At 67.5% G+C, this 115,343-nt stretch carries 94 protein-coding genes and 2 pseudogenes (1 of these 96 only partly in view); 37 read left to right on the top strand and 59 right to left on the bottom strand.

Annotated features, from left to right (window positions below):
• Positions 1-13 precede the first annotated feature (13 nt).
• From OD750_RS21710 to epmB, 10 genes are all read right to left on the bottom strand, one after another.
• Positions 14-1,777, bottom strand: a complete 1,764-nt coding sequence (locus tag OD750_RS21710; protein ID WP_263544187.1) for a DUF4153 domain-containing protein — start codon at positions 1,775-1,777, stop codon at positions 14-16.
• Between the two features lie 239 nt (positions 1,778-2,016).
• Complete coding sequence (locus OD750_RS21705) at positions 2,017-2,238, bottom strand: type I toxin-antitoxin system SymE family toxin (protein WP_263544186.1); 222 nt, start codon at positions 2,236-2,238, stop codon at positions 2,017-2,019.
• Between the two features lie 556 nt (positions 2,239-2,794).
• The gene (locus OD750_RS21700; protein WP_263544185.1) at positions 2,795-3,397 is read right to left on the bottom strand and encodes a hypothetical protein; all 603 of its coding nucleotides are present in this window, start codon (positions 3,395-3,397) and stop codon (positions 2,795-2,797) included.
• Between the two features lie 426 nt (positions 3,398-3,823).
• On the bottom strand, positions 3,824-4,276 hold the full coding sequence (locus OD750_RS21695; protein ID WP_263544184.1) for a hypothetical protein: 453 nt from the start codon (positions 4,274-4,276) through the stop codon (positions 3,824-3,826).
• A gap of 52 nt (positions 4,277-4,328) precedes the next feature.
• On the bottom strand, positions 4,329-5,870 hold the full coding sequence (gene tnpC, locus OD750_RS21690) for an IS66 family transposase (protein ID WP_425508253.1): 1,542 nt from the start codon (positions 5,868-5,870) through the stop codon (positions 4,329-4,331).
• 15 nt (positions 5,871-5,885) lie between these two features.
• Positions 5,886-6,224, bottom strand: coding sequence for an IS66 family insertion sequence element accessory protein TnpB (gene tnpB / locus OD750_RS21685; protein ID WP_263542429.1), 339 nt, complete (start codon positions 6,222-6,224; stop codon positions 5,886-5,888).
• Positions 6,218-6,520 (bottom strand): IS66 family insertion sequence element accessory protein TnpA, encoded by a 303-nt coding sequence (gene tnpA / locus OD750_RS21680; protein WP_263542428.1) that lies wholly within the window; start codon positions 6,518-6,520, stop codon positions 6,218-6,220. The genes tnpB and tnpA overlap by 7 nt, the downstream gene beginning before the upstream one ends.
• Positions 6,477-11,012 carry an RHS repeat-associated core domain-containing protein gene (locus OD750_RS21675; RefSeq protein WP_263544182.1) on the bottom strand — a complete coding sequence of 1,512 codons (4,536 nt, stop codon included), beginning with the start codon at positions 11,010-11,012 and terminating at the stop codon, positions 6,477-6,479. Before OD750_RS21675 ends, tnpA begins: the two co-directional genes overlap by 44 nt.
• Positions 11,013-12,171: 1,159 nt before the next feature.
• Positions 12,172-14,247, bottom strand: coding sequence for an EAL domain-containing response regulator (locus OD750_RS21670; protein WP_263544181.1), 2,076 nt, complete (start codon positions 14,245-14,247; stop codon positions 12,172-12,174).
• 201 nt (positions 14,248-14,448) lie between these two features.
• On the bottom strand, positions 14,449-15,471 hold the full coding sequence (gene epmB, locus OD750_RS21665; protein WP_263544180.1) for an EF-P beta-lysylation protein EpmB: 1,023 nt from the start codon (positions 15,469-15,471) through the stop codon (positions 14,449-14,451).
• A gap of 87 nt (positions 15,472-15,558) precedes the next feature.
• Between epmB and efp the strand changes: the two genes are divergently transcribed.
• From efp to folE2, 7 genes are all read left to right on the top strand, one after another.
• Positions 15,559-16,125, top strand: coding sequence for an elongation factor P (efp, locus tag OD750_RS21660; RefSeq protein ID WP_263544179.1), 567 nt, complete (start codon positions 15,559-15,561; stop codon positions 16,123-16,125).
• 454 nt (positions 16,126-16,579) lie between these two features.
• On the top strand, positions 16,580-17,905 hold the full coding sequence (locus tag OD750_RS21655; protein ID WP_263544178.1) for a TRZ/ATZ family hydrolase: 1,326 nt from the start codon (positions 16,580-16,582) through the stop codon (positions 17,903-17,905).
• An 8-nt stretch (positions 17,906-17,913) separates the two neighbouring features.
• The gene (locus tag OD750_RS21650) at positions 17,914-18,429 is read left to right on the top strand and encodes a hypothetical protein (RefSeq protein ID WP_263544177.1); all 516 of its coding nucleotides are present in this window, start codon (positions 17,914-17,916) and stop codon (positions 18,427-18,429) included.
• The gene (gene ubiG / locus OD750_RS21645; RefSeq protein ID WP_263544176.1) at positions 18,401-19,120 is read left to right on the top strand and encodes a bifunctional 2-polyprenyl-6-hydroxyphenol methylase/3-demethylubiquinol 3-O-methyltransferase UbiG; all 720 of its coding nucleotides are present in this window, start codon (positions 18,401-18,403) and stop codon (positions 19,118-19,120) included. Before OD750_RS21650 ends, ubiG begins: the two co-directional genes overlap by 29 nt.
• Positions 19,117-19,788, top strand: coding sequence for an HAD family hydrolase (locus OD750_RS21640; RefSeq protein ID WP_263544175.1), 672 nt, complete (start codon positions 19,117-19,119; stop codon positions 19,786-19,788). The genes ubiG and OD750_RS21640 overlap by 4 nt, the downstream gene beginning before the upstream one ends.
• Positions 19,785-20,600, top strand: coding sequence for a squalene/phytoene synthase family protein (locus OD750_RS21635; protein WP_263544174.1), 816 nt, complete (start codon positions 19,785-19,787; stop codon positions 20,598-20,600). Before OD750_RS21640 ends, OD750_RS21635 begins: the two co-directional genes overlap by 4 nt.
• Positions 20,601-20,704: 104 nt before the next feature.
• Positions 20,705-21,676: a GTP cyclohydrolase FolE2 gene (gene folE2, locus OD750_RS21630; RefSeq protein WP_263544173.1), complete on the top strand. Its 972-nt coding sequence runs from the start codon at positions 20,705-20,707 to the stop codon at positions 21,674-21,676.
• A gap of 56 nt (positions 21,677-21,732) precedes the next feature.
• Here the strand turns inward: folE2 and OD750_RS21625 are convergent.
• Positions 21,733-21,837: pseudogene (locus OD750_RS21625) on the bottom strand (3-ketoacyl-ACP reductase); the annotation flags it as partial.
• Positions 21,838-21,856: 19 nt separating this feature from the next.
• Between OD750_RS21625 and OD750_RS21620 the strand changes: the two are divergent.
• Positions 21,857-22,285, top strand: a complete 429-nt coding sequence (locus OD750_RS21620; protein WP_263544172.1) for a LysR substrate-binding domain-containing protein — start codon at positions 21,857-21,859, stop codon at positions 22,283-22,285.
• 60 nt (positions 22,286-22,345) lie between these two features.
• On the opposite strand, the gene OD750_RS21615 is transcribed toward OD750_RS21620, so the two are convergent.
• From OD750_RS21615 to yidD, 5 genes are all read right to left on the bottom strand, one after another.
• Positions 22,346-25,282, bottom strand: coding sequence for a TonB-dependent receptor domain-containing protein (locus OD750_RS21615; protein WP_263544171.1), 2,937 nt, complete (start codon positions 25,280-25,282; stop codon positions 22,346-22,348).
• Positions 25,283-25,721: 439 nt separating this feature from the next.
• On the bottom strand, positions 25,722-26,522 hold the full coding sequence (locus OD750_RS21610; RefSeq protein ID WP_263544170.1) for a M23 family metallopeptidase: 801 nt from the start codon (positions 26,520-26,522) through the stop codon (positions 25,722-25,724).
• Between the two features lie 114 nt (positions 26,523-26,636).
• Entirely contained in the window at positions 26,637-27,440 is an 804-nt protein-coding gene (locus OD750_RS21605; protein ID WP_263544169.1) for a M23 family metallopeptidase, read from the bottom strand.
• The gene (locus tag OD750_RS21600; protein ID WP_263544168.1) at positions 27,437-28,771 is read right to left on the bottom strand and encodes a dihydroorotase; all 1,335 of its coding nucleotides are present in this window, start codon (positions 28,769-28,771) and stop codon (positions 27,437-27,439) included. The genes OD750_RS21605 and OD750_RS21600 overlap by 4 nt, the downstream gene beginning before the upstream one ends.
• Positions 28,772-28,792: 21 nt before the next feature.
• The gene (gene yidD / locus OD750_RS21595; RefSeq protein WP_263544167.1) at positions 28,793-29,044 is read right to left on the bottom strand and encodes a membrane protein insertion efficiency factor YidD; all 252 of its coding nucleotides are present in this window, start codon (positions 29,042-29,044) and stop codon (positions 28,793-28,795) included.
• Positions 29,045-29,160: 116 nt separating this feature from the next.
• Between yidD and dksA the strand changes: the two genes are divergently transcribed.
• The gene (gene dksA, locus OD750_RS21590; protein ID WP_272842115.1) at positions 29,161-30,225 is read left to right on the top strand and encodes an RNA polymerase-binding protein DksA; all 1,065 of its coding nucleotides are present in this window, start codon (positions 29,161-29,163) and stop codon (positions 30,223-30,225) included.
• Positions 30,226-30,357: 132 nt separating this feature from the next.
• On the opposite strand, the pseudogene OD750_RS21585 reads toward dksA, so the two are convergent.
• Both OD750_RS21585 and cysS read right to left on the bottom strand, forming a co-directional pair.
• Positions 30,358-30,780: pseudogene (locus tag OD750_RS21585) on the bottom strand (SufE family protein); the annotation flags it as partial.
• Positions 30,777-32,159, bottom strand: coding sequence for a cysteine--tRNA ligase (gene cysS / locus OD750_RS21580; RefSeq protein WP_263544166.1), 1,383 nt, complete (start codon positions 32,157-32,159; stop codon positions 30,777-30,779). The pseudogene OD750_RS21585 and the gene cysS, both read right to left, overlap by 4 nt.
• 246 nt (positions 32,160-32,405) lie before the next feature.
• Here cysS and OD750_RS21575 point away from each other — a divergent pair, with 246 nt between their 5' ends.
• The 10 genes from OD750_RS21575 (at position 32,406) to OD750_RS21530 (ending at position 43,470) form a co-directional block, all read left to right on the top strand.
• Positions 32,406-32,945, top strand: a complete 540-nt coding sequence (locus OD750_RS21575; protein ID WP_263544165.1) for a glycine zipper 2TM domain-containing protein — start codon at positions 32,406-32,408, stop codon at positions 32,943-32,945.
• Positions 32,946-33,365: 420 nt separating this feature from the next.
• Entirely contained in the window at positions 33,366-34,364 is a 999-nt protein-coding gene (locus tag OD750_RS21570; protein WP_263544164.1) for an N-acetylornithine carbamoyltransferase, read from the top strand.
• Positions 34,365-34,392: 28 nt separating this feature from the next.
• Complete coding sequence (locus tag OD750_RS21565) at positions 34,393-35,583, top strand: argininosuccinate synthase (protein WP_263544163.1); 1,191 nt, start codon at positions 34,393-34,395, stop codon at positions 35,581-35,583.
• Complete coding sequence (locus tag OD750_RS21560) at positions 35,580-36,680, top strand: acetylornithine deacetylase (protein WP_263544162.1); 1,101 nt, start codon at positions 35,580-35,582, stop codon at positions 36,678-36,680. The genes OD750_RS21565 and OD750_RS21560 overlap by 4 nt, the downstream gene beginning before the upstream one ends.
• Entirely contained in the window at positions 36,667-37,983 is a 1,317-nt protein-coding gene (locus tag OD750_RS21555) for an acetylglutamate kinase (RefSeq protein WP_263544161.1), read from the top strand. The genes OD750_RS21560 and OD750_RS21555 overlap by 14 nt, the downstream gene beginning before the upstream one ends.
• A gap of 11 nt (positions 37,984-37,994) precedes the next feature.
• On the top strand, positions 37,995-38,942 hold the full coding sequence (gene argC, locus OD750_RS21550; RefSeq protein WP_263544160.1) for an N-acetyl-gamma-glutamyl-phosphate reductase: 948 nt from the start codon (positions 37,995-37,997) through the stop codon (positions 38,940-38,942).
• On the top strand, positions 38,939-40,255 hold the full coding sequence (argH, locus tag OD750_RS21545; protein ID WP_263544159.1) for an argininosuccinate lyase: 1,317 nt from the start codon (positions 38,939-38,941) through the stop codon (positions 40,253-40,255). The genes argC and argH overlap by 4 nt, the downstream gene beginning before the upstream one ends.
• Positions 40,252-41,412 carry a glutamate 5-kinase gene (proB, locus tag OD750_RS21540; protein ID WP_263544158.1) on the top strand — a complete coding sequence of 387 codons (1,161 nt, stop codon included), beginning with the start codon at positions 40,252-40,254 and terminating at the stop codon, positions 41,410-41,412. The genes argH and proB overlap by 4 nt, the downstream gene beginning before the upstream one ends.
• Complete coding sequence (locus tag OD750_RS21535) at positions 41,409-42,659, top strand: glutamate-5-semialdehyde dehydrogenase (protein ID WP_263544157.1); 1,251 nt, start codon at positions 41,409-41,411, stop codon at positions 42,657-42,659. The genes proB and OD750_RS21535 overlap by 4 nt, the downstream gene beginning before the upstream one ends.
• A gap of 151 nt (positions 42,660-42,810) precedes the next feature.
• Complete coding sequence (locus OD750_RS21530; RefSeq protein WP_263544156.1) at positions 42,811-43,470, top strand: hypothetical protein; 660 nt, start codon at positions 42,811-42,813, stop codon at positions 43,468-43,470.
• 58 nt (positions 43,471-43,528) lie between these two features.
• Here the strand turns inward: OD750_RS21530 and OD750_RS21525 are convergent, their stop codons facing one another.
• From OD750_RS21525 to xseA, 8 genes are all read right to left on the bottom strand, one after another.
• Positions 43,529-45,226, bottom strand: a complete 1,698-nt coding sequence (locus OD750_RS21525; protein ID WP_263544155.1) for a TPM domain-containing protein — start codon at positions 45,224-45,226, stop codon at positions 43,529-43,531.
• 22 nt (positions 45,227-45,248) lie between these two features.
• Positions 45,249-46,022 carry a DUF3667 domain-containing protein gene (locus OD750_RS21520; protein ID WP_263544154.1) on the bottom strand — a complete coding sequence of 258 codons (774 nt, stop codon included), beginning with the start codon at positions 46,020-46,022 and terminating at the stop codon, positions 45,249-45,251.
• Complete coding sequence (locus OD750_RS21515; protein ID WP_263544153.1) at positions 46,022-46,657, bottom strand: hypothetical protein; 636 nt, start codon at positions 46,655-46,657, stop codon at positions 46,022-46,024. Before OD750_RS21515 ends, OD750_RS21520 begins: the two co-directional genes overlap by 1 nt.
• A 76-nt stretch (positions 46,658-46,733) precedes the next feature.
• Entirely contained in the window at positions 46,734-48,011 is a 1,278-nt protein-coding gene (locus tag OD750_RS21510; RefSeq protein ID WP_263544152.1) for a family 8 glycosyl hydrolase, read from the bottom strand.
• 56 nt (positions 48,012-48,067) lie between these two features.
• Positions 48,068-49,504, bottom strand: coding sequence for an aldehyde dehydrogenase family protein (locus OD750_RS21505; RefSeq protein WP_263544151.1), 1,437 nt, complete (start codon positions 49,502-49,504; stop codon positions 48,068-48,070).
• Between the two features lie 27 nt (positions 49,505-49,531).
• Complete coding sequence (locus OD750_RS21500) at positions 49,532-50,074, bottom strand: hypothetical protein (RefSeq protein WP_263544150.1); 543 nt, start codon at positions 50,072-50,074, stop codon at positions 49,532-49,534.
• A gap of 5 nt (positions 50,075-50,079) precedes the next feature.
• Positions 50,080-51,720 (bottom strand): acetolactate synthase large subunit, encoded by a 1,641-nt coding sequence (locus OD750_RS21495; RefSeq protein WP_263544149.1) that lies wholly within the window; start codon positions 51,718-51,720, stop codon positions 50,080-50,082.
• 91 nt (positions 51,721-51,811) lie between these two features.
• The gene (gene xseA / locus OD750_RS21490; RefSeq protein ID WP_263544148.1) at positions 51,812-53,158 is read right to left on the bottom strand and encodes an exodeoxyribonuclease VII large subunit; all 1,347 of its coding nucleotides are present in this window, start codon (positions 53,156-53,158) and stop codon (positions 51,812-51,814) included.
• 194 nt (positions 53,159-53,352) lie between these two features.
• Between xseA and OD750_RS21485 the strand changes: the two genes are divergently transcribed.
• On the top strand, positions 53,353-55,767 hold the full coding sequence (locus OD750_RS21485) for a response regulator (RefSeq protein ID WP_263544147.1): 2,415 nt from the start codon (positions 53,353-53,355) through the stop codon (positions 55,765-55,767).
• Positions 55,768-55,825: 58 nt separating this feature from the next.
• Here the strand turns inward: OD750_RS21485 and OD750_RS21480 are convergent, their stop codons facing one another.
• A complete protein-coding gene (locus OD750_RS21480) occupies positions 55,826-56,977 on the bottom strand; it encodes an IS30 family transposase (protein WP_263540908.1) in 1,152 nt (383 codons plus the stop codon).
• Positions 56,978-57,832: 855 nt separating this feature from the next.
• On the opposite strand from OD750_RS21480, the gene OD750_RS21475 reads away from it, so the two are divergent.
• Positions 57,833-58,042, top strand: a complete 210-nt coding sequence (locus OD750_RS21475; protein ID WP_263544146.1) for a type I toxin-antitoxin system SymE family toxin — start codon at positions 57,833-57,835, stop codon at positions 58,040-58,042.
• Between the two features lie 90 nt (positions 58,043-58,132).
• On the opposite strand, the gene OD750_RS21470 is transcribed toward OD750_RS21475, so the two are convergent.
• The 7 genes from OD750_RS21470 to OD750_RS21440 form a co-directional block, all read right to left on the bottom strand.
• Positions 58,133-58,354 (bottom strand): hypothetical protein, encoded by a 222-nt coding sequence (locus tag OD750_RS21470; RefSeq protein ID WP_263544145.1) that lies wholly within the window; start codon positions 58,352-58,354, stop codon positions 58,133-58,135.
• A 146-nt stretch (positions 58,355-58,500) separates the two neighbouring features.
• Positions 58,501-59,049 carry a DUF6940 family protein gene (locus tag OD750_RS21465; protein WP_263544144.1) on the bottom strand — a complete coding sequence of 183 codons (549 nt, stop codon included), beginning with the start codon at positions 59,047-59,049 and terminating at the stop codon, positions 58,501-58,503.
• A 160-nt stretch (positions 59,050-59,209) separates the two neighbouring features.
• Positions 59,210-60,964 carry a pentapeptide repeat-containing protein gene (locus OD750_RS21460; protein ID WP_263544143.1) on the bottom strand — a complete coding sequence of 585 codons (1,755 nt, stop codon included), beginning with the start codon at positions 60,962-60,964 and terminating at the stop codon, positions 59,210-59,212.
• Positions 60,961-64,566, bottom strand: coding sequence for an NHL repeat-containing protein (locus OD750_RS21455; RefSeq protein ID WP_263544142.1), 3,606 nt, complete (start codon positions 64,564-64,566; stop codon positions 60,961-60,963). The genes OD750_RS21460 and OD750_RS21455 overlap by 4 nt, the downstream gene beginning before the upstream one ends.
• Positions 64,567-65,132: 566 nt before the next feature.
• Positions 65,133-66,176: a zinc-binding dehydrogenase gene (locus tag OD750_RS21450; protein WP_263544141.1), complete on the bottom strand. Its 1,044-nt coding sequence runs from the start codon at positions 66,174-66,176 to the stop codon at positions 65,133-65,135.
• Positions 66,173-67,630: a phospholipase D-like domain-containing protein gene (locus OD750_RS21445; RefSeq protein ID WP_263544140.1), complete on the bottom strand. Its 1,458-nt coding sequence runs from the start codon at positions 67,628-67,630 to the stop codon at positions 66,173-66,175. Before OD750_RS21445 ends, OD750_RS21450 begins: the two co-directional genes overlap by 4 nt.
• A gap of 19 nt (positions 67,631-67,649) precedes the next feature.
• Positions 67,650-68,546, bottom strand: coding sequence for a LysR family transcriptional regulator (locus OD750_RS21440; RefSeq protein ID WP_263544139.1), 897 nt, complete (start codon positions 68,544-68,546; stop codon positions 67,650-67,652).
• 107 nt (positions 68,547-68,653) lie between these two features.
• Between OD750_RS21440 and OD750_RS21435 the strand changes: the two genes are divergently transcribed.
• Positions 68,654-69,715 (top strand): YeiH family protein, encoded by a 1,062-nt coding sequence (locus OD750_RS21435; protein ID WP_263544138.1) that lies wholly within the window; start codon positions 68,654-68,656, stop codon positions 69,713-69,715.
• Here OD750_RS21435 and OD750_RS21430 read toward each other — a convergent pair.
• From OD750_RS21430 to OD750_RS21410, 5 genes are all read right to left on the bottom strand, one after another.
• Positions 69,700-70,158 (bottom strand): nuclear transport factor 2 family protein, encoded by a 459-nt coding sequence (locus OD750_RS21430; RefSeq protein WP_263544137.1) that lies wholly within the window; start codon positions 70,156-70,158, stop codon positions 69,700-69,702. The genes OD750_RS21435 and OD750_RS21430 overlap by 16 nt on opposite strands.
• 1,005 nt (positions 70,159-71,163) lie before the next feature.
• A complete protein-coding gene (locus tag OD750_RS21425) occupies positions 71,164-72,933 on the bottom strand; it encodes an ABC transporter transmembrane domain-containing protein (protein WP_263544136.1) in 1,770 nt (589 codons plus the stop codon).
• Between the two features lie 62 nt (positions 72,934-72,995).
• Positions 72,996-73,577, bottom strand: coding sequence for an IMPACT family protein (locus OD750_RS21420; protein ID WP_263544135.1), 582 nt, complete (start codon positions 73,575-73,577; stop codon positions 72,996-72,998).
• Between the two features lie 10 nt (positions 73,578-73,587).
• Positions 73,588-74,649 carry a hypothetical protein gene (locus OD750_RS21415; protein ID WP_263544134.1) on the bottom strand — a complete coding sequence of 354 codons (1,062 nt, stop codon included), beginning with the start codon at positions 74,647-74,649 and terminating at the stop codon, positions 73,588-73,590.
• On the bottom strand, positions 74,646-75,167 hold the full coding sequence (locus OD750_RS21410) for an RNA polymerase sigma factor (protein WP_263544133.1): 522 nt from the start codon (positions 75,165-75,167) through the stop codon (positions 74,646-74,648). The genes OD750_RS21415 and OD750_RS21410 overlap by 4 nt, the downstream gene beginning before the upstream one ends.
• A gap of 294 nt (positions 75,168-75,461) precedes the next feature.
• Between OD750_RS21410 and OD750_RS21405 the strand changes: the two genes are divergently transcribed.
• The 6 genes from OD750_RS21405 to OD750_RS21380 all read left to right on the top strand — a co-directional run bounded on the left by OD750_RS21405 (position 75,462) and on the right by OD750_RS21380 (position 79,925).
• Positions 75,462-75,926 (top strand): hypothetical protein, encoded by a 465-nt coding sequence (locus OD750_RS21405; protein WP_263544132.1) that lies wholly within the window; start codon positions 75,462-75,464, stop codon positions 75,924-75,926.
• Positions 75,926-76,363 carry a hypothetical protein gene (locus OD750_RS21400; protein ID WP_263544131.1) on the top strand — a complete coding sequence of 146 codons (438 nt, stop codon included), beginning with the start codon at positions 75,926-75,928 and terminating at the stop codon, positions 76,361-76,363. Before OD750_RS21405 ends, OD750_RS21400 begins: the two co-directional genes overlap by 1 nt.
• Complete coding sequence (locus OD750_RS21395; RefSeq protein ID WP_263544130.1) at positions 76,332-76,598, top strand: hypothetical protein; 267 nt, start codon at positions 76,332-76,334, stop codon at positions 76,596-76,598. Before OD750_RS21400 ends, OD750_RS21395 begins: the two co-directional genes overlap by 32 nt.
• Positions 76,595-77,713: an AI-2E family transporter gene (locus OD750_RS21390; RefSeq protein WP_263544129.1), complete on the top strand. Its 1,119-nt coding sequence runs from the start codon at positions 76,595-76,597 to the stop codon at positions 77,711-77,713. Before OD750_RS21395 ends, OD750_RS21390 begins: the two co-directional genes overlap by 4 nt.
• A gap of 74 nt (positions 77,714-77,787) precedes the next feature.
• Positions 77,788-78,933 carry a pyridoxal phosphate-dependent aminotransferase gene (locus OD750_RS21385; RefSeq protein WP_263544128.1) on the top strand — a complete coding sequence of 382 codons (1,146 nt, stop codon included), beginning with the start codon at positions 77,788-77,790 and terminating at the stop codon, positions 78,931-78,933.
• A 179-nt stretch (positions 78,934-79,112) separates the two neighbouring features.
• Positions 79,113-79,925, top strand: coding sequence for an amidohydrolase (locus tag OD750_RS21380; RefSeq protein ID WP_263544127.1), 813 nt, complete (start codon positions 79,113-79,115; stop codon positions 79,923-79,925).
• A gap of 85 nt (positions 79,926-80,010) precedes the next feature.
• Here OD750_RS21380 and OD750_RS21375 read toward each other — a convergent pair whose 3' ends face one another.
• From OD750_RS21375 to OD750_RS21345, 7 genes are all read right to left on the bottom strand, one after another.
• A complete protein-coding gene (locus OD750_RS21375; RefSeq protein WP_263544126.1) occupies positions 80,011-83,331 on the bottom strand; it encodes a S8 family serine peptidase in 3,321 nt (1,106 codons plus the stop codon).
• A gap of 324 nt (positions 83,332-83,655) precedes the next feature.
• On the bottom strand, positions 83,656-84,933 hold the full coding sequence (locus tag OD750_RS21370) for a cytochrome c (protein WP_263544125.1): 1,278 nt from the start codon (positions 84,931-84,933) through the stop codon (positions 83,656-83,658).
• Positions 84,933-85,475 (bottom strand): (2Fe-2S)-binding protein, encoded by a 543-nt coding sequence (locus OD750_RS21365; protein WP_263544124.1) that lies wholly within the window; start codon positions 85,473-85,475, stop codon positions 84,933-84,935. The genes OD750_RS21370 and OD750_RS21365 overlap by 1 nt, the downstream gene beginning before the upstream one ends.
• The gene (locus OD750_RS21360) at positions 85,472-88,303 is read right to left on the bottom strand and encodes a xanthine dehydrogenase family protein molybdopterin-binding subunit (protein WP_263544123.1); all 2,832 of its coding nucleotides are present in this window, start codon (positions 88,301-88,303) and stop codon (positions 85,472-85,474) included. The genes OD750_RS21365 and OD750_RS21360 overlap by 4 nt, the downstream gene beginning before the upstream one ends.
• Before the next feature lie 72 nt (positions 88,304-88,375).
• A complete protein-coding gene (locus tag OD750_RS21355) occupies positions 88,376-89,275 on the bottom strand; it encodes a LysR family transcriptional regulator (protein WP_263544122.1) in 900 nt (299 codons plus the stop codon).
• Positions 89,276-89,282: 7 nt separating this feature from the next.
• Positions 89,283-89,633, bottom strand: coding sequence for an arsenate reductase (glutaredoxin) (gene arsC / locus OD750_RS21350; protein ID WP_263544121.1), 351 nt, complete (start codon positions 89,631-89,633; stop codon positions 89,283-89,285).
• Positions 89,634-89,731: 98 nt separating this feature from the next.
• Entirely contained in the window at positions 89,732-89,968 is a 237-nt protein-coding gene (locus OD750_RS21345) for a hypothetical protein (RefSeq protein ID WP_263544120.1), read from the bottom strand.
• A 509-nt stretch (positions 89,969-90,477) separates the two neighbouring features.
• On the opposite strand from OD750_RS21345, the gene OD750_RS21340 reads away from it, so the two are divergent.
• Positions 90,478-91,197 (top strand): CsgG/HfaB family protein, encoded by a 720-nt coding sequence (locus OD750_RS21340; protein ID WP_263544119.1) that lies wholly within the window; start codon positions 90,478-90,480, stop codon positions 91,195-91,197.
• Between the two features lie 207 nt (positions 91,198-91,404).
• Here OD750_RS21340 and rluB read toward each other — a convergent pair whose 3' ends face one another.
• From rluB to OD750_RS21320, 4 genes are all read right to left on the bottom strand, one after another.
• Positions 91,405-93,087: a 23S rRNA pseudouridine(2605) synthase RluB gene (rluB, locus tag OD750_RS21335; RefSeq protein WP_263544118.1), complete on the bottom strand. Its 1,683-nt coding sequence runs from the start codon at positions 93,085-93,087 to the stop codon at positions 91,405-91,407.
• Positions 93,084-94,115, bottom strand: coding sequence for an SMC-Scp complex subunit ScpB (gene scpB, locus OD750_RS21330; protein ID WP_263544117.1), 1,032 nt, complete (start codon positions 94,113-94,115; stop codon positions 93,084-93,086). Before scpB ends, rluB begins: the two co-directional genes overlap by 4 nt.
• Complete coding sequence (locus OD750_RS21325) at positions 94,115-95,023, bottom strand: segregation and condensation protein A (protein ID WP_336407573.1); 909 nt, start codon at positions 95,021-95,023, stop codon at positions 94,115-94,117. Before OD750_RS21325 ends, scpB begins: the two co-directional genes overlap by 1 nt.
• A 184-nt stretch (positions 95,024-95,207) precedes the next feature.
• A complete protein-coding gene (locus tag OD750_RS21320) occupies positions 95,208-95,828 on the bottom strand; it encodes an L-threonylcarbamoyladenylate synthase (RefSeq protein ID WP_263544116.1) in 621 nt (206 codons plus the stop codon).
• Positions 95,829-95,965: 137 nt separating this feature from the next.
• On the opposite strand from OD750_RS21320, the gene pgm reads away from it, so the two are divergent.
• The 3 genes from pgm to OD750_RS21305 all read left to right on the top strand — a co-directional run bounded on the left by pgm (position 95,966) and on the right by OD750_RS21305 (position 99,308).
• Positions 95,966-97,609 carry a phosphoglucomutase (alpha-D-glucose-1,6-bisphosphate-dependent) gene (pgm, locus tag OD750_RS21315; RefSeq protein WP_263544115.1) on the top strand — a complete coding sequence of 548 codons (1,644 nt, stop codon included), beginning with the start codon at positions 95,966-95,968 and terminating at the stop codon, positions 97,607-97,609.
• A gap of 30 nt (positions 97,610-97,639) precedes the next feature.
• The gene (locus tag OD750_RS21310; protein ID WP_263544114.1) at positions 97,640-98,824 is read left to right on the top strand and encodes a DNA polymerase IV; all 1,185 of its coding nucleotides are present in this window, start codon (positions 97,640-97,642) and stop codon (positions 98,822-98,824) included.
• Between the two features lie 178 nt (positions 98,825-99,002).
• Positions 99,003-99,308 carry a PilZ domain-containing protein gene (locus tag OD750_RS21305; RefSeq protein ID WP_263544113.1) on the top strand — a complete coding sequence of 102 codons (306 nt, stop codon included), beginning with the start codon at positions 99,003-99,005 and terminating at the stop codon, positions 99,306-99,308.
• Positions 99,309-99,378: 70 nt separating this feature from the next.
• Here the strand turns inward: OD750_RS21305 and OD750_RS21300 are convergent, their stop codons facing one another.
• On the bottom strand, positions 99,379-101,070 hold the full coding sequence (locus tag OD750_RS21300) for a long-chain-fatty-acid--CoA ligase (RefSeq protein WP_263544112.1): 1,692 nt from the start codon (positions 101,068-101,070) through the stop codon (positions 99,379-99,381).
• A gap of 168 nt (positions 101,071-101,238) precedes the next feature.
• Between OD750_RS21300 and OD750_RS21295 the strand changes: the two genes are divergently transcribed.
• A complete protein-coding gene (locus tag OD750_RS21295) occupies positions 101,239-101,682 on the top strand; it encodes a DUF4440 domain-containing protein (protein WP_263544111.1) in 444 nt (147 codons plus the stop codon).
• A 203-nt stretch (positions 101,683-101,885) separates the two neighbouring features.
• Here the strand turns inward: OD750_RS21295 and acnA are convergent, their stop codons facing one another.
• The 4 genes from acnA to OD750_RS21275 form a co-directional block, all read right to left on the bottom strand.
• A complete protein-coding gene (acnA, locus tag OD750_RS21290) occupies positions 101,886-104,582 on the bottom strand; it encodes an aconitate hydratase AcnA (RefSeq protein WP_263544110.1) in 2,697 nt (898 codons plus the stop codon).
• A 163-nt stretch (positions 104,583-104,745) separates the two neighbouring features.
• Positions 104,746-105,366 (bottom strand): high frequency lysogenization protein HflD, encoded by a 621-nt coding sequence (gene hflD, locus OD750_RS21285; protein WP_263544109.1) that lies wholly within the window; start codon positions 105,364-105,366, stop codon positions 104,746-104,748.
• Positions 105,363-106,496, bottom strand: coding sequence for a tRNA 2-thiouridine(34) synthase MnmA (gene mnmA, locus OD750_RS21280; protein WP_263544108.1), 1,134 nt, complete (start codon positions 106,494-106,496; stop codon positions 105,363-105,365). The genes hflD and mnmA overlap by 4 nt, the downstream gene beginning before the upstream one ends.
• Positions 106,496-106,975: an NUDIX hydrolase gene (locus tag OD750_RS21275; protein ID WP_263544107.1), complete on the bottom strand. Its 480-nt coding sequence runs from the start codon at positions 106,973-106,975 to the stop codon at positions 106,496-106,498. The genes mnmA and OD750_RS21275 overlap by 1 nt, the downstream gene beginning before the upstream one ends.
• Before the next feature lie 129 nt (positions 106,976-107,104).
• Between OD750_RS21275 and clpS the strand changes: the two genes are divergently transcribed.
• Both clpS and clpA read left to right on the top strand, forming a co-directional pair.
• Positions 107,105-107,431 (top strand): ATP-dependent Clp protease adapter ClpS, encoded by a 327-nt coding sequence (gene clpS / locus OD750_RS21270; RefSeq protein ID WP_263544106.1) that lies wholly within the window; start codon positions 107,105-107,107, stop codon positions 107,429-107,431.
• A 41-nt stretch (positions 107,432-107,472) separates the two neighbouring features.
• Complete coding sequence (gene clpA, locus OD750_RS21265) at positions 107,473-109,752, top strand: ATP-dependent Clp protease ATP-binding subunit ClpA (RefSeq protein ID WP_263544105.1); 2,280 nt, start codon at positions 107,473-107,475, stop codon at positions 109,750-109,752.
• 304 nt (positions 109,753-110,056) lie between these two features.
• Here the strand turns inward: clpA and infA are convergent, their stop codons facing one another.
• The 4 genes from infA to trxB form a co-directional block, all read right to left on the bottom strand.
• Positions 110,057-110,275, bottom strand: a complete 219-nt coding sequence (gene infA, locus OD750_RS21260; protein WP_133820089.1) for a translation initiation factor IF-1 — start codon at positions 110,273-110,275, stop codon at positions 110,057-110,059.
• Positions 110,276-110,355: 80 nt separating this feature from the next.
• A complete protein-coding gene (gene aat / locus OD750_RS21255) occupies positions 110,356-111,090 on the bottom strand; it encodes a leucyl/phenylalanyl-tRNA--protein transferase (protein WP_263544104.1) in 735 nt (244 codons plus the stop codon).
• Entirely contained in the window at positions 111,087-112,214 is a 1,128-nt protein-coding gene (locus OD750_RS21250) for a GNAT family N-acetyltransferase (protein WP_263544103.1), read from the bottom strand. Before OD750_RS21250 ends, aat begins: the two co-directional genes overlap by 4 nt.
• A gap of 44 nt (positions 112,215-112,258) precedes the next feature.
• Entirely contained in the window at positions 112,259-113,221 is a 963-nt protein-coding gene (gene trxB / locus OD750_RS21245; protein ID WP_263544102.1) for a thioredoxin-disulfide reductase, read from the bottom strand.
• Between the two features lie 280 nt (positions 113,222-113,501).
• Here trxB and ald point away from each other — a divergent pair, with 280 nt between their 5' ends.
• Both ald and OD750_RS21235 read left to right on the top strand, forming a co-directional pair.
• Positions 113,502-114,563, top strand: coding sequence for an alanine dehydrogenase (gene ald / locus OD750_RS21240; RefSeq protein WP_263544101.1), 1,062 nt, complete (start codon positions 113,502-113,504; stop codon positions 114,561-114,563).
• Positions 114,564-114,698: 135 nt separating this feature from the next.
• Positions 114,699-115,343, top strand: partial view of a DNA translocase FtsK gene (locus OD750_RS21235; RefSeq protein WP_272842110.1) — the beginning only. Its footprint extends 1,629 nt past the window's final position; the window shows 645 of its 2,274 coding nt (coding positions 1-645); it begins with the start codon at positions 114,699-114,701; its stop codon lies off the right edge, out of view.

The following is a 115,343-nucleotide window of genomic DNA, read 5'->3' as shown; positions in this document are numbered from 1 at the left end:
CGCGGCAGGCGTCTTACGGGCTGACCGACGCCGAATCGCCGGCGACGACGATGTCCGACCAGCGCCGGCGATTCACCTCGAACTTGCCGGCGCGGATCGCCTCGCGGACCCGGTGACTCTTGTTGCCGTAGGTCTGCCACCGCAGATTGCCGACCGACTGCCAGCGGCCGTCGCCGAGCGTCCAGACGCCGCAGGTGACGTTGTATTCCTCGCGCAGATCGCACAGCAGGCGTTCGGACTTGCCGTCGGCGTCGAGGTCGGGGCTCAGCGCGATGCATTCGCCGGGTCCGCCGACGCAGTTGTACGGCGGCGTCTCCTGCGCGTCGATCAGCGCCTGCAGCCACGCATCGTCGAGCGGTTCGGTGCCCGGTGCGAGCGTGACGTTCGCGCGCGCCTCGGCGAGCGTCGCGGCCTTCTTGCGCGATTGCGCGTCGACGCCCCAGCGGTTCTTGCGTGCGAGCTTCTCGTCGATCTGCTGCGCGACCGACGTGTCGTTCGCGATCGCGGGTTCCGCGCGCAGCGCCTTGAGCGAATCAACGCCGCGCCGGCCCGCGTCGAAGCGCAGATACGTGATGTCCTGCAGGTTCGGCTTCGCGCCGGGCGTGTGCAGCCGCGCCATCTGGCTCGAAACGCCGATGCGATGCGGATCGAGCGGCGGCGTGTTCATCAGCACGACGAGGCCGATCACGCCGAGCGACAGCGCGACGTTGATGCGCCCGAACGCCGGCTGCCACGTCTGCCGCCGCACGACCGACCACGCGTAGCCGACCGCGTACGCGGCGAGCACGATCGCGACCAGCAGCGCCATGAAGCGGTCGCCGGTCCAGCCGTACTGGCCGTAGCGCAGCCACAGCGCGTAGATCGCGAGCGCGGCGTAGACCGGCAGCGTGACGAGCGCGGCTTCCACCGCGAGGCGCAGCGGCCGCGGATACGGCGCGGCCTTGCCGCCTTCCTGGTACACCGCGTTGACGAAGCCGATCATCAGCACGATCAGCCACAGGAGGATCGCGGTCGCGCGCTTCGTTTTCCACAACGCCTCGAGGCCGGTGAACGGCAGCGCGACGACGAACAGCAGCGCGATGAGCGCGAGGAGCGGCAAGAGGCCCTTGCCGATGGCGAGCAGGATCTGCCGCGCGATCTGCACCGCGCGATGCTGCGTGCGGCCGATGAGGATGCCGAGGCCGACCATGCAGCCGGTCGCGAGATAGGCGAACGGGCGTTCCTTGAACAGGTCGGCGAAAAAGTGGATGCCGATCAATTTGAACAATTCGCCCCAGAGTGCGAGCACGCCCCAGACGATGCCGACGAAGAGACCGGTCAGCGCGAGCGTGATCGCGTTCTGCCACGCGTTTTCGAACAGGTCGCCGTAGGGCGCGCACCAGCGGCCGTGTTCCAGGCGCGCCTGCAGATACGGCAGCGCGACGAACAGCGCGATGCAGGCGGTGACGCCGAACGGGCCGAGCACCTCGCCCGAATCGATGGCGGGATCGCCGGTCGCCGACCACGCGACGTACGCGGCGAGCGTGCCGAAGCCGATCGCGACGAGCGCGGCGTGCTGCCAGAAGCGCCGGTCGGCGAGATCGCGCACCGACAGCAGCATCGCGCCGGGCACCGCGAGAACGAGCGTGTACCAGCACACGCGGCCGCCGAGTTCGTTGAACGGCCACCAGTCGTTGCGGGTGCCGTAGTCGGCGATGTAGAGCAGCAGGCCCTGGAGCAGGGCGAGCAGAACGATGAACTGGCGCACGGGGCGCGGCAGCGGTGCGTCGGTCGACATGAGGCTCCCCCTCGGGTTCTGCGCGGAGTATGCCGGAGCGGTGGGGCGGGGCGAGGGCGGGAGGTGGCGTTTGAGAGGCGGCGCGTCGCGATCGGTGATTTTCATGCGACGGAATGCGATAGCCGCGCGCCGCTGGTTTTTGGTGGAGAAACGCGCCGAGATGCGGCGACGCTCGGTGTCGCGGCAAGCGAAAGACGCGCGAAGGCAGCCCCGCGAACGGGGCTGCCGGGCCGCAGGCGCTAGACGCGGGTGATGACGATGCGGCCGGGAGAGACCTCGATGTCGAGGGTGTCGGCGGGCGAGAAGCCGGCGGTGGCGAGCCATATGCCGCCGAGCCGGATCTGGGGAACGAAACGGGAACCGGCGCACGGCGGCGCGTTGGCGAGCCGGGGGTAGGGCATGGCGCCGACGTGCAGGCTCATGCGGATGGGGTAGGTTGGGGTAGGCTTGGGATTAGCCATGTCCACTGTTCCTTGTACAAGAGTGGATTTGGTCAGCGAACGGCGTGGTGCCAGCCGCGCCGTTCGCGCTTACCCAAGCGACCTGCTTTCGAGCTTTTGCCTCTTGCTTACGCCTTCCGGCGTTGGTTGCTGTGGGCGACCTTTCACAGCTCCGCGCGCAGGGCGATCAAGGATTCGCGCAGCGAACTTGCGTAGTCCTTGATCGCCCGAGCACGGGGCTACACTGAGACGACCGCAGCGAACAATCTGTATTGCGCGACACGTTGCGAGCTTTTCGCTTTCGCGAGAGACGCCCAGTCGTGACCTACGGCGCCGTGAAGTAGACATCCATCTCAAACAGGAATTTGGTCTAGACCACTACGAAGGCCGCGGATGGCGCGGCTTTCATCACCACGCCACCTTGTGCATCGCGATCCCGTGCCGTGTTGCCACAAAGTGCGCAAATGCGCAAAAGTGACAGCGCACCGAACTACGGTATTGCTCCCGAGAAAGCATCGCCCGGCGAGGCTGGGTGCTGGCCGTCACTGTCAGCGGACGCCGCCAGTGACGGCCCACATCATGGCCTCAACACCCGAAGGTGCTCTGAAAGCTCGTCTATCAACACTGCGGTGATACGCTCGGCACGCAACAATCGTTGCATCGACGTTTGAAGTCCCTCTATCCCAGCCTTCATCTTCGGATCGCTTGGGAGTTCGTCGTACCAACGCTGCGCTTCCTTCCCGCTTCCGGGGTTCAGGCGATCAAGTTGGGCTAGGCACAGCGTTGTTTTGATTGGCTCCAACGCGTATTCGATCGCCTCTGCTGACACAGTTGTGTCTCCCATCGCGTATCGAATTGCCATGTCGGCAAAGATTGCAGTGTCTTGCTGATAGGTGCTATCCGGCGCATCGAGGTCATCGCCATGCGGTGTAGCTACAGCTATCTGCTCAATCATGCCGTCCCAATCTGCGACCGAACCGTCAACGGCGAACGTGCGCGCTGCTGCGATGGCGTTTTCGATGGATTCGAGACTCCCGATCCCCGTCCGTTCTTGAACTTCGCGATAGAGCGGCAGAAGCGCGCCAGCAATCGACGAAAACAGCGCAATTTTTTGACTCACAGAAAGCCGTTCGACCTCATGCACTAGTTGGTCGATCGTACGATCATAGGTCGTTGTCAATTCCGCACCCTCAGCAGATAGTGCGCATAACGCCGATCAAGTCGAGCGCGGAACGTCCAGAAGCCGAACCGATCGCCAGCTACGTCCCCATCTATAGCGCATCATCGAGAGCACCATTCCGGGGAGATCCACAGCCCTCCATCGGTAGAACGAGAAGCCGTCCGGGATGGCCTCCGGCGGCTCTTGATACTCATTGAACGCTTCGATCCAACAAGTCGATCGCAAAAACCTACCGCTCCTGACTTTTACGTTGTTGTTGGACAATCTCGCTGCCAGCTCTCTTTCAAGTTTATTTCGGACGATGTTCTCATTCTCAGCGAAGATCGCAAAGGTTGTAAAAAAGCCAAGATTCTCAGACTCACCTTCGATCCCCACATCAAAAAAAACGCCTTGAAGCCGAAGATAGAAGCATTTCACGCAACCCCCTTAAGCGGAGTCATCTTCCCGCTCCTTTTTTCGCCGCCGTTCGATTTCTTCCTGTACTTTCTCGGTTGAATCTTTTCTCATTCTCTCAATAAAATCAGGTTCAGATATTTGCGCATCTCCGCCCTCGTTAGGCAGGAGAATCGCAGGCAGGATGACCGTAGGGTCACTCATATCCGCAGCAAACGCTGCGGCGTCTAACGCATCGCCAGCAATCGCCGCAATTATCGCTATTGTCCCCCAAAAAGAGTGCCCCTGGACGCCTTCTGTTTGGAAGTGCGGTAGCCCTTTTGAGCCGTCAGGCAAAGGGTGCCCCCCATGCTCCATCTGTTTCTGACTGCCATGAGCAGCGGTTTCAACTTGGCTGCTAACTTGCTTGCGATCGGCAACTATGTTCTTTTCTGCTTTTCTTGCGCGAACTGCCTGCTCTTTGCTCAATCTTGCGATCTTCTTCATCCGTAAGCGCTCGGCCTCACCACCTTCCCCACAACCACATCAGCCGCGATAGTCAGCCCCAGCGGTGCGGCAGAAGTTCGGCGATGCGACGATCGGGATGTGTCGGCAGGCGGGTCAGCACATCCTTGAGATACGCGTAAGGCTCATGGCCGTTCTGCCTGGCGGTGGCGATCAGGCTCATGATCGCGGCGGCACGCTCGCCGGCGGCTTTGGAGCCTGCGAACAACCAGTTCTTGCGGCCCACGGCGATAGGCCGGATCGAACGTTCGACCGGGTTGTTGTCGATGGGCAGCGAAGCGTTGTCGACGTAGCGCACGAGCGCCGGCCAGCGCTTGCGGGTATGCGCGAGCGCTTTGGCGAGGCCGCTGTTGGGTGAAGCGGCAGGCAACAGGTTGTCGATCCATTGCTCGAACGCATCGAGCACCGGGCGCGCCTGGCGTTGTCGTCGGGCAAGCCGTTCGGGCGGATCCAGACCTTTAATCTCGGCTTCGATCCGGTACAGCTCGGCGATCTGGCGCAATGCCGGTTCAGCGTGCGCGCTGGCCTTCGCCGCATGCAACTCGAAGAACAGGCGGCGGATATGCGCCCAGCAGCCCACTTCGGTGATGTTTTCTGCAAAAAGGGCTTTGTAGCCGGCGTAGTCGTCCACGACGAGATGGCCACGGAAGGCGCCGAGGAAGTTCTTGGCATGCTCGCCGCTGCGACTGGTGCAGAAGTCGAAGATCGTGATCGGCGGTCCGTCCGTGGCGCAGTAGGCAAACAGATACGCACGTGCTGTCTTGCCCGCGCCCGGATCGAGCAGCGCAACCGGCGTTTCGTCCGCGTGGATCACCGGGCGCTGCAACAGATCGGCCTTCATCGCAGACACCAGCGGCATCAGCGCGACGCCGGCGGCGCCGGTCCAGTCGGCCAGGGTCGAACGGGCCAGTTCCACGCCGCTGCGCTGGTAGATCTGCTGCTGGCGATACAGCGGCAGGTGATCGGCGTATTTGCCGACCAGCACGTGCGCGAGCAGACCCGGCGCCGGTCGGCCACGCTCGATCACGCTCGCCTGGCTCGGAGCGGCCGTCACCGTCTCGCACGCGCGACACGCGTACTTCGGATAGATGTGGCGGCGCACGAAGAACTCGGCCGGCTTGCAGTCGAGCTGCTCGGTGACGTCTTCGCCCATCGGCGTCAGCGCGTTGCCGCACTGCGTGCACGTGCACGAGGCGGGCTCGTGACGAACCTCCTCGCGCGGCAGGTGTTCCGGCAACGGCAGGCGCTTGGGCTGGCGCCGCGGTGCAGACGGCGATTCCTTGAGCGTCTCCAGCTCCGTCTGTATCGCGACGATGTCTTCTTCGAGCGACTCCTCGAACAGCTGCCGCTGGGCCGGGTCGAGTTGTTCGGAACGGCGGCCGTACAGGGCGCGGTTCATCGCCGCCATCTGTGCTTCGAGAACCTTGATGCGCGCGGCGCGGTAAGCGCCGACCGCTGCCATCTCGGTAATCTGTGCATCGCGCTGGGCAATGAGGGCATCGCGGTCAGCCAACGCAGCCAGCGCTTCGCGCAACCGCGTTTGCAGATCGTCGTTGGTCGATGCATCAACACTCATGCGCCGATTGTAAAGTTATACCAGCGCGCCGGCCAGCGGTTTTGCGCACAATCGATGCCAGTCCACACCCGTGCATAACCACGCGAACGACTGCGCGTCGATCTCGCAGACGCGATCGCTGCTGCGCGGCCAGATGAAGCGGCCTTCGCGCAAGCGCCGCACGCACATCCACACGCCGCTGCCGTCGGCGCAGATCACCTTGATCCGCGTGGCGCTGCGATTGCGGAACACGTACGCGCCACCGGCGAGTCCGTCGTGACCGAACTGCATCGCAATCGCCGTCAACAAGCCATCCATGCCACGACGCAGATCGATCGGCTCCACCGCGATCCACCATGACGTCGGGCTCAACATGCCAAGGTCTCGCGGATCAATGCAGCGAGCCAGCGTGGATCCGTTCCGACCGGCACGGCGATACGCCAGGCGCCATGCTGCAACTCGATGGTCGCCGGCAGTGTGTTGCCGACCACGCGGACCGGCACCAGAGCTTGCCCAGGCGTGCTCGACTTGCGCTTGAGCAGGTAGCTCCAATGCGCCAACGTCAACGCATTGATACCAAGCTTGGCGCCATATTGCTTCTGCGTCAGGCCGCTCGATCGCCACGCTTCAACGTGACGACGCCAGAATGCTTCGGTCTTCGATGCTTGCACGTTTGGCGCTCCGAGAAGGTGAGCGACAAGCATTGCTCTGATGATCGGGTTCGAGAATGTGGCGGCGCCGGACGCTTACCTTCATCCCACTTGATGTCAGCTCCACCAGCCAAGCAACTTTGCCGGCTCGTCCGTCGGGATCAACGTTCTTGTAGGGATTGTTGTTTGCATACCAGTAACGATTGAACGACGCACCGTCCGCCACGACGGGATCGACAGCCAAGAAGCGGCCGGCGAATGGGTCATAGTACCGCGCGAGCATGTAGCTCAGCCCCGTCTCCGCGTCGGCGACGTGGCCGGTGAATCCCGGCACCGATTGTGCCGGCGGCCCCCATCCGTAAGGTTGGTAGTCGTTGCGTGCCGACGGCGTGCCGCTGGTGTCGGTCGTTCGTGCCGGTGAACCGAGCCCGTCGGTATGTACGTACCTGCGGCCGGCCGAGCCGTCTTCCGCAATCAGATGACGGCCGAGATAGATGTAGCGCTTGCTGCCGCCGCTGGCTGGCGGATACGGCGTGTCAGTCGACTGAAAGCCGCTGCGAAAAATGCTGTCGCTCGCGTTCGGCGCACTCTGGTACAGAAGCTGGCCGGCCTGGCCGTAGATCTGTACCGTCGTCGTGCCGGCCTTCGTCACGCTCGTGCGGCGACCGTGGCCATCGTAGCGGTACGTCGCCGGATTCTTGCCGCTGACCGCCTTGACGCGATTCGCAAGGTCGATCGTGAACGTCTGATTGTTGCGCGTCGTTGTGCGACCGCGCGCGTCGTACACATAGTTAATGATGGTGCTGTTGTTGTTCGCGTCGGCGAGTCGGTTGAGCCGTTGGGAGGTCGCGTTGTATTCGTGCCGCCAATTGACGGCGGGCGTTACGGTCGTACGCAGATTGTCGAGCGCGTCGTAGCTGAATGTCGCGGTGCCACCCCAGGATGCACCGGTCGCCGTCTCCAGCCGATCGAGGTCGTCGTACGCCATCGTGCGCGTGAACGTGCTCGTCAGCGCGTCGGTGATCGCCGTGACGTTGGCGTTTTCGTCGTACGCGTAGACGTCGTTGAGCACGCCGGCGTCAGTGCTGACGCTCGGCAGGCCACGCGTGTTCTGCTGCGTCGTGTGCTGGATGTTGTTGCCATAACGGAAGCCCTCCAGGGCGCCATTCGGATGCGTCGTGACCTGCGTCGCGTAGATTCCTACCGTGGTTGCCTCGCCGAGCGCGTTTGGCGCATAGCCAACGACCGCGCCGTCGGGATACCTCAGGCTCGCGGCATGCCCGTTCGGGGTATATGTGTAATCGATCGCATAGTTGTCCGTGCCATTCAGCGTCAGCGTTTCGTTCTTCGGAAGGCGACGAAAGTTGTAGGTCGTCGTCCAAGAACTGTTGTCCGACGCGATCGATTCGAGCAGTCCATCCGGCGTATACGTGCGCGTGATCGGCAGCGTCGCGCCGCTGTCGTTGTACGTCGTGTCCTTCAACCGATTCAGCGCGTCGTAGCTGTACGATTCTTTCTGATTCGCGCTCACGCTCGCCTGTTCGCAGTTCGTCGTGTTCGTCAGGTTCTGGCCTGTCGCCCGCCACGCAACGAGATTCGCGCTGTTGTAAGCCTGTACCATCGAGCCGCTTTCCGGCTCGATCGTCTTGCACAGGCGTTGATTCGGATCGTAGACGTAGCGGCGCGTCGCGCTGATCGGAGAGCCCTGGTAGAAGCCGCTGCGCGTCAAGCTCGTCGGCTTGCCGAAAACGTCCCGCCCGTACGTCGTCGTGATACCGAGCGGTGCGCTGATCGCGAGCGGCGACGACTCGTCGGGTTCGTCGAACGCTTGGAATGTCGTCGTGATGTATTTGCCGCGCGGGTTCTTGATTTGCTTGACGAATCCGTCGAGGTAGCGGATTTCCGTTGTGTACGGCGTACCACCTTCCCAATCTGCCGCGATGTCGCTGACACGCCCCACGGCGTCGTACTGCGTTGCAGTACCGGACACGGTGTTCGTGATCGACGTGATATTGCGCGCCGGATACGACGCGAAGGTTTCGCGGCCGTCGCTGTTGAAGCGCCGCAACGTCACACGCCGCGTCGCAGCCTCGTTGCCGCTGTCGTAGACGCGCGTGAGCACCGGGCGCCACAGCGCATCGAAGTATTTCTCGGCGTAGCCGTTGCCGGTGCGAACCGTCTGCTTCCAGTGCATGCACGCGCTGCCGACACAGGCGAGGCCGTATTCCGGCGTGAATATGCGCTCGAACGTTGCGACGGTATCGGTCCAGTCCGGCGTATCGCCGTCCGGATAGTCAATGCGTGCGACGCGGCCTCCGGCATCGTATTCGTAGCGGGTCGTGTAGCCGGCCGAATTCTTGAACGACGCGATTTCTCCGTATGTGTTGACGTCCGCTTCGAGCGTGCTGTTGTCTGCCAGCAGCACGTTCTCCGCGACGCCCCGAACATAGTTGCTGAACGTCGTCGTGCGCGACGCACCGTCGGTCTGCCGCCACAGCGTGCCGTCGCCGTAGTACTGCATCGTGGTCGCGGGCTGGCCGAATTCACTCGTGCTCGTCAGTACCGCCGTCGTCAGGTCATATCCGTTTGAAACCCTGGTCGCCCCCGTGCTGCCTTCCGTGATAGTCGCGACCTGACTCAGCACCCATTTTGCGGTGTTGTCGTGATAGACGGTCGTTTCGGTGCGACTGTGGCCGAGCGTGCTCGATCGAGTGACGATCGTCGGCTGGCCGTAGACGTCGAAGCCCGTCGCCTCCCAGGTAAACGTCGTGTCGCGCTCGGTGATCTGCCGTCGATCCTGCGGGTACAGGCGCGTCGCCATGTAGGCATCGCCCGATTCGCGAAACGACGTGCCGATCTGCGCGGGATACGGCGTGCCGGTCGGCTGACGATGACGGTACGTCGTCGTGCGAACGACGTTGCCGGATCGACCGCTTTCGACCTTGAGCAACTGGCCTTCGTCCTCCTGGAACTTCGTGCCGAACGTGCTCGCCGTCGTGTTGCCTTCGGGATCGGTGACGGTGACGGTCTTCGTGCGCGAGCAACTCGCGCCGCAGGCGTCGCCGATCGCGTTGTTCTGCGCAGTCGGATACGCGTAGTTCCACGTCAGCGTGCCAATGCCGGGGCCGCTCAGTGCCTTCGATGTCAGCGCCCAGGTATCGAACACCTCGGGGTCGCGCTCGAAGCCGTGTTGTCCACCGCCCGGCAGGTTGTAGACGATGCAGTTGTTCGCGCGCGACGGCATGAACGAGCGGCCGTGATGACGCGCCTCGACGGTAAACGTGCCGACCGCGCCGGACGGGTGCGTTACGGTGCCGTTGCGCGTGGTCGTGCCGACGAAGGTGCCGGCCGTGTAGCTGCCTGCGCCGGTGTTCGTACACGTTACGGAATTCGAGGAATAGCTGATGTTGGCCGAGGTCAGCGTTGCGAGTGCATAAGTCCATTTCGCGCCATCGGGACGTTCGACCTGCGTCAGGCCGCCGCCGTTGTATGTATAAGTCCACGTGCGCGTGCCGACCGTCGCGGTCGCGATGCGGCGGCTTGTGCCGTCATAGGTGAGCGTGATCTGGCGGCCGTCGCTCGCCGTGATGCTCTGGAGACGCCAACGATCGGCACCAGCTGCCATGTCGTACGCGTAGTCGACTGTGTTGCCAAATCGATCGGTGATGCGCGTCGGCAGCATCCAGTATTCGTAACGCGTCAGCGAGTACGTCCCAGGAACTGGCGCGCGGGGAGATTCCGGCGCGATAGGGCTCGGTTCGGCGTAACTCTTGGCCACGAGTGGCGCGTCGCGCCGCACGAGCCAGTCGAACCGGTATTGCGTGCCGTCCGGAGAAACCGCGACGAACGCTTCGCCGGGTTCGCCCGATGCGGTCGCGGCAAGACAGCGCAGGGCCCAGCGGTCGGTCGTGACGAGCGGATAGGTCTGCCCGTCGCTCGGATACCACGACGTGCCGGGATTACGTAGCAGCACCTCGCGGCTGTTGCCGTCGGGCGAGGTCAGGTTCACGCCATGCCAGAACTCATAAGTTGCGAACACGCCGCCGTTGAGCGTGCTGCCGAGAACCGGCGGCGGCGCGTCGAAAAAGCTGCAGCGCTTGAGCTTGTCCGGGCTGTTCGGGTCGGTGACGATCCAGCCATCGCGCGTGCTGTAGGTCGCCGACAGGTGCGGGATATCGAGTTCCCAGTCGCCGAAGTGACCGTCGATCGACTGCGAACCGACGGTGTAGCGGCGGCCGATCGACACCGGCAAGGCAAAGTTGCCGGGAATCGCGATGTCGGTGGTCGAGAACGACAGCGTGCCGTTGTACAGGCTCACGCGGTCGCCCATCAGGTCTTCGCCGAGAACGTCGATGTCCTCGTTCGCCTTGATGCGTTTGCTGAATTCGGCTTCGACTGTCGTCGGGCCGGTCGTGCCTGCCGGAATAGGGGGATCGTCCGCATAGGCCGACGAAAAGCAACCACAGGTCAATACCGCAGATAGACATAGGCGCAGCAGCGAACGCGCAGCCATGAGGAAGCTCCGGCAGTCGGGTTTCGAAGATGAGGGAGAAAGGCCTTGGGGCTGGCGGGCCGTTCGCCCGAGTCTATCGGCCTGTCGTTCAATCCGGTACAGAAGCTTCCTACAGCAGCATCAGAATTTCTCCCTTTATTCACTAGGAAATTTCTGAGATACGTGCGCGTATCCACACGTGGCAGGCGCACACTGAATCGGACAACGTCCGCCGAACAGCGTCGGGGTTGTAGCTGACGAAACGCGGTGTACAGGGAAGCGACGCCAATAGGCATATCAGACAACCGGCGCGTCTCACCAGACGAGAGCACGGCCAATACCGCCCTTCTTCCGGGCGCAGGTCCGGGTAAGAAGTGCGTTCGTCGGCAACTGCGTGAAAGTGATCGCGTGACGACCGCTCTTCCGTAGCTGACGTGATGACGCAGGTGGTCACGGGGGCCGGCACTTTTCCTTATCCCGAGAAAGCCGCGCAGGGGGCGGGCATCGGCCGTCATTGTCGGCTTGCGTCGCCAGTGACGGCGAGGGGATCACGTTGTGCAACGAGATAGCACCTTGTCACCTTTCGATGACTCGTCCCTTCTTATCATTTGCGGCGTCAAGCAGCATTCGCCTGATCCGGGTCCTCGGCGTATTCGATGATCCCGCACATCGTGCCGGTAGCGACGAGGCAATGTCGGCACTCTTGCCGATCAACAGGTGTACGACTTCTGCATGGCCATTCTGAGCCGCGAGCAATTTGATGTAGGCTTCAATGATCGAATCCGTTCTGCTTCGTCGACGCGGAACCTCTCACTGCCTGAGGTGGCAGGCAGGAGTCGGCTGGCTTATAGGGAGAGCGTTCGCTGCGAGGATTACTGCTGTCCCTGTCGTCTTCGTCAGAGTTCGCTGAGGGACCAGGCGAAGCAGTGAGGGGGAAAGCAACGGCTGGATCCCCGGCTTTCGCCGGGATGACGAGCAAAAGTAAAAAAGTCAAAAGCTGGATCCCAGCTTGACTCGCGCCTGCGTCGCTCACCCTTCGGGCCGGCTACGCCGTTGTCGCTTCGCTTCTCGTCGGGATGACGGGCAAAAGCGAAAAGCGAGCAAAGTCCAAGGCTGGATCCCAGCGTTCGCTGGGATGACGAGCATAAGTGCAGAAGGCAAGGACGAAACGCACCTCGCCTCACCTCACCTCGTAAGCCATCACCTTCTCAGGCTCCTGCAGGAAGTTGCCCTGCACGAAGTTCACGCCGCAGCTGAACAGGATCGACATGCTCGCCGCGTCTTCCACGAATTCGGCCACCGTGAGCTTGCCCGCGTGCATCGCCTGGTCGCACAGTTCCTTGAGCTTTTCCTGGTTCTCTTTGTGCTTTGGCAGTTCGGCCATGTAGCTGCGGTCGAGCTTCAAGTAGTTCGCGTCTACATGCTTCAACAGCTGGAACGAGTTCAGCCCCGAGCCGAACTGTTCGAGCGCGAAGCCGCAGTGGATCTGCTTGAGCCCCGCGACGAACGCGCGTGCGGGCTTCAGGCTCGTCACCACCTTGCTTTCCGGCATCTCGAACACCAGCGCGTCGCCGCGAAGGCGCGCGTTCTTGAGCTGCTGCGCGATCCACGGCAGCAGCGTCTGGTCTTCGAGCGACTGCGGCGTGAGCTTGATGAAGTACGTGGTCTTGTTGCCGGCCTTCTCGCGTTCGACCAGCGCCTTGATCGCGTGCGCGATGACCCAGCGGTCGATCTGCGGCATCAGGCCGTACTGCTCGGCGATCGGCAGGAAGAAGTTCGGCGTGATCTCGCCCTTCGGTCCGCCCTGCATGCGCAGGAGGATTTCGAAGAATTCGCCCTCGGCGCCGTGCAGGCTGATGATCGGCTGGTTGAACAGCACGAAGCCGTTGTTCGCGAGCGCGTCCTGCACGAGCTTGAGCCAGTGCCGCTGCTTTTCTTCGGCGGCCTTGTCCTGCGCCGCCGGGTCGAACACGTTGACGCGGTTGCCGCCTTCGCTCTGCGCGCCGCGCAGCGTCGCGTTGGCCTGCCCGAGGATCGTCTGCGCGTTCGCGTTCTTCTCGCCGATCAGCGAGCCGCCGATCGACATCGTCAGCGTGATCGACTGCTTGCCGACCTCGAAGATGCGGTCGCTGAACGCCTTGCGCAGCAGCTCGGCCACTTTTTTCGATTCTTCCGGTTCGCGGCCGACCAGCAGCACCGCGAACGTGTGGTCGGCGAAGCGCGCCGCGACGTCGACTTCCTTCAGGTGCCGGCGCATCAGGTTGGCGAGGTCGCCGAGCAGCAGGTCGGCGTTGCCGATGCCGATCGTGTCGAGCACCTGCTTGAAGTTGTCGGGTTCGAGCAGGATCAGCGTGCGGTCGTTGCGACCGCTCGCCGCGAGCGCGACGGTGCGGTCGAGTTCGACCAGCAGGTGCTGGCGGTTGTAGAGGTCGGTGACGAGATCCTTCGAGCGCAGCGCGTCGAGTTCCTTCTCGAGCTCGGGATTCGCCGTCTGCTGGCGGAAGATCACCTGCTGGCACGGTTCGCCGTCGTAGCTCGCCTCGGCGAATTCCATCGTCGCGTCGAACGTCGAGCCGTCGCTGCGCTGCGCCTTGAGGTTGAGCTTCTGCGGCGGCTTTTCGCCCTTCGAGAGCTTTTTCAGCAGCGATTTGAAGTCGTCGGCGTCGTCCGGCGCGATCATGTCGAGGATCGACATGCTTTCGATGTCTTCGAAGTCCTCGAAGCCGAACATTTCGAGATACGCCTTGTTCGCGCGCACGTGCATGCCTTCGTGCACGTAGGCGATGGGGTCGCGCGACGAATCGAGCAGCGAGTCGCAGCGGCGTTCGATTTCGCGCAGGGCCGCTTCGAGCTTGCGCACGTTGCGGCGCATCAGCAGGCTTTCGAATTCGCGCCGCACGATCATCTGGATGTGATCGGGCCGGCCGCGCAGCGCCAGCGCGCGCGCGCCTTCGCGGAACGCGTTGACGATCTGGTCTTCGCTCGGGCCCGAGGCGGTCGCGACGATCGCGATGTCCTTGCCGCCGCGGTTGGCCGCTTCGGCCACCTGGTCGAGCCGCAGCGATTTGGCGGCGAGGTTGACGAGGATGAGGTCGGGCGTGGCCTGGGCGATCTGGTCTTCGAGTTCGGCTTCGTTGGTCGCCCGGGTCGGGCGGACGGCGATGCCGCCGTTGCGCAATACGCTGATCTGCTGCTCGGCATCCTCGACCGAATCCTCGATCAGCAGCAGCTTGATGACACTGTCCTGTTTACTCATTGGGCTCGGAGCACAAATCGATGGTACGCGGGCGATCGACGACGCCGGATAGGTACCCATCGGGGTGGTGCCGCGTCCGGCGCGGACAGATCCTGGGGAGGTTCGACTCGGAGCACCGCGTGCGAGCAGTACCGTCTGTCGCCGTTTTTACCGGATTCGTCCCCCGTTTACCAGACGAAGCGCCCCGAATAGCGTAGGGCGTCACAGCGGCGTCTTGGCCGGCGCGCCCGCGATTTCGCGCACGAGTTTGGGCACGAGATAGCCCGGCAGCCGGTTGCGCAGCGCTTCGACGAGCGCCAACGCGACCGTATCGTCGACTTCGAAGTGCGCGGCGCCCTGCACGCGGTCGAGCTGGTGCAGGTAGTACGGCAGCACGCCGCAGTCGAACAGGCGTTCGGACAGCGCGGCGAGCGCGGCCTCGTCGTCGTTGATCCCGGCGAGCAGCACCGACTGGTTCAGGAGCGTCGCACCGGCGTCGCGCAGGCGCCGGCAGGCGTCGGCGACGCCGGCATCGAGTTCGTTCGCGTGGTTCGCGTGCAGCACGACCGCGACGCGCTGCGGCAGCGCGGCCAGGAGATCGGCGAGGCCGGCGTCGATGCGCTCGGGCAGCACGACCGGCAGGCGGGTATGCAGCCGGACGCGGCGGATGTGCGGCATGCCGGCGACCGCGGTGAGGAATTCCGCGAGTTTCGCGTTCGACAGCGACAGCGGATCGCCGCCGGAGAGAATCGCCTCGTCGACGCCCGGGTCGGCGGCGAGCGCCGCGATCGCGGCCTGCCAGCGGTTGGCCGCGGCGGTTTCGTCGGCGTACGGGAAGTGGCGGCGAAAGCAGTAGCGGCAGTTGATCGCGCACGAGCCGGTGGCGATCAGCAGCGCGCGGCCGTGGTACTTCTGCAGCACGCCGTGCGCCGAACGGGCGGCCATGTCGCCGACGGCGTCGAGCGCGAAGCCGGGCGCGGCGTCGAGTTCGGCGGCGAGCGGCAGCACCTGGCGCAGCAGCGGGTCGTTCGGGTCGCCGTGGCGCATGCGCGCGACGAACCCGCGCGGCACGCGCAACGGAAAGCCGGTGTCGCGGGCGGGCAGGAGGTCGGCTGCGCGATCGGCGAGGCCGACGAGCGCGAGGAGTTCGGCCGGGTCGGTGACGGCGTCGCGCCACAGCTGCTGCCAGCTCGGCCGGACGGCGTCGGATGCCGGCTGCGCACGGTGGCGGTTAGCGGTTATCATGGCGGGCTTCTACAAATTCCGGGCAACCCGGCAACCGTCTATTGTAGCCGTCGAACGCGCGGCGACCACCAGTTTCAGGAGTGAATCATGGCCAGCTATGGCATGAATGACGTCAAGAACGGCATGAAGATCATCGTCAACAACGAGCCGTGCGTCATCACCGACACCGAATACGTCAAGCCGGGCAAGGGCCAGGCGTTCACGCGCGTGAAGTACCGCTTCATCAAGTCGGGCCGCGTCGTGGAACTGACGATGAAGGCCACCGATTCGCTCGAATCGGCGGACGTGATGGATACCGACATGGAATACCTCTACTCCGACGGCGAGTTCTGGCATTTCATGCACCCGGAAACCCACGAGCAGGTGCCGGCCGACGCCGCCGCGATGGCCGATGCGGCGAAGTGGCTCAAGGGCAACGAAACCTGCGTGGTGACGCTGTGGAACGGCACGCCGCTGATCGTCGCGGCGCCGAACTTCGTCGAACTCGACATCACGGAAACCGATCCGGGCGTCCGCGGCGACACGTCGGGCGGCGGCGGCAAGCCGGCGAAGCTCGAAACGGGCGCGGTGGTCCGCGTGCCGCTGTTCGTGGGGCAGGGCGAGAAGATCAAGGTGGATACGCGCACCGGCGAATACGTGTCGCGCGTCAAATAAGCGACTGCTATCTGGTACGAATGCGTTGCGTGCCTTGAAGCGGCTTTTCCGTCGCGCAACGAAGACCTCGACGTCGCCCCCTCACCCAACCCTCTCCCCCAAGCGAGCTTGGGGGAGAGGGCTCAAGCGGCGCAGCGCAGGAACCCTCGACTCCACCCAACCCTCTCCCCCAGGCGAACTTTGGCGAGAGGGCTCAAGCGGCGCAGCGCGGGAACCCTCGACTCCTTCTCCCCCAACCGCGTTGGGGGAGAAGGGTGGGATGAGGGGGCGCGGCGCACGATCGCGTCGCGCTTGATGGTCGCCGCGACGTCGGGACTTCCCGATACGACGAATATCCTGCACGACACCGAACGATCGGGATGACGAGCAAAGAAAAAGGGAAACTCCTCAACGGGTTTCCCTTTTTCATATCAACCCCCATCATGCGCCACCGTAGCCGAACAAGGAGCACCGCGTGAGTTCCACGCCCAAGCGCGAAGTCGATATCGTCATCGAGGCTCGCTGGGTGGTGCCGGTCGAGCCGCATGCCGTCGTCCTGGAGCACCATGCCGTTGCCGTCGACGACGGCCTCATCGTCGACTTGCTGCCGATCGCCGACGCGCGCGAACGCTACGCGCCGCGCGAGACCGTCGACCTTTCCGAGCACGCGCTGATTCCCGGCCTCATCAACGCGCATACGCACAACCCGATGACGCTGATGCGCGGCATCGCCGACGACCTGCCGCTGATGACCTGGCTCAAGGACCATATCTGGCCGGCCGAAGCCAAGGCGATCGGCCCGGAATTCGTCCGCGACGGCATCGAGATCGCCATCGCCGAAATGCTGCGCGGCGGCACCACCGCGTGCAGCGAAAACTATTTCTTTCCCGACGTGCAGGCCGCGACGTACCGCCGCCACGGCTTTCGCGCGATGGTCGGCCTGCCGCTGATCGAATTTCCGAGCGCGTGGGCGAAGACGCGCGACGAATACTTCGACAAGGCGCTCGCCGTGCACGACGAACTGCGCGACGTCGCGCTGATCGGCACCGCGTTCGCGCCGCACGCGCCGTACACGGTCAGCGACGAGGCGTTCGAACGCACGCGCCTTCTGTCCGACCAGCTCGATATTCCGGTGCACCTGCACCTGCACGAAACCGCGCAGGAGGTCGACGATTCGCGCCGCGACCACGGCGTGCGGCCGATGCAGCGCCTGCAGGGCCTCGGCATCGTCAACGATCACCTGATCGCCGTGCACATGACGCAGCTGACCGACGCCGAAATCGCGCTGTGCGCCGAGGCCGGCGTCAGCGTCATTCACTGTCCCGAATCGAATCTCAAGCTCGCGAGCGGTTTCTGCCGCGCCGAGGACCTGCGCCGCGCCGGCGTCAACGTCGCGCTCGGCACGGACGGCTGCGCGAGCAACAACGATCTCGACATGTTCGGCGAGATGCGCACGGCGGCGCTGCTCGCCAAGGCCGTCGCGAACGACGCGCGCGCGCTCGACGCCGCGTCGACGCTGCGTGCCGCGACGCTGAACGCCGCACGCGCGCTCGGCTGGTCCGAACGCGTCGGTTCGATCGAGGCGGGCAAGGAAGCCGATCTCGCGGCGGTGCGGCTGGACGCGATCGAGATGCACCCGATCTACAACGTCGTCTCGCAGCTCATCTACACGGCCGGCCGCCATCAGGTGAGCGACGTGTGGATCGCCGGCGTGCGCAAGCTCGCGCACGGGCGGCTGACCGGCATCGACGTCGCCGAGCTGCGCGAACGCGCGCAACGCTGGCGCGAACGGCTGCAGTAGGCGACGGCATGAAGCTCAAGCTTTGGTTGCGGCTGGTCGGCGTGCTGCAAATCGCGGGCAGCGGCATCGGGATCGCGCTGCTGGTTCTGGCGACCGGCAGCGACGACAGCCTCGCCGCAAGCATCGCGTTCGGCGTGCTGTTCGTCGCCGCGCTCGTCGCCGGCATCGGCCTTTGGCGATCCGTTCCGCACCGCCAGGCCTTGGTCGCGAGCGGCCTTTTCTGGCTGGCGCAGGTTCCGCATCTGGCGACCACGTCGTTCGTGTACCGGCTGTGGACCGGGCCCGCCTGCGAAATCTTCGTCAAGGGCAGCGGCGAGTCGCTGAACCGTGGCATCTTCTACGCGTTCGGCTTCAGCTTCGACTTCGATTTCGCCGTCCGGCCGGAACGCCCGTTCGTTTTCGGCATCAATCTGTTCGCCATCGCGGTACTGCTGCTGTTGTGGCGCGCCTCGCGCGCCGCGAAGCCGGCCATCGCGCATTCCGAGGTCAGCAACGATGACAGATCACACGTCCCGCGCGCTTAACGTCGACCGCGCCGAAACCGCGAAATTCGACCGCCTCGCCAGCCGCTGGTGGGACCCCGACGGCGAGTCGCGACCGCTGCACGACCTCAATCCCGTGCGCCTCGCCTACATCGCCGAACGCGCGAGCCTCGGCGGCGCGCGCGTGCTCGACGTCGGTTGCGGCGGGGGGCTGTTGAGCGAAGCGCTCGCACGCGCGGGCGCGAACGTCACCGCGATCGACCTGTCGCCCGGCGTGCTCGACGTCGCGCGCCTGCACCTGTTCGAATCGAACCTCAAGGTCGACTATCGCGAGGTCAGCGTCGAGGCGCTCGCCGACGACGAGGCCGGCACGTACGACGCGATCGCCTGCATGGAAATGCTCGAACACGTGCCCGATCCCGGCAGCGTCGTCGGCGCGTGCGCGCGATTGCTCAAGCCGGGCGGCAAAGTCTTCTTTTCCACATTGAACCGCACGCCGGCCGCGTTCGCGCTCGCGATCGTCGGCGCGGAATACGTGATGCGCCTGTTGCCGCGCGGCACGCATCGCTACGCGCAGTTCATCCGGCCGAGCGAACTCGCGACGGCGCTGCGCGCGGCCAGCCTCGAACTGGCCGACCTGCGCGGCCTCGACTACAACCCGTTCACGCGCAAGGCGGCGACGAAGCCGTCGGTCGCGGTGAACTACCTGCTCGCCGCGGAGAAGCCCCGATGAAACTGTTCGGCCACGACCTCGACGCGGTGCTGTTCGACCTCGACGGTACGCTCGTCGACAGCGCGCCCGATCTCGTCGACGCGGTGCGCCGCCTGTGCGTGGAAATCGGCGCGCCGCCGCCGGACGCCGACGGCATTCGCCACGTCGTTTCCAAGGGCGGCCGCGCGATGCTGCGCCGAGGACTGCCGCACCTCGACGACGACGCGCGCGACGCGCTGCTGCAGCGGTTTCTCGATCTGTACGCGACGAACATCCTCGTGCATTCCCGGCCGTTCGCCGGCGTCGAGCGCCTGCTCAACGCGATCGAGGGGCGCGGCGGTCGCTGGGGCATCGTCACGAACAAACCGGGCTGGCTCGCGCGCCCGCTCGTCGAACAGATCGGCTGGGGCGCGCGCTGCGTCGCGCTCGTGAGCGGCGACACGCTCGCCGTGAAGAAGCCCGATCCGGCACCGGTGCTGCACGCCTGTGCGATCGCGGGCCTCGATCCCGCGCGCTGCGCCTATGTCGGCGACGATCTGCGCGACATCGAAGCGGGTCGCGGCGCCGGCATGCTGACGGTCGCGGCGGCGTGGGGTTACCTCGACGGCGAAGATCCGGCCGCGTGGGCCGCCGATCTCGTCGTCCATTCGGCCGCCGAGCTCACGACGGCGCTCAGCCTCGCCGCATGAACGCCGGCGACACCGCGTTCGCGAGCTTCGTCGCGAAGCTAGTGCAGGCGCGCCCCGAGTTTCCGATCGTGCGCGCGTTCGTCGCGCCCGATCGCCGCGATGCGCTGACCGCGTTCGAATGCCTCGCGCACGAACTGGCGCAGACCGCGTTCCACCTGCCCGAGGCGCAGGTCGCCGCGGTCAAGCTGCAATGGTGGCGCGACGAAATCGAACGCGCGGCGCGCGGCGAGGGCCGGCATCCGATCAGCCAGGCATTGGGTGAAACCGCGCAGGCGTTCGACGCGCGCGCCGTCGACGCGCTGCTCGCCGCGACGCTCGCGCTGCGCGAGGCCGGACCGCCGTCCGACTACGCGGCGCAGCGCGCGCAGGCCGCGCGCGTGTTCGCGCCGATCGCGCGGCTCGAACGCGCGGCGTTCGGCGCGACCGACGACGGCGAGGCCGCGAGCGCGCGGGCGCGCACCGTGCACCATCTGCTGCGAGAAACCGCACGCACGCCGTTCGACGACGAGGACATGCGCGCGACGCTGCCGCTGAACCGCCTCGCGCGGCACCAGCTGTCGCGCGACGATCTCGCGCGGCCCGGCGCGGCGCGCGACGCGGCGATGCACGACCAGCTTGCCGACATCGCCGCCGATCTCGCCGCCGTCGGCGACGCGGCGACGCTCGCCGCGCGCGCGCGCGCGCGGCTCGACCGCCGGCTCGTTGCGGCAGCACGGCGCGCCGCCGACCCGCTGCCGGTGCTGTGGCACGGCCTGGCGCGGGCGCCGGCGACGACGTTCTGGCACGCGTGGCGCGAGGCGCGGCGCGGCTGAGCCGGGTTTTCGACCCTTGCTGATAAGCTATTGATCCCCGAATCGAGCGGCCCCACCTCCCCGGTTCACCACGCGCCATTCCTTCCGGCGCGAAGGAAAGTTCCATGCGCAACACCGACAACGCGCTCCGCGCCATGCCCGACATCGCCAAGGAGGCGCGTCCCGACGTCGCCGGCGCGCTCGACTGGGTCGGCATGGGCGAGATCGAAGTCCCGGTAGAAATCGCGGGCCACGACGGCCGCACCGTGCAGTCGGGCGCGCGCGTCACCGCGTACGTCAACCTCGCCAAGCCCGACGTGCGCGGCATCCACATGTCGCGGCTGTATCTGCACGTCGACAAATCGCTGTCGGCTGAGCCGCTCACGCCGTGTTCGCTGCGCCGGCTGCTCAAGGATTTTCTCGACTCGCACGCCGACCTGTCCGATCGCGCGATGGTGCGCATCGCGTTCGACCATCTCGTACGCCGCAAGGCGCTCGTCAGCGACAACAGCGGCTGGAAGTCGTATCCGATCGTGCTGACCGCGCTGATGGACCGCGGCCAGTTTTCGCTCGAGCTCGGTTTCGAAGTGGTCTATTCGAGCACCTGTCCGTGTTCGGCCGCGCTCGCGCGGCAGCTGATCCAGGAGCGCTTCAACGACGACTTCGCGCGCGGCAAACCGCTCGACTACGACGCCGTCGTCGCGTGGCTCGGCAGCGAGGAAGGCATCAACGCGACGCCGCACAGCCAGCGCAGTTCGGCCGAGGTGCGCGTCAAGCTCGGCCAGGGCTTCGAGTTTCCGATCATCGACCTGATCGATCGCGTCGAAGCGTCGCTCAAGACGCCGGTGCAGACCGCGGTCAAGCGCGTCGACGAGCAGGCGTTCGCGCGGCTCAACGGCGAAAACCTGATGTTCTGCGAAGATGCCGCGAGGCGCGTGCAGCACGCGCTCGACGGCGCCGAACACGTCACCGACTTCTGGCTGCGCGTGTCGCACTACGAAAGCCTGCATCCGCACAACGCGGTCGCGGTCGCCACGAAGGGCGTCGCGAACGGCTACACCGGCGGCATCGACGCGTTCGCACCGCTGCGCCGCTGATCCCTTGCACCCGGCGGCGCTCGCCGCTGCCGGGGGCACGGTATCAGCGGGGCCGGTCAGGCGAAACCGCCGTTGACGCGCAGCACCTGCGAGTTGACCCAGCCGCCGTCCGGGCCGACGAGGAACGCGGCGGCGGCGTTTTCGTCCGGCGTGCCGATGCGACCGCGGCGCCTCGCGGTCATGCCCGAGGCGATCTGCGCCAGTCCCGACTATCTTGCGCGGCACGGCGCGCCCGCGCATCCCGACGAACTGCCGGCGCATCGCGCGGTCGGGTTCTTCGCGAGCGGCCACGATCGCAGCTATCCGTTCGAACTCGTGGTCGACGGGCAGCTGCGCGAATACGCGCTCGGTCACTGGATCGCGGTCAACGACGCCGAGGCCTACGTCGCGTGCGCGCTGCGCGGCTGCGGACTGATACAGCTGCCGCGCTATCACGTCGAAGACGCGCTGCGCGACGGCAGCCTCGTCGAAGTGCTGGCCGGGTGGCGCAGCCCCGGCCTGCCCGTGTCGGCGATGTATCCGCAGCATCGCCAGCTGTCGGCGCGTCTGCGCGTGTTCGTCGACTGGCTCGTGCAGATCTACGCCGACAGGTTCGGGCCGCTGCCGTAACGAGACGGCGCGGTTGCCCGCGCCGTCCGGTTTACGTTGGAACGATTTGCTCGCGAACGATCAGAACTTCTGCTTGTAGCTGACGTAGTAGAAACGGCCCGGCGTGCGGTAGTTCGTTTCGTAGTTGTTGGCGAAGCACGAGAAACAGACCGGCGGATCCTTGTCGAACAGGTTGCGGACGCCGGCCGTGATCGTGCCTTTCCACGGCGCGGTCCACGTACCCTGCAGATCGAAGTACCAGCGCGAGCCGAGCGTGTTCTGCGGCTGCGCCGACGGCGTGGCGCGCACCGTGCCGTCGCCCTGCACCGAGTAGATGTTGACGATGCGATCGGGATCGCTGCACAGCTCGCGCAGTTCCGGCCGGCCGAGGCCCGCCGCGGTATTCGTCACGAGCGCGCAGTTTTCCTTGAGCGCCGAGGTGTAGTTCGCGCCGAGCGTCGCCGTCCACGTGTCGCGGCTCCACGTCGTCGCGATGCGCGACTGCAGGCGCCACAGCGAGCCGGCCGACGAGTTGTTGAGCTGCGTGCCGATCTGATTGCCGAGACTCGGATCGCCGTCGCCGTTGAGCACGCCGCGTTCGGGCTGGCCGATGTCGCCGAAGTAGGCGATGTACGCGTTGTCCCACTGCACGTGGAAGTCGCCGAGGTCGGTGCCGAAGCGGTAGTCGACCGTGAAGTCATAGCCTTCCACTTCCAGGCCCGCGCGGAAGTTCGAGTTGATGCCGAGCACGTTGGACACTTCGCCCGGACTGCCGAACTGCGAGCCGTCGAGGTCGCGCTGGATCAGCGCGCAGCGGCTGGCGATGTTCGAGATGTAGCAGTCGTTCAGGATCTGCTGCGTCGTGCGCGCGCCGATGTTGTTCTCGATCTGGATCTTGTACCAGTCGAGCGTCAGGCTCAGCCCGTCGAGGTAGCTCGGGCTGTAGACGAAGCCGAGCGTCTTCGTGCGCGCGGTTTCCGGCGTCAGCCTGTCGAAACCGCCGACGGTCGAACGCACCTGGGCGGAGCGCTGGAAGTACGTCGGATCGACGCCCGCGGCGGCGCAGCGCGAGCGCACTTCGGCGCTTTCGCGATAGGCGCCGGAGCGGTTGCTGCACGGATCGACCGCGGTCGGGAAGCTCGCGCCGAGGCCGGCGTAGAGGTCGTTGATCGACGGCGCGCGGAAGCCTTCGGAGTAGTTGCCGCGCACGAGCACGTCGTCGATCGGCTGCCAGCGGAAACCGAACTTCGGATTGTTCGTGGTGCCGAAGTTCGAATAGTCCGAATGGCGCGTCGCGAGCGAGAACTCGAGCACGCGCGCGAACGCGACGTCGCGCAGCGCCGGAATCGCCAGTTCGAGGAATCCTTCGCTCAGATCGTAGCCGCCGCGCGTCGGCAGCGCGGCGTTGTCGCCGAGCACCGCGCCGTTCCTGGTCAGCGGATCGGGATCGAAATAGCCGAACTCTTCGCGGTACTCCAGGCCCGCGGCGAACGCGAGCATGCCGCCCGGCAGTTCCACGATTTCGCCGCTGATGTTCGCCGTGTAGTTTTTCGTTTCTTGATAAGTGACATTGCGCGGCGAGACGCCGACGTAGTCGAGCATGTCCTGCGTGATGCCGGCGTTGCCGCCGGCGAGGTTGAACGGCACGCAGCCGGCGACCGGCGCGGCCGCCGTGCCGCAGCGCGCGACGCCGGTCGAATCGATGTACGACGGACCGGTCGCGAGCGCGAAGCGCGTCGCGTCGAAGAACCCGCGCTTGATCTGCACGAGTTCGTTGTCCGAGTACATGTAGTTCACGTCCCAGTTGAAGCCGCGGCCCCAGGCTTCGAAATTGCCGTCGATGCCGAGGCCGAAACGCCAGGTGTCCTGGTCGACCGCGAAGCTGCGCGGATGCACGGTCGGACGGAACGTCACGCCGTTCACGGTCGTGCCGAACGGGTTGTAGACGTTGTCGGCCGTGATGCGCACGCCGGTCAGCGGCTGCGCGGCGAGCTGCGCCTCGCTCGTGCGCTGGCTGTACAGCACCTCGGCGCGCGCGTTGATCGAATCGGTGATCTTGAACTTGCCCTGCGAATAGACCGAATGCGTTTCCTGCGGCTGCACGAGGTAGTTCTCGGGCGCGAAGTTGTAGCCGTCGGTGCGGAAGTCGTACAGGCGGAAGTCGCCGGCCGTCGCGGGCGCGCACGCCTGGTTCGGGCGGCAGCCGGTGCGGGACGGATCGAGCGTGACGATGCCGCCGAGCGCGGCGACGTTGAACGTGCCCCACGGCGTGGTCGCGCTCGCGCGGCCCGGCGACGACGTGTTCGCCGGAAAACCGTACAACGGTACTTTGGAAATGTCGCGGTCGGCGGCGAGGATCGCGTCCTGGTTCGTGTACGCGATGTTGACGAAGCCGTTCCAGCGGTCGCCCGACGCGCCCGCGGTGAGGTCGTACGCTTCGCGCTTGCCGTCGCCGTACGAGTTCTGGCCGACGTAGGCGCTCGCTTCGGCGCCGTCGAAGCCGTCGCGCATGGTGATGTTGATGACGCCGCAGATCGCGTCGGTGCCGTAGATCGACGAGGCGCCGTCCTTGAGCACTTCGATGCGTTCGACGGCGGCGAACGGAATCGTGGAAAGATCCACGTTGCCGTTGAGTTCGGTCACCCAGCGGCGGCCGTTGACGAGTACCAGCGTGCGGTTCGAACCGCAGTTGCGCAGGTCGACGCGGCTCGTGCCGTTGGTGTTGCCGTTGTTGACCGACAGGCCCAGCGACGCGCCGTTCGTGGTGATTTCCGACAGTACGTCGACGACCGAGGTCAGGCCCGTGCGTTCGAGGTCGGCGCGTTCGAGCGCGAATACCGGCTGCGACGTTTCGATGTCGGTGCGCTTGATGCGCGAACCGGTGACGGTGATGGCTTCCAGGCGGTTGGTTTCGCGCGTGTCTTCCTGCGCGGCGGCGAGCGCCGGCAGCAGAGCGGCGGCGGCGAGGCCGCCGTACAACGCCGCGCCGATGGCGCGGTTCAAGCGATGCAAGGTCATGGTCCTTCCCCTAATCGTGGTCGGCGAGGTCGCAGCTTCTACGTAAGTCTTCGTACTTCTCGTCCGAATGCTTCGGAACGGGGCGCGCGGCCCCGGCGATCGCTTGCGGTGTTTTTCCCCATGAGCGAGCGGCGATCCGAAGATCCCGCCGCGCGAACATAAATTCGAAGTTAAGTTCGAGCGGCGGGACCGAATATATCGACGCGGCTTGCAGCTTCGCGTTGCCTAAATTGCGCGCACTGCGCGAAATGCGTGCGAACGCAAAACGACGGTGACGTCCGGTGCTGGCGGGCTGTCGAGAAAGAGCCGGCCGATGCGATCCACGGATGGATCGCCCGAGAGTCGATCGCGCAGGCGATCGACTCTCGGAGAAGGTGCGCAAGCTTTGCTTGCGCCGTTCGATGGAGAAACGGGCAGGAGCCCGTTTCCCGACGTCCCGCTACGGCGAGGGCGCGAGCGCGGGATCCAGGCGGGTGCCGAACCAGTTCACGCCCCAGTGGATATGCGGCCCGGTCGCGCGGCCGGTCGCGCCGACTTCGCCGATCTTCGCGCCGCGTTCGACGCGGTCGCCGGCTTTGACGTCAATTTTGGAAAGATGCAGGAATGAACTCGACACCCCGTGCCCGTGATCGACCAGCACGGTGCCGCCGGACAGCACGAAATCGGGCTCGGCGAGCGTCACGATGCCGCCTGCAGGCGCGGCGATCGGCGTGCCGGCGCCCGCGGCGATGTCGAGGCCCAGGTGCGGCGCGCGCGGCTGGCCGTTGTCGATGCGCGCGCTGCCGTAGACGCCGCTGACGCGGCCCGGCGGCTTTTTCAGGCCGCCGGCGAAATCGGTGCGATCGTCGTTGCGCTGGCGCGCGGCTTCGACGCGTGCCGCTTCGGCGCGGATGCGCCGCGCGGTTTTCGCGTCGGGCGTGACGGTTTCCGGCGGCAGGCCGTCGACGCGCTCGGTCTCGTAGGTGCGCTGCGTGACGGCGATGCGCTCGACCTTCGATTTGCCGCCCGGCGCGCGCACCTGCACGCGGACCTCTTTGGGCGCGTCGTAGGCGATGCCGATCGCGAACGTGCCGTCGGCGGCGACGCGCACGTTGCGGCCCGCGTACGTGACCTTGCTGCCGGGCGTCGTCCTGACGACGACGAGCTGGCCCTGCTGGACCTCTTTGGGCAATGCATCCGGTATCTGCGCATGCGCGACGGCGGCGCAGCTCAGCAATCCCGCGACGATCAGGCGTTGCATCGTTCGACCTCCCCATGGTGGAGGCCGCAGTATCGCCAATCGCGGTGACGCCGGGTGCGGCGTTGCACAAGTTCCCAATGCCCGTACCGCTACGTTTTTACGTTGCGGCGGGCATCAGTGCGGCGGCAGCAGCGCCGGATCGAGGCGCACGTCGAACCAGTTGAAACCCCAGTGCACGTGCGGACCGCTCGCGCGGCCGGTCGCGCCGGCGGCGGCGAACACCTGGCCGCGCTCGACGCTGTCGCCGGTTTTCACGTCGATGCGCGAGAGGTGCAGGAACGAGCTCGTCAGGCCGTGGCCGTGATCGATCAGCACCGTGCCGCCGGTGAGCACGAGCCCGGTTTCGGCGAACGTCACGACGCCGCCGGCCGGCGCGCGTACCGGCGTGCCGGTCGGCACGGCGATGTCGAGACCCATGTGCGGCGCCTTCGGCGTGCCGTTGTCGATGCGCTGGCTGCCGTAGACGCCGCTGATGCGGCCCTGCGCGGGCCGCGCGAAGCCGTGCAGAAAATCCTCCCGGTCGTCGTCGCGCCGGCGTGCCGCGGCGACGCGCGCCTGCTCGTCGGCGATGCGTTTGGCCAGTTCCGGATCGGGCGTCACGGTGTGCTGCGGCAGGCCGTCGACGCGTTCGATCTTGTACTCGCGCGGCTGCACCGTCAGCGCATGCGTGCGCGCGTCGCGCCCGGGTTCGCGCACGACGAGCGTCGCGGATTTCGCGTCGCGCTCGATGCCGAACACGTAGACGCCGTCGGCGCCGACGCGTACCGGCCGGCCGTCGAACTCGACGCGGCTGCCGGGCCGCGCCTGTGCGATCACGAGCTGGCCCTGCTGCACGGTCTGCGGCGGCTCGAGGGTCTTTTCGCGGGCGAACGCAAGCGACGCGGCGGCCAGCGCCGCGCACGCGAACGCAGCCCTCATCGCGCGAATTCCAGGCGGCGGCCCATGACCGAATCGTCGAGCGCGATGCCGTCCCAGACGCGATGGCCGTTGACCCACGTCGCGGCGATCGTGCTCTTGAACGTGCGTCCTTCGAACGGCGACCAGCCGCAGCGCGACAGCACCTCGTCGCGGCGCACGGTGTGCGGGCGGTTCGGGTCGACCAGCACGAGGTCGGCGTAGTAGCCTTCGCGCAAAAAGCCGCGTTCTTGCACGTTGAACAATGTTGCCGGGGCGTGCGTCACGGCCTCGACGATGCGCTCTAGCGTGAGATTGCCGGCGAAGTGCTGTTCGAGCGCGCACTGCAGCGCGAACTGCACGAGCGGCAGTCCCGACGGCGCCTGTTCGTACGGCAGCGCCTTTTCTTCGAGCGTGTGCGGCGCGTGGTCGGTCGCGAGCACGTCGATGCGGCCGTCGCGCACGGCGGCGATGATCGCGTCGCGGTCGGACGCCGACTTGATCGCCGGGTTGCACTTGATCCAGTTGCCGAGCGTGGCGTAGTCGCTTTCGGCGAACTCGAGGAAATGCACGCAGGTTTCGGCGGTGATGCGCTTGCCGGCGAGCGGGCCGGGCGCGAACAGGTCGAGTTCCTCGGCCGTGGTGATGTGCAGGATGTGCAGGCGCGTGTCGTGCCGGTGCGCAAGCTCGAGCGCGAGCTTCGACGACTTCATGCACGCCTCGCGCGAGCGGATGTACGGATGCCGCTCGACCGGAATGTTCGCGCCGTAGCGCGCGCGTTCGACGGCGAGGTTGGCCTCGATCGTCGGCGTGTCTTCGCAGTGCGTGACGATGATGACCGGCGCGTCGCGGAAGATCGCGTCGAGCGTGTCGGGGTTGTCGACCAGCATGTTGCCGGTCGAGGCGCCCATGAAGATCTTGATGCCGCACGCGGCGCGCGGGTCGAGCCGCTGGATTTCGGCGAGGTTGTCGTTCGTCGCACCGAAGTAGAACGCGTGGTTCGCGACCGACTTGATCGCCGCGCGGGCGTACTTGTCCTCGAGCGCCTCGCGCGTCGTGGTGGTCGGCTTGGAGTTCGGCATCTCCATGAAACTCGTGATGCCGCCGGCGACCGCCGCGCGCGACTCGGTCGCGAAATCGGCCTTGTGTTCGAGGCCGGGTTCGCGGAAATGCACCTGGTCGTCGATCATGCCGGGCAGCAGCCAGCGGCCCTGGGCGTCGACGACGCGTTCGCCGGGGCGCGCCGCGAGCGTCGGGGCGATGCGCTCGATGCGTCCGTGCGCGAGGCGCACGTCGGCGACGTAGCGCCGGCCTTCGTTGACGAGTTCGGCGTTCTGGATCAGCCAGTCGGTCATGACATTTCCTTATCTTGTCGTCTAGCTATCGTCGGCGTTCGGCGGCCGGCGAAACGTGAAGGTGAGCGGTACGGGATCGATGCCGCCGGCGCTGGCCGGATTGCAGCGCAACAGGCGCCAGCCGGCGAGGAGACCGCCGCGCAGAGCGCCGTGGCGCGCCACCGCGATGCGGGCATAGTCGCCGCAGCTCGGATGATAGCGGCAGCGCGCGCCGAGCAGCGGACTCAACAAACGCTTGTACAGCTTGAGAAAAAAGAGTATTAGCCGTGTCACGAATGGCGTGGACCGAAGGATGCGGCCGGATCGGACGTAAGGGGATTCCGGCGGTTGCCGGTACTTCGTGACTTAGGCTATAACACGCCGCCGCCTAGCCACAACGGTGAACGGAAATGGCGAAAAGCTCGCTCAGCTCTGCACGGAAGCCCGCGCCGAAGGGGAAGGCGGCGGGCGCAAAGGGTGCGAAAATACCCGCTGCGACGCGCAAGAAGGTCGTCGCCAAAGTCATGAAGCCGCTCGCCAAGACGGCGAAGGCTGCCGCGAAGTCGACGAAACCGGGCAAACCGACGAAGCCGGTCAAGGCCGCCAAGCCGCCCGCCAAGAGCGTCAAGCCCTTGGCGAAGCCCAAACCGGCCGCAAAGAAGGCAAAGACCGCGGCGACGGTCAAGACCGTGAAACCTGCGGCGAAGAGCATCAAGAAAGCCGAAACGAAATCGTTGAGCAAAGCCGCCGTGAACAAAGCCGCGCCGGTCGCGGTCCCGAAACCCGCCGCGAAACCTGCGGCAAAGCCCGTCGAGAAGGCGGCGCCCGCTGCAACCAAGGTCGCTGCACCGGCAGCCGCCGCCAAGTCCGTGGCCACAGCGGCGCCGGCTCCCAAGCCGGCGACCAGCCCCGTACCGGCCCCGCAACCCACCACCAGCAAACCTGTCAAGCAAGTGATCACAGAAGAGTCCAAGAAAACTTCGCGCAAAGGCGTGATCGCGCCGACCGCTTCCGAAACCGGCATCACGATGGAAGGCGGTCGCTACGCACTCGCGGCGACCACCAACATCGACCTGCCGCCGGGCTATCGCCCGTCGTCGGACGAGGAATACATGAACCCGATGCATCTCGCGTTCTTCCGCAACAAGCTGCGGGAATGGCGGGATCAACTTGTGGAGGAATCCAAACAGACGATCGACAATCTGCGCGAGGAAGTCCGCGACATCGGCGACGAAGCCGAACGCGCCACGCGCGAGACCGAGAACTCGCTGGAACTGCGCACGCGCGACCGCTATCGCAAGCTGATCGCCAAGATCGACAAGGCGTTGAAGCGCATCGAAGAAGGCCGCTACGGCTACTGCGAAGAAACCGACGAGGACATCGGCCTCGAACGTCTCGAAGCGCGCCCGATCGCGACGCTGTGCCTTGACGCCCAGGAACGCTGGGAGCATCGCCAGCGGCAGATGGGCGACTGATCGCGAGTCATGCTGCATGAAGAAACGCCCCGCGATGCGGGGCGTTTTTGTTTTTGCTTCGCGCGCATTTCTTTGCTCGTCATCCCAGCTTTCGCTGGGATGACGGCGAGGAAAGGCGCTACCCCCGCGCACCGCCTGCGCATGCTGCTTGATCGTCGCCAGCATGGCGGCGAGGCCGTTCGCGCGCGTCGCCGACAGGTGCCGCTGCAGCCCGAGCGCTTCGATGAAGCGCGGCTGCGTTTCGAGAATCTCTTCGGCCGATCGGCCCGAGTACACGCGCAGGAGCAGCGCGATCAGGCCCGTGACGATCGACGAATCGCTCGTCGCGGCGAATTCGAGCCGGTTCGCATCGCCCGACGGCACCAGCCACACCTGCGACTGGCAGCCGAGCACCTTGTGCGCGTCGGTTTTCCAGGCTTCCGGAAACGCCGGCAGCTTGCGGCCGAGATCGATCAGGTACTGGTAGCGCTCGGTCCAGTCTCCGAAGAATCCGAATTCGTCGACGATCGCATCCTGCGCGGCTTGCGCCGAACCGTATTCGCTCGACGCGTTCACGACAGTCTCCAGCGCGTGCCGTCGGCGCCGTCTTCGATCGTCACGCCCATGTCCGCGAGTTCCTTGCGGATCGCGTCGCCGCGGGCGAAGTCGCGCGCCTTGCGCGCGGCGTTGCGTTCGGCGATCAGCGCCTCGACGCGTTCGGAATCGACGCCGCTGCCGCCGGTGCCCTGCTGGAACCACGCGTCGGGATCGGCCGCGAGAAATCCGAGCAGATTGGCCGACGACACGAGCGCGGCCTTCGCCGCGGCCGCATCGGGCGTGCCGATCGCGCGCCGCGCGGCGTCGGCGAGCTGCGCCAGCACCGCGAACGCCTCGGGCGTGTTGAGATCGTCGTGCAGCGCGGTTTCGAAGTCGGCCGGGATCGCCGTATCGGAAACCGCGGCGTCGACGCCGGCGAGGTCGCGCAGTACGCCGTACCACCCGTCGAGCGTCGCGCGCGCCTGCGCGAGCGCGCCGTCGGACCAGTCGAGCGGCTGCCGGTAGTGCGCCTTGAGCAGCACGAAGCGCAGCAGTTCGGCCGGATACTGGTCGAGGAGTTCATGCAGCACGAGCGTGTTGCCGGTCGACTTGGCCATCTTGCGGCCGTCGAGCGTCAGCAGGCCGTTATGCAGCCAGAACCGCGCGAACACCTTGCCGCCGTGCGCGCAGGTGCTCTGCGCGACTTCGTTCTCGTGATGCGGAAACTGCAGGTCGACGCCGCCGGCGTGGATGTCGATCGTTTCGCCCAGGTGCGCCTCGCTCATCGCTGAGCATTCGATGTGCCAGCCCGGACGGCCGCGGCCCCACGGGCTGTCCCACCCCGGAAGCTCCGGCGTCGACGGCTTCCACAGCACGAAGTCGGCGGGATTCTTCTTGTACGGCGCCACTTCCACGCGCGCGCCGGCGATCATGTCCTCGACCGAACGGCCCGACAGATGGCCGTAGTCCGGATAGCTCGCGACGTCGAACAGCACGTGTCCCTCGGCGGCGTAGGCATGGCCGTTCGCGATCAGGCGCTCGCACATCGCGACGATGTCGGCGATGTGCGCGGTCGCATGCGGCTCGACGTCCGGCGGATCGACGCCGAGCCGGCCGGTGTCTTCGCGATAGGCCTGCGCGTAGCGGTCGGTGATCGTCGAGATCGGCACGCCGGCCTTGGCGGCGGCGTCGTTGATCTTGTCGTCGACGTCGGTGATGTTGCGCGCGAACACGACGCGCGGATACCGCCGGCGCAACAGGCGCGCGAGCAGGCCGAACACGACGGCCGGACGCGCGTTGCCGATATGAATGTAGTTGTAGACCGTCGGTCCGCAGACGTACATCGTGACCCGTTCCGGATCCTGCGGGTGGAACTCCTGAACGTTGCGAGTCAGCGTGTTGTACAGACGTAGATTCATGCGGGCCTGCCTTGCCGGGTCGTGAAGTGTAGCAGCGCGGGTGCGATCGATTCCGCGCGAGGGCGCCGTCGCGACGATCTGCCGAAAGCCGGCTCGCGACGCGCCCGGGGTCGATTCGCCTTATGGGCGATTCAGCCAGTTCATGGTTAAATTCTCATCAAATCACAGGTGGAAAGCGTACGTCCCGTGGTCGCGCGGGCGATACGAACGGCAAACGACCGGCCCACCGGACCCCGGAGATTCATGATGTCGCGCACGTTGTACCTCATCGCCGCCCTGGTTCTTGCGTTTTCCAATGCCGCTTTCGCCCAGGACGATCGGCGAGCGCCGTCCGAGGAAAGCGTGCACTTCGCCTGGGCCGACGTGCTGCGCGTCGACCCGATCTATTCCTACGAACGCGTCGCGCGCCCCGAGCGCGAATGCTACGACGAAACCGTGACGCACCATGACGACCGCCGCGGCAACAACACCGGCGCGACCGTGCTCGGCGCGATCATCGGCGGCGCGCTCGGCAACCAGGTCGGCAAGGGCGACGGCCGCAAGGCCGCGACGATCGCCGGCGCGGTCGTCGGCGGCGCGATCGGCAACAACCAGGCGCGCCGCGACGACGAGCACTACACGACGAACGAGCGCCGCTGCCGCGAGGTCGACGGCGGCTACGAAGAACGCCGCGTCAGCGGCTACGACGTCGAATACCGCTATCGCGGCGAAACCTACATGTCGCGCCTGAACTACGATCCGGGCGAGCGCATTCGGGTGCGGGTGAGCGTCACCCCCGCCGAGTAAGGTTCGACCAAAGATTTGCCCCGAAAGGCGGCCTTATGGCCGCCTTTCATGTTTGGTATCAATCAAGAAGGGACGGCCTCCGGCCGCCTGAGAGCTGAGAAAGTTCGCCGACCTGCGGCCGTCAAACTTTCTCATGCTGTTGCACCGCGCAAAACAACCGTGCATCATCCGGCCGTCCAAACGCAGTCCCGACCTTCGATCGACGCATGAATCCGAGCTACACCGACGCCGACATCCTGACCAGCGCCCGCATGGCCGCCGGCATGACGTCGCGCGCGCGTCGACCGTTCCCGCACAATCCCGCCGGGTAGACTGTCGCACAGCTTTAACGTGATTCGACGAAAACCCGGCCTTCGCGCCGGGTTTTTCGTTTCTTGCCGCCCGGTACGCGAAGTCCCTTCCACGCATACCGAGGCCATGATGACCCTTCGCCATTTTCTGACCACGCAGGACTGGAGCCGCGCCGATCTCGACGCCGTGCTCGAACAGGCCGCCCAGTTCAAGCAATCCAAGATCGGCCGGCAGATGGCGGGCAAATCGATCGCGCTCCTGTTCTTCAATCCGTCGATGCGCACGCGCACGAGCTTCGAACTCGGCGCGCACCAGCTCGGCGGCCACGCCGTGGTGCTGCAGCCCGGCAAGGATGCCTGGCCGATCGAATTCGACGTCGGCACGGTGATGGACGGCGACACCGAGGAACACGTCGCCGAAGTCGCGCGCGTGCTGTCGCGCTACGTCGATCTCATCGCCGTGCGCGCTTTTCCCAAATTCCAGGATTGGGCCGTCGACCGCGAAGACCGCGTGATCCACGCGTTCGCGAAGTATTCGACCGTGCCGGTCATCAACATGGAAACGATCACGCATCCGTGCCAGGAACTCGCGCACGTGATGGCGCTCAAGGAGCGCTTCGGAGAACTCAAGGGCCGCAAGTACGTGCTGACGTGGACCTACCATCCGAAAGCGCTCAACACCGCCGTGGCGAACTCGGGCCTGCTGATCGCCACGCGCTACGGCATGGACGTGACGCTCCTGTGCCCGACGCCCGACTACGTGCTCGACCAGCGCTACATGGACGCGGCCAAGCGCAACGTCGCCGAGAACGGCGGTTCGCTCACCGTCAGCCACGACATCGAATCGTCGTATCGCGACGCGCAGATCGTCTATGCGAAAAGCTGGGGCGCGCTGCCGTATTTCGGCCGCTGGGACCAGGAAAAGCCGATCCGCGACGCGCACAAGCACTTCATCGTCGACGAGGCGAAGATGGCGCTGACCGACAACGGCGTGTTCAGCCACTGCCTGCCGCTGCGCCGCAACGTCAAGGCGACCGACGCGGTGATGGATTCGCCGGCGTGCATCGCGATCGAAGAAGCCGAGAACCGCATCCACGTGCAGAAGGCCATCATGGCCGCGCTCGTCTGATCCGCAAGATTCCGAGAAGAGTATTCCCATGTCCAAAGATATCGTTCTTGCTTTTTCCGGCGGCCTCGACACGAGCTTCTGCATTCCGTGGCTCAAGGAGCGCGGCTACGCCGTGCACACCGTCTTCGCCGACACCGGCGGCGTCGACGCCGACGAGCGCGCGTACATCGAGGCGCGCGCGGCCGAACTCGGCGCCGCGAGCCATGTCACCGTCGACGGCGGTCCGGCGATCTGGAACGGCTTCGTCAAGCCGTTCGTGTGGGCGGGCGAGGGCTACCAGGGCCAGTATCCGCTGCTCGTGTCCGACCGCTACCTCATCGTCGACGCCGCGATCGCGCGCTGCAACGAAATCGGCACGCGCCACATCGCGCACGGCTGTACCGGCATGGGCAACGACCAGGTGCGTTTTGACCTCGCCGTGAAGGCGCTCGGCGACTACACGATCGTCGCGCCGATCCGCGAGATCCAGCGCGAGCACACCGAGGTGCGCGCATACGAGCAGAAGTATCTCGAAGACCTCGGCTTCGAGGTTCGCGCCAAGCAGAAAAACTATACGATCAACGAAAACCTCCTGGGCCTCACCATGTCCGGCGGCGAAATCGACCGCTGGCAGGCGCCCGGCGAAGGCGCGCGCGGCTGGTGCGCGCCGCGCGCGCAGTGGCCGGCGTCGCCGCTCAGGGTTCGCGTGAGTTTCGAGCAAGGCGAGGCGGTGGCGCTCGACGGTGAGCGCATGGCGGGTCACGCCATCCTCGCCAGGCTCAATGCCGCGTTCGCGCCTTACGGCGTCGGGCGCGGCCTGTACACCGGCGATACGACGATCGGTCTGAAGGGCCGCATCATCTTCGAGGCGCCGGGCCTCGTGTCGCTGCTCGCCGCGCACCGCGCGCTCGAAGAAGCCGTGCTGACGCGCCAGCAGAACCGCTTCAAGCCGGAAGTCGCGCGGCGCTGGGTCGAGCTCGTGTACGAGGGCTTCTACCACGATCCGCTCAAGACCGACCTCGAAGCGTTCCTCGCGTCGAGCCAGGCGTGCGTCAACGGCGACGTCGTGCTCGAAACGCACGGCGGTTCGGTGCATGCCGTCGAGATCGCGTCGAAGCACATCCTGAACGCCAAGGGTGCGACGTACGCGCAGTCGGCCGACTGGGGCGTCGCCGAAGCCGAGGGCTTCATCCGCCTGTACGGCATGAGTTCCACGCTGTGGGCGCAGATCAACCGATGAGTCCACTATTGACCGAAACCCTGACGCACCTGCGCGAACTGGTACGCCACGACACGCGCAATCCGCCGCGCAACATCGGTACCGGCGGCATGTTCGACTATCTCAAGCCCGCGCTGCCCGGCTTCACGCATACGCTCGTCGACCACGGCGCCGGCGCGGTCAGCCTGTTTTCGGTGCGCGGCCATCCGAAGGTGCTGTTCAACGTGCACCTGGATACCGTGCCGGCGTCGCCGACGTGGAGTCGCGATCCGTTCGATCTCCTCGTGACCGACGATCGCGCGATCGCGCTCGGCGCGTGCGACATCAAGGGCGCGGCGGCCGCGATGGTCACCGCGGCCGCGCACGCGAAGGGCGACTGCGCGTTCCTGTTCACGACCGACGAGGAAGCCAACGACGCACGCTGCATCGCGGCGTTTCTCGCGCAGCCGCGCACCTACGACGTCGTGATCGTCGCCGAGCCGACGCTCGGCGAAGCCGTGCTCGCGCATCGCGGCATCAGTTCGGTGCGCATGCGCTTCGCCGGCCGGGCCGGCCACGCCTCGGGCGGCAACGTCGCGCAGGACAGCGCGATCCACCAGGCGATGGGGTGGGGCGAGAAGGCGCTCGACTACGTCGCGTCGCTCGCGCACCACCGCTTCGGCGGCCTCACCGGCCTGCGCTTCAACATCGGCAAGATCGAAGGCGGCATCAAGGCCAACGTCATCGCGCCGTCGTGCGAGGTGCGCTTCGGCTTCCGGCCGCTGCCGAGCATGGCGCCGGACGACCTGCACGCGGCGTTCCGTGCCGCGGCGCCGTTCGGCCTCGCCGAGTACGAAGAAACGTTCGCCGGTCCGTCGCTGCCGTCGGGCGACACCGCGCTCGCCGAAACGCGCCGGCTCGCCGCGCGCGACATCGCCGACGAATTCGGCCTCGTCATCGGCAACGCGGTCGACTTCTGGACCGAAGCGTCGCTGTTCTCCGCCGCGGGCCTGACGACGTTCGTCTGCGGTTCGGGCGACATCGCGCAGGCGCACACCGCCGACGAATGGGTCTCGCTCGAACAATTGCAGCAAATTACCGAAAGCTACATCCGGATCATCGACCATGGAAGCGCATAAAGACGTTCGCCAGACCATCGTTCGGCTGTTGTCGAGCATGGCCAGCGCGAAGGAAATCTCGCAGTACCTCAAACGCTTCTCGCAGCTCGACGCGAAGCGCTTCGCCGTGGTCAAGGTCGGCGGTGCCGTGCTGCGCGACGATCTCGTGGCGCTGACCTCGTCGCTCGCGTTCCTGCAGCAGGTGGGCCTGACGCCGATCGTCGTGCACGGCGCCGGCCCGCAGCTCGACGAACAGCTCGCCGCGGCCGGCATCGAAAAGCAGACGCTCGACGGCCTGCGCGTGACGTCGCCGCAGGCGCTCGCGATCGTGCGGCGCGTGATGCAGGCGGAAAATCTCAAGCTGGTCGAGTCGCTGCAGGCGATCGACGCGCGTGCGACGTCGATCGTCGGCGGCGTGTTCGAGGCCGAGTTCATGGACCGCGAACGCTACGGCCTCGTCGGCGAAGTGCGCAGCGTCAACCTCGCGCCGATCGAAGCGAGCCTCAACGCCGGGTCGATTCCGGTGATCGCGAGCCTCGGCGAGACCGATCACGGCCAGATCCTCAACGTCAACGCCGACTTCGCCGCGAACGAGCTCGTGCAGGTGCTGCAGCCGTACAAGATCGTGTTTCTCACCGGCACCGGCGGTCTGCTCGACGGCGAAGGAAAAGTCATCGACTCGATCAACCTGTCGACCGAATACGATCACCTGATGGCGCAGCCGTGGCTGCACTCGGGCATGCGCCTGAAGGTCGAACAGATCAAGGATCTGCTCGACCAGCTGCCGCTGACGTCGTCGGTGTCGATCACGCGGCCGTCGGAGCTGGCCAAGGAGCTCTTCACGCACAAGGGCTCGGGCACGCTCGTGCGGCGCGGCGAAAAAGTGGTCCGGTACACGTCGTGGGACCAGCTCGATCGCGAGCGTCTGCGCGGGCTGATCGAATCGAGCTTCGGCCGCCGCATGGTCGCCGACTATTTCGACCGCACGACGCCGCAGTGCGTCTACGTCAGCGAAAACTACCGCGCCGCGGTGATTCTCGTCGACGTCGACGGCACGACGTATCTCGACAAGTTCGCCGTGCTCGACGACGCGCAGGGCGAAGGCCTCGGCCGCGCCGTGTGGCAGGTGATGCGCGACGAGAACCCGCGCCTGTTCTGGCGTTCGCGCCACGGCAACCTCGTCAATCCGTTCTACTACGCGGAAAGCGACGGCTGCTACAAGCAGGAAAAGTGGAAAGTGTTCTGGTACGGCATCTATGCGTTCGGCGACATCGAGCGCTGCGTCGAGCACTGCCGCACGCGTCCGCCGACGCTGATCGACTAAAGGATCGCCCGATGAAGAAGACCATAGGCATCATCGGCGCGCGCGGCCATACCGGCGCGGAACTGATCCGCCTGATCGCCGCGCACCCGGGCCTCGATCTCGCGTTCGTGTCGTCGCGCGAACTCGACGGCCAGCGCGTCGCCGATCACGTGAACGGCTACGCGGGCGAGTTGCGCTACGTCAATCTCGACCCGGCCGCGACCGGCGCGCAGACCGTCGACGCCATCGTGCTCGCGCTGCCGAACGGCAAGGCCGCGCCGTACGTCGAGGCGATCGCGCCGCAGACCGTCGTCGTCGATCTGTCGGCCGACTACCGCTTCGACAAGACGTGGTACTACGGCCTGCCGGAACTGACGCGCGGCAAGTACGCCGGAGAAAAGCGCATCGCGAACCCGGGCTGCTACGCGACCGCGATGCAGCTGGCGATCGCGCCGCTCGTCGATGCGCTCGCCGCGCCGCCGTCGTGCTTCGGCGTGTCGGGCTATTCGGGCGCCGGCACGACGCCGTCCGACCGCAACGATCCGGAAAAGCTGCGCGACAACCTCATGCCGTATTCGCTCGTCGGCCACGTGCACGAACGCGAGGTGAGCGAGCAACTCGGCGTGCCCGTCGAATTCATGCCGCACGTCGCGCCGCACTTTCGCGGCATCACGCTGACGGCAAACCTGTGGCTGCGCGACGCGACGACGCCCGACGCGATCAAGGCGCGCTATCGCGAGCGCTACGCGAACGAACCGCTCGTCGCGATCGTCGACGAGGCGCCGTGGGTCAGCCGCATCGCGAACCGCCATCACGTCGAGATCGGCGGCTTCGCGCTAGCGCCGGGCGGCAAGCGCGTCGTCGTCGTCGCGACGATCGACAACCTGCTCAAGGGCGCCGCGACGCAGGCGATGCAGAACCTCAACCTCGCGCTCGGCTTCGCCGAGACGACGGCGATACCGACCGGAGCCGGCGCATGAGCGACCTGTTGTGGCAAAAGAAGGGCGTCGAGATCGATCCGCGCATCATGCGGTTTCTCGCCGGCAGCGACGTCGTGCTCGACCGCGAACTGTTCCTGCACGACATCGTCGCGAGCCGCGCGCACGTCGAAGGGCTCGCGCGCATCGGTCTCGTCAGCGACGCCGAAAGCGCGAATCTTTCGCGCGAACTCGACGCGCTCGCCGCCGATTTCAAATCCGGCGCGTTCGTGCTCGACGAGCGTTTCGAAGACGGTCACTCGGCGATCGAAGCGCGCCTGACCGAACGGCTCGGCGACGCCGGCCGCAAGGTGCACACCGGCCGCAGCCGCAACGATCAGGTGCTCGTGGCGTCGCGGCTGTGGCTCAAGGCACAGCTCGAAGCGCTGATCGACGCGTGCCGCGCGAGCGCGCGCGTCTGCCTCGATCGCGCCCACGCCGACGCGCTGCCGATGCCGGGCTATACGCATCTGCAGCGCGCTGTGGTGTCGTCGACCGCGATGTGGTTCGCCGGCTTCGCCGAAAGCTTCATCGACGATACGCGCCGCGCGCAGGACACGCTCGCGCTGATCGACGCCAATCCGCTCGGCACCGCGGCCGGCTACGGCGTGAACCTGCCGCTCGACCGCGACTACACGACGCAGCGGCTCGGCTTCGCCCGTCTGCAGATCTCGCCGATCTACGCGCAGCTGTCGCGCGGCAAGTTCGAGCTCGCCGCGCTCGAGGCGCTGGCCGGCGCGGTGCTCGACCTGCGCCGCCTCGCGTGGGACCTGAGCCTGTTCACGACCGCCGAATACGGCTTCGTGAGCCTGCCGGCGGCGTATACCACCGGTTCGTCGATCATGCCGAACAAGCGCAATCCCGACGTGGTGGAACTCATGCGCGCGAGCTATGCCGCGGTCGCCGCCGCGCGGTGCGAAGTGGAACAGTTGCTTTCGCTGCCTTCGGGCTATCAGCGCGACCTGCAGTTCAGCAAGGGTTCGATCGTGCACGGCTTCGGCATCGGCCTGTCGGCACTCGAACTGCTGCCCGGCCTGCTCGCAAGCCTCAAGTGGAACGCCGACGCGATGCGCGGCGCGATCGAATCGTCGATGTACGCGACCGACGTCGCGATCGAGCAGGCCGCCGCCGGCGTGCCGTTCCGCGACGCGTACCGCGCCGCGGCCGAAACCGCGGCCGACGCGGGGCAGGGGCGCACGCCCGAAGCGAGCCTCGCCGCGCGCGTATCGCCCGGCGGCGCGGCCGATCTGCGCCTGGCCGAACTCGAAGCACGCTGGACGGGATTGAACAAAGCCGCGCTCGGACGCGACGCATGAACGTGCCGCGCCACGCCGAGCAGGCCCTGCCGCGCTGGCGTCGCGCGGTGCTCAAGGTCGGCAGCAGCCTGCTCGCGGCGAACGGCGGCGGGCTGTCGACGCGCTACGCGCTCGGCCTCGCCGAATTCATCGCGGCGAGCCATCGCGCGGGACGCGAGATCGTGCTCGTCTCGTCCGGCGCGGTCGCGGCCGGACGCGCGCTCGTGCGCGCGCAGCCGGAAGCGGCGCACGGTCTCGCCGCGCGCCAAGCCCTCGCGGCGCTGGGCCAGACAACGGTCGTCGCGCTGTGGCAGCGCTTCTTCGACCGGCCGGTCGCGCAGGTGCTCCTGACGCACGACGACCTGCGCAACCGCCGCCGCTATCTCAACGCGCGCGCGACGCTGCGCGAACTGCTCGCGCTCGGCGCGCTGCCCGTGGTCAACGAGAACGACACGGTCGCGGTCGACGAGTTGAAGCTCGGCGACAACGACAATCTCGCGGCGATCGTCGCGGCGCTCGTCGATGCCGATTTGCTGCTGATCGCGAGCGACATCGACGGCCTGTATTCGGCGAATCCGCGCACGCACGCCGACGCCGCGCCGATCGACGACGTCGCGGCGATCACGCCGGCGATCCTCGCGATGGCCGGCGGCGCGGGCAGCGGCGTCGGCACCGGCGGCATGCACACGAAACTCGAGGCGGCGACGAAGGCCGCGGCCGCGGGCGTCGAAACGGTGCTGTTCAACGGCACCGACGCCGACGGCCTGCGCCTGCTCGCCGCCGACCGCCTGCGCGGCACGCGCTTTCGCGCCGAAGGCACGCGCCTGCACGCGCGCAAGTACTGGCTCAGGCACGCGCCGTCCGCGGGCGGGCGCATCCGCGTCGACGCGGGTTGCGCGCGCGCGCTGGCCGGCGGCGGCGCCTCGCTGCTGCCCGGCGGCATCGTCGGCATCGACGGCGATTTCGCGCGCGGCGACATGGTGGAAATAGAAACGTTGCGCGACGAGACGTGGACGCGCGTCGCGCGCGGCATCAGCCAGTACGCGGCGAGCGAAGTGCGCCGCATCGCCGGCCGCAAGTCGCACGAGATCGAAGCGGCGCTCGGCTACAGCTACGGCGAAACCGTCGTGCATCGCGACGATCTCGTCTGTCTCGCGCCGCAAGGAACCGCCGCATGACGATGAAGGAACTCGCGCTCGCCTGCCGCGACGCGGCGCAGACGCTCGCCGAACTCGATACGTCCGCGCGCGCCGCGCTCCTGCACGCGATGGCCGACGCGCTCGAACGCGACGCCGCGGCGATACTCGCGGCGAACGCGCGCGACGTCGATGCCGCGACCGCGAAGGGAACCGCGCCGGCAATGCTCGACCGGTTGCGCCTCGACGCGTCGCGCGTCGCGGCGATGGTCGCCGGCGTGCGGCACGTCGCCGGATTGCCCGATCCGGTCGGGCAGGTTACGCGCCGCGACACGCGCGCCGACGGATTGTCGATCGAACGCGTGCGCGTGCCGCTCGGCGTCGTCGCGATGATCTACGAAGCGCGGCCGAACGTCACCGCCGACGCCGCCGCGCTGTGCCTGAAGGCCGGCAACGGCGTGATCCTGCGCGGCGGTTCCGAAGCGGTGCATTCGAACCGCGCGATCGCCGACGCGCTGCGCAGCGCGCTCGTCGCGCAGGGCGTGCCCGCCGCGGCCGTCACCGTGCCCGACGACCTGCGTCGCGAGGCGATGATCGAGCTTTTGCAACTCGTGGACATTGTCGATCTGGCGATCCCGCGCGGCGGCGAAGGCCTGATCCGTTTCGTCGCCGAGCACGCGCGCGTGCCGGTGATCAAGCACTACAAAGGCGTGTGCCATCTGTTCGTCGACGCCTCGGCCGACGTCGCGCAGGCCGTCGCGCTCGTCGTCGACGGCAAGACGACGCGCCCGGCCGTCTGCAACGCGCTGGAAACACTGCTCGTGCATGCTGACGCAGCGGGCGATTTCCTGCCGCGCGCGGTCGACGCATTGCGCGCACGTGGCGTCGAGATCCGCGCGTGCGAGCGCAGCCGCTCGCTCGTCGAAGGTCTCGCTGTCGCGACCGACGACGACTACGCGGCCGAGTTTCTCGATCTCGTGCTCGCGGTGCGCATCGTCGACGATCTCGACGATGCGATCGCGCACATCCGGCGCTACGGCTCGGACCACACCGAAGTGATCGCGACGCGCGACGACGCGAGCGCCGCGCGCTTCGTGCGCGCGCTGCGTTCGGCGGTCGTCATGGTCAACGCATCGTCGCGCTTCAGCGACGGCGGCGAACTCGGTCTCGGCGCCGAGATCGGCATCTCGACGACACGGCTGCACGCCTACGGCCCGATGGGCGCCGAGTCGCTGACGATCGAACGCTACGTCGTGCGCGGCGACGGGCACGTGCGCCACAAGACGTAGCGATCGCCGCCGACCGGCCCGCCGTCTATGCCATCAGTTGGGTGAATATTTCGCGCCTCGCACGCAACCGTTGCAGGCGCCGGCACATCCAAGAGAGCACCGACGCACGCGCAACCTGCGGGCGCCGGTCCGCCCCCCTGGAGTCAATGTCATGTCGTCCAATCCGAACGCCTTGTCTTTCCCGCGTCGGCAGCTCGATCTGCGGACGCGCCTCATCGTTGCCGGCGTCACCGCGCTGGCGTTCTCGCTGCCGAGTCTCGGCCACTCCGCCACGCTCAACCGCCATGCGATCGTGCTCGCCGACAGCGACGCGACCGCCGCCGAAATCGGCACCGGCTACGCCGCGCGCGGTTTCACGATCGACCGCGCCGCGTCGGCCAAGGCCGATGTCGTCGGCCGCGCCGAAGACGTTGCCGCCGCCGCGCGCGAACTGATCGCGAGCGGCGTGGACTCGGCCGATATCACGATCGTCGCCGCCGGCGACGCGACGAGCACCGCGGTGCTCGCCTCGGCCTTGCTCGGCCGCCTCGACGTCAACTACGTGCTCGTCGGCGGTTGCGATCCGACGCTCGCGAACAACTACCGCTTCCGTCCGAGCGGCCGCATGCTGTCGCTGATCGAACCGGGCTCGAACCGCTCGTGCCGGTCGCAGTGGACGAACGCGCCGCGCGTGTCGCAGCGCCGCGAACTCGCCATTGCCGATTCCGCGAGCGTTTGGAAACACGCCGACGCGTTCAACGCGATGGTGCAATGGTCGGAAGGCGAATACCTCGAGGCGCAGACGAAGCTCGTCGCGACGACCGCCCGCTGAGAGTCGTACGTGGCGGGGAATCCGCCGGGCCGGCGAGGGGGCCGGCCCGGCGGGCGCTTTACGGCAACGCGTCGTAGCTCAGGAGATCGAGCTGCGGCGGCGCGCCGTGGAGATTGCTTTCGCGCGCGACGAACGAATAGCGGCGGCCTTCGACGAGCGGCCCGGCCGGCATCAGGGCGCTCGTGCGCGGATCGAGGTACAGCATCGCGTCGCCGCCGCCTTCTTCGCGCACGAGCAGCGCGGGGCCGACGCGCTCGGCGTGTTTCTCGTTCACGAAATGGCGTTTGTCGTTCTTGTCCGGCGCGAGATTCGCGACGCTGCCGGAAAAGCGCACGAGCTTGCGCCAGGTCGCGCTCCTGTTCGGATCGTACGACGCGCCGGACGCCTGGCGTTCGTCGAACTCGCGCGCGTTGACGGCGATCATGTCGGCCAGATTCTGGTAGCGGATACGCCATTCCCAGTGCTTGCCGCTGCCGGCGATGCTCGTCGCCACGCCGAGAAAATTTTCGGTCCAGCCGGCGCAGGCGCGCTTCTTCTCGCAGACGCTCCAGCCGTATTCGATCGAGCGCTGCAGACTCTTGACCTGATTCTCGACGAGGTACGCGTTTTCGAGCATGAGCCCCGGGCCGAGCGCGATCGCGGCGGCGCGTTGCACCGGCGCGATCACGACGACCGCGCCGTTGCCGACGTCGAGCTTGCCGACGCGCAGCTGCCGCATCATCGCGTGCGCGTAGTCCTGCGCGGACAGGCCGTGCAGGTCGCGCACGAGTAGCGTGACGACCTCGATGCCCGGCTCCTGCGCGAACGCGAACATCGTCTGTTCGACGCGCGCGCGTTCGGCGCGGTCGAAATAGCCGAACTCGTCGTAGACGAACTGGCCGAACTTCGACGGCGTCGAACCGGGCGCCGGTACGACGTCGGGACCGGCCGCCGGCGTCGCCGCGGTCAGCGGCGTCGCGGGCGTGGTTGCCGGCAACGACGGTGCGGGCGTTGCGACCGGCGACATCGGTGGCGGCGACGTCTGTGCGACGGCGTCGCCTTGCGTGCAATCGGTGCGTCCGGCTTGCCGGCACGCCTGCGTCCAGCCTTCCGCGATCGCGGCGAGGCGCTTGCCGCGGCCCGGATGCGTCGCGCCGTCGGGGCCGTCGGCGACGAGCGATGTCATCGCCTGCTGCGCGTCGGCGAGCGAGGCGCCCATCTTGTGCAGCACGAAGCCCGAGAACTTGTCCGCTTCGAGTTCCGTCGGCGGCTGGCTGCCGCCCGGCATGATCGTGTGGCCCGACAGGTGATGGCCGATTTCGTGCGCCATGATGCTGACCGGCGCCCACGCGTTGCCGCCCGTCGCGCGGCGCACGACGGCGATGAAGTCGTCGTTGAACGCGATGACGCGGCGCGGCAGCTTCGCCTCGTCGAGCACGACGAGCGCCGCGGCGTTCGGCACCTTCGCTTCGATCACGTCGAAGTTCTGCGGCAGTCCGGTGAACTGCATGATGCGCGCGACCATGTCGCGGCAGTCGGCCGGCGGCGTGCCGCCGCCGCGTGCCGGCACCTTCACCGGCGCGCCGTCGTACGAGCACGCCTGCAGGTTCGCCGCGATTTCGTCGACGACGCTCGCGGGCGCCGCTTGCGCCGTCGCGACGCGCGCGGGCTCGTTCGCCGCCGCGACCGGCACCGCGCCGTCGGACGGCGTCCCGCATGCGACGAGGGCGGCGCAGGCGGCGAGCGGAAGCAACTTGGTCAAAAGGGAAGTGTTCACAAGATTTCCTTGATGGATGGCGTCACGCCGCGCGCGCGGCGACGAGTTCGGCCAGCACGCGCGCATAGGCGCGCACGAGCGTCCACTTGCAGGCGAGGAAGACGGCGACGGCGAGCGCGAGGCGCCAGCCGTCGCGCCGCAGATCGACGAGAAAGAACTGCTTGAACGCGATCGCCACGACGAGACAGCCGACGACGTCGAGCGCCCACGCCGACCACGCCTTGTGCGCGGCGAGGAACGCCGGCGCGCGATACGCGAGCATCGGCAGCTTCGTCAGCACGCTCGCGGCGATCACGACGGTCTGGCAGTACGCCGCGAGCACGAGGTGTTCTGTCGCGTTGTAGCCGCGCCGGCCGAATGCCGCGAACGACGCGGCGAGCACCGCGACGATGCCGAGCGAGAACGACAGGTTCGACCAGCCGCGCACGAGCGCCATCGCGCGGCCGACCGACGCGTTCGACGCGTCGAGATAATTCGCGCGCGCGAGCACGACGAGCAGCACGCCGATCGCGAACGCGAGCAGCTTGGCCGGATGCGGATGCGCGGTGCGCTTGCCGAGCACGTAGTCTCTCGCGACGGTACCGGGCCGCAGCACGAGGTTCGCCGCGGCCTTGACGAGCTTGAGCTCGAACAGCCGCCACGCGTTCCACGCCTCGCGCCCGGCCGCGCGCACGCCGAGCCGGCGCGCGCGCTCCTGGCCGCACGCGCCGCAGAACGGCGTCGCGAGCGCGGCGCCGCAGTTGCGGCAGACCGGCGCGTCGTAGTGCGCCGCGTCGATCGCGGCCGGCGCGTTCATCAGTGCGCGCCGAGGTCGGTCAGCACGAAGTCGTCGAACATGCCGCTCGTGCCGGCGAGCTTTTCGCCGATCACGACGAGGCCGCTCGCGCCGCCGGCGAACTCGGCGTCGCGCGCGCCGATCGAGCCGCCGCCTTTCGCGGTCAGTCGCAGCGCGTCGCCGCTGCATTCGGCCGTCAGGCGCGTGTCGACCGCGCCGGGCATGACGGTCGGCACGCGCCCCTGCGCGAGCACGGTCGCTTCGCCGTCCTTCACCTTGGCGATGACGACGCCCGCGTCGCCGCGCGCGAGAAACGCGTAGAAGTTCTTCGCGTCGCGATAGCGGCACGCGACGCCGGCGGCGCCCCGGCCGATGCCGGCGTACAGGAACAGGTCGGTCTCGATGCGCACGTTGCCGCCGGCGGACTGCTTCGGCGCCGCGATGAAGCCGAACGTGTGGTCGTGCACCGGCGTGAGCTGGTAGCGGCCGGTGTCGGTGTAGACGGCGAAGCCGAGGTCGGAATCGCGCGTGGCCTGCATATTCGGCCAGCCGCTGGTCTTGCGCGAGAAGTCGTCGGAAAACACCGGCGCGGCGAGGGCCGGCACGGCGGCGAGGGCGAACAGGGCCGCGGCGAGGCGGCGAAATGCGGTTTGCATGGAAGGCTCCTGCGACGGCCCATGCCGTCGTCGGAGCGCTACTACGCAGAAGCGCGGGATTTCCTCCGGAACGTCTCTACGGCGCGATCGTCTCCACCGGATCGGCGAAGATGCGGTCGATCGCGACCGGATCCCAGTACGTGCCGCTCATGACCATCAGCGACAGCAGCGCGACGCTGTCTTCGTAGTAACCTTCCTGGCGCGTGCGCACGCTGTCGTAGACCGCGTTGAGCCACGTCTGCTGCGACGGCGTCACCATCGCCGCGACGCCGAACGGCGCGGCGAAGAAGCTCGTGAAGTAGTCGGTCGCGATCGGCGTGCCGTCGAGCAGGTAGCCGGGCCGGATGTTCGTTGCGACGCCGCCCGTGCTGCCCTGCAGCCACTGCGACATGCGCCGCACCTGTCGCGCGGTCGCCGCGTCGGCGTGCAGCAGCGCGTAGGTGCCCAGGCGCCATGGCACGCGCCCCGCGTTGTAGTTGTAGTGGCCGTCGTGCGGGCCTTCGAGAAAACCCGCGGGCGCGGGTTTGACGTTCGGCGACCCCGCCGATTCGCGCAACGTGAAGTCGGGCACGAGGCCGGTGGTCGTCGCGTACGTCGTCTGCAGGTGTTCGGTCGCCTGCGTCGTCGCCGCGATCGCGAGCTTCCAGATCGCGGCGCCGCTCGCGGCTGAAAAGTTCAAGAAGTGCGCCGGCATGAAGTCGGACGTGCGCGGCGTGTACTGGTTGTACTGCGCGCCGCCCGGCACGACCCAGTCGCCGAGCAGCGGCAGTGCCGTCGTCTGCCCCATGACCGAGGCGGCTTGTCCCGCGATCACGTCGAGCGCCTTGGCGCGGTAGTCGATCGCGCCGCCGCTCCACTGGCTCGCGGCGATGAGAAAGCCCAGCGCGATGTCGTTGTCGCCGTCGAACGCGCTCGAGTTGCCGTCCTGCGACTGACCTGCCGCGTTGACGTTCCAGCTCATCAGACGGCCGTCGCCGGCGCTGCGGTGCGCGTCGTAGTAGCGCGCGAGACCGTCGAAGATCGTGCGCGCGTCGGCGTCGTGTCCGGCCATCAGCGCGACGACGACCATGCCGTAGCCCTGGCCTTCCGAGACGGTGTTGTCGTTGCCGTCGGTGTCGCACACGACGCGCCACAGCGTATTGCCGCCGACCGTGCCGGCCGTGCGCAGGTACGCCGTCTTCCAGCGGCCGTACGCGTCGCGCACGTCCTGGTCGCGCTGCGACTGCGTGCGATGGTTCGGCACGATGCTGCCGGCCGCGTAGCGCACGTGCTGCGGGAACGGATGGTTCTGCGCCGACGCCGCCGTCGCGACGAGCGCGGCGACGGCGGCGAGAGAGCGGACAAAGGTGGACATTGCGGCCTCCGACGATGCGGGGCCGAGCATGCCGCGCATGCGGCATGCGTTCCGTGTCACGGGTCGCGCATCACGAGCAGGCGAATCTCGGTCATGTCCTCGAGCGCGTAGCGGATGCCTTCGCGGCCGAGACCAGAATCCTTGACGCCGCCGTAAGGCATGTTGTCGACGCGGAAGCTCGGCACGTCGCCGACGACGACGCCGCCGACCTCGAGTTCGTCCCACGCGCGCATCGCCTTGCGCACGTCGTAGGTGAACACGCCGGCCTGCAGTCCGAACGTCGAGTCGTTGACGGCGCGCACCGCCTCGTCGAAATCGCGGTACGGCTGCAGCAGCGCGACCGGACCGAACGCCTCCTGGCACGATACGTTCTGGGTTGCATCGACGTTTTCGAGCACGGTGGCTTCGAGCATCGCGCCGGTGCGCCTGCCGCCGCACAGGAGCTTGGCGCCCGACCTGACCGCTTCCTGGATCCAGCCGTCGAGGCGCGAGGCTTCCTTCTCGTCGATCATCGGGCCGATGAACGTCTTCTCGTCGCGCGGATCGCCGGCGACGAGCGACGACACCTTCGCGACGAAGCGCTCGCGCAGTTCGGCGTAGAGATCTTCGTGCACGAGGATGCGCTGCACGCTGATGCAGCTTTGTCCCGATTGGTAGAATGCACCGAAAACGAGGCGTTCGACGACGTAGTCGAGGCGGTCGCGCTGATCGGCGTCGACGATGCACGCGGCGTTGCCGCCGAGTTCGAGTACCACCTTCTTCTTGCCGGCTTTGGCTTTCAGATCCCAGCCGACGCCCGGCGAACCGGTGAACGAGAGCAGTTTGAAGCGCTCGTCGACGGTGAAAAGATCGGCGCCGTCGCGATGCGCGGGCAGGATCGAGAACGCGCCGACCGGCAGATCGGTTTCGGCCAGCACTTCGCCGATGATCAGCGCGCCGATCGGCGTGCGGCTGGCCGGTTTCAGCACGAACGGACAGCCGGCGGCGATCGCCGGGGCAACCTTGTGCGCGGCGAGGTTCAGCGGAAAGTTGAACGGCGAAATGAACGAACACGGGCCGATCGGCACGCGCTTGGTGAAGCCGCGATAGCCTTTCGCGCGCGCGGAGATTTCGAGGTTCACCACTTCGCCGTCGATGCGTACGGCTTCTTCGGCGGCGACCTTGAACGTGTCGATCAGGCGCGTGACTTCGCCGCGCGCGTCCTTGATCGGCTTGCCGGCTTCGATGCACAGCGCGAGCGCGAGCTCGTCGTAGCGTTCGCGAAACCGCGCGACGCAGTGTTCGAGCACGGCCTGGCGCTGGTACGGCGCGAAGCGGCGCAGCGGTTCCTGTGCCTCGACGGCCGCGGCGATCGCGGCGTCGATCGCCTTCGCATCGGCGAGCGCTACGCGCGTGGCGACCTTGCCGGTGTACTTGTCGGTGACCTCGAGCGCGGTGTTCGCGGCGACGGGGCGGTTGGCGAGGTAGTAGGGGTATGTTTGCCGCAATGTCATTTGAGTCTCTCCATCGCGAATTATTTGCTAGAAGCGTCGCAGTTCTCGCTCAAGGCCATCCAATGAAATGTAGAGGTTCAACGACAGTTGCAGGTCGCGAATGTTTGAATAGCATCGATGCCAATCTATACCTTTTGATGTTCTGTCGATGAATTTGCCCAGTGAATCAACTTCAATGCCGAGTTCGTAGCGTGCGCCGCCTTGACTCTCGGCTCTCGATTTGTCTTCCGATGACGTTTTCGGTCGATGCCGATGCACTTCGAGAGTGTGTGCGGCTTCCTTACTAAACGAGTAGAAAGGTGCTCGGATCGAGGAATAAGGTCCGTCTATCCACTTGGTTGCACCCGTCATGCAATCGTGGTTAGGGTTGCTGTTTGAGGCCGCTTCGAGTCGCAACTGTTTGAGCCGAACATCTTTTTCATCAAACTCTCGGAGCAGTGACTCGAACTCGTCGGCGAGTAGCAAAAAAGCTTCGACGTGCGAATCTCTCAGTAATCCAGTTTTCTTTCCATCTTGTTTGTCGAAAAGATCTTTACGCAGGCGTGCGAGCTGGTCTCGATACGTTTTCATGGTCTCTACAACGCGGCGGAGAGTTCGCGAATCTCGCGGTTGAGCACGCGGTCGTTGTCGGAATAGTCGATCGGCACGTCGATCAGGTGCACGCCCGGCGTGTCGAGCGCATGGCGGAACAGCCGGGCGAACTCGGCGCACGACGCCGGGCGATGGCCGTGCGCGCCGTAGCTCTTCGCGTACTCGACGAAATCGGGATTGCCCATGTCCATGCCGAAGTTCGGAAATTCCATATGTGCCTGTTTCCACTTGATCATGCCGTAGGCGTCGTCGCGCAGCAGCAGCACGACGAGGTCGAGGCCCAGGCGCACGGCGGTTTCGATCTCCTGCGAATTCATCATGAAGCCGCCGTCGCCGGCGACCGCGACGACCTTGCGCTGCGGATGCACGATCTTCGCGGCGATCGCCGACGGCAGGCCCGCGCCCATCGTCGCGAGCGCGTTGTCGAGCAGGATCGTATTGGGCTCGCGCGACCGGTAGTAGCGCGCGAACCACAGTTTGTACATGCCGTTGTCGAGGCACAGCATGCCGTCGGCGGGCATCGCCTCGCGCACCTCGGCGACGAGGCGCACCGGGTGGATCGGAAAGCGCTCGTCGTCGGCGCCGACCGCCAGATGCGCCAGGAGATGACCGCGCACCTTGTCGAACCACGAAAAATCCCAGTGGCTCTGCGCCGACACGGTCTGCTTCAGCTGCCAGATCGAATTGGCGATGTCGCCGATCACTTCGATCTGCGGGAAGTAGACGGTGTCGACCTCGGCGCCGGAAAAGTTCACGTGGATGACCGTGCGCACGCCGCGGCGCATGAAGAACGGCGGCTTTTCGATCACGTCGTGGCCGCAGTTGATGATGCAGTCGGCTTCGCCGATCGCGCGGTGCACGAAGTCGCCGTCCGAGAGCGCCGCGTTGCCGAGCCACAGCGGATGGCATTCGTCGATGACGCCCTTGCCCATCTGCGTCGTGAAGAACGGAATGCCGGTCTGGTCGACGAACTCGCGCAGCATCTTCGCGCACGTCTTGCGATTCGCGCCGGCGCCGACCATCAGCAGCGGACGCTTGGCGCTGACGATCGCCTCGGCGGCGCGCTGCACGGCCTTGTCGTCGGCGATCGGACGGCGGTGATAGCTCGCCGGAATCACGATCGCGTCGGTGTCGTCGCGCGCGATGTCCTCGGGCAGTTCCAGGTGCGTGGCGCCCGGGCGCTCTTCCTCGGCGCGGCGGAACGCCTCGCGCACGCGCGCCGGGATGTTGTCGGCCGAGACGATCTGGCGCGTGTACTTGGTCAGCGGCTTCATCATGTCGACGACGTCGACAATCTGGAAATGTCCCTGTTTGGACGCCTTGACCGGCTTCTGCCCGGTCAGCATCAGCATCGGCATGCCGCCGAGCTGCGCGTAGGCGGCCGACGTGACGAAGTTCGTCGCGCCGGGACCGAGCGTCGACAGCGCGACGCCGGCGCGGCCGGTGAGGCGACCGTACGTCGCGGCCATGAAGCCGGCGGCCTGTTCGTGACGCGTCAGCACGAGGCGGATCGACGAATTGCGAAGCGATTCGAGCAGGTCGAGGTTTTCCTCGCCGGGAATGCCGAAGACGTATTGCACGCCTTCCGCTTCGAGTGCCTTGACGAACAGATCCGAGGCTTTCATGCGCTTCTCCGTGTCGAGGTTCGTCGATTCTGGGAGCGCGCGGTGCGAGTTTCAATGCGACATTCGGGGCTGGTGGCCTGTTACAGACCATTTAGTCCACGCGCAGGCGCAGCTCTCCGTCGTGCAGTTTCGCGCGCAGGCTCGCGCCGCTCGCCGCGTCGCCGCTCGCGCGCAGCACGCGTCCATTCTCGTCGAACAGGATCGCGTAGCCGCGCGACAGCGTCGCGAGCGGGCTGACCGCGTGCAGCGTGCGGCCGAGTTCCGCGACGAGCGCGCGCTGGCGGCCGAGCCGGTCGGTCAGCGCGCGCCGCAGGCGCGCGTGGCGTTCGTCGATGAGTTGCCGCGCGCGTTCGATCTGCCGCGCCGGGTGGCGCCGTTCGAGCCGTGCGGCGAGGTCGCCGACGCGGCGTTCGGCGCGGTGATGGCGTTCGGCGGCGGCGTGGCGCAGGCGCTGGTGCAGGGTCGCCAGGCGGCTCGCGCCGAGCGCCAGCCGCGCCTGCGGCCGGTGTGCGTCGAGGCGCGCATAGGCGCGGTCGAGCCGCTGCGCGCGCGCCTGCAGCCCGCGGCGCATCAGGAGTTCGAGCCGCGTCAGGCGATGGCGCAGGTCGCGTGCAAGGTCGTTCGCGTCGGGTACGAGCAGTTCGGCCGCGGCCGACGGCGTCGCCGCGCGCAGGTCGGCGACGAAATCGGCGATCGTGAAGTCGACCTCGTGCCCGATCGCCGAAACCACCGGCACCGCGCTCGCGCGGATCGCGCGCGCGACCGCTTCGTCGTTGAACGCCCACAGGTCTTCGATCGAGCCGCCGCCGCGCGTGACGAGCAGCACGTCGTGCACGGCGGCGCGCGACGCGGCGGCCAGCGCCGCGACGATCGCCGGCGGCGCTTCCTTGCCCTGCACCGGCACCGGAATCACGTCGACGGCGGCCAGCGGAAAACGGCGGCCGAGCACGGCCAGCACGTCGCGAATCGCGGCGCCGGACGCCGACGTGACGACGCCGATGCGTCGCGGCAGGCGCGGCAGCGCGCGCTTGGACGCCGGGTCGAACAGCCCTTCGGCGGCGAGCTGCGCCTTGAGCCGCTCGAACTCGCGCTTGAGCGCGCCTTCGCCGGCTTCCTCCATGTGGTCGACGAGGATCTGAAACTCGCCGCGCGCCTCGTACAGGCTCACGCGCGCCCGCACGAGCACGTGCATGCCGTCGACGGGCTTGAAGCGCAGCCAGGTGCTTTTCGGCTTGAACATCGCGCAGCGCACCTGCGCGCCGGCGTCCTTCAGGCTGAAGTACAGGTGCCCCGAAGCGGGGCGCGAAAAATTGGAAATTTCGCCTTCGATCCAGATCAGCGGAAACGCGCCTTCGATGAGGTCGCGCGTCTGCCGCACGAGCTGCGAAGGCGAGAATATCTCGCGTTCGACGGACGGATTGGCCGGTAGGTCGGACATCGCTATCGCTTTCGGACCGGCTCGCCGGTCGGGCCGGCAGTGTAGCCGAGTACGGTGAACGGCGGCCGTCGCGCACGGCTGGGTCCGGCGATTCGTAAAGAAACGCGACGCCGAATACTGAACGGTACGGTTGAGTTATAGTTCGGTTCGCCGCGCGGGGTTCAGGGCGCCGCGGGCCGACGAGTGACACCGACATGCTAGAGACCGATACGCCGGAAGGCGCCGTGAGCGCGCCCGAACGGCAGCGCGGGCCGTCCGGCGACCGCGCGTTGCGTCAGAAACTCGATGCCTTCGTCGCGCAATGGCGCGAAGGGCTTTCCGGATCGTGGGACGGCGCGCGCGCCTCGCTCCTGCACGAAGAACTCGAACGGTTGACCGGCGAAGCCGATTCGCTCGGCATGGGCGACGTCGCCGAAACCGCGCTCGAGCTGACCGTGTTCCTTTGTTCATTCGTGGAATCGGGCGTCATCCCGAGCCCGACGCAGCGCCAGGCGCTGGCGGGGATGGTCGAGCGCCTCGGCGGCGCGCCGGTCGCCGAAGAAGCGCCGCGCGCGCCGAAAAAGGCCGTCGCGAAGAACGTGCGCGGCCTCGTGCACTATCTGCGCGCGCCGGGCCGCGAGATCGAAGCGCTCGCGCCGTATCTGGGGGCGCAGCGTTTTCTCGTACGGCCGTTCGACGATGCCGACGCGCTGCTCGCCGCATTCGCCGAAAATCTGCCCGACGTGCTGCTCGTCGACGACGCGTTCGTGCCGAAGCTGCACGAACTGTCGCAGAGCGCGGCGCGCGCGCGGCAGGCGCAGCGCGATCCGCCGCTGTGCCTCGTGCTGTCGGAAGCGGCCGATCCGGCGCGCGTGCTGTTCGCGCAGCGCGCCGGCGCCGACGCCGTCGTGTCCGTGCGCGATCCGGTGGCGATTCTCGCGCGCATCGACGAGGTGCTGGAACAGCGCCGGCATCTGGGCTATCGCGTGCTCGTCGTCGAGGACGATCCGAGCCAGGCGAAGTTCTGCGAATCGATCCTGCACCACCGCGGCATCACGACCGCGGTATGCGCGACCGCGACCGACGTCGTGCCGATGCTGCAGAGCTTTCATCCCGATCTCGTGCTGCTCGATTTCTACCTGCCGGACGGCAACGGCATCGAAGTGGCGCAGGCGATTCGCGCCGAGCCGGGTTTTTCGTTCCTGCCGGTCGTGTTTCTGTCCGGCGAGCAGGATCTCGACCGCCGCTTCGACGCGATCTCGATGGGCGGCGACGATTTTCTGACCAAGCCGGTCAAGCCGCGGCATCTCCTGATGACCGTCGAGAGCCGCGTGCGCCGTGCGCGCACGCTCGGCGCGAACGCCGGCGCCGCACGCGGCGAGCGGCGCGGCATCCTCGCGTCTCGCGAAACGTTCCTGCAGGAACTCGAACACGTCGCCGATGCCGCGCCCGAAGCGTGCGCGGCGATCGTCTACGTCGCGGTCGACGGCGTCGACGCGCTGCGCGACCGCGTCGGTTTCGTCGCGGCGGGCACGCTGTCGCAGCAGATCGCCGCGGCGCTGGCGGCCGAGCTGCCGTTCGCGCGACCGCTGTGCGCGTACGGCGACTACGGTTTTCTCGCGCTCGCGCAGCGTGCCGACGAACTCGCGTTGCGCGAGGCGCTGGAAGAGGCGCGCGAGCGGCTCGCCGCGCGCACCTGGCTGTCGGGCGACGATCCGCTCAAGCTCGGCTTCACGCTGGCGGCGCAGCGCATCGTCGGGCCGGCGGCGAAGGCCGAGGCGCTGATCCGGCGCGCGCGAGCGCAGGGCGTCGGCGTGCAGGCGGCGGGCGGCAACGCGTGCGCGTTCGATCTGCGCGACCCGAATGCCGCGAGCGAAGATCCGCGTGTGCGTCTCGTGCGCGCAGTGCTGCGCGGCGCGATCGACAAGACCACCAGCGTCGTCGACTACCAGCCGCTCGTGCCGCTATCCGGCAATCTGTCGGATCAATACGTCGCGCGCATGCGCCTGAAGCCGCCGCGCAGCTCGCAGGAAATCCTCATCGGCCCCGACGAGTACCTGCCGCTCGCGCGCGAGCAGGGCATCGCGACGCTGGCCGACCGCCGCGTGATCCGTCTCGCGCTGCGCGACGCGCACGAGGCGAACAAGGCCGACCTGCGCGTGTTCGTGCCGATCAGCGTCGACTCGATCATGGACGGCGCATTCGCGCCGTGGCTCGCGACCGAACTGCGCGCGAACGAGCTGTCGGCGAGCGTCGTCGCGCTCGACATCTCGGCGCGCGACCTGATCGAACACCTGCCGAGCGACGCGGCGATCGAAGCCGTGCAGCGCGTCGGCGCGCGGCTATGCCTCACGGTCGACGACGACTCCGACGGCGCGCAGCGCTGGCTGCAGCACGCCGCGTTCGGACTCGTGCGCTTCGACACGCCGACGGGCGGGGCGGGGTGGACGAGTGTCGCTGCGCGGCTGGCGACCGTGCGTTCGCTCGGCAAGATCGTCGTGGCGGGGGGTGTGACGCAGATGCAGGATATCGCCGACGTGCTCAAGCATGGCGTGCATTACGCGCATGGGGCGGCGTTGTGCGATTGGTTGCCGGGGTTCGGGTTTGATTTTGCGCATGCGGTGTTGTGACTTGGGTTGTTGTTTTTCGCTCGTCATCCCAGCGCAGGCTGGGGGTGGTCTCAACCGGTCATTGCAACGCCTGTGCGAGTTTAAAAGCAGGCGTTCTGAATGCCAGCGTCTCTCGTGGACGTTGGTTCAGTCGTCGCGAAATCGCGTCGAGTTGAGTCTGTGTAAAGAGCGATAAATCGGCCTTGCGCGGCAAGTATTGGCGCAATAGCCCATTGGTGTTTTCGTTGGATCCGCGTTGCCACGGACTGCGGGGATCGCAAAAGTATACCGCCATGTCGGTGGCGAGAGTGAAGCGGGCATGGGCGGTCATTTCCGCACCACGGTCCCAAGTCAGCGAACCTCTGAGGGTTGCCGGCAAGCGCTTCATGCGACGAGCAAGGGCACGCACCACGGTCTGCGTGTCCTTGCCGGCCAGCTTGACCAGCATCACAAAACGAGAGTGGCGCTCCACCAGGGTACCGACATAGCTGTTGTTCGCCCCGCAGATCAAATCGCCTTCCCAGTGTCCTGGTACTGCCCGATCTTCGATCTGTGCGGGACGCTCGCTGATCGAAACCGCATCGGGAATCTGTCCTCGACCTTGCGGCACACGCTCGGCGTTGCGTGAGCGGCGCAGTTGTCGCTGTGATCGCAGATGCGTCATCAACTCCTTTTTCAGCGCGCCCCGCGCCTGAATGAACAAGGATCGGTAGATCGTCTCGTGCGACACACGCTGCTCCGGCTCATGCGGATGCTCAAGCTTAAGCCATTGGGCAATCTGGTTCGGCGACCAATCCTGTCGCAGCTTTGAGGCAACCTGATGCCGTAGTCGATGTGAGCGCGCCAGACGGCACACCTTCGGACGACGAGCCCGCTGCCACGCTCGCTCGTCGGCCAGCACCGCGCGATAACCCTGGCGTCCGCCGTGACGACCCACTTCGCGACTGATCGTGCTCGTTGGCCGGCCCAACTCGCACGCGATCTGTCGGAATGAGTCACCGGCAACAAGCCCTCGCGAAATGTGTTCGCGATCATGCAATGTCAGCGTACGGGCCGAGCGGCGCGACGCCATCGGCGCCACGCCACCGCGTGCTTTGACCAGATCCGTCACCGACGAGGCGTTGCGCGACAGTCCTCGGGCAATCTGCCGCAACGACTCACCGGCGCGAAATCGGCGCCAAACCTCCTGTCGCTCCGCTTGACTCAAGGTGCGTGACCGCGACCTCTCCATGCCTTCTCTCCGATCGAAACAACATGCCTATGTTGCATCGACCGGTTGAGACCACCGGGATCCAGCTTTTGATTGCGCTTTTGATTGCCGCTTTGTAGTTTCCGCCCGGCTTTAAACAAAGCGTTTCGCTCGCTGCCGCGAGCGAGCAGAGAGGGATTGCTTGTCCAATCCCTCTCTGCACTCTCCAAGGACACCCCGACGGCCGCGGTTTGCGGGCATCCATGCCCGCAAACTTCGCGAGCTTGCTCCGGGGTTCGTTGATGGGCCATCCATGGCCCGTCAACGAACTGCGCACATCCCTGCGCCCACCCGCTGCGCGGGCTGATCCTCCGCAATCTCGCCGCGACCGACGGGGCCCCGGGTAGAGCGGGCGGCTTCCTGCCGCCAGAAGCAACGGCAACGGCGACGGTGACGGTGACGGTGACGGTGACGGCCGAAGCGCGGCGCTTCTACAGAGCCGTCATACCGGCGAAGGCCGGTATCCAGCTTTTTGCGCAAAGTAAACACGTAGACGCCGGGTTGCGCCGCGCAAAGCCCTCTCCCCAAGCTCCGCTTGGGGGAGAGGGTTGGGTGAGGGGGCGACGCTTCGGTCTTCGTTGTCGTTTCGTCCGGCGAGAAGCCAAAGCTCGCAGCTTCGAACGCAATACAAAGCTCGCTGCGGTCGTCTCAGCCTAGCACCGTGCTCAGGCCGTCAAGGACTGCGCAAGTTCGATAGAACCGAATCCTTGACGGCCTTCCGCGCGGTGCTCTCTGAAAGGTCGCCCGCAGCGACCAATCGCTCAAGGGCCAAAGCGCGAACGGCGCGGTTGCACCCACGCCGTTCGCTAACCACAACCCACTGCATACAGGTGGATCATGGCCAAGCCAAAGCATAAATCTTCCGCATCCTCCACAAAGCGCATCCGCATCGGTACGTCACGTTATTCCACCAACGGCGGTTTCACCGAACGCCTTGTCCCGTACATCCGCTTGCGCGGCGACTGGCTGTCGAACGCCGGCTTCGAATCGAACGATCTCGTCGTCATCCTCATCACCCGCGGCCGCCTCGTCATGACCCGCGCCTGACGCCACTACCGCGGAAGCCTCGCGCGTCGAGGCTTCCGCTCTTTCGAATGCAATCCGCGCCTGCCGTCTTCGAGATGTTCTCCGATCTGGTCAGGCGCGGGCTGCTTTCAGAATATTCCGACCCGCAGCTTTCAACGCTTCAAAGTCGACTTCGCGTGCCGGGCCGCTGCTAATCCCTTCTTCCCAGGCCGCGCGAAACGCTTCTGCCTCTCCAAGATCGCCGGTCAGTTCTTCGTCGATGTGCTCGCTCGCGGCAGCGCGAACGAACTTCCCGCAAGTTGTAAATCCGCCGCGTCCTACAACCTTCTTCATCGCATCCGCCTGCCTCTCAGTAGATCGGTCGATGCCTTGAGAGTCATCGATTCCGCTCCTTGGTTGTCCCAACGTCCACATTTCGCACCGTTGCTTCAAGGAAGAGCGAATTGGGCGTGATCTCGCAATGATTATCGCCCCGACACTTACAGCAACGCCATCCGATACGGCGCATACCGGTAATACTTCGGCCGCGTATCGAGCCGGACATGTAGCCAAGACACGCCGAGTCCCGCCGTGCTGAGCCAGATCGGTTCGCGCCCGACAGCGCGGCGCGCGCTGATGCCGACCTGTCGCCACAGCGCGCGTCTTTGCGCCGTGTCGGCGTTGCGCATGAACCGGCCCAGATGCGCGAAGTCGCGCCCGTTGCGCGGACACGGCGCGATCAGCGTCGCGTCCTTGCCGAGGCTCGCGAATACGACGACCTCCCGGTCGGCGCGAAAGTATTCGGCGAACGGCGCGGGGTCCGGTTCGGCGCGTTCCAGCAGCGGGCTTTCGACGAGCACGCATTCGAACGGCCGGCTCATCGTCGTCGCTTGGAACGGCGGGCATTCCCAGCAATAAGCTTGCATCGGGCAGGCGATCAACGCTTCGCTCCAGGCGTCGACGAAACCGGCATCGCCTTCGAGCAGGCCGAGGACCTGGTCGAACGAGGCGCGCGCATCGTCCGCGCCTGCGACGATCCATCGTGTCACGCCGGAACCCGATGTTTCCTTGTCTATTCGCCACAAGGGTTTCATGCAGTGGCCTCAAGCGGCTGCAGCCGATCGGTGAGCCGATGCGGCTGCACGACGTGTTCTTCTTTCCATGCCTCAAGCGGCGTGCGCATACATCGATTCATGTTAGCCGCTCGCGCTACGGACGCCACGCGTCCGGCACGGGCACCGACCTGAGGCGTTCGATCGAACACGGACCGCGACCGCCGTCGGGGCACGTCGTGTCGGAGCCCGTCCTGGCGGGCGGCAGTATCGTCGGCGTGTAGTAGATGGTTCTGCCGTTCGGTCTCCACGTATGCGAGACCACGATCGAGCCGTTGGCCGACGACAGCTGCGCGCCGGTCAGTATCACGTTGCCGAGCAACGCGGCGCTGAAGTCGGCGCCGGCGAGGCATGCGACCGAGAACGTCGTTCGCGTCGCGCCTGCGGGAGATGCGTTGACGTTGCGAAAATCGGCCGACACGAGGCAGGCGCGCGCGAAGTTCACGCCCGCGAGCGCGTTGCCTACGATGTTGCGGAAATCCACCTGTACGAGCATCGCCGACGAGAAGTTGGTATTCAGCAGCAATGCGTGATCGAACGTCGCGCCGTACAGCCACGCTTCGGCGAATACGGACGACGGCAGTTTTGCATTATTGAAATTCGCGTCTTCCAGGTTCGCGCCGGTGAAGTCGGCGCCCTCGAGCATGGCGTCGTCGAACGACGTCTCGACCAGTACGCAGCCGCCGAAGCGGGCTTCCTGCATTTTCGCGCGCGTGAAATCGGCACCCTTCAGGTTGCGCCCGGCGAACACGATCTTCGGCAGGATCGCCTCCTCGGCCCTCAACCGCGCGCTTTCGATCGACGCATCGATGTCGATCGCCGCGTCGGTGGCGTCGATGAACGACCAGTCGTTGCCGAGAAACCGGGACGTCAGCTTCGCGCGCACGAAGCGCGTGCGGCGCTCGACGGTTCGTCCGAACCGCGGCGGTCGCGCCGGCATCTTGCACACGGTCAGGTCGGCGCCCGTGAAGTCCGCCGCCATCAGGTCGGCGTTGTCGAAGTCGACGCCGGTGAGGTCGGCCGCGCCGGGGCCTTGCGGCTTCGCCGCGAAGCGCGCCGCGCCGAGCAGCGCGTCCTTGAACGACGCGCCGGCCAATGTCGCGCCGGCGAATTCCGGCTGGCCCAGTCGCGCGCGTTCGAAGGTCGCATTGGTCAGCGTCGCGCCGGCAAAGCTCAGCGCAACGCCGAGCGCGCCGTCGAACGCCGCGCCGGCGGCGTTTGCGCGGTCGAAGATGGCCTCGTCGAGCTGCGCGCCGCGCAGCGAGGCGCGTTCGAGTGTCGCTTCGGTGAGGTTCGTCTGCAGCAGCGCCGCGCCGTCGAGCAGCGTGCCGGTGAGGTCGAACGCGCGCAGGTTCGCCTTTTCGAGCATCGCGTGGCGCAGGTCCAGGCCCGTGAGCTGCCGCGGGCCGAACGTGCAGTGCTGGATCGCCGCGAAGTGGAACCGCGTTCGCCGCACGATCGCGAGCCTGAAGTCGACGGCGCCGAATACGACGCCCGAGAGGTCGGCATCGGTCAGGTCGACGGCGAAGCCGCGGAACGGCGAGAAGTCCGCCGAATCGCAGCGCCGCGTCCGCTGCATTTGCGTGACGCCCGGCGTGATGACCTGCAACACCTCCATGCCGGTTTCGCGGTTGTCCAGCAGCGAGCCGACCTGCGCCGACGGATCGCCGAGCAGGCCGTGCACCAGCGCGTAGAGATAGAAGTCGCCGCCCGGCACGGCGACGGTATTGCCCGGCGAAATGACGTGCGTCGTGTGGTGGTCGTGCACGTACACGAGGTGTTTTTCGAGGTCGTACTCGATCATGAACACAACCTGCGTGCCGGCGCCGTACTTGCCCTCGAAACGCCTCATGCGCCGTCTCCGTCGCCGCTCGGCGGCGGTGTCGGCGCGACCCACAGGCTTACCGACGGCTCGATGCGTTCGTCGGCGCCGGCGAACGTTTCCCAGTTCAGGGTATACAGGCCGCGCTCCAGGTCGACGGCGATCTTGTCCGCCACCACGCGCGGCGTGCTGACGAGAAACGTGCCGTCGGGCTCGTAGATGTCGACGCGATAGTGATCCGGACGGTTGCCCGCGCCGGTGCGCGCGAGCACGAACAGGTAACCGCGCGCTTCCACCGACAGGTCGACGTACGTCGTCGCCGACGCGCCGTCGTCGCGCAGCGCGAGTACCGGCGATTTTTCGGCCGAGCCTTCCTGCCGGAAGTAGGGCACGGGATTGCCCGACAGGTCGAAACTCTGGACGCGGCGGTTGCTGTCTTCGAGCACGAGCAGGCGTCCGTCGAGCGCGACGGCGATCGCGCGCGGCTGCGACATCAGGCCGATGCGGGGACTACCGTCGAGCGCCGCGTCGTCGTCGGTGTTGCCGCTGTCGCCGCTGTACAGGCTCGCCATGCGCGCCGCCGTGTCGTCGCCCGGCTGCGTGGGAAGCGCCAGCACGTACAGCTTCGACTGCGCCGTGCTGACCGCCGCGACATAGCCTTGCGGGTGCACGATGAAGCTGTCGATCTGCGCCGGAAACCGTCCCCAGCTCTGGTTCGACCCCGGTTCGAAGCGCGGCGTGCCGGTCAGCGACAGCGCGATGCGGCGCAGATGCACGCCGCCGGCGAGGTTGGTGTCGGGGTCGAATTCGCCGCGCGACGGATCGAGCCAGAAGTTGGCGCCGCTGCCGTCGTCGGCCGAGCCGACGTCGTAGGCGACGCCGCACTGCCGAGCGAAGCCGACCGGCACCAGCGCGCGCCGCGCATCGACGTCGGCCAGCATCGAGACGGTGCGTATCGCGTACATCGGCTCGTTCGTCGGCGCGCCGGGCCGGTCGCGCGGCAGGTTCAGGCCGCTCGCCCGCCAGGCGTATGCCAGCATTCCCGGCGAGTCCGCCACGGTGATGCCGACGAGCCCCAGCAGCGCGGCGTCATTGCCGATCGTCGCCGTGGGTGCGGGTCTATCTTTCCACAAATAATTTCCGCCTTCGAACGACAGCGCGCGGCGATGGCGATAGACCGAATCGCGCGACAGCGGTATCAGCGCGTTCCTGACGAAGACGTCGATCTCCAGCACGCTGCTGCCGCCGCGGCCTTGCGCATCCATCCAGGCGCTGGCGCCCATCGCGGCCTGCCAGCCGTTTTCGGCATAGAAGAAAACGAACACCCTCACCCGGCCGCCGGCGGCGATGTCGTTGAAACGCACGGGGATCGGACTGGGCACCGGTGTCGACGGCAAGCGCGTTTCCGACAGCGGCAGCGAGTTGCCCGCGTCGTACAGCACCTGCACGCGCAGCACGTCGGCGATGTCGGGGAAGCGGTTGGACTCGGGCCGGATGTTCACGTGCAGGTCGAACGTGCGCGTCAGCCGCGTCGCGTAGTAGAACGGCGACTGCACCACCGCGGCGATCGTCTGGCCGAGCACCGCGAGATTCACGGCCTTGTCGAACACCGCGAACGCGAAGTTGATGAACGGAATCGCGCGCCGGGCGAAACCTTCGCCGGCCTTGCGCACGAGGTAGGTGGCCAGCTTCTGCGCGCCCTTGCGCACGAGAATCGGCCCGATCGCCAGCGCGACCGTTCGCGCCGCGCGGCCGGGATCCTGCGACAGTCCGACGTAGCCGCCGCCGCTGCCGATCAGCGCCGCGCCGGCCGCGTAGACGCCGTAGCGCACTCTCGGATCGCGCATCAGGTTGTTGAGAAACCGGCTGTCCTGTTCCGACGAGCCGGCCATCAGCAGGATCACGGGAATGGCCAGGTTCATGACCGACGTGCAGGTGATGCCGGCCGCGCAGACGGTTTCGTCGAAGCGGCCGGTGCCCAGGCCGCCCCAGTACAACTGCACCGAGGCGGCTTCGGCGGGCACGGGAATATTGAGCGTGTCGGTCAGCGGCGGCAGCGGAACGCCGAACACCGTGCCGATCGGCGAGTGCATGCCGAGGTAGCGCTTCGTCGGATGGCGGTCGAACATCGCGCGGACGTCGATGAACGGAATTCTCGACGTCCAGCCCTGCGGCACGATCGGCCGGTCGTTCGCGTCGTAGAACTCGACGTACGCGCCGAGGTAGCGCAGCCATTCGTTGACGACGCGCACGCGCAGGTTGCCGTACCTGCCGCGCGTCGACGGCTGCGCGGTGAAGACGATGCGCTCGCCGCCGCCGGCTTCGCGCACGCCGATGCTGACGCTTGCCAGCGCATCGTCCGACGTCGACGTGGTCAGCGCCAGATCGACGGTCAGGTCTTCGCGCAGCGCATCGAGCGTCAGCGACACGGTGGCGTAGTCGGCGCCGGAACGGTCGCTTTCGTGCCGCGCGTGGAACTGCGCGGGATGCTCGTCGCGCAGCGCCTGCGCCGGGAACGTACCGACCCAGGCACCGGCAACGCCGACGGCGTCCACGCGCGCGAACACCTGTCCCGCGGCGAGCGCGGCGATGACGTCGGCGGTCAGCGGCGGCGTGTCGTCGACCGACCACGCTTCGTGTATCGACCAGCCGCCGTCGCGCGGCGGTTCGAAGACGACGTCGCGGTGGGTGCGCAGGCCGTTCATGCGCGACAGCGCCTGGAGCGTCCAGCGCGTGCCGCCGCGCGGCGCCGGGTCGCGCATCGCGGCGCCCACGGCGTCGTGCTCGTCGGTCGTCGAACCGTAGTGCACGCGCCAGGTCTGGTCCTGAAGTTCCGCGAGCTGGTTGGCGTACCGCAGCGCGGCCGTCAGCGGCGCCTCGATGGTGCGCTCCACGCGGTCGTGCAGTTCGACGGTGAACACGGGGCCTTCGTCGTCGACAACAGGCTTGCCGTCGTCGAGCAGCGGCACGCGCCGCGACCAGCGGCCGGGCAGGTCTTCGATCGCATCGACGAGCCGCGAGCGCCAGCGCAGCCCGCGCGCGACGCAGTCGTCCAGGATCGTTGCGGGCGCGCCGCTCCCGGCGCCGACATTGATCAGGCCCGGATGCTGCATCAGCAGCGTCGACGCCGTGTCGAACGGCGTGACGAGATCGGCGAGGAAATCGACCTCGAACTCGCCCGCGCGCAGTTGCGCCAGCGCCTGCGCGATGCTTTCCGCGTCGCCGTGGCGAAACAGCCACGCAAGCTTCGGATGCGGCTTGCCGGCCGCGGCACGCCGCAACGCGTAGCCGCGCGTCGCGCTCTTGCGCCGGCTTTCGCGTGGCACGTGCACCGCGAGCGACAGGAAGTTCTCGGTGCGCGTGCCGTCGATGAAGATCGGCTGCGCGAGATATGTCAGCTGTACCTCGTCGGCCGGCAGGTCGATCTCGACGTAGTGGCTGAACTGCGCATCGGGCAGGCGCTGCAGCAGCGGATTGCCGATGCGCGCGTCGGCGAGCGTCGCGGGCGTGTGCGCATGCACGCGATGCGGCGTGAAGCCGGCGTAGAACGTCAGTTCGCTGTCGCCCGCGAATTCGGGCGACGTCTGGAAATGCAGAAGATGGCGTTCGGTCGCAGCGTGTGCGTTGTCCATGATCGATGCCCCGTGCGAGAAGGCGAGCGGACGCTCGGGCGTTCGCTGCGATCGATCCGACAATGCCGGCGGCGAACGCGCCCGGCGCAATCGAAGCGGCAACGCAGCGACGACGCCTTGCACGTGCCCCCTGTCGGCAGATGCGATTGACGCGACCGTTCACCCGCGCGAGCGGTCTGCGCGCGGCTATCTAATGCGCTTCGCATAAAATTGTAAAGACGTCGCAAAAGGAAACTATGACGTCGCGCGAAAGTGATAGTTCGCCGCGGCGATTGCCGCTTGTTTTCCCGATTGGCGATTCGCGTATCAGATCAGACAGGCAGCAACTCCGTCTGGAGGTTTACGCCAGGAATGCGGGCGATCGCGACGAAGCGATCGCGCGGCAGCTGCGGTCCTCAAGGGAGTTGTTCACCGCAGGACGGGCGTCGCGCGTGATGGGATTCGGATTGCGATCGAACGACGCGAGGGTGCGCCCGATGCGCTGACGAGTGCATGAGGCGGCAGTGGGCGTATTGGAAGATGCCGGATACCTGCGTAGTTCGTTCGCTGCCGGCTGCGTCGCGTGCCTACAAATGCAAATCTGCGCAATCGAGAACGAGCTTGCCGACGGTCAGGCCCGATTCGATCGCGCGCTGCGCGTCGGCCGCGTGCGCGAGCGGGTAGACGGTCACCGGCGGCGCGACGAGTTCGCCCGCGGCGAAACGCGACAGCAGCCAGCGCATGCCTTCGGTCAGGCGTTCGGTGTGCGTCGAGAGAAAGCTCAGGTTCGCCGCGACGACGCTGCGGTTTTCCTGCGTCATCTTCATCGGATTGAAGCGCGGCGTGCACAGCCAGTCCCACGCCAGTCGCAACCGGTTGACGCGCCCGTCGCGCGGCAGCATCGACGCGAAGCCGTACACCGCGAGCTTGCCGGCCGGCGCCAGATGCGCATAGCTCGCCGCGAGCGTGGCGACGCCGTTCGCGTCGAAGATCGCCTGGTAGCCTTTCGGCGCGAGCGCTTCGGCACGCGTCCACAACGACTCGCGCGATTTGTCGATGACGTCGCTGCAGCCGGCGCCGATCGCCGCGTCGCGCTTGTGCGTCGCACCGATCACGCCGACGACGCGGCAGCCGGCGAGGTGGCCGAGCTGCGCGAGCGCGCCGCCGACGCCGCCGGCCGCCGAATGCACGAGCCACACGTCGCGTTCGCGCGGATGCACGAGTTCGTGCACGAGAAACCACGCGGTGAGGAACACCGCGGGCAGCGCCGCGGCGTGCGCGAAATCCATGCCTTCGGGCAGCGCGAACACGCGATCGGCCGGTACGCACACGCGGTCGGCATAGCCGCCGAACAGCGTCAGCGCAATCACGGCATCGCCGAGCGCGAGGTCGCGCACGGAATGACCGACGCCGGCGATCGTGCCGGCGACTTCGAAACCCGGCGTGATCGGATAGCCGTGCAGCGCCTTCGCCGACGCGTACAGGCCCATGCGCACGATGCCGTCGGCGTAGTTGACGCCGGCGGCGCGCACGGCGATCACGACTTCGTTCGGACCGGGTATCGGATCGGGTTCGTCGACGAGTTGCAGCGCGTCGTAGCCGCCCGGTCGCGCGATCACGATGCGTCTCATGCGGGCGGCTCCGTGGTTTCCGGCGGCGTTTGCGCCGGTTTGCGCGGATGCGCGCGGCACACGCGCAGGTAGCGTGCGAACAGGCTGAAGCCGAGTGCGAACAGGCCGGCGGCGAGCGGCCACGCGAGCAATCGGGGCCACTGCACGGCGACGACGCCGAGCGCGAGCAGGAGCACCGTCGCCCACGGGAGCGCACCGGCTTCGGCGCGGCCGAGCACGCGCTGGTTGCCGAGCGCTGCGCCCACGCTGTGGGCGAGGCGCAGCGCGCCGGCCGCGGCGCGGCTCGATCCGCCGCTGCCGCTCTTCGGTACGCGTCTCTTCGCGCCTTTCTTGACCTTCTGTTTCGTCAGTACGATTTCGGTCGCGTTTTCCAGGTCGTGCACGAATTGCGCTTCGAGCGCCTGCGCGAACGCGTGATCTTCGATCGCCAGGTCGATTTCGCAATTGCCGATCCAGCTCGCGATATTGAGATTGCTCGAACCGACGCGCGCCCAGCGCGAGTCGGCGACCGCGGTCTTCGAATGCAGCATCGAGCCGTTCCATTCGAACACGCGCACGCCGGCTTCGAGCAGCGGCCGGTAGCCGGCGCGCGACATGCGCGCGACGGCCGGGATGTCGCTCGCGCCGGGTACGAGCAGCCGCACGTCGACGCGGTCGAGCGCCGCGGCGCGCAGCGCCTGCACGTACGGCGGCAGGCCGACGAAGTAGGCGTCGGTGAGCCACAGGCGACGCCGCGCCATCGCGGCGATGAGCTGGTCGAGGCGAAACAGGCCCGCGGTGCTCGGCGCGGTCGCGATCACGCGCACGTCCGTGTCGCCCGCAGGTTCGGACGGCGAGGGCAGTAGCGCGGCGGGCAGCGGCTCGCCGAGCTGGCTCCACACGTCGGCAAAAGCGGCGGCGAGTTCGGCGACGGCCGGGCCGCGCAGCGACACGCCGGTGTCGCGCCACGGCGGCACGCCTTTCTCCGGTTCGCCGAGCCATTTCGCCGAGAGGCACACGCCGCTGACGAACGCGATGTCGCCGTCGACGACGACGAGTTTGCGGTGGTCGCGGTTGATCCAGCCGAGCGGACTGTCGAAGCGCGCCGGGTTGTACGAACGCACTTCGCCGCCGGCATCGAGCAGCGGCTGCCAGAAGCCGCCGCCGTCGAGACCGAAGCAGCCGAGCCAGTCGCGAACCACGCAGACCGTGACGCCGGCTTTCGCGCGTTCGGCGAGCAGATCGCGAAAGCGCCGGCCGACCGGGTCGTTGCGGATGATGTAGTTTTCGAGGAACACCGAGCCGCCCGCGCCGGCGATCGCATCGGCCCACGCGTCGAAGTGCGCGGCCCCGTCGATCAGGAGCTCGACGCGGTTGCCGCCGATCAGCGGCGCGCCGGCGGCACGGCTGAACGCCTGCTCGGCGAGACGTCGTACGGGTGTCGTCGGCGGCGCGACTGCGGGCGTTTGCGTCATGCCATCGAGTGTAGCGAGTTCACGCGCAGACGGCGCGACAGTGCGCGACGAAGCGTTCGAGTCCGGCCGACAGCCGCTTGCGCTCGTGGTGTACGAGCGCATATCGGCGCATCAGGCGCGGCAGTGTCGTGGCGAGCACGACGAGCCGTTTCGCCGCGACGAGATCGTCGACGACCGAACGCGACAGGCAGGCGATGCCCATGCCGCGCGCGACGGCGTTCTTGATCGCTTCGGAGCTGCCGAGCGTCAGATCGGGCTTGAGCGCGTGGAGGTGCGGCAGCAGCGCGTGCTCGACCGCTTCGCGCGTGCCCGAGCCCGGTTCGCGCAGCAGCCACGGCGCGTCGCGCAGCGCGCGCACGCCGAGCCTGCCTTGCTGCGCGGCGCGCGCGAGCTCGTGCCGCGGCGACGCGACGATCACCAGTTCGTCGTCGATCCACGGCAGCACGCGCAGCTCCGGCGCGTGGCACGGGCCTTCGATCAGGCCGAGGTCGACGGCGAACGCCGACACGAGCGTGACGACGTCGAGCGTGTTGCCGATCTGCACGTCGAAGCGCGCGTGCGGCGCGGTCGCGCGAAAGTCGGCGAGCAATGCCGGCAGCACGTAGTTGCCGATCGTCGTGCTCGCGGCCAGGCGCAGGTCGAGGCGGTCGGACGCGCCGTCGGCGAAGCGCTCCTCGATCGCGCGCGCGCTTTCGAGCGCCGCGCGCGCCATCGGCAGCAGCGCGCGTCCGTTGTCGTTGAGCGCCAGACGCTTGCCGATGCGGTCGAACACGCGCGCCCCGAGCAGATGTTCGAGTTCGGCGAGCGCCGCGCTCGCGGCCGACTGCGACAACGCCGCGGCGCGCGCGCCGGCGGTCGTACTGCCGCCGTGCGCGACGGCTTCGAAGATCTGCAGCTGGCGCAGGGTCAGGCGCATGGGCGAGCCTTACTGGAAATATCGATAGGTTATACCGAAACAATCCGTTTTACAGGTAAGCGTCCGGCGCGCAGCATGCGCGCCTTCGTTGTTGCCGCAAGAAACCGATGTCCGCGCTGCCCGCCGTTGCCGCTCCGCCCGTTTTGCCCATCTTTCGTCGTTTTCTCGTTCGGGCGCCGGGTCTGGCGCTTGCGGGACTGCTCGCCGCGTTTGTGATCGGGCTTGCCGATACCGCGTGGTTCCGCGGCCACGGCCTTGGCGCGCTGACGCTCGCGATCGTGCTCGGCCTCGTCGTCGGCAACACGGTCTATCCGCGTTTCGCGCGACGCGCGTCGGCCGGCGTCGACTATTCGCGCCAGCGGCTGCTGCGCGCCGGCATCGTGCTGTACGGTCTGCGCCTGACGTTTCAGGACATCGGCCACGTCGGCGTCGCCGGCGTCGCGATCGACGCGGCGATGCTCGCGAGCACGTTCGGTCTCGCGTGGTTCGCCGGCACGCGGTGGTTCGGGTTGCCGCGGTCGACCGCGATCCTGATCGGCGCCGGCAGTTCGATCTGCGGCGCGGCGGCGGTGCTGGCGACCGAACCGGTCGTGCGTGCGCGCGGCGAGGAGGTGGCGGTCGCGGTGTCGGGCGTCGTGGTGTTCGGCACGCTCGCGATGTTCCTGTATCCGCTGCTGTATCCGCTCGCGGTATCGCGGCTCGGCTGGTCGGCGACGGATTTCGGCGTCTACGTCGGCTCGACCGTGCACGAAGTGGCGCAGGTGGTGGCGGCCGGCCGCGCGGTCGGCGAGTACGCGGCGATCGCCGCGGTCATCGCCAAGATGGTGCGCGTGATGATGCTCGCGCCGTTTCTCGTGCTGCTCGCGGCGGCGCTGGCGCGCGGCGAGCCGCGGGCCGAACGCGCGTCGCGCCGTGTCGCGGTGCCGTGGTTCGCGCTCGGCTTCGTCGCTGTCGCGGCGCTCAATTCGCTGGTGTCGCTGCCGGTCGGCGTGACGGCTTTCCTGCTCGATCTCGATACCGCATTGCTGGCAATGGCGATGGCGGGACTGGGTCTCGCGACGCACGTCGGCGCGGTGCGCCGCGCGGGCACGAAGCCGCTCGCGCTCGCGGCGCTCCTGTTCGTCTGGCTCGTCGCGGGCGGTGCGGCCGTGAACTATTTCTTCGCGTAGGCGTCGAGGCCGTCGGCGGCCTGCTTGCGGACTTTCGCGCGCAGCATCGGCGTCCAGCCGAGCAGGAGGCCTGCGGGGCCGAGCGCCTGGCGCGACCAGCGCCAGAAATCGAAGTCGTCGACGTGATCGACGATCAGGCCGCCCCGGAAGCGAAAACGCGCACGAATGACGTTGTGGACTTTGCGGCCGGTCTTGGAGAACGAGTACCACGCCTGCCAGTCGGCGCTGCCGGCGTTCTCGTCGGCGACGACGTTCGAGAATTCGACGCGCAGGTCCTTGCCGCGTTCGGTCAGCATGCGCCACATGAGGCCGACGCGATCGCCGGACAGCTCGAACACGGGGTCGCGGAAGGTGGCGTCGGGGGCGTAGCACGCGCTCATGGTGGCGCCGTCGCGCTCCTGGAAGGCGCGGTAGAAACGGTTGATGGTGTCTTGGTTGGGCATCTTTTTCTCCCCGGGTTTCGGGGGATGTTCGCATGACTGGGGAGGTTTGGTGGGCTGTTTTCTCGGTATCGTTTTGCGTGTCTTTGGTGTCGTTGACGGCCGCTTTGTAGTTTTAGCCCGGCGTTGAACAAAGCGTTTCGCCCGCCTGCCGGCGGGCGAGTCACTTTCTTCGACTGGCCGAAGAAAGTAACCAAAGAAGGCCACCCCAGCTGCCGCGCCCCTCCGGGCATCCTGCCCTGCGGGGACCGCAAGCACCCGGCGGGGTCCGTCGATGGTCCATCCATGGCCCACGACGGACGACGCACATCCCTGTGCGTCCCCTGCGGGCCTGATCACCGGGCGCTTGCTCGCGGCAGATGGGGCCCCGGGGAGAGCGGGCGGCTTCCTGCCGCCAGAAGCAACGGCAACGGCCAAAGCATCGCAGACCACATGCTCGTCATCCCAGCGGAAGCTGGGATCCAGCCTTTGCTGTTGTTCTTGACGCCCGAAAAGCTGGATTCCAGCTTGACTCGCGACTTCGTCGCTCGCCCTGCGGGCCGGCTGCGCCGTTGTCGCTTCGCTCCTCGCTGGAATGACGAGCTAAGGAATCGCCGAGCATGGGCTGTTGCTTCTGGCGGCAGGAAGCCGCCCGCTTCACACGGGGCCCCGTCGGTCGCGGCGAGATTGCGGAGGAAAAGCCCGCAGGGTCGCGCGCAGGGATACGCGCGAGTTCGTTGCAGGGCCAGGATGGCCCTTCAACGAACCCCGTAGCGATCTCGCGGAGTCGGAGGGCAGGATGCCCTTAAGACCGCGGCCGTCGGGGTGGTTTCTCTTGGTTACTTCTCTTTGCCACTCAAAGAGAAGTGACTCGGCCGCCGGCAGGCGGGCGAAACGCTTTGTCGAAAGCCAGGCAAAAGCTACAAAGCGACGATCAAGACCTGAACCCCAGCGTTCGCTGGGATGACGAGCGAAGTGCGACAGCGGAAGATCCGCGGGCAACAACGAATCCAAGAAAAACCCCCGGGGTTATGCCGCAAACTGCAACCGCGCCAACTCCGCATACAACCCGTCCTGACGCAACAATTCCTCGTGCGTCCCCTGCGCGACGATGCGCCCCCCGTCCATCACGACGATGCGATCCGCCTTGAGCACCGTCGCCAGCCGATGCGCGATGACCAGCGTCGTGCGCCCGTGCATCAGCCGTTCGAGCGCGTGCTGGATCGCCGCTTCCGACTGCGCGTCGAGATTGCTCGTCGCCTCGTCGAGCAAGAGGATCGGCGCGTCCTTGAGCAGCGCCCGCGCGATCGCGATGCGCTGCTGCTGGCCGCCGGAGAGGCGCACGCCGCGCTCACCGAGATACGTCGCATAGCCTTCCGGCTGCGCGAGGATGAAATCGTGCGCTTCGGCCGAGCGCGCCGCGGCGACGACGGCGTCTTCCGGCGCGTCGACGCGTCCGAAGCGGATGTTGTCGAGCGCGCTCGCGCCGAAGATCACCGTGTCCTGCGGCACCAGCGCGATCGTGCCGCGCAGATCGGTCAGCGACAGCGCTCGCAGGTCCGCGCCGTCGATGCGGATGCCGCCGCGGTTCGGATCGTAAAAGCGCAGCAGCAAGTGGAAAACCGTACTTTTGCCGGCACCGGACGGCCCGACCAGCGCCACTGTTTCGCCGGGCTTCACGTGCAGGCTGAAGTCGTGCAGCGCGGCGCTGTCGGCGCGCGTCGGGTAGCGGAACTCCACGTGTTCGAACCGGATTTCGCCGCGCGCCGGCTGCGCGAGCGCGACCGGCGCGTCCGGCGTGCGGATGACCGGTTCGGTCGCGAGGATCTCGCCGATGCGTTCGAGCGCGCCCGACGCGCGTTGCACTTCGCCCCACACTTCGGTCAGCGCACCGACCGAACCGCCGGCGAATACCGCGTACAGCACGAACTGGGAGAGGATGCCGGCTTTGAGTTCGCCGGTCATGACGGCTTTCGCGCCGGCCCACAAGACGAGCGTGATCGCCCCGAACACGAGCACGATCACGAGCGCCGTGAGCGCCGCGCGAGCGCCGATGCGCCGGCGCGCGGTGGCGAGCGCGCGCGAGATCGCGCCGCCGTAGCGCGTCGATTCCACTTTTTCGCGCACGTATGCCTGCACCGCGTACATCGCGTTGAGCGTTTCGTTCGCGACCGCCGAGGCGTCGGCGATGCGGTCCTGGCTCTGGCGCGACAGCGCCTGCAGACGCCGGCCGGACAGCACGATCGGCAGTACGACGATCGGAATCACGAGCGCGGCGTAGCCGGCGAGGCGCGGGCTGGTCCAGACGAGCGCGACCGACGCGCCGATCAGCGTGGCGGCGTTGCGCAGCGCGACCGACAGGCTCGATCCGACGACGGTCTGCACCAGTTCGGTGTCGGCGGAAAGGCGTGAGGTGAGTTCGCCGACGCGCGTGCGTTCGTAGAACGCCTGGTCGAGCACCAGCAGATGGTCGTACAGGCGCCGGCGCAGGTCGGCGACCACTTTTTCGCCGAGCAGCGTCACGCAGTAGAACCTCGCCGCCGTCGCGATCGCGAGCACGACGGCGAGGCCGAACAGCGCGAGGAAGCTCGCGTTGATGTTCGCGGCGTTCGCGTTCGCGAAGCCCGAATCGATCATGTGGCGCACCGCTACCGGCAGCGACAGCGTGGCCGTCGCCGAGATCGCGAGGAAGAACAGCCAGCCGAACGAGAGGCTCTTGTACGGCTTCAACAGCGGCAGGACGAGCTTCAACGAAGCCAGGCGCGGCGGCTTTGCGGTCGGGGCGGGCGTGTCGGTCATCGCGGAGGGCTTCGGAAGAGACAACAGCGTGTTGGGTTCGGTGCGGGCGTTTTCAACGTGCGTCAGTCGACGATGCGCAGCGCGGCGCGACCGCGCGTGAGGTCGGCGACGAGTTGCGCGAGCGCGTCGACGCGTGCGGCCGGCAGCGCGACGGTGAGGCGCGCGCCGTCGGCGTCGAACGTTTCGGCGAGCTTGTCGGCGTCGAATTCCGGCAGACGCGCACCGAGCGTCGCGAGCGCGGCGAACGGCAGCGCGAACTCGACCGACACCTTGTGCACGATCGCCACGCGCGGGGCGGTGCGCAGGCATTCGGCCGCCGCGCCGCCGTAGGCGCGCACGAGACCGCCGGCGCCGAGCTTGATGCCGCCGTACCAGCGCGTGACGACGACCATCACCTGGTCGAAGCCCTGGCCGTCGATCGCCTGCAGGATGGGTTTTCCGGCCGTTCCGCCGGGTTCGCCGTCGTCGGAGAAGCGGTAGTTCTGGCCGATGCGGTAGGCCCAGCAGTTGTGCGTCGCCGCGCGGTCGGCGATGTCGTCGAGCCAGGCGAGCGCCGCGGCCGGCGTCGCGACCGGCGCGGCACGCGCGACGAAGCGGCTTTTTTGATCTCCTGCGCGATCTCGACCGGATGCGGCAGCGCGCACAGCGGCGCGGTCATTGCGACTCGTCGGAGAGCTTGCGCAGGTCGTCGGGCAGCGGGTAGCTCGGGTATTTCGCGCGGAAGTAGTCGATGTTGTCGATCGCTTCGTCGCGTTTGTTCTGCTGCAACAACTCGCGAATTTTCAGCAACCACTTGTCCGGGGGCAGCTTCGCGTTGCGCTGCAGACCGGCGGAATTGACGGGCAGGATGCGGTCGGAGCCCGCGTCGGCCTTCGGTTCGGCGACCGCCGCGGCGTTCGCGGCCGGCGGCGCGGCGGCGGCTTTTTCCTTCGCCTGCGCGCGCAGGTCGCGGCGACGCTGGATTTCTTCCTCGCGCGGCGCGCCGAGCTTGCCGTTGCTCTGCTTTTTCGCGTCGGCGCCGATCTCGTCGCGTTCGAGCGACAGCGTCGGCTGCGCGGTTTCAAGGTCGACGCGGCGGATGCGATTGCCCGTCACCTCGACGGTGTCGAGTTCGTTGCCGCGTTCCTGCCGGTCGTCCTGCCCCAGGGCCGAAAACGGCGCCGGCTGCGGCCGGCGACCGGCCGAACCGCCCGGCAGCGTGTACTCTGTAACGCCGTGCACTTCGGGTTTCGCGCGCGGCGCTTCGAGCTTTTCGAGCATCGCGTCCTTGTCCTGCGCGACCTGGGCCGCGGCAGGCGCGGCTGCGCGAGCCGCCGGTTCCGGCGGCGACGGCGGAGCCGCTGCCGGCGGCGGGGGCGGCGGCGCGAGGATCGTCACGTTGATGACGTCGTTGGATTCTCGCGCCGGACGCATCTCGCCGCCCGGCGCGGGGTTGATGCTGTTGCGCAGCTGCCAGGCGAGGCCCGCGGCGAACACGAAGCCGGCCGCGGTGCCGATGCCGATCATCCAGCCGGGCAGGCGATGCTGCGCGCGCGCGTGGCGGATCGCGGCACGGCGCTGCGGTTCGACCGCGCCGCGTGCCATGGCGAGCACGGCGGCGTCGAGCCGCGCGTCGGGTTCGGACTGCGGCAGCTTCTTGTAGATGCGCGCGATCTCGTTGTCTTCTCCGGACAGGAAGGCGTCGAGCTCGCGGTCGATGGAGGGTTTGTCGCTCATTCGGAAAACCTTGCGCGTATCTTCGCGAACGCGTAGCGCAGCCGCGACTTCACGGTCTCCTGGCCGGCGCCGGTGATCTGGGCGATTTCCTCGAGGCCCAGCTCGCTTTCCATGCGCAGCAGAAACGCGGTGCGCTGTTCGTCGGGCAGGTCTTCGAGCGCCAGTTGCAGGCGGCGGCGCTGCTCGAATTCCGACAGCAGCCGGTCGGGCTGCTCGGTTTCCGGCGCGTCCAGGGTGCGGAACACGTGCTCGGTTTCTTCCTCGCCGGCTTGCGGCCGGTGACGCCGGATCGTGTCGATCCAAAGATTGTGGGCGATCTGCAGCATCCACGTGCTGAACTTCGCCTCCGGACGATAGCGCTCGCGCGCAGCCACGACGCGGCTCCACGTTTCCTGGAACAGCTCGTCGGCGCTGGCGCGGTCACGGCACGATCGCATCAGAAAGCGGTACAACGTGCCGCGATGGCGCGCGTACAGGGCTTCGAACGCATGCACGTCGCCGTGCCCGTAAGCCAGCATCAATTCTTCGTCCGAACACTCCTCCCTCATGGGGCGCGAGGGTAGCAGGTTGCCGGACGTTTGAGCTCGCTTGCCGTCGCGGCGCTCGGCCATGTGCAGAACCGTGGATGTGGACCGTTTCATGGTGTCGCGGGCATGCAACGGCGTTCAGCCGGAGGTGGGGTTAAACCTGTCGCCGGGCAAGGCGCGCCTGCTACGCTCACGCGGTCGCGGCACGGGGACGAGCCGCGTGGTGGCGAGCGCGGGTGTTTGGTGCGCGCTCGCCGGCTGCCTTCGACAACAAGGAACCGACTCATGGCCTCGACCGAAAAGACCCCGACCCGAATCAAGCCGCAGCCCGACGCGGGCGACGGCGCGCAGAACGCGCACGACGCGGCCGATACGAGCGCTGCCGATGCGGGCGGCGACGAACCGAATGCCGCAGCCGCGGTGCACGAGCTGACCGATACGCTCGGCCGCGCGTGGAGCGAGGCGCGCGGCACCGTCAACCAGCTCGGCGTCGATCTCGGCAAGCGCGCGAAGAACGTGCGCGCCGAGACGCGCCGCGCCGCGAGCGAAGCGCGCGAGACGTTGAGCGACGCGGCCGGCGACATGGCCGAACTCGGCGAGGAAATCGCCGAAGACGCGATCGAACTCGGCCGCGCGCTGGGCCTGGGCGTATCGCGCTTCGTGCGCAAGCATCCGGTGCGTTCCGTCGCGATAGCGGCGGCGGCCGGCGCCGTGTTCGCGCATCTGCTGCGCGGCCGCCGGCGCGATTGATGGCGACCGACGACGACGCATCGCCGCGACCGCGCAAACGCCGCCGCAAGGGCGTGTTCATGCGCCTGGCCCGCATGGGAGGCCTCGCTGGCGAAGCGGGGCAGGCCGCGCTCGCGCTGCTGCGCGCCGAAACGCGCTTGGCGCGCGCCGCGGTGCCGCATGCGCTCGCGTGGCTCGTCGTCGTCGTGCTGTTCGCGGTGCTGCTGGTCGCGAGCCTGTGGGGCGCGCTGCTGCTCGCGCTGATACAGCTCACCGGTTCGGTCGGCGCGGCGCTCGCGTGGCTTGCGGGTGCGAGCGCCGTGGTTTTCGGCATTGCCGTATGGATGCTCGCGAGCGCGCTGCGCGCGGCGAGTTACGCGCAGACGCGGCGGCGGCTCGCCGATTGGCTCGAAAGGAGCGAAGGTCATGGCGACGAATCTGACTCGCGCGAAAGCTGACGTCGACGCGGCCGCGGCGCGCGTCGACCGGGCGCTCGCCGATCTCGGCGGCGAGTCGAAGGGCTTGAAGCGCTCGCTGCGCAGCGTTTCGCCGCAGGCGGTGCTCGGCGTCGCGCTCGTCGCGGGCTTTCTGTTCGTGATCCTGCCGCGGCGCTGGCGCGGCGTCGCGTTCGCGGGGCTCGGGCGCTTCGCGCTGGGCCGCGTCCTCGACGCGTTCACGGCGCGCGGCGCATGAGCCCGCGCTGGTGGCAGGCGACGCACTGGCGCCTCGTCGACGCCGAGCCCGACGTGCCGGGCGACGCCACGCAGGTGACGCGGCGCCAGCAGCGCCAGCTCGCATCGGTGCGCCTGATCCTCGTCTGGCTGTGCGTGCTGGCGACGTTCGCGGCGCTGTATCTCGCCAAGACCGTGGTCGTGCCGGTGCTGTTCGCGGGCCTCGTCGCGCTGTCGCTCAACCCGATCGTCGCCGGTTTGTCGCGACGCTGGTTTCCGCGCGCGCTCGTCGCGGCGCTGGTGATGATCGCGGGGTTGTCGATCCTGGCGCTGCTCGTCGTGTGGATCGCCGAACCGGCGCAGCACTGGATGGAGCGCGCGCCGGAGGCCGTGCGCGCGCTGGCGCCGAAGATGCGCGCGGTGACGCAGCAGATCGAAGCGGCCGGCCGCGCGACGCAGACGATGATCGGTGCGCGCAACGCGACGACGCCGGCCACGCCGGTGCTGTTCGACGTGTGGGAGACGGTCGGCGCCGCGCCGCGGCTGGTGCTGGCCCTTTTTACCGTCGTGCTGCTTGTGTACTTTTTTCTCGTGTACGGCGAGTCGATGCTCGCGCGCGCGGTCGAGATCGCGCCGTCGGACGAGCACAAGGCGAACGCGGTCGACATCGCGCGCACGATCCAGCGCGACATGTCGCGCTATCTTGCGACCGCGGCGCTGATCAACGGCGCCGTCGGCGTCGGCGCGGGCACGATCGCGTACGCGTCGGGCATCGGCGATCCGTTGCTGTGGGGCGTGCTGGCCGCGGTGCTGAACTTCATTCCGTACGTCGGCCCGATGAGCATGACGGTGCTGTTCGTGCTGATCGGCCTCGTCACTTACGCGAACGTCGGCGCCGCGTTCGTGCCGGCCGGATTGTTCGCGCTGCTCGCGGTGATCGAAGGGCAGTTCCTGTCGCCGTTGGTGCTCGGCCGGCGGCTCGAGCTCAATCCGGTCGTGATACTCGTCTGGCTGATCGTGCTCGGCGGACTGTGGGGCGCGATCGGCATCGTCGTCGCGGTGCCCGTATTGGTAGCACTGAAAATCATATGCCAGCGCGTCGCCGGCTGGCGCTGGTTCGCCCAGCTCGTCGGGTAGGCGGGCGATCGCGCGTGATACCATCGGCAGCCTTCTAATTTGGCCGTCCAAACGGACTACGGAAACGCATCCGCATGCAGATCGAAACCAAGTTGCCCAAGGTCGGCACGACCATCTTCACCGTGATGAGCCAGCTCGCGCTGCAGCACGACGCGGTCAACCTCGGGCAGGGCTTTCCCGATTTCGACGGCCCGCAGTCGCTGCGCGACGCGCTCGCCGCGGCGATGAACTCGGGCAAGAACCAGTACGCGCCGATGACCGGCGTGCCGAAGCTGCGCGAACAGATCGCGGTGAAAACCGAGCGTCTTTACGGCCGCAAGGTGAACGCCGACGCCGAGGTGACGGTGACGTCCGGCGCGACCGAAGCGATCTTCGCGGCGATCGCCGCGGTCGTGCGTCCCGGCGACGAGGTGATCGTGCTCGACCCGTGCTACGACTGCTACGAGCCGGCGATCGATCTCGTCGGCGGCCGCGCGGTGCACGTGCCGCTGACGCTGCCCGACTTTTCGGTCGACTGGCAGCGCGTGAAAGATGCGATCACGGCCAGGACGCGCGTGATCATGATCAACAGCCCGCACAATCCGTCCGGCGCGGTGCTCTCGTCGGCCGATCTCGACACGCTCGCGGCATTGACGCGCGATACGGAAATCCTCGTGATCTCCGACGAGGTGTACGAGCACATCGTGTTCGACGGCGCGCCGCACGAGAGCGTGCTGCGGCATCCGGAGCTCGCCGAGCGCAGCTTCGTCGTTTCGTCGTTCGGCAAGACGTATCACTGCACCGGCTGGAAGGTCGGCTACTGCGTCGCGCCGCGCGCGCTGTCGGCCGAGTTCCGCAAGGTGCACCAGTACCTCACGTTCTGCACGTTCAGTCCGGCGCAGTGGGCGTTCGCGCAGGTGCTCGAATCCGATCCTCAGCACTATCTCGACCTGCCGGCGTTCTACCAGGCCAAGCGCGACCGCTTCCGCGAGCTGCTGGCGCCGTCGAAGTTCCAGCTGCTGCCGGTGCGCGGCGCGTATTTCCAGCTCGTCGACTACTCGGCGATCAGCGACAAGGACGATCTGAATTTCTGCGAATGGCTCGTGCGCGAGGCGGGCGTCGCGGCGATTCCGGTGTCGGCGTTCTACGAAACCGCGCCGGACGCGAAGATCGTGCGGTTCTGCTTTGCCAAGAACGATCCGACGCTGGTGGCGGCCGCGGAGCGGTTGGTGAAGCTTTGAGCGCTCCCTCTCCCCCAAGGCGCAGCCTTGGGGAGAGGGCTGGGGTGAGGGGGAGACGCCGGATACTTCCTCGACCTTGACGAAGCGCCGGACGCCGCCCCCTCACCCAACCCTCTCCCCCAAGCAGGCTTGGGGGAGAGGGCTAAAGATTCGCTAGTTCAAGGGTTGATAAATCCACCATGTCCCATCCCACCGAACCTTTGCGCGTCTCGCTCGTCCAGGGCAACACCCGCTGGCACGACGCCGCAGGCAATCGCGACTACTACGGCGAGAAAATCCGCGCGCTCAAGGGCACGACCGATCTCATCGTGCTGCCCGAGACGTTCACGAGCGGCTTCACCAACGAAACGCTCGGCAACGCCGAGACGATGGACGGGCCGAGTCTCGCCTGGCTGCGCGACGCGGCGGCCGACGCCGGCGCCGTCGTCACCGGCAGCATCGTGATCCGCGACGGCGAGCGCTGCCTCAATCGCCTCGTCTGGATGCGCCCCGACGGTACGTTCGAGACCTACGACAAGCGCCATCTGTTTCGCATGGCGCGCGAGCACGAGCGCTACGCCGGCGGCGACGCGCGTCTCGTCGTCGAGCTCAAGGGCTGGCGCATCTGTCCGATGGTCTGCTACGACCTACGCTTTCCGGTGTGGATCCGCAACCGCTACGGCAAGAGCGCCGCCGACCGCTTCGACTACGACGCGCTGATCTTCGTCGCGAACTGGCCGAGCGCGCGCCGGCATCCGTGGCGCACGCTGCTCCTGGCGCGCGCGATCGAAAACCTCTCCTACTGCATCGGCGTCAACCGCGTCGGCACCGACGGCAACGATCTCAACTACGCCGGCGACAGCGCCGTGATCGACTTCGTCGGACAGCCGCTCGCCGAGCTCGGCGCGGCCGAACTGACGGTCACCGTGACGCTCGATCCGGCAGCGCTCGCCGCGCACCGCGCGCGGTTCCCCGCGTGGATGGACGCCGACGAGTTCGAACTGAAGGTCTGATTCTCGCGCGGCTCTCGTTGCGAGAGCCGCGACCCTTGTTTCCTTGAAACGCCGCGCGGCCGTTGCAGCCGCGCGGCGTTCTTGCTTATTGCACCGGCGTTTCGAAGCCGTTGACGAAGATGCTGTCCGGCAGCGCGACGAGCGTGGGCTTCAGGCACCACTCGGCGATGACGCCGGTGTCCTGGTTCGCGCGGTCGGCCACGTTCAGACGCCACGTGCTGTTGAGCGCCTTGCCGTTGAACGGCGCGAGCGGGTTGCTCGGACGGATGTCGCCGCCGATGCCCGGCGACGTCGCGCGGCACGCCATCGCGGTGGCCGACTGGTCGTTCCACGACACGTCGATGTTGTCGACGCCGCAGCTGGTGCCGCCCGGACGGTTGCCGATGATGACGGTCGTATTGGTCGCCACGTGCGTCAGGGTGACGATGAGATCGCCCGGATACGTATGCGGCAGGCGCAGCGACACGTCGAGATCGGACAGCGTACCGGTGTATGGCACCACGAGATCGGAGTTCACGCCGGCCGTGGTGTTGTCGGGCACGTCGAGATTCGGCGCGATGCAGACGAGGTTCGCCGTCGTGAACGTCGAGACCGCCGACGTCGTGCCGGGGCCGCAGACGTTGTTGGCGCGCACGCGCCAGAAGTACTGCGTCTGCGGCGCGAGCGACGTGTTGACGATCGCCTGGGTGGCCGTGACGGTCTGCGTGAACACGATGTTCGAGAACGCGGCGTCGGTCGCGAGTTCGACGAGATAGTTCTTCGCCTGCGGCACCGCGTTCCACTGCAGCGTCGGCAGCACGTGCGTGCCGGTCGCGCCGGTCGCCGGAGCGGTCAGCGTTGCGGCGGCCGGTGCGGCGGTCGACAGGTCGGTGGTGAGCACGAGCGTCTGCGCGCCGCTCGTCGACGTCGCGTCGACGTTGAACGTGTGCGTGCCCGCGGCGAGGCTGCCGGTGCCCGACAGCGTGGCCGTCGCCGTGCCGCTGCCCGGCGTCACCGTCGTCGGGGTCACGTTCGCGGTCGCGCCGGCGGGTACGCCGGACGTGGCCAGCGTCACCGCGTTGCTGTAGCCGAGGATCGAGCCGATCGTGATCGGGAACGTCGCGTTCGCCGGTGCGCAGACTTCCTGGCGCGGCGGCGCCGCCGCGAGCGTGTAGGTCGGCGTCAGCGAGCAGTTGTCGCAGACGAGCGCGAAGTCCTGGTCGGTCGCGTCGCCCGTGCCCGGCACGCCGTCGCCCGGCAGGTTCGTCGCCTTGACGGTGACGGCGACGCTGCCGTTCGCGCCGGCCGGCAGGAACACGTTTTCCACATTGTTTTTCGCGTCCGCCGTGCCGCCGGTCGTCGAGACGCCAGCGGTCATGACGTTGCCGAGGTACGTGTTGCCGGCGTTGACCACTTCGAGATCGAGGTTGTTGACCAGCGCCGGGTTCGCGCCGACCGCGCCGGGCGCGTCGGTCCACGTCAGCGTGATGCGCACCGGCTTGGTCGGATCGGGGATGCCGAACGTCAGCGCGTGCGAATCGCCGGCGTTGTCGAGCAGCACCGTCTGGTCGATCGTGTGCTGCGGCACGCCGGCGCCGATGCTGCGGGGCAGGTTGATGCGGCCCCAGCCTTCGTTGTTGTTCGGCACGTCGGCCGTGCCCATGTCGATCGCGCCGTTGACGAGCAGCGCCTTGGCCATCGCCGGGCTGGGATTGGCCCCGCTGTGGCTCGCGCGCCACCATTGCGTCAGCACGGCGACCGCGCCGGCCGTGTGCGGCGACGCCATCGAGGTGCCGCTGCACATCGCGTAGTAGTTCGACGTGCCGGCGATCGCCGTCGCGCACGCGGCGCCGCCGCCGCGGCGCATCGTCGAGGCGATCTCTTCGCCCGGCGACGCGATGTTCGGCAGCACGCGGCCGTCGCGCGCGGGACCGCGGCTCGAGAAGCTCGCGATGTCGTTGATCGCGCCGACGCGGAAGTTGCGCGAGGCGGCCGAGATGATCGGGTTCTTCGCTTCCTTTGGCGCGGTCAGCGTGCTCGGATTGGGACCCGAGTTGCCGGCCGAGAACGCGATGATGTAAGGCTGGCTGCCGGCGGTGTCGAAGTCGCCGTCGCGGATCATCGTGTCGAACGTGCGTTCGCTCGCCTGGTAGCCGTGGTTGGCGCCTTCGCCGGTCGTCCAGCTCGCGTTCGTGCCGATCGCGTTGCCGGCGAGGCCGCGCTTGGACAGTTCCTGCCAGCCGGTCGACGGCGGCCAGGGCGCGCCGCAGTCGACGGTCGCCATCGCGTAGATCTGCGCGCCCTTGGCGACGCCCAGGCCGTACTTGAAGCCGTTCGCGTCGGCTTCGGGAACGGGGCCCGCGCCGTCGCCGACGCCCTGGCCCGCGATGATGCCGGCGACGTGCGTGCCGTGTCCGCCGGACGAATTGTCGTCGCCGCCGGCCGGGCTCGAGCAGCCCGGGAACGTATAGCCGCCGACGATGCGCGGCGACAGGTCCGGATGCGTCAGATCGACGCCCGAGTCGGTCACGCCCATGATGACGCCGGTGCCGTCGTAGCCGAACGTGACGAGCCACGGCGCGTAGCCGGTCTGCGGCTGGTTCGACGCGTTGTAGTTGCCGGCGACGATCTGGTCGGACATTTCGTCGTCGAAGTAGCCGCGCGGACTGGCGTAGGCCACCGCGACGACCTGCGGCATGCGCGTGATCGCGTCGAGCTTGTCGGCGTCGACCTGGATCCACGCGTCGTAGAACGCCTTGTCCGGCTGCGCCGCCGCATGCGTGAGCACGTGCGCGCCGAGATTCTTCAGCTGTTCGACGAGGCCTTCGACGTTGCCGTCGTTGTAGAAGTGCACGTCGACGTTCGCGATGCGGCCGGTACGGCCCGCGAGGTCGGCGTTGAGCTTGTAATCGGCGAGGAACGCACCCTGCCAGCGCACGTGCGGCTGCGAGGCGGTTTCGGCAACGGTGTCGATCGCGCCCCAGACGAGGAACGTGTCGTGCGGGTAGTACTGCAGCACGCGCAGGCCGGCGTTTTCGAGCGCGGTGCGCCACTCCTGCTTCGCCGGCGCGTTGAACTGCACGAGGTGCAGGCCCTTGCCGTCGGCGGTCGTCGGGAAATAGCCCTTGCTCGACTGCTGGCCTTCGCGCAGCGGATCGAAGCTGACGTCGTTGAAGCGGATACGGCCCGCGTCGACGATTTCGACGGCGCGGCTCGAACGCGACAGGAGCTTGTCGGCGTCGGCGCGCGACAGTTCGAGCACGCGGAAACCGGAATAGTCGGTGCTCGAGAGCGGCGTGACGCCGACCGCTTCGGCAGCGACGAGGTCGGAATGGTCGAGTCGTACGCGGACCGTGTCGGGCCCGGCGGCGGCGATGCCCGTCGTACCCAGAAGGGCGACGAGCGCGAGATACAACGGCTTGCGCATGGATGAATCCCCGGAGTTGGCAACGTCGAACAAGACCCAACGGCGCGCGGCATACGTCTGTGCCTTCGAATCCCTTCCGCCGACGGGTAACGCTGACCGGCCATACCGCGACCGGTCGATCGGTCCGGGGCGAGATCGGCGCCCCCCTTTAGGCCGCCCGGCTCAATCCATATACCCAGACCGAATACCGACTATAGGCCATACGTTTCGGTTTGCGAACGGCACGCAAACAGCGAATCGTTCTGTTGCTATGCAGCATTCAATGCAGCCGAGAATGTACGCGAAGCTGCCGAGAACGTATGCAATCGCGGCGCGTTACCCGCGTCAGTGCGAGGCCGCGGCCGGGCTGCGCAGAACGCGGACCAGGGCCGCATCGACCGTGGGCTTCTGGTCGCCCCAGCGTACGCGCAGCCAGTTTGCCAACGCGGCAACGTCGGCATCGGCAAGCTCGCGCGCGCTGCCCGGCATGGCCTGCAGGCGCTCGACATCCCCATAGGCATGTTCGGGAATACCGTCGAGTATCGCGATGATCAAATTATGCGGATTGACATCCCGCAACGTACTGTTGCCGGCCAGCGCGACGGCGACATGCGGCACGCCGCGACCTTCTGCGCCGTGACAGCCGGCGCACAGGTCGAGGTAGTGAGCGCGACCCGGCGCGAGTGAGGCGTCGGTTTCCGCGACCGCGGAAGGGCCCGCCGCCGCCGGCGAATCGCCGAGCAGGTAGGTGATCATCGCCGTGCGATCGTCGTCGGACAGTCGACTCGTCGACAGCGCGACCACGGTCGCCATTTCTCCCGATGCCGCGGCCGGCCCGGCGATGCCGCCGGCCAAGTACGCGTCGAGTGCGTGCGCATCCCAGCCGCGCGCCGCGAGCGCGGCCGGCGTGATGTCGGGCGCGGCGACGCGTCCGAGCGAGGCGTTGCCGGTCAGCGCGCGCGCGTGTTCGATCTGGCCGAGCGTTCCGCGCGGGCTGTGGCAGTCGCCGCAGTGGCCGAGCGTGTCGACGAGATAACGCCCGCGCTGCCACGCGGGCGACTGCCCTTGCGACGCCGGCGCGCCTTCCGCGTCGCGATAGAGAAAATTCCAGAAGTTGACCAGTGTACGAATATTGAACGGAAATCCGACGTCGTTGCGCGGGTTCGGCACCGCGGCGGCGGGTCGGGTCATCAGGTATGCGTAGATCGCGTCGGCGTCGGCGCGCGCGATGCGGCGGTACGACGGATACGGCATCGCCGGATACAGCTGGCGACCGCCGCGCGCCTCGCCGTGCGTCAGCGCGCGATAGAAATCGTCGGCGGTGTAGCGGCCGATGCCGTGGTCGGGATCGGGCGTGATGTTCGTGCCGTGGATCGTGCCGAACGGCGTCGGCAGCGCCACGCCTCCGGCGAACGGTGCGCCGCCCGGTGCGGTGTGGCAAGCGGCGCAGTCGGCCGCGTCGACGAGATAGCGGCCGAGCGCGAGCTGCTCCGGCGCCGCGCTGACGGTCTGCACCGGCCCGCGGTCGGGCCAGCGGATGTTCGCGGCGACGAGCCACAGCACGCCGGCCACGATCGCCGCGAGCAGCCAGCGGCCCCAGCGACGACGGCGCCGGCGCATCATCACGCGTTCTCCTTGACGAGTCCCGGCGTGCGCAGCACGAGATCGCGCACGGCTTCGTAGTAGCGGACGTAGCCGGTGCAGCGGCACAGGTGCGGCTCGAGCGCCGCGCCGACCATCGCTTCGACGTCGGCCTTGGCGATCGGGGCCTTCGCGAGCCGTTCGACGAGCACGGTCGCTGCGTTGACGAAACCCGGCGTGCAGTAGCCGCACTGGAAGCTGTAGTGATCGAGAAACGCCTGCTGCACCGGCGAGACCGCGGTTACCGCACCGGCGGCGTCGCGCGTCGCGTGGCCCTCGACGGTGCGGATCTGCTTGCCGTCGAACCAGTGCGCGCCGGTGATGCACGTGCGCATCTCGCGGCTGCCGTCGGCGTCGTCGACGATCACGGTGCATGCGCGGCACACGCCCTGGCCGCAGCCGAAGCGGGTGCCGGTGAGGTCGAGCCATTCGTGCAGCACGTCGATCAGCATCAGGCCTTCGGGAATGTCGAGCGGGCCGTGCCGGCGGCCGTTGACGGTCAGCGTGAGCGGTCGCGTCTTCATGCCTTGTCTCCGTTCGGCGGGGCGTCCAACGCGGCGAGAATCTTCGACGGCGTCAGCGGCAGGTCGTAGAACCGCTTGTCCGTGGCGTGGTGCACTGCGTTCACGATCGCGCCGACGATCGGAATCATCACGACCTCGGCCATGCCCTTGGGCGGATCGGTTTCCGACAGCGCCGGCAGCACTTCGCCGGTCTGCGTCCACACCGCGACGTCGCTGCCGCGCGGCAGCGTGTAGCGGTTGAAGTTCCACGTGCCGTTGCCGGGGCCGTCCTCGTACAGCGGCAGGAATTCGTGCAATGCGTGACCGATGCCCATCGCGATGCCGCCCTGCAGCTGGCCCGAGACGAGTTCGGGCACGATCGCGTTGCCGCATTCGAGGATCGAGTGGTGGTTCAACAAATGCACTTTGCCGCTCGCGCGTTCGACCGCGAGTTCCACGAGCGTGCCGATCGCGCTGTAGTAGGTCACGCCGGCGTTGTTGCGCTGCGCCGGCGGATAGAACACGCGGCTGCGGTCGACGACGCGGTAGCCGTTCGGCGTCGTCGCCTTCGCGCCGTCGCCGTAGCGCAGCGCGAGCGCGTCGACGGGCAGGCGCTCGGCCGCGCCGTCGAGCGGGAACTCGGCCTCGGCCCACTGCCAGCGGTTGAACGTGTGCACGACGGCGCCGGTGACGAGGCCCGCCTCGTATGCGTGCGCGACGATCGCCTCGAGCGTCAGCGGCGCGAGGCCGCCGGCGGTGAGCCTGCCGTCGACCCAGCGCGCGTCCTCGCGGCGCACCGCAAGCGGCGCGAGCTGGCCGCCGCCGTAGCCGCGGCCCCATAGCGCGAGCGCGGCCGGCCACAGGCCATGGTTGAACACGAGCCGCGCCGCTTCGCTCGTCGCATGGCCGTAGAAATACGCCGAATTGCTCGCGCTCGTCGGCGTCGCCAGGTGCGGCGTCCAGCGCGGGTTCTTCTCCTGCTTGTCCTGGACGTCCTGCTGCATCAGCCACGGATCGTGCGTGGCGACGAGCGGCAGGTCGGACCAGTCGGTCTGCGCCGTTTCCACCGCGTCGGCCGGCCGGCCGAACCAGCGCGCGCACAGCACCGACTGGCTCGACGTCATGCCGGTGCCGATCTCGACCGCGATGTGGCGCAGTCGGATTTTTCCCTCCCTGGACACTTCCACCTGCGCGAACGCGGCTTCCGCGCCGGTGCCGAAATCCTTCTGCACGCAGGCGAAGCCGACGCCGTAGCGACGGCCCGGATGCCTGTTTTCGTAGTCGGCCTTGCGGGCCGCGCGATCTTTCCACAACGGATGCGCGCGTGCTTTTTCGAGCACTTCGTCGGCGCGCAGCGCGCCGCCGGGAATCGCGCCCTGCGTGTTCTTCATGCCGGTCCTGAGCACGTTCGCGAGGCGCAGGTCGATCGCGTCGAGCCCGAGCTCGTGCGCGATCTCGTCGACGATCATCTCGGTCGCCGCCATGCTCTGCAACGTGCCGTAGCCGCGCGCGGAACCCGCGTCGAGCGCGCGCGTGGCGAGCGCCGTGCTCGCCATGTCGCTGCGCGGAACGTAGTAGATCGATTGCGCCGCGGTCGCCGCGACCAGCGCGACCGACGGCGAGAAGTTGCAGCGACCGCCGCCGTTGCCCTGCATGTCGGCGGTGAAAATCTGGATCTTTCCGGTCTTGCGCTCGACCGCCACGCGGTACTTCATCGAGAACGCGTGGCGCTTCAGGCTCGACTGGAACTGCTCGTAGCGATCGTTGGCGAGGCGCACCGGCCGGCCGTCGCCGTAGAACGACGCGGCGAAGCCGTAGAACGGCATGTGAGTGTGGTCCTTCGAACCGTAGCCGACCGTGTAGCACGGGTGCAGCACGAGACGTTTCGCACCGGTGCGGCTCGCGGCCATGAGCTTGGCGCATTCCTCGGCGACTTCCTGCGGCGACTGCGAGGCGACGATGAGATGCAGCGTGGCGTTCGCCGCGTCGTACCAGCCGTTCGCGTTGTCGGGTTCGAGCGCGGCCGTGTCGATCGACTGCGTCGCGTAGTCGCGCGCGAGCACGAGCCAGTCGGCCGGCGGCGCGTCGAGTTCGCGCGCCATCGCCTGCGCGTGCGCCATGCCTTGCTCGCCGAGCTTGCCGCCGGCGAGCGCTTCGGGCCACTGCGGCAGCTGTTTCTTGTAGCCGCCCGGAAAAACTACGGTGTCCTTGAGTGTTGAGTAGCGATCGTCGTCGAACGGCGTTTCGCCGCCGACGCGCACGTAGCGGAACGCGGCCCACGGATCGCGTTCGAGCGGCCCGGTTTCGTCGCCCCAGCGGATCGTGTCGTCGCGAAACTTCAGCGCGTTCTTGGCGAAGCGGTAGCGCGCGAAGTCGTGCCAGACGAGGATCGCGACGGCCTGGCCGAGATAGGCCGGCGTCTTGCCCTCGGGCAGCAGCAGGTCGTCGCCGTAGAACGGCGGGAACTTCAACCCGTCCTTGGCGAGATCGGCCGCGGTGACGATGCGGTCGGGTTTGAGTTCCTCGCCGAGCGCGGCGAGATCGAAACCGGCGTAGACGCGGTCGGCGCGCGTGACGCGCAGCAGCATCGCGTGCGCCTGGTCCTTCGGCCAGCCGGGGAGGTTGCGCGCGCGCATGTCGTACGCGAACAGCTTGTCGCCGCAGGCTTTCGCCGTCGCGTCGACGCGGTAGCGCAGGCTGCCGTCTTTCGGATTCCAGGGCGCGGGGCGCAGGTTCTCGCGTTCGAGCAGCGCTGCGAGCGCCGAGTTGCCGGGCGAGGCGATCGTCACGGCGATGCCCGCCACCAGCGTTGTTTTCAGGAACTGGCGGCGATCCTGTCGTACCGGCATGGATACGCTCCGACGTGGGTCATTGCGGGCCTTCGTAATACGCCCGAAGCCGAGGCGAGCGCAAGCGTCGCGTCAGCGGTCCCAGTACGGCTCGGGGCCGAAACGCTCGACGAGAAAGTCGATCAGGCTGCGCGTTTTCGCCGGCACCGCGCGGCCGGCGGGATAGACCGCGTTCACCGCGATGTCCGGAATTTCCCAGCCCGGCAGCACCCGTACGAGGTCGCCGTTCTTGAGCAGCTTCCACGCGAGGAACGTCGGCGACAGGCAGATGCCGAGACCCGCCGCCGCGGCCTGCGCGATGACGTCGCCGTTGTTGACGCGCAGGCCGCCGGCGACCGGGATCGTGCGGCGCTCGTGCTCGCGCGCCAGAAATATCTCGTTGCGCGGCGTCAATGTATAACTCAAGAAATTGTGTTGCGACAGCTGTTCGGGTTCGACGAGCGGCGCGTGCCGCGCGAGATACGCCGGGGATGCGACCAGCACGAGCCGGCACGGCGTGATGCGGCGCGCGACGAGACTCGAGTCGGCGAGGCGCGCGATGCGGATCGCCAAGTCGAAGCCTTCGTCGACGAGGTCGACCTGGCGATCGTTGAGGTTGAGTTCGAGTTCGATGCGCGGATGCCGCTGCTGGAATTCGGCGACCGCGGGGCCGAGATGGTGGATCGCGAACGACATGGGCGCGGCGACGCGCAGGCGCCCGCGCGGTTCCGCCTGCAGTTCGGCGGCTTGCGCCTCGGCGAGCGAGAGTTCCGACAGGATGTCGCTGACGCGCTGGTAGTAGTTTTCGCCGGCTTCGGTGAGGCTCAGCTTGCGCGTCGTGCGATGCAGCAGGCGCACGCCGAGCTGGTCTTCGAGGCCTTGCACGAGCTTGCTCGCGAGCGCGCGCGAGATTTCCATCTGGTCGGCCGCGGCGGTGTAGCTGCCCGATTCGACCACGCGCACGAACAGTTGCATTGCCTGCAGTTTGTCCATGGCGTTCTCAGAAAATGTCGAGCACGCGCTGCGGCGGGCGGCCGATCGCGGCCTTGCCGCCGGCGACGACGATCGGCCGCTGCAGCAGCCGCGGATGCGCCACGATCGCGGCGATCAGCGCGGCGTTGTCGAGCCCGGGGTCGTCGAGGCCGAGCGCGCCATATTCCGGCTCGTCGGCGCGCAGCAGCACGCGCGCGTTGCCGCCGAGCAGGCCGACGAGGCGTTCGAGCGCCGCCGCATCGGGCGGCGCGTCGAGATAGCGCACGATGTGCGGCGCGATGCCGCGGCCTTCGAGCAGCTCCAGCGCGCCGCGACACTTGGAGCAGTCGGGGTTGTAGTACAGGGTGCACGCGCTCATGACGGGCCGGCCGGCGGAAAGGCCGTCACTGTGCCGGCTCGCGTGCCGCGGAGCAAGCGCGCGGGCTGGCGTCCGCCGGCCGCGCGAAGGAGGTCGGATCAGGCGGCGATACCGGCGGCGTTCAAGGCGACGGCGCGGCGCGCGATGTCGAGTTCGCGCGAGATGACGACGCGTTCGGCGGTCGCGCGGTCGGCGGCGGTGCCGATCACGCTGCCGTCCTGCGGGCTGAGCACTTCGTACCAGCTCGCGCGCACGGTGCCGAGATGGTCGCGTTCGTCGACGCGCTCGATGGCGTATCCGAGTGCACGAGTTTCCAGAGTGCGCAATGTGCGCATGGCGTTCTCCTTGGGATGGCGAAACATACGCGAGCTTACGGATTGCGTGTGCAGATCCGGTTAACCGGCCGTTGCAGCGGGGTTAATCGCGTGAACCGTGCTTCATCTTCTCGGAGATTCTTGCGGGAACTCGACGTGCGTCGCGCTGTCGCGCATAGCGTCGAATGCTTTGTAAAAATAGTTACATGAAAAATAGTGACTTTGTTCGCATGGAGCGCCGATCGGCCGGGAGCGGCGGTGCCGTCGTGCCCCGGGCGTCTGAAAGGACGATGACGCGATTTTCCGCCGTTTGACGTATTCCAGGGCAGGGCTGTCGGCATGTTCGGGTTCGGTCCGCCGCCTCGTTCGGTGGTCGAGGCCCGACGGTGGCGAGTTCCGGCGCGGGCTCGCTAGAATGTCAACACTCGTTGTAAGGGCGACTCAGCGAGAAACCCGCGTCGACCGTCCGGCTCCGCCGGCGGGCCGGGCGCGGGCGGCAGCCGTTATCCGCATTGTTCAAGGAGCTAGCAATGAAGAAGGTGTTGTGGGGCGTGGCATTGGCCGTGGCCGGTGCCGTGTTGACGGGTCCGGCGCTCGCCGCCGGCGGCGGCAAGCCGGTGATCGGCGTGGCCGAGTTCAAGAACGAGACGTCGGCCGGCTGGTGGCGCGGCGGCGTGGGCTGGGAACTCTCGGGCATGCTGTCGAACGAACTCGCGTCGAGCGGCAATTTCAAGGTCGTCGAGCGCCAGAAGCTCGAATCGGTGCTCGAAGAACAGAATCTCGCCGCTTCGGGCCGCGTGCGTTCCGGTACCGGCGCCCAGATCGGCAAGCTCACCGGCGCCGACTATCTGGTCATGGGCACCGTCACGGCGTACGAGGAAAACACCGCCTCGACCGGCGGCGGCATCAGCTTCAAGGGCATTTCGCTCGGCGGCAAGAAGAGCGAGGCGTATCTCGCGGTCGACATCCGCGTCGTCAACGCGACGACCGGCGACATCGACTTCTCGCGTACGGTCGAAGGCCGCGCGTCGGGCGGTGGCGTCTCCGTCGGCGTGTTCCGCGGCGGTTTCGGCGGCGCGCTCGCGTCGGAAAAGAACACGCCGGCCGGCAAGGCGATTCGCGCGGCGCTCGTGGAAGTCAGCGAATACCTCGACTGCGTGATGGTCGAGCGCGGCAGCTGCGAAGACGAATATCGCGCGAAAGAATCCAATCGTCGCGAAAAGACCAAGAAGTCGCTCAAGCTCGACTGACCATTGCGGACGAGGGGCGGCGTCCGCGGCGGTTGAAGCGCATCGTCATGCGCGGACTGGACGTCCGCGCCGCCCATGACGAAGCCGCGATCGCGGCGGATCGACCCGCGTAAAACGCAAAACGGCGAGGCCTTGCGGCCTCGCCGTTTTTTATGGGCCTGGTTCGGCGCGTCCGTCCGGCGAACCGGACGACGCGCCGGGCGCGCGTCAGCGGTTGCCGCCGCGCTGACCGCCGCCGCCGCGATTGCCGCCGCCGTGGCGGTTGCCGCCCGGCGACCGGCCGGCACCCGGGCCCGGGCCCGGGCCGCGGCGGTCGCCGCCCGGCGCGCGATTGCCGCCGCCGCCCGGTGCGCGATTGCCGCTGCCGCCGCCGCGGTTGCCGGCATAGGCGTTTCCGCCGCCCGCACCGCCGCCGGCGCGATTGCCGAAGTTGCCGCGTTCGCCGTAGCTGTTGCCGCGTTCGCCGTACGTGCCGCGATTGCCGTTCGGTTCGCCGCGCTCGGCGCGATTGCCGCTGCCGCCGCGCGGGCCGCCGTACGCCGACTGGCCGCCGCCGGGACCGCGCGCGCCGCCGCCGCGACGTTCGGCGTTGCCGCCGGCATCGCCCCACGGACGCGGCGCGTCGCCGCGACCGGCGCCGCCGCGCGGCGCCTGACCCTGACCGGGACGACCGCCGCGGCCCTGGCCGGGACGTCCGCCCGGGCCACCGGGACCGCCGCGAGCCGGCCGCGCCATTTCATCGCCGGCCGACCAGGTTTTCGGAATGAACACCTCCTGGCCCGGCGCCGCACCGCGGCGCTTGCGCGCGCCGGCACCCGCGCCCGCACCCGGACCCGAACGGCGCTGCGGCCGGTCGACGTTGCCGTTGACCATGCGACCGCCGCCGCCGCCGCCCGGCTTGCGCCGGCCGCCCGGACGGCCCGGCGCCTCGTCGCGTACGCGGTCGAAGCGCGTCAGTTCGCGCGCCTCGCCGCGGTCGACGCCGGTCCAGGCCTGCGCCGCGCGCGGCGCGGGGCGGTATTCGTTCGTCGGCGGCGCTGCCCGGCGCTGGTGGATCACGGCCTGCAGCGTCAGCGTCGGCTCGGCGTCGGTGGCACCGCACAGCTGGCGCAGCGATTTCGCCTGGTCGGCGTCGAGTTCCTGCGAGTTGCCGCGCTTGAGCGGTCGCGGCAATTCCACATTGCCGTAACGTACACGTTTCAACCGGCTCACGAGGAAGCCGAGCGCGTCCCACAGGCGGCGCACTTCGCGGTTGCGGCCCTCGCGGATCACGACGCGGAACCACGAATGGCTGCCGCTGCGGCTGATCACCGCGATCTCGTCGAAATGCGCCGGACCGTCTTCGAGGTCGACGCCGGCCTTGAGGCGCTCGAGCACCTCGTCGGGCACTTCGCCGTGCACGCGGCAGATGTATTCACGCTCGATCTCGCTCGACGGGTGCATCAGCGCGTTGGCGAGGTTGCCGTCGGTGGTCAGCAGCAAAAGGCCGGTGGTGTTGATGTCGAGGCGGCCCACGGCGATCCAGCGCTGGCCTTTCAGGCGCGGCAGCTGCTCGAACACGGTCGGGCGGCCTTCGGGATCCTCCCGCGTCGTCACGACGCCTTCGGGCTTGTTGTAGATCAGCACCTGCGCGTGCTCGGCGTCGTCGCGGATCACGACGAACAGCTTGCCGTCGAGTTCGACGCGATCGCCGCTTTTCACGCTCATGCCGAGCGTCGCGGTTTCGCCGTTGACGGCGATTTCGCCGCTCTGGATGCGCTGTTCGAGCAGGCGGCGCGAACCCAGGCCCGCGTTGGCGAGCACCTTGTGCAGGCGCTCTTCGACGCCGGGTGCGGCGTCGGCCGGGGCGGTACGTTTCAGGGTAAGGGTGCGGCGCGGTGACGCGGTCATGCAGTGTGCTCCGGGACGTCGTCGGACGTCGTGGGGTCGGGACCGCCGGCGGCATTGCCGGCGTCGTCCGGGTGGGAATCGGTGGGCGGTTCGGAATCGTCGCCGGCGTCGTCGCCGGTCGTCTCGTCGCGATCTACGACGCCTTCGTCGGCGCCGGCGTCGGACCAGTTGCTTTCTTCATTATCGTACAAATCGTCATTTTCTTCCGCGGCCGGCGCGGCCGAAGCGCTTGGCGCGGCGTCTTCTTCCTCGTCGCCGCCGGCGTCGGTTTCGGACGCGGCGTCGTCGTCCGGCGGCGCGGTCTCGTCGGTCGCCGCCGTTTCTTCCGTCGCCGCGGTTTCTTCCGTCGCCGCGGTTTCGTCCGGCGTTGCGGCTGCTTCGGCCGCCGCGTTTTCGTCCGACGTCGCCGCATCGGCGTCGTTGGCCGCATCGATCGCTTCGGCCGGCGGCGGCGCGTCGCCGACCGCGACCGGCGCGAGCGCCAGTTGCGGGTCGTATTCGTCGAGGTCGCGCACTTCGGCCAGCGGCGGCAGCTCGTCGAGCGATTTCAGGTTGAAATAGTCGAGAAACGCGCGCGACGTGCCGAACAGCGCGGGGCGGCCGGGGACGTCGCGGTAGCCGACGACGCGCACCCATTCGCGCTCTTCGAGCGTCTTGATGATCGACGACGACACGGCGACGCCGCGGATCTGTTCGATCTCGGCGCGCGTGATCGGCTGGCGATACGCGATCAGCGCGAGCGTTTCGAGCGAGGCGCGCGAATACTTCGTCTGGCGTTCGGTCCACAGGCGCGCGACCCAGGCGTGCACGTCCTCGCGCACCTGGTAGCGAAAGCCCGAGGCCACTTCTTTCAGTTCGACGCCGCGCTCGGCGCAGTCGGCGGCGAGCTCCTCGAGCGCGCGAGCGAGATCTCCGTGCGTCACGCTCTCGGTGTCGGCGAACAGCGCGCCGAGCTGGGTCACCGACAAAGGCTGGCCCGCGGCGAGCAGGGCGGCCTCGATCACGCGCTTGAGCAGTTGTGGATCCATCAACTCGCTTCCGTTTCCGCGGCGACGTCGTCGGCGCTGTAGTCGTCGCCCGGACCCGCGTCGGCCGCGAGCGAGCGCAGGTAGATCGGGCCCGGCACTTCGTTCTGCACGATCTCGATCAGGGTTTCCTTCGCAAGTTCGAGCATCGCCAGGAACGTCACGACGATGCCGCGACGGCCTTCCTCGACGTTGAACAGGCTCGTGAAGTCGTGAAACTGGCCGTCGCCGAGCGTGCCGAGCACGTCGCTCATGCGATTGCGCACCGACAGCGCCTCGCGCTGGATTTCGTGATGGCCGGTGAGGTCGGCGCGGCGCAGCACGTCTTTGAGCGCCAGCAGCAGTTCTTTCAGTTCCACCGGCGGCGGCAGGCGGATCACGTTGCGGTCGGGCACGAACGCCGAGGCCGGCGCGATGTCGCGTTCCAGGCGCGGCAGCGCATCGATGTCGGCGGCGGCCTTCTTGAAGCGTTCGTACTCCTGCAGACGCCGGATCAGTTCGGCGCGCGGGTCTTCTTCGATGCCCTCGGCTTCCGGCGGTCGCGGCAGCAGCAGGCGCGATTTGATCTCGGCGAGTATCGCGGCCATCACGAGGTATTCGGCCGCGAGTTCGAGTTTCAGGTTCTGCATCAGCTCGATGTAGTCGACGTACTGGCGCGTGATTTCGGCGACCGGTATGTCGAGGATGTCGAGGTTCTGGCGGCGTATCAGGTACAGCAGGAGGTCCAGCGGCCCCTCGAACGCCTCGAGAATCACCTCGAGCGCGTCCGGCGGGATGTACAAATCCTGCGGCATCTCCAGCACTGGCTGGCCCTTGACCATCGCAAGCGGCATTTCCTGCTGCTGCGGGACGGGCTGAAAAATGCCTTGACCCTCGCTGGTCGCGAGTTGCTCGGCAGGCTCGGTGCTCATGAAGAAGCGCTGATCTCTCGCTGGTCGCCGCGCTCACCGCGGCAGGCTGCGGCGCAACGCCGCGTAACGGTTCTTTACCCCGGTTTCCCTGGACGCGGGGTGCCCCGGTCCGCCGATTCTGCGGCTGGACGGGCTTTGCGGCGTCGTGCGGCGGCTCGTTCGGCCGCTGCGGCGACGCTTTGGATCATTCGGCGAAAGGAACTTCGCCTTTCCCCTTGCGTACGAGCTTGGGCGTGTCGTCGACGAGATCGATCACGGTCGTCGGTTCGTTGCCGCAGAAACCGCTGTCGATGAACAGATCGACGGCATTGGCCGCATGCTCGTACAGGTCGTCGACTTCCCAGCCTGCCATGTCGACGTTCGGAAGTATCAGACTCGAGCTCGACAGCGGCTCGCCCAATGCTTCGACCAGTGCCAGCGCCACGCGATGGTCCGGTACGCGAACGCCCACGGATTTCTTCTTGATCTGCTTAAGGTGCCGCGGAACGTCGGCCGCCGCGGGCAGAATGAAGGTATAGGGGCCGGGAGTCAGGGATCGGACCAGCCGGAACGCCGCGTCATGCATGCGGGCGTAGGCGCCGACCTCACTCAAGTGACGACAGACTAAGGTGAAATTATGCCTGCTGTCCAGTCCTCGCAGCCGTACGACCCGTTCCTGCGCCGATTGCGCGGTGAGCCGCCACCCGAGCGCGTACCCCGAATCGGTCGGGTAGGCGACGAGTCCGCCCTTGTCGAGCACGGCGACCGCTTGTGCGATCAGGCGGGCCTGCGGATTGTCGGGATGGACTTCAAGACGAATGGTCATGCCGCGAGCGTGGCCAGCGGCGCGCGCTTCGTCAAGACTTGCCCGCGAGGCGAAGTGGACAATGGCGCATCGCGACCCGCTTCGCGGTTCGCGCGCGCTGCGCTATCGTCGCGCGGCCTTCCTCGCGCGAGTTTCCGATGAGTCAGCTGCACCCCCTGGCCGGCAAGCCGGCGACCGAACTGCCCGCGGTCGACATCCCGCGCCTCGTCACCGCGTACTACGCGCTCGCGCCCGATCCGGGCGAAGCGGCGCAGCGCGTCGCGTTCGGCACGTCGGGCCATCGCGGCAACGCGTTCGAGGGCAGCTTCAACGAGACGCACGTCGTGGCGATCAGCCAGGCGATTTCCGAGTGGCGGCGCGGCGCGGGAATCGCAGGCCCGCTGTTTCTCGGCTTCGATACGCACGCGCTGTCGGCGCCGGCGTTCGCGAGCGCGCTCGAGGTGCTGGCCGGCAACGGCGTCGAGGTGCGCATCGCGGCCGGCGACGAATACACGCCGACGCCGGCGATCTCCCACGCGATCCTGACGTACAACCGCGGTCGTACCGACGGATTCGCCGACGGCATCGTGATCACGCCGTCGCACAACCCGCCGGACAACGGCGGTTTCAAATACAACCCGCCGAACGGCGGACCGGCCGACACGAACGTCACCGGCGCGATCCAGAACCGCGCGAACGAACTGATCGCCGCGGGTCTCGCGGGCGTGACACGCATGCCCTACGCGCGGGCGCGCCGCGCCGCGACGACGCGAGAGCACGACTTCCTCGGCGCCTACGTCGACGATCTCGAGGACGTCATCGATTTCGACGTCATCCGCGGCTCGCAACTCAAGCTCGGCGTCGATCCGCTCGGCGGCGCCGGCGTCAACTACTTCACGCGCATCGCCGAGCGCCATCGCATCGCGCTCGACGTCGTCAGCAACGCGGTCGATCCGACGTTCCGTTTCATGAGCCTCGACTGGGACGGCCGCGTGCGCATGGATCCGTCGTCGGCGTACGCGATGCGGCGGCTGATCGACCTGGCCGGCCGCTACGACGTCGCCTTCGCGTGCGACACCGACCACGACCGCCACGGCGTCGTCGCGGGAAGCGCCGGGCTCATGCCCGCCAATCACTTTCTCTGCGTGTGCGTGGATTATCTTTTTCGGCATCGTCCACAATGGCGCACGGATGCCGCGGTCGGCAAGACGCTCGTGTCGAGCGCGCTGATCGACCGCGTCGCGCAGCGGCTGGGACGGCGGCTGTACGAGGTGCCGGTCGGGTTCAAATGGTTCGTCGAGGGCATGGTCGACGGCTGGCTCGGCTTCGGTTGCGAGGAGAGCGCCGGCGCGAGCTTCCTGCGCAAGGGCGGGGGCGCGTGGTCGACCGACAAGGACGGCATCATCGCGGGCCTGCTCGCCGCGGAGATGACGGCGCGCAGCGGCCGCGATCCGGCCGCGGCGTATCGCGCGCTGACCGACGCGCTCGGCGCGCCGGCCGCGACGCGCATCGACGCGCCGGCGACGCTCGAGCAGCGCCGCGCGCTCGGCAAGCTCGCGCCGGAAGCGATCGCGATTCGCGAACTGGCCGGCGAGCCGATCGTGCGCGTGCTCGATCGCGCGCCGGGCAACGGCGCGGGCATCGGCGGCATCAAGGTCGAAAGCGCGAGCGGCTGGTTCGCCGCGCGGCCTTCGGGCACCGAGGCGATCTACAAGGTCTACGCCGAGAGCTTCAAGGGCGAGGCGCATCTGGCCGAACTCGTGAGCGAGGCGCAGCGCATCGTCGACGCGGCGATCGCGTAAGCGGCGGGGCCCGCGTGGCAGAATGCGCGCATGCAGCGCGCCATCATCCACGTCGACATGGACGCGTTCTACGCGGCGATCGAACAGCGCGACGATCCGGCGCTCCGCGGCAAGCCGGTCGTCGTCGGTGAGCTCGGCCGGCGCAGCGTCGTGTCGACCGCGAGCTACGAGGCGCGGCCCTACGGCGTGCGTTCGGCGATGCCGACGCTCGAAGCCAAGCGATTGTGCCCGCACGCGATCTTCGTGCCTGTGCGCATGGCGCGCTATCGCGAGGTGTCGGAACAGGTGTTCGCGGTGTTCGGCGAGGTCACCCCGGAAATCGAAGGCCTGTCGCTCGACGAGGCGTTTCTCGACGTCACGGCGAGCCTGCGCCTGTTCGGCGACGTCGAAACGATCGGCCGCTATCTCAAACGCGAAATCCGCGCGCGCACCGGGCTCGATGCGTCGGTCGGCATGGCGCACAACAAGCTGCTGGCGAAACTCGCGAGCGAGCTGTCCAAACCCGACGGTTTTCTGCGCGTCACGCCGGAAACGGCGCAGGCCGTGCTCGATCCGCTGCCGGTCGGGCGTATGTGGACGGTCGGCAAGGTGGCCGAAGCGGCGCTGCACCGCATCGGCATCCGCACGGTCGGCGAACTGCGTGGTGCCGATCCGCGCCGGCTCGCGCAGGCGCTCGGCAATCATGCCGCGCAGCTGCAGCGTCTGGCGCGCGGGCTCGACGAGCGCCCGGTCGAATCCGACGTCGAAGAAAAGTCGATCAGCGCCGAAACGACGTTCGAGACCGATCTTGCGACGTTCGACCAGGCGAGCGCGTGGCTCGCGCGCCTCGCCGAACGCGTCGGCGAGCGCGTGCGCGCGCACGATCTCGCCGGCCGCACGGTGACCGTCAAGCTGCGCAAGCCGCCGTTCGAGACGCATACGCGGCAGGCGCGCGTGCCGGCGCCGACCGACGCGACGGACACGATCTACCAGACCGGCCGCGCGCTGCTGCGCGACTGGTGGAACGCGCAGGAACGACCGCGGCTGCGGCTGATCGGCATCGGCCTGTCAGGCTTTGGCGCGGAGCCGCAATCGGTATTGTTCGATGCTGACGAAGGGCGCGAAAAAGACGTCGTCGCCGATGCGATCAACCGGCGTTTCGGCGGCGGCAGCCTGACGCGCGGCGCCGCGTTGAAGACGCGCCGGAGCGGTTCGCCCGACGGCGGCGCGTCTTGACGCGCGATTGGCGTGCTTAGCGCAGGCTCGCCCGGGATTCCGGGATGCATGGCACGATTTGTGATTGAGCGTTGATTGATTTTGGCGCGATGCTCCGCTAAAAGGTTCAGACACAGGGGGTTGCAGGATGCTCATGATGAATGAAGCGAAGACGCAATCAGGCATGCGCCCGGCGCGCATGAAAATTCGTTCCGCCGTGCTGATGATGCACGGAGGCGACGCCTGGTCGAGCGAACTCGAAGACATCTCCGCGACCGGCGTGCTCGTGCGCCGCCCCGACGACTTCGCCGGCAAGGCCGGCGACCTGTTCGTGCTCGACATGATGATCGGCGACGAACTCAACATCCATCTCGAAGCGACCGTCGCGCGCGTCACCGAAGAATCCGTCGGTTTCGCCTATGCGCGCATTCCGGCCGAGAAGGAGGTCCCTTTGTGGGATCTGCTCGGCGGCTATGCCGATTCGCTGGAGTCCTACCGGCGCTGATCGCTGCGCGAAACCGAACGAAAAAACCCGCCTTCCGGCGGGTTTTTTCGTTCGGGCGGGGGCGGCGCGCTCAGGCGGCCGTCGCGGCCTTTACCGGCCCGTCGCGCAGTTCGCGCCGGATGATCTTGCCGACGTTGCTCTTGGGCAGCGAATCGCGGAACTCGATGTAGCGCGGCAGCTTGTAGCCGGTCAGGTTTTCCTTGCAGTGCGCGCGCAGATCGGCTTCGGTGAGCTTCGGGTCCTTGCGCACGACGAAGATCTTGACCGCCTCGCCGGATTTCTCGTCCGGCACGCCGATCGCCGCGACCTCGAGCACGCCCGGGTGCAGCGCGACGACGTCTTCGACTTCGTTCGGGTACACGTTGAAGCCCGACACGAGGATCATGTCCTTCTTGCGATCGACGATGTAGCAGTAGCCTTTCTCGTCCATCCGCGCGATGTCGCCGGTGTGCAGCCAACCGTCGGGCGTGAGCACCTTCGCGGTTTCCTCGGGCCGGTTCCAGTAGCCCTTCATGACCTGCGGGCCCTTCACGCACAGCTCGCCGATTTCGCCGTAGCCGAGCTGCACGCCGTTGTCGTCCTGAATCGACACGTCGGTCGACGGAATCGGCAGGCCGATCGAGCCGTTGTAGTCGGGAATGTCGAGCGGATTGATGCAGGCGGCCGGCGAGGTTTCGGTCAGGCCGTACGCTTCGGCCAGCGGCACGCCGGTGACCTTCTTCCAGCGTTCGGCGACCGCGCGCTGTACGGCCATGCCGCCGCCGAGCGTCAGATGCAGCGCGGAGAAGTCGACCTTGTCGAAGCCCGGCGTGTTGAGCAGGCCGTTGAACAGCGTGTTGACGCCGGTGATCGCGGTGAACTTCAGGTTCGAGATTTCCTTGACGAACGCCGGCATGTCGCGCGGGTCGGTGATGAGGTAGTTGAGGCCGCCGAACTTCATGAAGACGAGGCCGTTCGCCGTCAGCGCGAAGATGTGGTACAGCGGCAGCGCGGTAATGATGACCTCTTCGCCGGGCTTGACGTTGACGCCGATCCACAGCGACGCCTGCTGCATGTTCGCCACGAGGTTGCCGTGCGTGAGCATCGCGCCCTTGGCGACGCCGGTCGTGCCGCCGGTGTACTGCAGGAACGCGATGTCGTCGTGGTTGAGATCGGCCTTGCGATACGTCTGCTTCGCGCCGCGCGCGAGCGCGTCCGCGAAGCGGATCGCGCCGGGAATGTCGAACGCCGGCACCTTCTTTTTCACGTGCTTGACGACGAAGTTGACGATGAACGACTTCGGGAAATTCAGAAGGTCGCCGACGGCGGTGGTCACGACGTGCTTGACGGACGTGTCGCGCAGCACTTCGGAGACGGTATGCGCGAAGTTGTCGAGCACGACGATCGCCGAAGCGCCCGAGTCGTTCAACTGGTGCTTGAGTTCGCGCGCGGTGTACATCGGGTTCGTATTGACGACGACGAGGCCCGCGCGCAGCACGCCGAAGATCGCGATCGGATACTGCAGCACGTTCGGCATCATCAGCGCGACGCGGTCGCCTTTCTTCAAGCCCAGGTCGCCGGTGAGGAACGCCGCGAACTGCCTGCTCAGGCGGTCGACGTCGTCGTAGCTGAGCACCTTGCCGAGATTCGAGAACGCCGGACGGTGGCGAAAGCGCTCGCACGCCGATTCGAGCACCGCGACGACCGAACTGAACTCGTCGAGGTCGACCTGCGCCGGCACGCCGGCCGGATAGCTCGAAAGCCAGGGGCGCTGAATGCTCATCGTACTGTTGACCTCTTGCGGTTCGTTCGGCTGTCGGAATCGCCGCTGGCGGGCGACGGATGCGGTTCCGATTGGAGCACAGCGCGAGAAAACGCGGCAAGCCGCATTGCAGCGAGACCGGCGGCTATGCGCAAATCGGGGTGTTCGAGGTTCGATAGAGAGTCGACAATGCCGCTTTCGCGTCTTTTTTCAAGAGGATTGGCCGTTCTGGCGCTGCTCCTGGCCGCCGCGTGCGCGCGCACGCCGGAGGAGCAGCGCATCCGCGAGGCGATCGCGGCGATGCAGAAGGCGGTCGAGGCGCGCGAGCCCAGAACGTTCATGCGGTACGTCGCCGACGATTTCACCGGCAGCAAGGGCTCGGTCGACCGCGCCCAACTGCACAACCTGATGCGCGCGCAGTTTCTGCGCAACGAGGCGGTCGGCGTGACGCTCGGGCCCATCGACGTGGCGCTGTTCGACAAGCGTGCCACGGCGACGGTCACGGCCACGCTGACCGGCGGTAGCGGCGAGGGCTGGCTGCCCGAACGCGGGGGTGCCTACCGGTTCACGACCGGCTGGAAGGACGTCGGCGGGGAGTGGCGGTGCATCAGTGCGGAGTGGGAGCAGTTGTAGCGGCGGCGCGTACAACGCTTGAATGTGGAAAATGCAGAAATACTGCGGCGGCCGCGGAACCCTCTCCCCCAAGCTCGCTTGGGGGAGAGGGCAGGGTGAGGGGGCGGAGCTGCGCACTTCGTCGACCGCGACGAAGACTCCGACGTCGCCCCCTCACCCGACCCTCTCCCCAACGCATGCGCGTTGGGGGAGAGGGCTTCTTTTTAAGCCGCCTTCGGCTGCTGCGCCAGCTGACGCAGCACGTACGGCAGGATGCCGCCGTGGCGGAAGTATTCGACTTCCTTCGGCGTCAGCAGCAGCACCTTGACCGTGAAGCGCTTGACGTCGGCGGGGCCGGTCGCGACGACTTCGATCTCCTTCGCCGCGCCGTCGTTCAGGCCGGCGATCTCGAACACCTCGTCGCCCTTCAGGCCGATCGTCTGCGCGTTTTCGCCGTCCTTGAACTGCAGCGGCAGCACGCCCATGCCGACGAGGTTCGAGCGGTGGATGCGCTCGAAGCTTTCGGCGATGACCGCCTTCACGCCGAGCAGCATCGTGCCCTTGGCGGCCCAGTCGCGCGACGAACCCGTGCCGTATTCCTTGCCGGCGATGACGACCAGCGGCACGCCGTCGGCCTTGTAGCGCATGGCCGCGTCGTAGATCGACAGCTTCGCGCCGTCGGGGTAGTGGTAGGTGTTGCCGCCTTCCTCGCCGCCGAGCATCAGGTTCTTGATGCGGATGTTCGCGAACGTGCCGCGCACCATGATGTCGTCGTTGCCGCGGCGCGAGCCGTACGAGTTGAAGTCGACCTTCTGCACGCCGCGGCCCTGCAGGAACGCGCCGGCGGGCGAGGTGGCCTTGATGTCGCCGGCCGGCGAGATGTGGTCGGTCGTGATCGAGTCGCCGAAGAGGCCGAGCACGCGCGCGCCGTGAATGTCCTCGATCTTGCCGACCTGCATGGTCATGCCGTCGAAGTACGGCGGGTTCTTGATGTAGGTCGACGCGCCGTCCCAGTCGTAGATTTCGCCGACGGGCGAGGCGATCTGGTTCCAGCGGCTGTCGCCCTTGAACACGTCGGCGTAGTTCTTCTTGAACATTTCCGGGCCGACCGTCGCGGCGATGACGTCGCCGATTTCCTTGTTCGTCGGCCAGATGTCGCGCAGGAACACCGCATGGCCCGTTTCGTCGTGCCCGATCGGATCCTTCGACAGGTCGATGTCGACCGTGCCGGCGAGCGCGTAGGCGACGACGAGCGGCGGCGACGCGAGATAGTTCATCTTCACTTCGGGATGCACGCGGCCTTCGAAGTTGCGGTTGCCCGAGAGCACCGACGTGACGACGAGATCGCCCTCGGCGACGCCCGCCGACACTTCTTCCGGCAGCGGGCCGGAGTTGCCGATGCACGTGGTGCAGCCGTAGCCGACGACGTAGAAGCCGAGCTTTTCGAGATCGGCGAGCACGCCGGCCTTCTTGAGGTAGTCGGTCACGACGAGCGAACCCGGTCCGAGCGACGTCTTGACCCACGGCTGCGCCTTCAGGCCCTTCTTCACCGCGTTGCGCGCGAGCAGGCCGGCGCCGAGCATCACGGCCGGGTTCGACGTGTTCGTGCACGACGTGATCGCGGCGATCACCACCGCGCCGTCGGTCAGCGTGTACGTCTGGCCGTCCTTGGTGACCTGCGCGCTGCCGGGCGTCGCCGACTTCGTCTTCGTCGCGCGCGCGTCGGCCATCGGCTTCAACGCGTCGCGGTAGTTCGTGCCGACGTTTTCGAGCAGCACGCGGTCCTGCGGGCGCTTGGGACCGGCGAGCGACGGCTTCACGTCGGCGAGGTCGAGCGCGAGCGTCGAGCTGTATTCGGCGTCGGCCTGGCCGGCTTCGCGCCACAGGCCCTGCGCCTTCGCGTAGGTTTCCACGAGGTTGATCAGCGCTTCGTCGCGGCCGGACAGGCGCAGGTAGTTCAGCGCTTCGCCGTCGATCGGGAAGATGCCGCAGGTCGCGCCGTATTCCGGCGCCATGTTGGCGATCGTCGCGCGGTCGGCGAGCGCGAGATGGTCGAGGCCGTCGCCGTAGAACTCGACGAACTTGCCGACCACGCCGTGCTTGCGCAGCATCTGCGTGACCGTGAGCACGAGGTCGGTCGCGGTCGCGCCTTCGGGCAGCTTGCCGGTCAGCTTGAAGCCGACGACCTGCGGGATCAGCATCGACGAGGGCTGGCCGAGCATCGCGGCTTCGGCTTCGATGCCGCCGACGCCCCAGCCGAGCACGCCGATGCCGTTGATCATCGTCGTGTGCGAGTCGGTGCCGAACACGGTGTCCGGGAACGCCCAGGTGTCGTTGCCGGCGCTGCGCGTCATCACGACGCGCGCGAGGTTCTCGAGGTTCACCTGGTGCACGATGCCGGTGTTCGGCGGCACCACCTTGAAGTTGTCGAACGCGCTCTGGCCCCAGCGCAGGAAGCTGTAGCGCTCGATGTTGCGGCCGAATTCGATCTTGCCGTTGAGGTCGAGCGCCTCGGCCTTGCCGAACACGTCGACCTGCACCGAGTGGTCGATCACCAGCTCGGACGGAATCTGCGGATTGATCTGGCTGGCTTCGCCGCCGAGCTTGACGACCGCGTCGCGCATCGCGGCGAGGTCGACGACGCACGGCACACCGGTGAAGTCCTGCAGTACGACGCGCGCCGGCATGAACGCGATTTCGGTGTCCGGTTCCTTCTTCGCGTCCCAGTTCGCGACGGCTTCGATTTCCTTGACCGTGACGTTGAGGCCGTCCTCGTGACGCAGGAGGTTCTCCAGGAGGATCTTCATCGAGAACGGCAGGCGCGCCAGGTTGTAGCGTTCGCCGAGCTTGGCGAGGCTCGCGATCGTGTAGCGCTGACCATTGACCTCGAGCGAGGTGCGGGTCGACAAAGAGTCTTTCATTCCGTTCTCCTGGCGTGCAGCGGCTTGAAGGGTTGTCGGCGCGCGGCGGAGCGGAACGAACCGCCGCATGGGCCGGCGCCCGAAAAATCGACTTATTATGACTCAAACGCGCGTTTGACTGGAATGGTGTCGCGTTCGACCTTCGGCGTAGTGGCGTCCGCGGTCAGCGCCCCAGCTGGCTTCCCGCCAGCAGCCCGCGCGCGAGCATCGCGCACTGGCGCCGCTTGAACACGAGCTGCCACTGGTTGCCGCCAAGCTGGCGCCACATCACCGCGGCGCGCACGGCCGCCAGCAGCGTCGCGCGGATGCGTTCGACGTGCGTCGACTGGGTCAGGTACAGCGGATTTCCCGAAACCACGATGCGCGGACGCAACGTCGAAAGCGTCGTGCTGTACAGTTCCGACAGCTTGCCGAGCACGCTGGCGTGCACGATGCCGAGGTGGTCGACCTGGCGCTGCGTCGCGACGATGCCCTCGCGCAGCGCCTCGAGCATCGGGCGGCGCCGCGCGAGCTTGCGCTCCAGGCGCAGCACGGCGACCGCGATCTGCGTGATCGTGATGTCGCGCGCGCCGTCGTCGATCTGCGCGATCAGCGTTTCGAGCCCGTAGCGCACGCCGCCGACGCCGCCGAAAGCGTCCGCCGGCGCCTCGGTGTCCAGGCGCAGCACGCTGCCGACGCTCGCCTCCAGCGCGGCCGCGTCGCAGTTGCCGGTCGTGGCGAGCGAGCGCACGAGTCCCGCGGCCTGGAACAGGCCCGCGAGGGCGATCACGCGTTCTTCGTTCATGCACTCATCCTTGATGGGTCGGTTGCGGTCGCAAGGCCGCCGTAGGGCGCGTCGGTCGCGCCGATCACGGCGCCGCCCAGGCATTCCTCGCCGTCGTACAGCACGACCGACTGGCCCGGTGTCACCGCGCGCTGCGGCGTGTCGAACGCGACGTCGACGCGGTCGCCGTCGACGCGCACCGTGCACGCCTGGTCGGCCTGCCGGTAGCGCGTCTTGGCGGTGCAGCGAAATTCCCGCGCCGGCGCGTGGCCCGCGGTCCAGCTCGCGTCGCCGGCGACGAGGCGATGCGAATCGAGCCAGCGGTTCGCGTTGCCTTGCGCGACGATCAGCACGTTGCGTTCGACGTTCTTGCCGACCACGTACCACGGCTCGCCGGCCGAATCGCGGCGACCGCCGATGCCCAGGCCCTGGCGCTGGCCAAGCGTGTAGTACATCGCGCCCTGGTGCTCGCCGACGAGGCGGCCGTCCGGCGTGCGCATCTCGCCGGGTCGCGCCGGGATGTACTGCGCGAGAAACGCGCGGAAATCGCGTTCGCCGATGAAGCAGATGCCGGTCGAATCTTTTTTCGCGTGCGTCGGCAGCGACGCCGCGCGCGCCAGTTCGCGCACCTGCGGTTTCGGCAGTTCGCCGACCGGAAACTCGGTCGCGGCGAGTTGCGCCTGGCCGAGCGCGTACAGGAAATAGCTCTGGTCCTTGTTGCCGTCGTGTCCGCGCAACAGGCGGTGGCGGCCGTCGGCGACGTCCGTGCGCGCGTAGTGGCCGGTCGCGATCTTGTCCGCGCCGAGTTCTCGCGCGTGGTCGAGAAACGTGCGGAACTTGATCTCGCGATTGCACAGCACGTCGGGATTCGGCGTGCGGCCGGCGCGGTATTCGGCGAGGAAGTGCGTGAACACCTGGTCCCAGTATTCGCCGGAAAAATTGCGCGTGTGGAACGGGACGTCGAGCGCGGCGCACACCTTGAGCGCGTCGAGGCGGTCGCGGTCGGCGTCGCATTCGCCGAAGCGGCCGTCGTCTTCCCAGTTCTTCATGAACATCGCCTCGACGCGCCGGCCCGCGCGCTTGAGCAGCAGCGCGGCGACCGAGGAGTCGACGCCGCCCGACACGCCGACGATGACGAGTTCGCCGGCCATCAGCCCGCGTCGTCGGCGGCGTAGGCGAGCGCCGACAGCGGCAGCCGCTGTCCGCCGAGCCAGGCGTCGATGCTCGACAGAATCAGCGGACTGCGCAGGCGCGCCGACGCGGCGGCGATTTCGTCGCGTTTGAGCCACAAAACTTCACAAATACCGTCGTCGAGCCGGCGATCGGCGTGATGCGCGAGCGCGGTCGCGGCAAACGTGAAACGCACGAAGTGCCGGCCGTAGCGCGGGTGCACCCATTGCTGCACGGCCACGAGGTGGTCGGGCCGCACTTCCCAGCCGGTTTCCTCGAGCGTTTCGCGGCAGGCCGCGGCGACCAGGGATTCGCCGGGCTCCAGGTGGCCGGCGGGCTGGTTGATCAGCATTTGCCCGCGGATGTCTTCCTCCACGAGCAGGAAGCGGCCCCCGTCCGGCACGATCGTCGCTACGGTTACATGCGGGCGCCAGACGGTCTCCTCGTCGGCGCCGTTCATCGGAATTTCGTCGGTCATCGGCGCGATGTTACACGAGCGCGCGCGAATCCCCGGCGGGGCTTGGCAAATCGAGGCTCCGGCACCAGCTAGCAGCGCTATACTCGGGCCAGGATTGGAGCGGCGGCAACGATGTCCGGAAACACCGACAACCATCAGGAACAACAGCACGGTCTGGCCGTCGAAGAGGCCCGGCCGGAGACGGCAAGGCCGCCGATGTACCAGGTGCTGCTGCTGAACGACGACTACACCCCGATGGACTTCGTGGTCCACGTCTTGCAGTCGTTCTTCGGCTTCGCTTACGAGCGTGCGCACGAGGTGATGCTGCACGTTCATTTGCGCGGTCGCGGCGTCTGCGGCCTGTACACGCGCGAGGTCGCCGAAACGAAGGTGACCCAGGTGAACGAATTTTCACGTGCGAACCATCACCCGTTGCTGTGCACCATGGAAAAAAATTGAGCGATCCCCATTTCGTGCGCATCCTGATACAGGGGTAAGGCATGTTCAGCAAAGACCTCGAGCTCACCATCGGCCAGTGCTACAAGGAAGCACGCGAGCAGCGCCACGAATTCATGACCGTGGAACACCTGCTGCTGGCGCTGCTCGAAAATCCTTCCGCGGCGGCCGTGCTGCGCGCCTGCGGCGCCGACATCGGCAAGCTCGGCAAAGAATTGAAGGCGATCATCGCGGAGACCGTTCCGGTGCTGCCGCCGTCCGACGAGCGCGACACGCAGCCGACGCTGGGCTTCCAGCGCGTGCTGCAACGCGCCGTCTATCACGTGCAGTCGTCCGGCCGCAAGGAAGTCACCGGCGCGAACGTCCTCGTCGCGATCTTCGGCGAGAAGGATTCGCACGCGGTGTACTTCCTGTCGCAGCAGGAGATCACGCGCCTGGACGTCGTCAACTACATCTCGCACGGCATCGCCAAGATCGGCCACGAGCCGCAGCAGCAGCCGGGCGGCGGCGGCAGCGAACGCGAAGCGGAGGAGGCCGGCGAACCGAAGGGCAATCCGCTCACCGAGTTCGCGACGAACCTCAACGACCTCGCGCGCTCCGGCAAGATCGACCCGCTGATCGGGCGCACCGAGGAAGTCGAACGCACCATCCAGGTGCTGTGCCGCCGGCGCAAGAACAATCCGCTGTACGTCGGCGAAGCCGGCGTCGGCAAGACCGCACTCGCCGAAGGGCTCGCCAAGCGCATCGTCGAAGACGACGTGCCGGCTGTGCTCAAGGATTCGACGATCTACGCGCTCGATCTCGGCGCGCTCGTCGCGGGCACGAAGTATCGCGGCGATTTCGAAAAGCGCCTGAAGGCCGTGATCGGGCAGCTCAAGAAAGAGCCGCAGGCGATCCTGTTCATCGACGAGATCCACACGATCATCGGCGCGGGTTCCGCGTCGGGCGGCACGATGGACGCGTCGAACCTGATCAAGCCGATGCTCGCCTCCGGCGAGATCCGCTGCATCGGCTCGACCACGTTCCAGGAATACCGCGCGATCTTCGAGAAGGACCGCGCGCTCGCGCGCCGCTTCCAGAAGATCGACATCGTCGAGCCGAGCGTCGCCGACAGCTTCGAGATCCTGAAGGGGCTGCGTTCGCGCTTTGAACAACATCACAATGTGGAATATACCAACGACGCGCTGAAGGCCGCGGTCGACCTGTCGGTCAAGCACATCGCCGACCGGCTGCTGCCGGACAAGGCGATCGACGTGATCGACGAGGCCGGCGCGCGCCAGCGCCTCGTGCCCGAGGACGAGCGCAAGACCGTCGTCGACGTGCCCGAAATCGAGTTCATCGTCGCGCGCATGGCGCGGATTCCGCCCAAGCAGGTGTCGGCGTCGGATCGCGACGTGCTGCGCAATCTCGACCGCAACCTGAAGATGGTCGTGTTCGGCCAGGACCCGGCGATCGACTCGCTGGCGAGCGCGATCAAGATGGCGCGTTCGGGCCTCGGCAATCCGACCAAGCCGATCGGCTGCTTCCTGCTCGCGGGCCCGACCGGCGTCGGCAAGACCGAAGTCACGCGCCAGCTCGCGCTGCAGCTCGGCATCGAGCTGATCCGCTTCGACATGTCCGAGTACATGGAGGCGCATTCGGTGTCGCGCCTGATCGGCGCGCCGCCGGGGTACGTGGGCTTCGACCAGGGCGGCCTCCTGACCGAGCAGATCGTCAAGCATCCGCATTGCGTGCTGCTGCTCGACGAAATCGAGAAGGCGCACCCTGACGTGTTCAACATCCTGCTGCAGGTGATGGACCGCGGCGCGCTGACCGACACGAACGGCCGCGAGGCGAACTTCAAGAACGTCATCGTCGTCATGACGACGAATGCCGGCGCGACGCAGGCGGCTCGCCGCACGATCGGTTTCGTGCAGCAGAACCACGCGACCGACGCGATGGAGGCGATCCGCCGGCAGTTCTCGCCGGAGTTCCGCAACCGTCTCGACGCGATCGTGCAGTTCGGTGCGCTCGACATGGAGCACATTCTGCGCGTTGTCGACAAGTTCCTGATCGAGCTCGAATCGCAGCTGCAGGAAAAGCACGTCGCGCTGCACGTCGACCTCGACGCACGGCGCTGGCTCGCCGAGAACGGCTTCGACCCGCAGATGGGCGCTCGGCCGATGGCGCGCGTGATTCAGGACAACGTCAAGCGTCCGCTCGCCGACGAACTCCTGTTCGGCAAGCTCGTCGACGGCGGCAAGGTGTATCTGTCGGTCAAGGACAACAGGCTCGACGTGCGCGTCGAGGCCTCGGACGAGAAGCTGGCGGCGGCGACGGTGTAAGCGAAAAGCGCGGAAAGCCGCAAAAAGAAAAGGCCCGGAGCGATCCGGGCCTTTCTTTTGCTCGTCTTCTTTGTTCGTCATCCCGTCGGAGGCCGGACCGCACAGGCAGGGATGCCGAGGCGAACATTCGCGCTGCGAATGGGCCGAGGGCCGAACCGCGGAAGCGGTGAGTCATCCGGCTTTCTGGACGTCAGAATCAACGGCTGGATCCCGGCTTTCGCCGGGATGACGGCTCGCGAATGGACGTCACGGCGGCACCAAGGGCGCGAACGAGTCCGTTCGCACACGCCTTGGGCGAGAGCGATTACTTCATGCGGTACGTAATCCGACCCTTGGTCAGATCGTACGGCGTCATTTCGCACTTGACCTTGTCGCCGGTCAGGATGCGGATGTAGTTCTTGCGCATGCGGCCCGAAATATGGGCGGTGACCACGTGGCCGTTTTCCAGCTTCACGCGGAACATGGTGTTGGGCAGGGTTTCAAGAACCGTGCCTTCCATTTCGATGACGTCGTCTTTGGACATTTTCCCTTCGTATGGGGCGCTACGGGGTTGAGGCGGCGCGGGATTCTGCCACGTCGGCAGGCTCGCGGGAAGCGCAAAGGCTAACCGCCCGGCAAAGTGGAGGCGGCAAACGGCGTTACAAGGGCGTTCCAGTCGCCGTCGTGCCCGGGTTGCGCGGTCAGCCGTTCGAGCGCCGCGACGAAATCGCCGCGCGGCATTTCGAACGCGCCGAGCGTCGTCAGGTGCGCGGAGCTGACCTGCGCGTCGATCAGCGGCCAGCCCCAGCCGCGAAGGACGTGCGCCAGCCCCAGCAGTGCGACCTTCGAGCCGCCGCTGACCCCGGAAAACATCGATTCGCCGAAAAACATCCGCCCGATCGCGACACCGTAAATGCCGCCGACCAGCCGGTCGCCGGCGCCGTAGACCTCGAACGAATGCGCGTGGCCGAGATGATGCAGGCGATTGTACGCCGCGTGCATCGCGCCGGTGATCCACGTACCGGAATGCGCGCCGCGCGGCGCGGCGCAGGCGCGCATGACGCCGGCGAAATCGCGGTCGGCATGGATCTTCCAGCCGCAGCCCTTGAGCTCGCGCGCGAACCGGCGCGGCACGTGCATCGCGTCGGTCGCGAACACCATGCGCGGGTCGGGCGACCACCACAGGATCGGTTCGCCCGGCGAAAACCACGGGAAGATGCCGCGCCGATAGGCCTCGACGAGTCGCGCCGGCGACAGGTCGCCGCCGGCGGCGAGCAGGCCGTTCGGGTCGGCGAGCGCGCGCGATACCGGCGGAAACGGCTCGTCGCCGCCGGGTTTCAGGATCGCGATGCGGATCACGCGCCCGCCTCGTCGCGGTAGGGCGAATGGCGCATCAGTTCTTCGCCGTCAGCGTCGCGATGGCGTGCTTCTAGAGCAAGCGCGTGCGCGATCGCGTCGCGAAACCGCGCGTCGGCGATGTGGTGGAAAGAGCGCATGCGCCGCGGCAGAAATCCGCGCGCGAGCTTGTGCTCGCCCTGCGCGCCGGGCTCGAAACGCGCAAGGCCCAGCTCCAGGCAATATTCGATGCCCTGGTAGTAGCACGCCTCGAAATGCAGGCCGGGCACGTTCGCGAACGCGCCCCAGTAGCGGCCGTACAGCGTTGTGGAACTGTGCAGGAATAGCGCCGCCGCGACGCGCTCGCCGTCCGCGGTGCGCGCGATCGCCGCCATGACGTTGCGCGGCATCGCGTCGACGAGATGGCCGAAGAACGCGCGCGTCAGCGCCGGATAGTTGCCCTTGTCGTCGAACGTCGCGCGATAGCACGCGTACACGAAATCGACGTCGCCGGCGCTCATCGCGTCGCCGCGCACGCGTTCGAGCGCGACGCCCGCGCGCGCGACGAGCGCGCGTTCCTGCCGGATGTTCTTGCGCTTTTTCGCGGTCAGCGCGTCGAGAAACTCGCCGAAATCGCGCCAGCCGCGGTTGCGCCAGTGAAACTGCCAGTCGTAGCGCGGCAGCCAGCCGGCGAACGCGTCGACCTGGTCGTCCGCGACGAAGTTCGCATGCGCCGACGACAGCTTCAGGCGTGCGCATTCGTCGCGGATCGCCCGCGCCGCGAGCGCCTGCGCGGCGCCGTCCGGCGCGAGCAGGCGAGGACCGGTCACCGGCGAATACGGCACGGCCGCGAGCAGCTTCGGGTAGTAGTCGACGCCGTGGCGCTCGTATGCGTCGGCCCACGACCAGTCGAACACGAATTCGCCGTGCGAATTGCCTTTCAGGTACAGCGGCGCCGCCGCGACGAGGCGCTCGCCGTCGCGCAGCGCGAGGTGGTGCGGCTGCCAGCCCAGGCGCGGCAGGATGCAGCCGTGGCGCTCGAGCCCGGCGAGAAACGCGTGCGCCAGAAACGGATTGTCGTCGGGCCGCAGCGCGTCCCACGCGGCGGCGTCGATCTCGTCGAGTCGGCGGTGGAACGTCGCGAGCATCGGCGCCGCGCGATCGCTGTGCGGCGATCGCGCGTTTGGGGGCATCAGCCGGCGAGGCCGAGTTTGTCGAGGTACTTCTCGGCGTCGAGCGCGGCCATGCAGCCCGCGCCGGCCGACGTCACGGCCTGGCGATACACCTGGTCGGCGACGTCGCCCGCGGCGAACACGCCCGGCACGCTCGTCGATGTCGCGCCGCCGTCGAGGCCGCTTTTGATCTTGATGTAGCCGTTGTTCATATCGAGCTGGCCGTCGAAGATCGCCGTGTTCGGCGTGTGGCCGATCGCGACGAACATGCCGCTGACCGCGATGTCGCGCGTCGAGCCGTCGTTCGCGTTCTTCAGGCGCAGGCCGTTGACGCCGGTTTCGTCGCCGAGCACTTCGTCGACGCTGTGATGCCACACGATCTCGACCTTGCCGGCCGCCTGTTTCGCGAACAGCTTGTCCTGCAGGATCTTCTCGGCGCGGAACTTGTCGCGGCGGTGCACGATGGTGACTTTTTTCGCAATATTGGAAAGGTATAGCGCTTCCTCGACGGCCGTGTTGCCGCCGCCGATGACCGCGACTTCCTGTTCGCGGAAGAAGAAACCGTCGCACGTCGCGCACGCGGACACGCCCTGGCCGCGGAACTTCTGTTCCGACGGAATGCCTAGATATTTCGCGTCGGCGCCGGTCGCGATGATCAGCGCGTCGGCCGTATAGGTCGCGCTGTCGCCGACGAGGCGGAACGGGCGTTGCGACAGGTCGACCGTGTGGATGTGGTCGAGCGCGATTTCGGTCTCGAAGCGCTGCGCGTGTTCGAGCATGCGCTGCATCAGACCCGGGCCCTGCAGCCCTTCGACGTCGCCCGGCCAGTTGTCGACGTCGGTCGTGGTCATGAGCTGACCGCCCTGCAGCATGCCCGTGACCATCAGCGGCTTCAGGTTCGCGCGGGCCGCATAGATCGCAGCGGTATAGCCGGCGGGACCTGAACCTAAGATCAGGAGGCGACTGTGCTTGGGGGTGGTCATGTATAATCCCTCGCCGCTTTACGCGGCCTTGATCGTGTCGAATTCCGCGACGCAAGTCCTTTCGATCCTGTCGTCCGGTTCCTTGAGAACTTTCCCTCATGCGCATCGCGCTCCGCCATCGGAGCCGCCGACGCACGGGTGGCGCGGGGAGCCGGAAGGATGGGGAGATTGACGACGCGATTCAAGAGCTGCATCGGAGCTCGGGAGGGCGCCGATAAGGAACGTCGCGAACAAGAACGCGGCGGCGATTGAGCTTATCAACATCACAGAGGATTGCTGTATGCGTATCGGTATCCCGTCGGAAACCAAGACCCTCGAAGGTCGCGTCGCGCTCGTGCCGGCCGCCTGTGCGGACCTCGTCAAGCGCGGTCATGAGGTGTACGTGCAGTCCGGCGCCGGCACCAAGAGCGGCTTCTCGGACGCCGATTTCACGCGCGTGGGCGTGAAGATCGCCGCCGACGCCGACGCGTTGTACGAAGCCGGCGAACTGATCGTCAAGGTCAAAGAACCGATCAAGGGCGACCTCGAGCGCCTGAGGAAGCATCACCAGCTGTTCTGCTACCTGCACCTCGCGCCGGAGCCGGAACTGACCAAGCGCCTGCTCGACATCGGCCTGACCGGCGTCGCGTTCGAATCGGTCGAGGAAGCCGACGGCTCGCTGCCGCTGCTCGCGCCGATGTCGATCATCGCCGGCCGCATCGCGGTGCAGGTCGGCACGCACCTGCTGCACCAGCCGATGGGCGGCAAGGGCAAGCTGCTCGGCGGCCTGCCGGCCACCGAACGCGGCAAGGTCGTCGTGCTCGGCGCCGGCGCGGCCGGCGGCAACTCCGCGGCGCTCGCCGCGGCCGGCGGCGCGAACGTCGTCGTGTTCGACAAGCGTCCGGACCGCCTGGCGCAGATGATGGCGCTCGGCACCAACGTCACCGCGCTGTACCCGTACGAGGAATACGTCGCGCGCGAAGTGGCGACGGCCGACCTCGTCGTCGGCGCCGTGCTGATTCCGAGCGCGAAGGCGCCGCACGTCGTCACGCGCGACATGGTCAAGTCGATGGAGGCGGGCAGCGTGCTCGTCGACATCTCGATCGACCAGGGCGGCTGCTTCGAAACCGCGCGTCCGACCACCTGGGCCGAGCCGACCTACGTCGTCGACGGCGTGACGCACTTCGCCGTGACGAACATGCCGGGCGCGGTGCCGCAGACGTCGTCGCAGGCGATCTCGGCCGCGATCCTGCCGTACGTGCAGCGCATGGCGGCCGGTCCGCAGTGGCGCGAGTACGCGTCGCTCAAGAAGGGCATCAACGTCGACAACGGCGAAATCGTGCACCCGGCCCTGAAGGCCTGATGCCACGCGTCCCGGCGCCGCCTGAACGGCGCCGGGACGGCAATAAAGACAATCCGTTGCATTGAATTCTTAAGGTAATATCCCGCGGTGGCTCGCACCCCGACAAATACGCCGTCCCCGACCGTTTCCGAGCAGATGCAGAAGCGGTTGCGCGAAGTCGCCTTCCTGCTGCTGCTGCCCGTCGTCGTCTACCTGCTGGCCTGCCTGTTGAGCTACAGCCCGCAGGACCCGGGCTGGTCGCATGCGGGGCAGCCCGACAACGTGCACAACTTCGGCGGCGCGATCGGCGCGTGGATCGCCGATCTCGCGTTCTATTTCTTCGGCGGGCTCGCCTACGTGTTTCCGCTGCTGCTGCTCGCGGTCGGCGCCGGCATCCTGCGGCCGGGCGACGCGCAGCCGCGCAATGCGCTCGAACCGTCGCTGCGCCTGGTCGGTTTCGTTACGTTCTTTCTGTCGGGCAGCGGTCTTGCGCACCTGCATTTCACCGGCCCGAGCCAGTTGCCCGAAAAAGCCGGCGGCATCCTCGGCAAGATGGTCGGCGGGGGCCTCCTGCACGGCTTCGGTTTTCTCGGCGCGACGCTGTTCCTGCTCGCCGCGTTCCTGGTCGCGGTGACGCTCGCCACGGGCCTGTCGTGGTTCAAGGTGATGGATGCGATCGGCCGCGGCATCGTCGCGGGCCTCGCGTGGCTCGGCGGCAGCATGAAGAAGGCCGACGAAGTGCGCGTCGCGCGCGCCGCGCGCAGCGAGCGCGAGGAAGTGCGCAAGGTCGAGACGGTCAAG

The sequence above is a fragment of the Tahibacter soli genome, assembly GCF_025717065.2.
GTDB classification, from domain to species: domain Bacteria; phylum Pseudomonadota; class Gammaproteobacteria; order Xanthomonadales; family Rhodanobacteraceae; genus Tahibacter; species Tahibacter soli.
Note: the sequence above shows the minus strand (reverse complement) of the source record. Positions and strands in the feature narration are given on the sequence as shown.

Bases quoted from the DNA above. Each gene is read 5' to 3' on its own strand.
- OD750_RS21295 (WP_263544111.1), top strand. From the start codon at position 101,239: ATGCCGCTTTCGCGTCTTTTTTCAAGAGGATTGGCCGTTCTGGCGCTG.
- OD750_RS21565 (WP_263544163.1), top strand. From the start codon at position 34,393: ATGTCCAAAGATATCGTTCTTGCTTTTTCCGGCGGCCTCGACACGAGC.
- OD750_RS21705 (WP_263544186.1), bottom strand. From the start codon at position 2,238: ATGGCTAATCCCAAGCCTACCCCAACCTACCCCATCCGCATGAGCCTG.
- OD750_RS21380 (WP_263544127.1), top strand. From the start codon at position 79,113: ATGTCCCATCCCACCGAACCTTTGCGCGTCTCGCTCGTCCAGGGCAAC.
- OD750_RS21610 (WP_263544170.1), bottom strand. From the start codon at position 26,522: ATGCAACGCCTGATCGTCGCGGGATTGCTGAGCTGCGCCGCCGTCGCG.
- dksA (WP_272842115.1), top strand. From the start codon at position 29,161: ATGGCGAAAAGCTCGCTCAGCTCTGCACGGAAGCCCGCGCCGAAGGGG.
- OD750_RS21555 (WP_263544161.1), top strand. From the start codon at position 36,667: ATGGAAGCGCATAAAGACGTTCGCCAGACCATCGTTCGGCTGTTGTCG.
- OD750_RS21575 (WP_263544165.1), top strand. From the start codon at position 32,406: ATGTCGCGCACGTTGTACCTCATCGCCGCCCTGGTTCTTGCGTTTTCC.
- OD750_RS21515 (WP_263544153.1), bottom strand. From the start codon at position 46,657: ATGCAAACCGCATTTCGCCGCCTCGCCGCGGCCCTGTTCGCCCTCGCC.
- argC (WP_263544160.1), top strand. From the start codon at position 37,995: ATGAAGAAGACCATAGGCATCATCGGCGCGCGCGGCCATACCGGCGCG.
- OD750_RS21400 (WP_263544131.1), top strand. From the start codon at position 75,926: ATGGCGACCGACGACGACGCATCGCCGCGACCGCGCAAACGCCGCCGC.
- ubiG (WP_263544176.1), top strand. From the start codon at position 18,401: ATGACAGATCACACGTCCCGCGCGCTTAACGTCGACCGCGCCGAAACC.
- OD750_RS21480 (WP_263540908.1), bottom strand. From the start codon at position 56,977: ATGGAGAGGTCGCGGTCACGCACCTTGAGTCAAGCGGAGCGACAGGAG.
- OD750_RS21275 (WP_263544107.1), bottom strand. From the start codon at position 106,975: ATGAACGGCGCCGACGAGGAGACCGTCTGGCGCCCGCATGTAACCGTA.
- trxB (WP_263544102.1), bottom strand. From the start codon at position 113,221: ATGACCACCCCCAAGCACAGTCGCCTCCTGATCTTAGGTTCAGGTCCC.
- OD750_RS21365 (WP_263544124.1), bottom strand. From the start codon at position 85,475: ATGAAGACGCGACCGCTCACGCTGACCGTCAACGGCCGCCGGCACGGC.
- xseA (WP_263544148.1), bottom strand. From the start codon at position 53,158: ATGTCCGACCTACCGGCCAATCCGTCCGTCGAACGCGAGATATTCTCG.
- OD750_RS21310 (WP_263544114.1), top strand. From the start codon at position 97,640: ATGCAGCGCGCCATCATCCACGTCGACATGGACGCGTTCTACGCGGCG.
- OD750_RS21640 (WP_263544175.1), top strand. From the start codon at position 19,117: ATGAAACTGTTCGGCCACGACCTCGACGCGGTGCTGTTCGACCTCGAC.
- clpA (WP_263544105.1), top strand. From the start codon at position 107,473: ATGTTCAGCAAAGACCTCGAGCTCACCATCGGCCAGTGCTACAAGGAA.
- OD750_RS21375 (WP_263544126.1), bottom strand. From the start codon at position 83,331: ATGCGCAAGCCGTTGTATCTCGCGCTCGTCGCCCTTCTGGGTACGACG.
- OD750_RS21435 (WP_263544138.1), top strand. From the start codon at position 68,654: ATGTCCGCGCTGCCCGCCGTTGCCGCTCCGCCCGTTTTGCCCATCTTT.
- OD750_RS21520 (WP_263544154.1), bottom strand. From the start codon at position 46,022: ATGAACGCGCCGGCCGCGATCGACGCGGCGCACTACGACGCGCCGGTC.
- OD750_RS21305 (WP_263544113.1), top strand. From the start codon at position 99,003: ATGAAAATTCGTTCCGCCGTGCTGATGATGCACGGAGGCGACGCCTGG.
- OD750_RS21325 (WP_336407573.1), bottom strand. From the start codon at position 95,023: ATGAGCACCGAGCCTGCCGAGCAACTCGCGACCAGCGAGGGTCAAGGC.
- OD750_RS21615 (WP_263544171.1), bottom strand. From the start codon at position 25,282: ATGACCTTGCATCGCTTGAACCGCGCCATCGGCGCGGCGTTGTACGGC.
- OD750_RS21485 (WP_263544147.1), top strand. From the start codon at position 53,353: ATGCTAGAGACCGATACGCCGGAAGGCGCCGTGAGCGCGCCCGAACGG.
- infA (WP_133820089.1), bottom strand. From the start codon at position 110,275: ATGTCCAAAGACGACGTCATCGAAATGGAAGGCACGGTTCTTGAAACC.
- OD750_RS21650 (WP_263544177.1), top strand. From the start codon at position 17,914: ATGAAGCTCAAGCTTTGGTTGCGGCTGGTCGGCGTGCTGCAAATCGCG.
- OD750_RS21300 (WP_263544112.1), bottom strand. From the start codon at position 101,070: ATGAGCATTCAGCGCCCCTGGCTTTCGAGCTATCCGGCCGGCGTGCCG.
- OD750_RS21570 (WP_263544164.1), top strand. From the start codon at position 33,366: ATGACCCTTCGCCATTTTCTGACCACGCAGGACTGGAGCCGCGCCGAT.
- OD750_RS21475 (WP_263544146.1), top strand. From the start codon at position 57,833: ATGGCCAAGCCAAAGCATAAATCTTCCGCATCCTCCACAAAGCGCATC.
- arsC (WP_263544121.1), bottom strand. From the start codon at position 89,633: ATGAGCGCGTGCACCCTGTACTACAACCCCGACTGCTCCAAGTGTCGC.
- OD750_RS21425 (WP_263544136.1), bottom strand. From the start codon at position 72,933: ATGACCGACACGCCCGCCCCGACCGCAAAGCCGCCGCGCCTGGCTTCG.
- OD750_RS21340 (WP_263544119.1), top strand. From the start codon at position 90,478: ATGAAGAAGGTGTTGTGGGGCGTGGCATTGGCCGTGGCCGGTGCCGTG.
- OD750_RS21360 (WP_263544123.1), bottom strand. From the start codon at position 88,303: ATGCCGGTACGACAGGATCGCCGCCAGTTCCTGAAAACAACGCTGGTG.
- OD750_RS21405 (WP_263544132.1), top strand. From the start codon at position 75,462: ATGGCCTCGACCGAAAAGACCCCGACCCGAATCAAGCCGCAGCCCGAC.
- OD750_RS21505 (WP_263544151.1), bottom strand. From the start codon at position 49,504: ATGACATTGCGGCAAACATACCCCTACTACCTCGCCAACCGCCCCGTC.
- OD750_RS21455 (WP_263544142.1), bottom strand. From the start codon at position 64,566: ATGGACAACGCACACGCTGCGACCGAACGCCATCTTCTGCATTTCCAG.
- proB (WP_263544158.1), top strand. From the start codon at position 40,252: ATGAACGTGCCGCGCCACGCCGAGCAGGCCCTGCCGCGCTGGCGTCGC.
- OD750_RS21710 (WP_263544187.1), bottom strand. From the start codon at position 1,777: ATGTCGACCGACGCACCGCTGCCGCGCCCCGTGCGCCAGTTCATCGTT.
- OD750_RS21415 (WP_263544134.1), bottom strand. From the start codon at position 74,649: ATGAGCGACAAACCCTCCATCGACCGCGAGCTCGACGCCTTCCTGTCC.
- OD750_RS21510 (WP_263544152.1), bottom strand. From the start codon at position 48,011: ATGTCCACCTTTGTCCGCTCTCTCGCCGCCGTCGCCGCGCTCGTCGCG.
- scpB (WP_263544117.1), bottom strand. From the start codon at position 94,115: ATGGATCCACAACTGCTCAAGCGCGTGATCGAGGCCGCCCTGCTCGCC.
- clpS (WP_263544106.1), top strand. From the start codon at position 107,105: ATGTCCGGAAACACCGACAACCATCAGGAACAACAGCACGGTCTGGCC.
- epmB (WP_263544180.1), bottom strand. From the start codon at position 15,471: ATGATAACCGCTAACCGCCACCGTGCGCAGCCGGCATCCGACGCCGTC.
- OD750_RS21500 (WP_263544150.1), bottom strand. From the start codon at position 50,074: ATGAAAACGTATCGAGACCAGCTCGCACGCCTGCGTAAAGATCTTTTC.
- OD750_RS21385 (WP_263544128.1), top strand. From the start codon at position 77,788: ATGCAGATCGAAACCAAGTTGCCCAAGGTCGGCACGACCATCTTCACC.
- OD750_RS21410 (WP_263544133.1), bottom strand. From the start codon at position 75,167: ATGCTGGCTTACGGGCACGGCGACGTGCATGCGTTCGAAGCCCTGTAC.
- OD750_RS21470 (WP_263544145.1), bottom strand. From the start codon at position 58,354: ATGAAGAAGGTTGTAGGACGCGGCGGATTTACAACTTGCGGGAAGTTC.
- tnpB (WP_263542429.1), bottom strand. From the start codon at position 6,224: ATGTTGAGCCCGACGTCATGGTGGATCGCGGTGGAGCCGATCGATCTG.
- OD750_RS21390 (WP_263544129.1), top strand. From the start codon at position 76,595: ATGAGCCCGCGCTGGTGGCAGGCGACGCACTGGCGCCTCGTCGACGCC.
- tnpC (WP_425508253.1), bottom strand. From the start codon at position 5,870: ATGAGTGTTGATGCATCGACCAACGACGATCTGCAAACGCGGTTGCGC.
- OD750_RS21495 (WP_263544149.1), bottom strand. From the start codon at position 51,720: ATGAAAGCCTCGGATCTGTTCGTCAAGGCACTCGAAGCGGAAGGCGTG.
- cysS (WP_263544166.1), bottom strand. From the start codon at position 32,159: ATGAATCTACGTCTGTACAACACGCTGACTCGCAACGTTCAGGAGTTC.
- mnmA (WP_263544108.1), bottom strand. From the start codon at position 106,496: ATGGCCGGCGAACTCGTCATCGTCGGCGTGTCGGGCGGCGTCGACTCC.
- acnA (WP_263544110.1), bottom strand. From the start codon at position 104,582: ATGAAAGACTCTTTGTCGACCCGCACCTCGCTCGAGGTCAATGGTCAG.
- pgm (WP_263544115.1), top strand. From the start codon at position 95,966: ATGAGTCAGCTGCACCCCCTGGCCGGCAAGCCGGCGACCGAACTGCCC.
- OD750_RS21560 (WP_263544162.1), top strand. From the start codon at position 35,580: ATGAGTCCACTATTGACCGAAACCCTGACGCACCTGCGCGAACTGGTA.
- OD750_RS21530 (WP_263544156.1), top strand. From the start codon at position 42,811: ATGTCGTCCAATCCGAACGCCTTGTCTTTCCCGCGTCGGCAGCTCGAT.
- OD750_RS21460 (WP_263544143.1), bottom strand. From the start codon at position 60,964: ATGAGGCGTTTCGAGGGCAAGTACGGCGCCGGCACGCAGGTTGTGTTC.
- hflD (WP_263544109.1), bottom strand. From the start codon at position 105,366: ATGAACGAAGAACGCGTGATCGCCCTCGCGGGCCTGTTCCAGGCCGCG.
- OD750_RS21670 (WP_263544181.1), bottom strand. From the start codon at position 14,247: ATGAGTAAACAGGACAGTGTCATCAAGCTGCTGCTGATCGAGGATTCG.
- OD750_RS21675 (WP_263544182.1), bottom strand. From the start codon at position 11,012: ATGGCTGCGCGTTCGCTGCTGCGCCTATGTCTATCTGCGGTATTGACC.
- OD750_RS21395 (WP_263544130.1), top strand. From the start codon at position 76,332: ATGGCGACGAATCTGACTCGCGCGAAAGCTGACGTCGACGCGGCCGCG.
- OD750_RS21320 (WP_263544116.1), bottom strand. From the start codon at position 95,828: ATGACCATTCGTCTTGAAGTCCATCCCGACAATCCGCAGGCCCGCCTG.
- OD750_RS21535 (WP_263544157.1), top strand. From the start codon at position 41,409: ATGACGATGAAGGAACTCGCGCTCGCCTGCCGCGACGCGGCGCAGACG.
- OD750_RS21345 (WP_263544120.1), bottom strand. From the start codon at position 89,968: ATGCGCACATTGCGCACTCTGGAAACTCGTGCACTCGGATACGCCATC.
- OD750_RS21695 (WP_263544184.1), bottom strand. From the start codon at position 4,276: ATGAAGAAGATCGCAAGATTGAGCAAAGAGCAGGCAGTTCGCGCAAGA.
- OD750_RS21430 (WP_263544137.1), bottom strand. From the start codon at position 70,158: ATGCCCAACCAAGACACCATCAACCGTTTCTACCGCGCCTTCCAGGAG.
- folE2 (WP_263544173.1), top strand. From the start codon at position 20,705: ATGCGCAACACCGACAACGCGCTCCGCGCCATGCCCGACATCGCCAAG.
- rluB (WP_263544118.1), bottom strand. From the start codon at position 93,087: ATGACCGCGTCACCGCGCCGCACCCTTACCCTGAAACGTACCGCCCCG.
- OD750_RS21445 (WP_263544140.1), bottom strand. From the start codon at position 67,630: ATGACGCAAACGCCCGCAGTCGCGCCGCCGACGACACCCGTACGACGT.
- OD750_RS21370 (WP_263544125.1), bottom strand. From the start codon at position 84,933: ATGATGCGCCGGCGCCGTCGTCGCTGGGGCCGCTGGCTGCTCGCGGCG.
- OD750_RS21635 (WP_263544174.1), top strand. From the start codon at position 19,785: ATGAACGCCGGCGACACCGCGTTCGCGAGCTTCGTCGCGAAGCTAGTG.
- ald (WP_263544101.1), top strand. From the start codon at position 113,502: ATGCGTATCGGTATCCCGTCGGAAACCAAGACCCTCGAAGGTCGCGTC.
- OD750_RS21600 (WP_263544168.1), bottom strand. From the start codon at position 28,771: ATGACCGACTGGCTGATCCAGAACGCCGAACTCGTCAACGAAGGCCGG.
- OD750_RS21355 (WP_263544122.1), bottom strand. From the start codon at position 89,275: ATGGACAAACTGCAGGCAATGCAACTGTTCGTGCGCGTGGTCGAATCG.
- argH (WP_263544159.1), top strand. From the start codon at position 38,939: ATGAGCGACCTGTTGTGGCAAAAGAAGGGCGTCGAGATCGATCCGCGC.
- efp (WP_263544179.1), top strand. From the start codon at position 15,559: ATGGCCAGCTATGGCATGAATGACGTCAAGAACGGCATGAAGATCATC.
- OD750_RS21605 (WP_263544169.1), bottom strand. From the start codon at position 27,440: ATGAGGGCTGCGTTCGCGTGCGCGGCGCTGGCCGCCGCGTCGCTTGCG.
- OD750_RS21450 (WP_263544141.1), bottom strand. From the start codon at position 66,176: ATGAGACGCATCGTGATCGCGCGACCGGGCGGCTACGACGCGCTGCAA.
- OD750_RS21440 (WP_263544139.1), bottom strand. From the start codon at position 68,546: ATGCGCCTGACCCTGCGCCAGCTGCAGATCTTCGAAGCCGTCGCGCAC.
- OD750_RS21620 (WP_263544172.1), top strand. From the start codon at position 21,857: ATGCCCGAGGCGATCTGCGCCAGTCCCGACTATCTTGCGCGGCACGGC.
- OD750_RS21250 (WP_263544103.1), bottom strand. From the start codon at position 112,214: ATGCTCGCGACGTTCCACCGCCGACTCGACGAGATCGACGCCGCCGCG.